We start from the raw sequence: 112,970 nt of genomic DNA, 5'->3' as shown, positions 1-112,970 counted from the left end.
GCGCGGGCTCGCCCCTGGCGCGCATGCCTGAATTCTATGAGTGCAGCTGCCCGAAATGCGGTGCGCCGGCCAAGCGCGAAACCGACACCATGGACACCTTCGTTGAGTCGTCCTGGTACTTTGCGCGCTACGCCTCGCCGAACTATACCGGCGGCATGGTTGACCCAGCAGCGGCCAACCACTGGCTGCCTGTTGATCAATATATCGGCGGTATCGAACACGCCATTCTGCACCTGCTCTATGCCCGCTTCTTCCACAAGCTGATGCGTGACGAAGGCTTGCTCAGCTCCAACGAGCCGTTCAAGAAGTTGCTGACCCAAGGCATGGTAGTGGCTGATACCTACTACCGCATTGCGGAAAACGGCGGCAAAGACTGGTTCAACCCGGCGGATGTCGAGATTGAGCACGACAGCAAAGGCAAAGTAACTGCGGCGATACTCAAGGCTGACGGCCTGCCAGTTGAAATTGGTGGCACCGAAAAGATGTCGAAGTCGAAAAACAACGGCGTCGACCCGCAGGCCATGATCGACCAGTACGGTGCTGACACCTGTCGCCTGTTCATGATGTTCGCCTCGCCGCCAGACATGAGCCTGGAATGGTCGGACTCAGGCGTTGAAGGGGCAAGCCGCTTTATGCGCCGCGTTTGGCGCCTGGCTCAAGCCCACGTCAACGCTGGCCTGCCGAGCGCCAAGCCACAGGCTGAATTGAACGATGCACAGAAAGAAGTGCGTCGCGCGATTCACCTGGCCATCAAGCAAGCCAGCCAGGATATTGGCCAGCATCACAAATTCAACACCGCCATTGCGGCAGTGATGACCCTGATGAATGTGCTTGAGAAAGCCGCACAAAGCACCGATCAAGACCGCGCCCTGTTGCAGGAAGGTCTGGAAACCGTGGTCTTGCTGCTTGCGCCTATCACACCGCACATCAGCCACGAAATCTGGCAGCAACTGGGCCATGAAGTCGCCGCCATTGACGCCAGCTGGCCGCAGCTGGATGAGTCTGCATTGGTGCAAGACAACTTAACACTGGTGATTCAGGTCAATGGCAAGCTGCGCGGGCAAATTGAAATGCCTGCCAGCGCCAGCCGCGAAGAGGTCGAAGCGGTCGCCCGGGTTAACGAAAGCGTGCTGCGCTTCACCGAAGGCATGACCATCCGCAAAGTGATAGTCGTGCCGGGTAAACTGGTCAACATCGTCGCTAACTGATTAGAACCCGGCACTGGGCAATGCGCAGCGCCGGGACGCTCTCCAAGGGGATACAAGATGATTAAACGGAATCTGCTGCTAATCGGCCTGACTGCTCTACTCAGTGCCTGCGGCTTTCAGCTACGCGGCACCGGCGATGTGCAATTCACCTTGAATGAACTCAACGTGACCGCACGCAACGCTTATGGCGACACAGTCAAAGAGGTCACGGCAGCGCTTGAAAGCAACAAGGTTAAGGTTAATCAAGGCGCACCTTACACATTGGCCCTGACCAATGAGCAAGAGACTCAGCGCACCGCCAGCTATACCAGCTCTGCACAGACAGCAGAGACTGAACTGACGACCCACCTCGATTACGAAATCCGGGGTGGCAGCCAGCAACTGGTGCTGATGCAGAATCAGCTCGAAGTGCAAAGCGTCCAGACTCAGGACGGCAACAACCTGATCGGCTCTGACCAGGAAGGCAATCAACTGCGCAAAGAAATGCGCCGCGATCTGGTCAATCAACTGATGCTGCGCCTGCAGTTGATCACCCCAGGCCAGCTTGATGCACTGCTGCAAACCGCTGAAGCCAAGGCTCAAGCTGAAGCGCAGGCCGAAGCCGACGCAGCAGAGGCCGAGCGCCAGCGTCAGGAAGCTCAACCACAACAGTCGCCCATCGAAATCCCTGCGCAGTAAGCACAACGTGTAAGGCGGATGATCTGTGTTCATCCGCTAACACCTTGTAGGGTGGATGACGCTTTTTTCATCCACCACCCAGCGCATTTGTTCTACCGAGGCTTCGCATAGGCCCCCGCCACCCATGAAACTTAACCCCGCACAGCTCGCCAAGCACCTGCAAGGCACCCTCGCTCCGGTATACGTGGTGAGTGGTGATGAGCCGCTGCTGTGCCAGGAGGCCTGCGATGCGATACGCGCTGCTACGCGCGCCCAGGGATTCAGTGAACGCCAAGTGTTCAACGCCGAAGCCAACTTTGATTGGGGCAACCTGCTTCAAGCAAGCGCCAGCCTCTCGCTATTTGCCGACAAACGCCTTCTCGAAGTGCGCATTCCGGGCGGCAAACCTAGTGACAAAGGGGTTGCTTTGCTTGAGTACTTGGCGCGCCCTGCCGAAGACACGGTGCTCTTAGTCAGCCTGCCAAAACTTGATGGCAGCACACAAAAGAGCAAATGGGCCAAAGCCCTGATTGAAGGTCCCAACACTCAGTTTTTACAAATATGGCCGATTGAGACCAATCAGCTTGGCCAGTGGATTCGCCAGCGTATGGCCCAATCTGGCCTAACCGCCAGCCAGGAAGCCGTCGAGATGATCGCCGTGCGGGTCGAGGGCAACTTGCTCGCCGCCGCGCAAGAGATCGAAAAGCTAAAGCTGCTCGCCACAGGCAATCAAGTTGATGTCGATACAGTGCAAGCTGCTGTCGCCGACAGTGCACGCTTCGATGTGTTTGGTCTGATTGATGCTGCGCTCAATGGCGAAGCTGCCCATGCCCTGCGCATGCTAGAAGGTTTGCGCGGCGAAGGCGTGGAACCGCCCGTCATACTCTGGGCATTGGCCCGCGAGATTCGTATGCTGGCAACCATCGCCCAGCAATTCAGCCAAGGTATGCCGCTCGATAAAGCCTTCAGTGCTGCCAGACCACCCGTCTGGGATAAACGCAGACCTCTCGTCAGCAAAGCCCTGCAACGCCACTCAGCGCAGCGCTGGGCCAAATTGCTTGAAGATGCCCAGGCCATCGACGCCCAGATCAAAGGCCAAGCCCCTGGCGATGCCTGGAGCAGCCTGAATATGCTCACCCTCAGCATGTGCGGCAAACGACTGAGTATCAGCAACGCGGTATAATACCGCTCAGACCTCGTCTCACCGGTCTGAACTTTGCGCTCGCTATAGAGGTCATAGCCCTCGCACTTGCCTACCGCCAACTCGGAGAACACCATGAGCAAATCAGGCCAAAAACGGCCGAATAAAGCCAAATCAATCGTTGCCCAACCGCTGTTCCGCAGCCAGCAACAAAAACCGCAGAAAGGTAAAGGTAGTTACCGCCGCCAAGCCTCCCAGCAAAACTGGGAGGCTTGTTCGTTTAAGGCGGCCTGAAAGGCCCACGCCAGCAGTCTGCACGCCGTCTCATTCATGTTATGGTAGGCCTCTGAGAAACGTGCTGAGACCACCATGCCAAACCTGCTTTTCCGTGGCCTGAGCCACACTTCCGTTACCCTCTCGCTTGTACTCCTTAGTGCTTGTTCTGAAGCACCCGCTCAACCTATGAGCGAGACGTCCACAGTCACGCCATCTGTTGCGCCCGCAGCGCCTACTGCACCGGCAGAAGATTCAACCCAAACACCTCAGCCAGCGCTGAGCTTCGCCGAATGGCGCACGCTACTGCGCGCCGACGCAATTGCCGCGGGCATCAGCGATACCTTGTTCGACCGTGCCTTCGCCGGTGTCACCCCGAATCCAGACGTTATTCGCCTCGACAGCAGCCAACCCGAATTCACTCGCCCGGTGTGGGAGTACATCGAAGGTGCGGTATCGCCCGCCCGGATTAAACAGGGCCAGAGTTTGCTGGCGCAAGAGCGTGTGGCGCTCGATCGGATCGAGCAGCGTTACGCAGTCAATCGCGAAACCTTGGTCGCTATCTGGGGAATGGAGAGCAACTTCGGCGGCAATATCGGCAACTATAATGTCGTGCGCTCACTGGCAACGCTGGCTTATGAAGGCCGCCGCCAGGCCTTTTGGCGCAGCCAGCTATTGGCGGTATTACAGATTTTGCAACACGGCGACACCGACCCTGAACACTTAGTCGGCTCATGGGCTGGGGCAATGGGCCAAACCCAGTTTATGCCAACCACCTACAACGACCACGCCGTTGACTTTGATGGCGACGGCCGCCGTGATGTCTGGCGCTCATCAACCGACGCCCTCGCATCAGCGGCGCAGTATTTGAATGTATCAGGCTGGGAAATGAATCAGCCTTGGGGCTTTGAAGTACGCCTGCCGGGTAACTTCGACTATGCGCTGGCTGACCCGGAAACCCGTCGTTCACTGAGCCAGTGGCAGGCTCTGGGAATCAAGGCAGTGAACAGCACGGCGGCCTCTTTGTCACCCGACTCACAGGCAACGTTACTACTGCCGGCGGGCCATAAAGGTCCGGCGTTCTTGCTGATGAATAACTTTCGCAGCATCTTGCGCTATAACAACTCCACTTCGTACGCGCTGGCCATCGGCCTGCTCAGCGATGGCTTGCGCGGCGGCGCTGGGGTGCAGGGCTCATGGCCTGTTGGTGAGCGTCAGCTGGGTCGCCATGAGCGTATAGAACTGCAGCAGTTGCTCGAACAAAACGGCTTCGAGCCTGGTAAAGCCGACGGCATCATTGGTGCCAACACTCGCAAAGCGGTGCGCGCTTTCCAGCAACAACAGCAGGAACCGGCCGATGGCTATCCAAGTTTTGAGTTGCTGCAAGAATTACGCAGCCGTTAACCGACAAATCTTGGCGACGAAAAAGGCGACCCGAAAGTCGCCTTTTTATTAGCGCTGAACGACTCAAAGCAGCTCTAGTACTGTGAGCGCCGTTAAGCCTTGGCAGCGTGTGCTTGCTGGTCAGCGTGGTAGGAGGAGCGTACCAGTGGCCCAGAGGCGACGTTCTTGAAGCCCATTTTCAGGCCTTCTTCAGCAAACCAGGCGAACACATCCGGGTGAACGAAACGCTGTACCGCCAAGTGGTTGCGCGACGGCTGCAGGTATTGACCGAGGGTCAGCATGTCAACGTCATGTTCGCGCATGCGCTTCATCACCTCGATAACCTCTTCATCGGTTTCACCCAAGCCCAGCATCAAGCCCGACTTGGTTGGCACGCCCGGCACCAGCTCTTTGAATTTTTGCAGCAGGTCCAACGACCATTCAAAGTCCGAACCCGGACGCGCTGCTTTGTACAGGCGCGGGACAGTTTCGAGGTTGTGGTTGAACACATCAGGTGGCTCGTTGGCAGTGATTGCCAAGGCAACATCCATGCGGCCACGGTAGTCCGGCACCAGTGTTTCCAACTGCACATTCGGCGACAGCTTGCGGATCTCACGCAGGCAATCAACAAAGTGCTGGGCGCCGCCATCACGCAGGTCATCACGGTCAACCGAGGTGATCACCACGTACTTCAACTTCAAGTCCGCGATAGCCACGGCAAGGTTGGTTGGCTCATCGGTGTCCAATGGTTTTGGTCGGCCATGGCCAACGTCACAGAACGGACAGCGACGGGTACAGATGTCACCCATGATCATGAAGGTTGCAGTACCACCGGAGAAGCACTCACCCAGGTTCGGGCATGAGGCCTCTTCGCATACGCTGTGCAGTTTATGCTTGCGCAGCAGTTGCTTGATCCGATCAACCTCAGGTGAAATCGGAATCCGTACACGAATCCAGTCAGGCTTTTTTGGCAACTCGTCGGTTGGGATAATCTTTACCGGGATACGCGCCATCTTCTCTGCGCCGCGCAGCTTGACGCCTACTTCAACCTTGGCCGGTTTGCCGGCTGTTTCCACAGTGCTCATCAGTCAATTCCGCCCGCAAGGGTCTTCTGTTCTGCGTAATCGAGGTGTTTGACGAGCTGGTCACGCAGCCGGGCACGAACCTCGGTAAATTCTAGTGGCGCATCAACCAGATCAACCAGTTGAGTCATTGCCATCCCCTCATAACCGCAGGGGTTGATGCGCTGGAATGGCGACAGATCCATGTCGACATTGAGGGCCAGGCCATGGAACGATCGGCCATTGCGGATACGCAGGCCGAGCGAAGCAATCTTTGCGTCCCCAACATAAACACCCGGGGCATCTGCCTTGGTGTATGCCGTCACGCCGTAGCTGGCTAACAGGGCCAGCAGACTTTGTTCAATGCGCGTGACCAAGTCCCGCACGCCGAGCTTGGAGCGGCGCACATCGAGCATCAGATACGCGACTAGCTGGCCGGGGCCGTGATAGGTCACCTGACCACCTCGATCCACCTGAACCACCGGGATATCTCCCGGAAAGAGCACATGCTCGGCTTTCCCCGCCTGCCCTTGGGTAAACACCGGAGGGTGTTCAAGCAACCAGATTTCATCTGTGGTTTCAGGGTCACGGCTATCAGTAAACTGCTGCATCGCATGCCAAGTCGGCTGGTAGGCCACCTGACCCAGTTCGCGAAAGCCAATCAGGCTCATCACAGCACCATGTGGACGCGGCCAGTTGCTCGCAAATCAACATGGATGGCTTGCAGTTGCTCAACACCGGTCGCGGTAATCAGCACCTGCACGGAAAGATAACGCCCATTGCTACTGTCACGGGTGACCAGTGTCCCGGCATCAAGCTCAGGTGCATGGCGCTGAATAACTTCAATCACCAGATCGGCAAAACCTTCGCCCGCATCGCCAATCACTTTGATTGGGTAGCGTTCGCAAGGAAACTCGATCTTAGGCGCTTTTACATCATCAGAATCGGTCATGGCATCAGCAGGCTTTTGGCCCGTCCATAAATAGTACGCCCCAGATAGGGGGCGTATTAGACGCCTCTAAACACCTAGATTGCAAACCAGGCAATGGCATTCAGAGGCGCGAAGCACGTTATCAGTTAAATAAACCGTAGAAGAACAGACGAATGCTATCCCAGACACGACGGAAGATGCCACCCTCTTCAACCGGTTCAAGCGCAACAAGGTCGGCGGTCTGCACCACTTTATCACCCAGTTTGACTTCAACTTTACCGACGACGTCACCTTTATTGATCGGTGCCATTAACTGCGGCGTCATGGTCATGCTGGCTTGCAACTTGTCGACTTGGCCGCGCGGCAGGGTCATGGTCAGGTCGTTTGCCAAGCCAGCTTTAACCTGATGCTCAGCGCCTTTCCAGACGGTGGTTTGCGCCAACTCAGCACCCTTCTTGTAGAAGGTGCGGGTTTCGAAAAAACGGAAACCATAAGTCAGCAGCTTTTGCGTTTCAGCGGCACGTGCCTGCTCGCTGCTGGTGCCAAAGACCACTGCAATCAAGCGCATGCCATCACGTACTGCCGATGCCACCATGCAATAACCGGCTTCTTCGGTATGGCCTGTTTTCAAGCCGTCAACGGTCTTGTCGCGCCATAGCAGCAGGTTACGGTTTGGCTGCTTGATGTTGTTCCAAAGGAATTCTTTCTGCGAATAAATGGCGTAGTGAGCCGGATCAACATAAATGATCGCCCGAGCCAACTTGGCCATATCGTGCGCTGACGAGTAGTGGTCTGGGTTTGGCAGCCCCGTCGCATTCATGAAATGGCTGTTGCTCATCCCCAGATCTTTGGCGGTGTTATTCATCATGTCGGCAAAGGCATCTTCGCTGCCGGCGATGTGCTCAGAGACCGCAACGCTGGCGTCATTGCCCGACTGGATAATGATGCCGTGCAGCAGGTCACTCAAGGAAACCTGAGTATTGACCTTGACGAACATCCGCGAACCGCCGGTGCGCCAGGCGTGCTCGCTGATAGTAACCATATCGTTTTCACTGATCTGGCCCTTATCGATTTCCAGAGTTGCGATGTAGGCAGTCATCAGCTTGGTCAGGCTCGCAGGCGGCAGACGCTGATCGCCCTCATTATCAACCAACACCTGACCACTCGCTGCATCCATCAGCACATAGGATTTGGCAGCCAACTGAGGTGGCGCAGGTGTAGCCATTTGCTGGGCCCATGCGGCGGGCGCAGCCAGTAGCAAAAGTGACAATGAAACGCGTTGCGCAAAGCTGGTGATATTCATCCGTCTCTCGAAGTAGCTGATGGTGGAACTAGCCCGAATGGGCAAATTATGAATAGCTGTCGCAGTGTACGGCGACCACGACAGCGGCTTGCTTAGCTAATTGGCTGACTACAATGACTGCGTTTTACCAATTCAGTTCGCCCGTACCACAGTGGGTTTGCCCAAATTGGCCAAGCGCACACTTTCTTGCAGTTGCTCAGCCTCGCCCTGATTGCTGATCGGGCCGACTCGAACGCGGTGCAGGGTTCGTTGATTCTGCACCACTGAGCTGATGAACACCGGGGCAGTGACTGTCCCGCTCAGCTTGTCCTTGAGAAGCTCCGCAGCGTCCGGATTGGCGAAGGCTCCCACTTGGAGATACAGGCCAGAGGCTGCGAGTGAAGCGTTTTTTTTTGAGTCAACCTGCACAGGTAAAACCGGCGCCGCGTGCTGAGTTACAGGCGGCACATACTGCTCGACCGGCTCAGCCATGGCCTGCATCTGCGGTTTGGCTGGCGCGACTGACTTAGGCTCAGCCAACACCATAGGTGCGGTTTTACCTTGCTGCGCCCACCACTGCTGAGGATCAATACCTTCAACTTTGACCCGTGCCGTGCCTTTTTCGGCATAGCCGAGCTTTTTAGCGGCCGCAAACGACAGGTCAATAATACGGTCCGAGTAGAACGGCCCTCGGTCATTGACCCGCAGAATGGCGGTTTTGCCGTTTTCCAGGTTAGTCACCTTTACATAGCTCGGTAGCGGCAAAGTCTTGTGCGCGGCGGTCATACCGTACAGGTCGTAGGTTTCACCGTTGGCTGTGGCCTGTCCATGGAACTTGGTGCCATACCAAGACGCCAAGCCTGTTGCTCGGTAGGTACTGCCATCTGGAATTGGGAAATATTTGGTGCCCAGCACGGTGTACGGACTGGCTTTGTAAGCACCCGTGTGGGGTGTAGGCACCGCATCACGGATCAGCGAAACATCGACATCCCACCATGGCGCGCCATCACGGTGCGGTCGGGCGAAGCTGCCCGGGCCGCTGATACCAGTAGATTGCGCAGCAGTCGGTTTAACCACTTGCTGTTTATTGGAGGAGCAGCTTGCCAGCGCCAAGGCAATGGCGCCAAGCGTAACGAGTCTGAGAGGCAGGCTCGACATCAATGGGTTCCCCGTGCTTCAACTATCAATTGCGCCAGTTGCGTGACCGCCATCGCGTACATACTGCTCCGGTTGTATCGTGTAATCACGTAAAAATTGGGTAAGCCTAACCAATACTCGTCGCCATCGACACCCTCAAGCCGAAAAGCCGTCACCGGCATCTCGCCATCAAGCTTATCTTCAGTGCTCCAGCCTAGCTCATTTAACTGATTGATATTTTTTACCGGATCGATGCCCTCGGTCAAACCTTGATCGACTTTATCGCCAGAAACGCTCGCGCGACTGACCACCGGTTCGCCCGGCAACCAGCCATGGCGTTTGAAATAGCTGGCAACGCTGCCAATTGCATCATCCGGATTGCTCCAGATATTAATGTGGCCATCGCCGTCGAAGTCCACTGCATAAGCCCGGAAGCTGCTCGGCATAAACTGTGGCAGTCCCATGGCACCAGCGTAAGAACCTTTAAGGGTAATGGGGTCGACCTGCTCTTCACGCGAGAGCATCAGGAACTCACGCAATTCCTTACGGAAAAATGGTGCGCGTGGCGGGTAGTCGAATGCCAATGTCGACAATGCATCGAGCACCCGGTAGTTACCGGTATTGCCGCCGTAGAAAGTCTCTACACCGATGATTGCGACGATATATTGCGCAGGAACACCGTATTCCTTTTCGGCACGGGCCAATGCGGCCTCATGCTGGCGCCAGAAATCGACGCCGCGGGCAATGCGCGAATCAGTGATAAAAATTGGACGGTAGTCCTTCCAAGCCTTTACACGCTCAGCCGGCCGTGAAATCGCATCGATAATCGACTGTTTACGCTCAACTTCGCCGAAAAGGCTGACTAGCTGCTCATCCGCAAAGCCGTAATCACGGGTCATTTCAGTGATAAATGAGGCAACCTCAGGCGATTGCGAGTAATCGCCCGCGTTGGCTTGCTGAACCCATCCCAGCGCACTGGCAAGTCCCAACCAATGTGCTTGTCGTACGGCCCAGCCACGCAGTATTTGCATTGAATTCCTAACCCCAATTAAACCTGAGCAATCCACTTACGGTGTGTGTGGATCGACATCAAAACCCCAAACCCTGACAACAACGTGATCAGCGAAGTTCCGCCATAGCTAATGAATGGCAAAGGAACTCCAACGACAGGTAGCAAACCACTAACCATACCGATATTGACGAACACGTAAACGAAAAACGTCATTGTTAACGAACCGGCCATGAGCTTACCGAACAGCGTTTGAGCTTGCACGGTTATCACCAGCCCACGACTGATCAATAACAAATAGACGAACAACAACAGGCACACGCCAACCAAACCAAACTCTTCCGCCAGAACCGCAATGATAAAATCCGTATGGCTCTCCGGCAAAAAATCCAAGTGTGATTGGGTGCCCAACAACCAGCCTTTGCCCAATACCCCACCAGAGCCAATCGCGGCTTTGGACTGGATAATGTTCCATCCACTGCCTAGCGGATCAGTCTCAGGACTAAGGAAGGTCAGCACCCGTTGCTTTTGATACTGGTGCAAGACAAAAAACCACATGCCCACCGCAACAGGAACCAGAGCCGCCACGGCGCCAAGAATCCAACGCCACTGCAAACCGGCCATAAACAGCACAAAGGCGCCAGACGTGATCACCAGCAAAGCAGTGCCCAAATCCGGCTGCACAAGGATAAGGCTCACGGGCACACCAATCAGCGCCAGACTCACCACAATATGTTTCAGCCGCGGCGGCAAGGTGCGTTTTGACAGATACCAGGCAATAGTCGCCGGCATGATGATCTTCATGAACTCGGACGGCTGGAAGCGAATAATGCCGGGAATATTGATCCAGCGGGTCGCACCCATGGCGTTGTGCCCCATGATGTCGACCACCAATAACAAGCCAACCCCACCGATGTAGGCGAGCGGCACCCAGCGCGCCATAAACCGGGGCTCAAACTGAGCGATGACAATCATCCCAACCAGGCCGATGCCGAATGAACTGGCCTGCTTGATCAGCAAATCGACATCTTTGCCACTGGCAGAATACAGAACGAAAAGACTGCCAGCAGCCAGCGTCAGCAGAAGCACTAGCAAAATACCGTCGATGTGCATGCGCTGTAGCAGGCTAGCCCGGCGACGCATCACATCCTCGCTGGACAGGGTACGGTCAAAGCTGCTGCTCATAGTTTCTCCGCCGGTTCTGTAACAGGTGGCGCATACTCAGCCTTGAGCACGCCATTGTCATCGAGTAACCACGCGTCCATCACCGCCTTTAGCACGGGTGCGGCTACACCGGAGCCCGATTCACCGTTTTCAACCATGACCGAAACCGCAATTTCAGGGTCTTCAGCCGGAGCAAAGCCTACGAACAAGGCGTGGTCACGGTGGCGCTCACGAATTTTAGTACGGTCATAGCGTTCGCCCTGCTTGATCGCTACCACCTGTGCAGTACCGCTTTTACCGGCAATGCGGTACACCGCAGAATTACCCACTTTACGCGCCGTACCGCGCGGACCATGCATAACCATTTCCATACCGTGACGCGCGTAATCCCAGTATTTAGGGTCTTTTAGCACGATATCGGCAATAGGATTTTCATCCACAGGCTTCTCCCCTCCGACCGATTTAGCCAGGTGAGGACGAATCCATTTACCGTGATTAGCCACCAGAGTGATGCCCTGGGCCAATTGCAGAGGAGTGGTTTGCATATAACCTTGGCCGATACCCAAAATCAGCGTTTCTCCGGGGTACCACGCTTGGCGATAGCGGCCGCGCTTCCACTCACGGGACGGCATCAGACCGGCCGTTTCCTCGAACATATCCAAGGACACACGCTGACCCAGGCCGAACTTGGTCATGTACTCGTGCATGCGATCAATGCCCAACTTATGCGCCAAGTCATAAAAGTAAGTGTCATTGGAACGCATCAGAGCGGTATCAAGGTTAATCGAGCCATCACCATAACGGTTCCAGTTACGGTATTTATGAGTGTTATTCGGCAACTGGTAATAACCCGGATCAAACACTCGGGAGTTCGGCGTGACCACACCGGCATCAAGGCCGGCAATCGCCATCATCGGCTTAACCGTCGAACCCGGCGGATACAGGCCGCGCAGCACCCGGTTAAACAGGGGCTGATCAATCGAGTCGCGCAACTCGGCGTAAGCCTTGAAGCTAATACCGGTGACAAAAGGGTTGGGGTCGAAGCTCGGTTGACTAACCATCGCCAGCACTTCACCCGTCTTTACCTCAATCGCCACAATAGCGCCACGGCGCCCGGCCAGCGCCTTTTCGGCCGCTTCCTGAAGCTTGGTATCGAGGGTTAGAACTATATCTTTACCGGGTTGCGGGTCGGTGCGATTAAGCACTCGCAGCACGCGGCCACGGGCATTGGTCTCGACCTCTTCGTAACCAACCTTGCCGTGCAAGTCACTCTCGTAAAAGCGCTCCACACCGGTTTTACCGATATGGTGGGAGCCACTGTATTCAACAGGATCAAGCTTTTTCAACTCGGCTTCGTTGATACGCCCTACATAGCCCACCGAGTGAGCAAAGTGCTCACCGAGGGGGTAATGGCGGACCAATTGCGCGGTCACCTCAACACCTGGCAAGCGGAACTGATTGATCGCAATCTTAGCGATTTGCTCTTCGCTCAATTCAAATAGCACAGGCACCGGTTCGAACGGCCTGCGCCCCTGTTTCACGCGCTTTTCAAACAGCTGGCGGTCTTCGGCGGGCAGCCCCAGGACCTCGACAATGACATCCAGCACCTGCTCCCAGTCGCCCGCACGCTCGCGGGTCAGGGTCAGGCTGAAACTTGGCCGGTTATCGGCAATGATGACCCCGTTTCTATCGTAGATAAGCCCACGATTGGGGGGAATGGGCTGAACATGCACGCGGTTATTTTCAGACAGTGTCGAGTGATACTCGTACTGCACCACCTGCAGATAATAGAGCCGACTGACCAGCACACCAATCAACACAAACACCACAATGGCGCCGACGATCGCTCGCCCACGAATGAGGCGCGCGTCTTTCTCGTGGTCTTTTAGGCGAATCGGCTGCGGCATCGGCTACTGTGACTACTTATGGTATGGATGGCCGGACAATACAGTCCAGGCGCGGTAAACCTGCTCGCCGATAAGGATACGAACCAGCGGGTGCGGCAATGTCAGTGGCGACAACGACCAGCGCTGCTCACTACGCGCCTGGACTTCAGGCGCAAGCCCCTCAGGGCCACCGACCATCAAATTGACTGTTCGCGAATCGAGCCGCCACTTATCCAACTCGACGGCGAGCTGCTCAGTGCTCCATGGTCGTCCTTCGACTTCCAGGGTCACGACCCGTTCACCGGGCTGAACTTTAGCCAGCATAGCTTCGCCTTCCTGACGAATCATACGGGCCACATCAGCATTTTTACTTCGCGTTGTCAGCGGAATCTCAATCAGCTCAAGCGCCAGCTCGGAAGGCATACGTTTGGCATATTCCTGCCATCCATCCTCGACCCAGCGCGGCATTTTAGACCCAACCGCAATCAATTTGATACGCACCGCTACACGCCCTTACTCAGCTTCTGGGCCTTGTTCTGGCGCATGCTGTGCACGGCTCTGTTCAGCACCTTGCCACAGACGCTCAAGGTCGTAGAACTGACGCGTGGTTGGCAGCATCACGTGAACCACGATGTCGCCGAGGTCAAGCAAAGCCCACTCACCGGTGTCCAGACCTTCGCTACCGATTGGACGCACACCCTGCTCTTTTACTTTTTCCAGCACGTTGTCGACCAACGACTTGACGTGACGACTGGACGTACCGCTGGCGATCACCATGAAATCGGTGATGCTGGTCTTTTCACGCACATCAATGGTGACGATGTCTTGTGCTTTGATGTCTTCCAGAGCGGCGATGGCCAGTTTGACCAGGTCTTCGCTCGGCATAATTTGATTCTTCATAGGTAACTCGTTTGCCTCATGTGTCAGAGTTTGCAAACTACTGCTGTTAAAACTCGCCATTAACCGCGATATTCATCAAACGCTCCGCCATACATGATCAGCTAATGAACCTTCATCTTGCTGCTCATTGATGCATAGCGTAGCGCAGTAATTTATCTACATACTCTCAGTTCGCTGCACGGTACAGCCCGTGCGCTTGGATATAAGTCAGTACCGCATCCGGCACCAAATAACGTACCGATTTTCCGCTGTGCAATAGCCCGCGGATTTGTGTGGCGGACACCGCCATTGGCGTTTGCCACACAAAAGAAATCTGCCCACATGCACCGGTCATCGCATGTGGATCACTGACGCTGCGCGCCGCTAACAAATCGCGCAGCGCCTCTGGGGCTTCGCTGTCGGCATCGGGACGCTGCAAGACCAGGATATGGCAATGCAGCAGTAGCTCATCCCAACGGTGCCAGCTCGGCAACCCGCAAAAGGCATCCCAGCCCAGCAACAAGTACAACTGATCATCCGCCGCCAGCTCAGCCCGCAGCGATTCTAAAGTATCGATGCTATAAGAGGGTTTATCGCGTTTCAGCTCGCGATCATCCACTACTAACGGCGCAACCCCAGCCACTGCACATTCAACCATTGCCAGACGGTCTTGGGCAGAAACCTGCGGTGAATCCCTGTGCGGCGGCCGCGCGCTGGGTATCAAGCGCAGCTCATCAAGCAGCATAAACTCGACGACTTCTACCGCGCCGCGTAAATGGCCAATGTGCACCGGATCAAAGGTGCCGCCAAATAGGCCAATGCGTTTAGGCATTCTGCCCGCGCAACTGACCATCACCGACCACGACATACTTCTCGCACGTCAGGCCTTCCAACCCTACCGGGCCACGGGCATGCAGCTTATCGGTAGAAATACCAATCTCTGCGCCGAGGCCATATTCAAAGCCATCAGCAAAGCAGGTTGGGGTGTTGAGCATTACTGAACTGGAGTCAACTTCGGCCATAAAGCGCCGTGCATTGCCTTGATGCTCAGTCACGATCGAATCAGTGTGATGCGAGCCATAATGGTTGATATGCTCGATCGCCTGCTCCAAATCATCAACGATACGGATCGACAATATCGCCGCAAGGTACTCGGTCGCCCAATCCTCATCCGTCGCCGGATTGGCCGCGATCAACTCGCGCGAGCGCTCGCAACCCCGCAACTCAACGCCTTTTTCGGCAAACTGTTCTGCCATTGCTGGCAGAAAATCAGCCGCCACCGCTTGATGGACCAATAAGGTCTCCATCGCCCCACAGATGCCATAACGGTATGTTTTGGCATTGAATGCAATTTTTTGCGCCTTGGGCAACTCGGCCAAGGCATCTACGTAGACGTGGCAAATACCATCGAGATGCTTAATCACAGGCACTCGCGCATCGCGGCTAACGCGCTCGATAAGGCTTTTGCCACCACGGGGCACAATCACATCCACATACTCGGGCATGGTGATGAGCGCACCGACCGCAGCCCGGTCAGTCGTCTCCACAACCTGCACCACTGCTGCCGGCAAATCTGCCTCAGCCAGGCCACGCTGAATGCAGGCAGCAACCGCGCGATTGGAATGAATCGCTTCTGAGCCGCCGCGTAAAATAGTGGCGTTGCCGGATTTCAGGCACAAGCTAGCCGCATCAATGGTCACATTCGGACGCGACTCATAAATAATGCCGACGACGCCAAGTGGCACGCGCATCTTGCCAACCTGAATACCCGACGGACGGTAGCTCATATCGCGAATGGCACCGATCGGATCGGCCAAACTGGCGACCTGACGCAACCCTTCGATCATTGAGTCGATGCGCGCGGGCGTCAGCGCCAAACGGTCCAGCATCGCGGGCTCAAGCCCATTTGCACGGCCAGCAGCAAGATCTTTTTCGTTGGCTTCGGTCAATTCAGTGCGAGCGGCATCCAGCGCAGACGCGGCTGCCAGCAAGGCGCGGTTCTTCTGCGCGGTGCTGGCGCGGGCAATCACGCGCGAGGCCTCGCGGGCAGCACGGCCAAGGCGGTTCATATAGTCGAGCACGGACTCAGTCATGGTCTCGGTAGCCAGGCAACAAGGAAAGCGGCTGATTATAGCGAGCGCAAGGCTTCACGCACAGCGGTGCCGGGCGGAAGGCGATCAGGTTATTCGGTTTTTTTCACAACAAAGGCTACAAGGGCGGTCATTCGCCCTTTTAACGACCAGTGATGACGCCTAACCACATATCAGTTCTAAGGATGGGTAACCAAAAGAAAAACACCTGTTTATGGTCAAAGCAGCCTGCACACAAAGCTCAGTGCGCCTTAGTTCATCCACCTTCAACACTACATGCCGAAAGTCATTTACCCGCGCTACAGCGCTAAGGACTAAATAAGCTAAAGACTGAGCGTTACGACAGACGGACTACCGTCGGAGCCTTTGATCTATGCGCTATCAGACCAACTACAACCCGACGCAACTCAATAGTAGCTATCAGACACTGATGATTGGCCAGTGGCGCCTGCACTACCTGGCCTACTCCCGTGCGAGCCATGACCCGCGGCCGCCAGTGCTATTTATTGGCGGGGCATTTCAGACCTTTCGCTCTTTCAGCCATGAAGTCAGCGAACTGCTCGTCGACCACCCTGTCATTCTGCTCGACTTGCCCAGCCAGGGCAGCAATTTACAACTGGCTGGCGAGCTTGACCTGGAGGACTTGGCCGATTTGATTGCAGGCTTTATCAGCGAACTCAACCTACCAGCCGTTATGCCAGTGGGCCTCTCTTATGGCTCGGCACTCGCTGCATTGTTTGCCTGTCGCCACCCCAACAAATGCCAGCGCTTGCTCTTGTCAGGCGTGGCCGCCTTCGGTAGGCCAGGCGCGAGAATGCTTCTGGAGGAGAGCTTGCAAGCCCTTGAACACGGCGACTTCAGCAGCTTTGCTCAAGGGGTAGTCAACGGCTTGATAAACCCTTTGCGCACCCAACAGACCGGCATTTCACCTACCTTTCAAAAGGTCATGCTGCGCCAACTCCAACGCTTATCGAACTCAGAGATTCAACGTTATAAGCAAAACAGCCAGCGCCTGCTCGACTTCCACGGCTTTGACTCGCACCCGCAATGCCCGACACTCATTCTTGCTGGAGAGTACGATCACTTCACTCAACCCTGGGAGCACGCGCACTTTGCAGCAGCCTGCGCCAATGCAGAATTTGCAATCATCCAGGGGGCCGACCACCTCGCACAGATAGAACGTCGGCCGAGCTGCAACCAACTTTATCTACCCTTCCTGCAAAGCATCCCGCTACCCATGCAGTGCCCCGGCGCCACGCGAGTCCAGCCCAGTGAACTGTTGCAACTGGAGCGCCGCCAAGAACTTCGCACATTGCCCCTGCACCATCAGGTTTGCCTGCATCAGGTTGATGGCCACTCATGGCCTGCGCAGCTCCTGGAGGTGGGTTTTTTCGGCGGAGTTTTGCGCTGCGATGACATCCAGAACCTGCCTGCCCGCGGCTGGCAACTGGACATCCAGGCGCTTGGCCCATTGGGTATTCTGTTTATTCATCAATCAACAGAGGGTGCAGCGTTCATATTCACTCACTGCGAGGCACAGGCGAGCCAAGCGCTCGCTCACTACCTTCAGTGCACAGAACAGAACCGCCGCGCGCTCACGTACGCGCATGAACGACACGCACCAAGCCCGGCAAAGTCGACAGGGGCAAACCCAAATCTTTAGCCCGCAAACTCGGGTCAACCACCGCTACATCGGCAAAGCCACAGGCGTTGAAACCTTCGGCAATGGCATCAGCATCGGCGTAATGCAGGAAGTACTCACCGCGGGTCAGCCTGCCAACCAAGTCGACGCCCCAGCGGATTTGCCGATAGCGCGGGTGCAGATGGAGCTCAGGATAGAGGTCCGTGACATAGCTGGCAGCGCAGAAGGGCCGCAACTGCTCGGCTAAACGCGTCCAAAATAACTCTATCTGGTCCAGTGAAAAGTAATTAACCAACCCCTCGGTAATCACAACCACCGGCTCACTACGATTGAGTTGAGCAAATGCGTTGGCAAGCCTAAAGGGGCCATCCTCGGCAAATACATCAACTGAGACAACCTGATGCGTGTTACTCAGCCACTGATTTTCTGCCAGCAACTGCCCCTTGCGCCCGGCCATCGCTGGCAGGTCGGCCTCTATATAATGCAGTTGAGGGTAGCGCTGGGTGAAACGATAGCCTCTGGGCGAGAGACCACAGGCAATTTCCACCACCTGACAAACCCCATCAATTTCGATGGCGCGTTGTAAATCTGCATCAATCTGCAGGTGGCGCAGCAGCAACATCCGCTCGAGATCAAGGTCAAAAAACTTTCGGCTGGCCCACATAACAGGCCTCAACACCGCATGGGAAAAACGGCCAAAGAGACTGACAAATGCAGCGTCCGACAGACCGCGCCGATACCAGACATAAGCGGTAAAATGCGCACTGGGGCTTATGTGACGATGAAGTACTCGTTCAGACATGCTTAAGGCTCATCTTGTTACACTCCGAGCCAGCCTATGCCCAACTGCCAAACAGCGACAGCCCATGCATGCCGAACCCGTCTTAAGTACTGCAAGCCATCCTCCACTGATACTGAGTGATGATTTCTTTAATCGCGATGCACGTGTGCTGGCCCGTGACCTGCTCGGCAAAATCATTCGCCATCGTCAGGGCGAACGCTGGCTGTCGGCGCGCATTATCGAAACCGAGGCTTATTACTGCGCAGAAAAAGGCAGCCACGCCTCACTGGGCTATACCGAAAAACGGCGCGCCCTGTTTCTCGATGGCGGGCATATCTACATGTATTACGCGCGCGGGGGTGACTCTTTGAACTTCAGCGCACAGGGACCAGGCAATGCCGTTCTGATCAAGTCAGCTTATCCATGGGTGGATGAGATCTCTGGCCCCTTGAGCCTGCAAGCTATGCAGGACAACAACCCAAATACCCAAGGTTTGCCTCGCGCGCCTGAAAAACTCTGCGCAGGTCAAACCCTGCTCTGCAGAGCCTTGGGCCTGAAGGTTCCAGACTGGGATGGGCAACGCTTCGATCCTCAGCGTTTATTTGTCGAGGATGTAGGTGAGGTCCCCCAACAGATTATTCAAACTACCCGTCTTGGCATTCCCCATGGCCGCGACGAACACCTGCTCTATCGTTTTGTGGAAGCAGCCCATGCACAGCACTGCACGCGCAACCCACTGCGACGCGGGCAAATTGAAGGCCGTGACTTCTTCCGACTTGAGCGCCAGGATGCACACCAATGAGCCAATGGATTGAAACCCTTACCAGCTGGCTATCCAGCAACCCGCAGTGGTTAGCTGCCGCAGTTTTTTTGATCGCCTTGACCGAGTGCTTGGCGATTGTTGGCTTGATAGTGCCCGGCACCTTCATGCTATTCGCAATCGCCGTAATGGCCGGCAGCGGTGCACTGAGTTTGGGCGAAACCCTGCTGCTGGGCTATTGCGGCGGCCTGCTCGGTGATGCGTTGTCCTATGCACTTGGCCGTTTTTTCCATGACGATATCCGCCGCCTTCCCGGCTTGCGGCAACGCGCACACTGGTTGACGCATGCCGAGAAATACTTTCAGCGTTACGGCATCGCCAGCTTGTTGGTAGGCCGGTTCATAGGCCCGTTGCGTCCAATGCTGCCCATGATCGCCGGGATGCTGAGCATGCCGCTGCCGCGTTTTATTGTGGTCAGCCTGCTTGCAGCGGCAGGTTGGTCAGTTGCCTATTTATTGCCCGGCTGGGCGACTGGCGCGGCGCTGCGCCTGCCTTTGCCCCCTGGATTCTGGACCGAGGCGGCAATAGTTGCAGCAACCCTTGGCGTTTTTTTGCTGGTGGCGGTGCAAAGCAATTTACGCGATCAGCGCCACGCCGGACTCTACACCGCCAGCGTAGGACTGGTTGCGTTGATTGCGCTGTTTATTGGCTGGCCGCACTTGGTCGATTTGGATCAAGGTTTGATGACGTTGATCCAAGAGCAACGCAGTAGCCATACTGACATGTTCGCCCAGAGCATTACCCACCTCGGCGACTTCACCACCCAACTGGCGGTCGGTGTACTGCTGTGCTTGTTATTGATGGCAGCCAAACAATGGCGCTCGGCGCTATTCAGCGCAATGACCCTGCTGGGCACTGCGTGCGGCAATCACATGCTCAAGCTGATGTTCGCCCGCCAGCGACCGGAGGTGCTGCTCGAGCCCCTTAGCAGCTTCAGTTTTCCCAGCGGCCACAGCTCAGCGGCATTCGCATTTTTCTTAGTGCTAGGCGTTTTAGCTGGGCGCGAACAACCGGCGCGACTGCGTTTGACCTGGCTGATAGTGGCCTGCATACCACCTCTGATGATAGCTTGCTCACGCGTGTATCTCGGCGTGCATTGGCCCACTGACATTATTGGCGGAGCGCTACTGGCAAGCACATTATGCGCGGCAAGTTTGGCCCTGATTCAATTTGAACGCCCACTCGGCGCGGTTTCGATGAAAGCCTGGTGGTTGATTCTCCCCGCCTGCACCGCCCTGCTGGCAGGGGTTTCGGTCTGGCAGCTATCCAGCCATGCATTGCTGTACCGCTACTAGGCCCGGCCGATGCAGGGCTGAACTCAAGCGTTAAGTTCGTCTTGCAGCAAATCAAGCACCTCTTGCAACAACTCCAGGCGCTCCAAGGGCTGATCAATTCCGAGCAACTGGATTTTCTGCTCAGGCTCAAGCGGCAGTAGATAAGCCAACTGATTGGCCAGGTCAGCCTGGCCGTTGGCTTGGCCTTCCATGCCCAATGCTTCAACCATCGGATGCACTGCCAGCGCGTGCAGCAACGCATTAAGATCAGCATGCGATTCCAGCAGTGGCTGTTCAGCGGGCTCATCCAGCCACGTAACGTCAGCCATGGTCAGCTGATCGGCCAAGACTTGGGCACGCTCCACGCGAAAACGTCGCCCACCCTGAACACGAATACCCAGCAACCCGTTGGGTTGCTGCTGAAAATCCCGAACCAAGGCCTCGCAGCCTATTGCCGAAAACTGCCCGGCCGCTTCACCGGCTTCGCTACCTTCAATGATGCACACCACACCAAAGCCTGCGCTTTGTTTCATGCAGCGGCTGATCATATCGAGATAGCGCGCTTCGAAAATCTGCAAATCCAACAAACAGCCAGGAAACAACACCGTATTCAATGGAAACAATGGCAGGTGCACAGCAGCCTCCTTCTTCACCTGAGCAATACAATGGCCAACGGTAACAGCACAGCCGTCAGCATGCCCATCAAACTCATAGCCAATGCGGCAAAAGCGCCGCACTCTTCACTTTCCTGCATCGCCCGTGAGGTCCCCACCGCATGCGCGGTGATGCCTAAAGCCAGCCCAACTGCAGCGTGATGACGGACACCGAACAGACGCAACAATGATGGCCCAAGAATGGCACCAACAACCCCGGTCAACATGACAAATACTGCCGCTAATGCCGCAATACCCCCAATTTGATCTGCTACCAGCATAGCAATAGGCGATGTGACCGATTTGGGCGCGATACTCATCAGGATCAAATGCTCTGCACCGAACAACCAAGCAATCCCAATACCCAAGCAGGTCGCTACCAAGCCTCCTGCCAACAAAGTCGTGACTGTTGGCCAGAACAGCTGGCGAATCCTGCGCAGATTCAAAAACAAGGGCACAGCCAAGGCCACTGTGGCCGGGCCCAGGAGCAACGTCATCGACGCAACGCTGACCTTGTACTCGGCATAGCTCAGCCCACAAATAAGCAAAATGGCGATAACAATGACCATCGACACTAATACCGGCTGTAAAAACACCCAGCGGGTTTTCTCATAGCCGACCATCGCCAGTTGATAGGCGCCCAAGGTGATACCCACGCCAAACAATGGATGATGGGTAATTGCTTGCCACGCCGCGAACCAATCCAGATTCATAGGCCACCCTGCTTGCGCACTTGGCGGTCGATCAGCTTCTGCATTAGCCAACCGGCGAACACCAGTGAAAGCACCAACGACAGCACTAAGGCGCCAACCACTGCCCAGAAATCTGCAGCAATATCGGTGGCATAAGCCATTACGCCTACAGCGGGCGGTACAAGAATCAGCGGAAGGTACTTGAGCAAACTGCTCGCGGCTTCGCGCAAAGGCGCATCAACCTCGCCACGAACCAGAAGAAAGATAAACAGCAACATCATGCCGATAATCGGCCCCGGCAAAATCGGTAAAAATAGAACATTCAGTCCTGTGCCCAATAGTTGGCACAGCACCAGCCATGAAAGGCCGCGCAACAGCATTGTGAGTCTCCGCAGGATAGTGAGCGTGGCAGCTTATTGAACGCTAGTGCACGCATCAGGTAGTCGAGGGCTTGAACACCCTATGAACAGAGTCATTATAAGCTGCCTATGGGTTCAGCTATAACCCACTATTCAAAAAGCAACATCCTACTTGACCCTGATACCGGGCCATGGTGATCTAAGCCACTGAGGCAATACACATAAAAGAACAATACCGTCTCCCCAAGGAGGGAATATGCCGCAGGTCAAAATTGAAGCGCTAAAGGGGTATGTGGGCAAAGAACTGGGCCGCTCCGAATGGTTAACCGTTGATCAGCAACGAATCAATGAGTTCGCGGACTGCACGGGTGACCACCAATTCATCCACATCGACCCTGAGAAAGCCAAGCACACCCCATTTGGCTCAACCATTGCTCATGGTTTCTTATCTCTGTCGCTGATCCCGATGTTGATGGAAGACATCATGATCGTTCCTGAAGGCCTGAAAATGGCCATTAACTATGGCTTCGACAGTGTGCGCTTTATCCAACCGGTCAAAGTCGATTCCAAGGTACGCTTGGTGGCGACTCTGCTCGATGCACACGAAAAAAACCCGGGCCAATGGCTGCTCAAAGTCCGTGCGGTACTTGAAATCGAAGGCTCAGAAAAGCCCGCGTATACGTCCGAAATACTGACGCTGTGCTTCGTTTGATCTGAGTACTGATGGCGGCAAGCCGTATTTGCTGCCATCGTTAAAACCCACCCCTTGCGCGCCTGAACCCTCGACTCACGCCGTCGCCTTTCTATCTCCCTACTTTGCTGCATACTTCAACTCTGTGTTTATAGGGACGTTAACGATGCGCTGTTTCGCCAAGACCGCACCTGTGGCCTTCGCACTAATCCTGACGGCCTGCGGTGAGGGCGAGTCGCTACTTCCCGCCAATGCGACCTTGCCCGACGGCTCACATTATCGGGGGCAAGTTGTCGACGGCTTGCTACAGGGTCCCGGACGCCTCGATTTTGTTGGCGGCGGCTGGTACCAAGGCGATTTTAAAGACGGCCGAATGAGCGGCACAGGGGAGTTGCGCACAAACGACGGCGAGCATTACAGCGGCGAATTCAAACAAGGCCGCTACGATGGCCAAGGCAAACTTAGCCTGGCAAACGGTAGCCGCTACGAAGGTGGATTCCTCGACGGACTTTACGCAGGCGAAGGCACACTTGAATACCAGGCAATGCTGTATCGAGGCCAATTCAAAAAGGGTCAATTCAGCGGCTTGGGCTCACTCGTCAAGGCCAACAAGAGCCATTATCTCGGCCAGTTCAGCGCAGGCCAGGCCAATGGCCAGGGCGTGCGTACAGACGAGTATGGCAATCAGTTCAGCGGAAGTTTTACCGACGGCTCACTCAATGGCCCCGGCAGCTTTAAAAGCAGCGATGGCGATCTCTATACCGGCGGTTTTATTGATGATCAATTTGTCGGCAGCGGGCGCTATCAAACCGCTGAAGGTGATAGCTGGAGTGGCGTGTTCAGCAATGGCGCGCTCAATGGACACGGCGAGTTTAAGGGCGCCGACGGCAGCCACTATTTAGGTGAGTTCAGTGACTGGTCCTACAATGGCCAAGGCCACTTACGCTTAGCCGACGGCAGCCGCTACAGCGGGCACTTTGCCTATGGCGAATACACGGGCCAAGGCACACTGACCATGGCTGACGGCAGCCAAAAAACCGGAGTCTGGCTCAATAGCCAGTTAATTCGCGATGATAAGGGTAAGGCCCTCCCCGATCCACTTGAACTCGGCCTGCTCGCACAAGGCCAGTTGCTCGAGCGCGCGATAACGCAATTGCCAGAATCGACTCCCGAGCAAGAAATCTATGCCTTAACTGTCGCCGGAGACGGCAAGCAAAGCGTGTTTATGCGCGAAGCTGACTATGTCACCAACCTGCTCCAGCAGCGGTTTTCTGCGCAGGGCACAATCACCCTCATTAATCATCGCGATCATCTCAATGACCGACCGATGGCGACACGCGAAAGCATACGGCGCGCGGTTGAGGGGCTGGCGCACCGCACGGGTCCGGAAGACTTGGTTTTTATATATTTAACCAGCCATGGCTCGCGCAATCATGAACTGAACTTAGACGTGCCGCGCATCCAGTTCGCTGACTTACCGGCCAAGGAGCTTGCAGCCCTGCTCAAGCCCTTGGCCGACCGGGACAAAGTTATCGTGATCTCGGCCTGCTACTCCGGCGGTTTTATTCCTGAACTCAAAGACCAAAGGACTCTGGTGATAACAGCCGCCAGCGCTGATCGAGTGTCCTTTGGCTGCTCTGACGACAACGACTTCACTTATTTTGGCCGCGCACTGTTTGCCAATGCATTGAACCAGACGGATGACCTTGAGCGAGCATTCGCACAGGCCAAGAGCGAAGTCAGCCGACGGGAAAAGGAACAAGATTTTGCCCCGTCAGAACCTCAAATGTGGGCACCCAAACAGGTGATCAAACACTGGCAGTCCCTGCGCGCCGAACAGGCAAAGCGCGCATTAATGATTAAAACCGGTTGAGTCCCTCTGCTGCATCACACAAAAAACCATAAGTAAGCGCAGTTTTTTTCTGTATAGCGCAATAGTTCGCTACGGCCTGATAAGCTGATATGTATCAGCGGAGAAACAACAACTATGTATTTGACCCCTCAACACATCTTACTTGCTGGCGCCACAGGCGTTACTGGCGAGCATTTACTCGACAGACTGCTCAATGAGCCAACGGTGGCCAGGGTTCTCGCGCCGACTCGCCGGCCACTGGCCGAGCACGCTCACTTAGAAAACCCCGTTGGCGAGTTAGTGGATGTATTGCCGCAACTCAGTGGCCAAGTTGATACCGCCTTTTGCTGCCTGGGTACGACCATCAAGCGTGCCGGTTCCAAAGAGGCCTTCCATGCAGTAGATCACGACTTGGTCGTAGCATTTGCCCAGCGTGCTCGTGAAATGGGCGCGCGGCATCTGTTGGTGGTCAGTGCAATAGGTGCAGACGCCAACTCATCGGTGTTTTACAACCAGGTCAAGGGCCAGACCGAAGAAGCCCTGAAACAACAAGACTGGCCGCAATTAACCATCGCACGCCCTTCCCTGCTGATCGGCCCGCGTGCGGAATTCCGTCTGGCCGAGCGCATAATGATGCCGCTGTCGCGTCTGCTGCCCGGGAAATATCACGGAATTGAAACCACCGTTCTGGCACGCGCACTATGGCGACTGGCACTTGAGGAAGATGATGGGACACGCATCATTGAGTCAGACCAACTACGCCGACTAGGCCGCTAATTCGAGGTAATGCCGACTATGAGTACAACTCACAACAGTCTGATCGAAGCCTTGGTTGATGCCGACATGCTCGAAATCGACGGGCTTTATGCCTGGCAATTCAAGCTCGACAAAGAGTTGCTTGCGCAAGTGAGTGCGGGGTCAGCCAGTAACGACAGCCAAGCCAAGCCGTTGCTCAGCATGGAGTGCATCGACGGTCGTGACCGCCGCCACTGGCAGTTCACCTTGGGTCAGATCAGCGCCGCCAGCTATGACAACGCCAACGAATGCTGGACGCTTGCAGGCCCGGAGCAATCACACAGCTTGAAATGCTTTGCCGCCATCAGCGGCAACAATGACGACGATGATGAAGCTGTGCCAGATGAAGCCAGCTGATTATTAACAGGACACTCGAATGAGCCTGTACGAGCGCTTTGTGCTACCTCGCCTGATCGACTTCGCTTGCGGCATGGGCGAGGTGATGAAAGCGCGCTCGAAGATTGTTCCGCAGGCACAGGGCAGAGTACTTGAAATCGGGATAGGCAGCGGCCTCAACCTTGAGTTTTATGACCCGAAAAAAGTCAGCGCAGTGGTTGGCGTTGACCCTTCAGCCGACATGCAAAAACTCGCCACTGAACGTGCAGCAAAAATCAGCATTCCAGTTGAAATGATTGCCCTAGAACTCGGCCAAATCAAAGCTGCCGACGCCAGTTTCGACAGCATCGTGTGCACCTTCACGTTATGCACAATCACCGACGCTGTTGCCGCGTTGAAGGAAATGCGCCGTGTGCTCAAGCCCCAGGGCCGCTTACTGTTTTGCGAGCATGGCCTGGCACCTGACCCCGCCGTCATCCGCTGGCAAAATCGACTGACCCCCATCTGGAAACCATTGGCTGGCGGCTGCCACCTGAACCGCGATATTCCTGCGCTGATAAGGGCTGGAGGTTTCAATATTGGCGAGTTGGACACGCGATATTTGCAGGGTCCCAAAGCCATGACCTACGTCTATTCCGGCTGGGCCGACTAACCAACCAGTGGTGGCATCAACACGATTGGAATTTCAGGTTGCAACAACCTGAACCGCACTGAAATTCTCGCGTTACCCCCATGCTCCCGTCCAACGCCCAACGCCCAACGCTCTGTAAGGCCACTATTTTCAAGAGCGCACCTGATGATCGGTTGAGTCGAAGTGCGCTAAAGGCCGCCTGTGACATTCAATGTCCCGCCCAGCGCGGTGATCAGCGAGAGCGGCAACAGCAGCGTATCCAGCAGCGCACTCAATGGCAGGTCCAGCCCTGGCATCGCCGGTGCCTCAGCGCCGTAACGATCCATTGGGCAACAACCACCGTTCAAGGCATACCAATCGAGTCGGGTTCCGGCATACACCACAGGCGCATCGGCTTTGGCCGCATCCAATGTCCGTACACTGGCGCAGCCGCTGGTTGCTGTAAGCAATGCAACCAGTATCAGCCTGCCGAAACCCTTTTTAGTCATCGCGACTAACGTGATGATGCTCGCCCCAGCGCGGCAACATATCCTGCGGGACCCCAAGGCAATTGAGGATGCGTGCGACGACAAAGTCGATCAAGTCATCAATGGTTTGTGGCTGGTGATAAAAACCAGGGGCGGCTGGCAATATGATCGCCCCCATATTCGACAACCTCAACATATTCTCCAGATGAATGCTGGAAAACGGTGCTTCGCGCGGGACCAAAATCAGCTGACGGCGCTCTTTGAGGGTGACATCCGCCGCCCGCTCAATCAGGTTATTGCAGGCGCCTGTGGCAATCGCAGACAGGGTGCCGGTCGAACAGGGTACGACCACCATTGCGCTCGGCGAGCCTGAACCTGACGCCACAGGCGACATCCAGTCTTCCTTGCCGTACACCCGGATCTGATCCGGCGCAGCCCCCGTGTACTCACTCAGGAAAGCCTGCATCGCTTGTGGCTTGGCAGGCAAGGTCACGTCAGTTTCGGTGGCCATTACCAACTGCGCAGCCTTGGAGATCAGAAAGTGCACCTCGCGCTCTTCCTGCACTAAACAATCGAGCAAGCGCAGTCCATATTGAGCACCCGAAGCGCCACTCATTGCCAAGGTGATCCGTTCTGGCCCTTGCATCATTATGCCTCCAGTGCCTTGGCTAACTTACCGTGCAGACCGCCGAAGCCGCCGTTGCTCATCACCACAATTTGCGTGCCGGGCTCTGCCTGGGCTTTAACCCCGGCGATGATGTCTTCAAGGGAATCACACACCGTGGTTGGCACCGTTGATGAAGCCACCACTGCAGCCAGATCCCAACCCAGATTCGCCGGCGCATACCAATACACCTGATCCGCCTGCTGCACAGAACCGGGCAAGCCCTCGCGATGGGCGCCAAGTTTCATCGAGTTGGAGCGCGGCTCGATCACGGCAATCAGCTTGGCAGAGCCAATTTGTTTGCGCAAACCGTCCAGCGTAGTGGCAATCGCCGTTGGATGATGGGCAAAGTCGTCATAGATGGTCACACCCTTAACTTCAGCCACCTTCTCCATGCGCCGCTTGGCATTCTTAAACAAGCACAAGGCTTCAATACCCAGCGCCGGAACCACCCCGACATGACGCGCGGCGGCAAGCACAGCCAAGGCATTAGCGACGTTATGTTGCCCGGTCAACGCCCAGTCAACGATGCCCTCAACCCGGTCTTCGAACAGCACTTCAAAACGAGCGCCATCGTCACTGAGCAAACGCGCTTGCCACTGCCCGTTGTTTCCAGTGGTCTGCACGGGCGTCCAGCACCCCATCTCAACCACACGTTCAAGCGCGGTTTCAGCGGTTGGATAAATGACCAGTCCTTCGCTTGGAATTGTCCGCACCAAATGATGAAACTGCCGCTCAATAGCTGCAAGATCAGGGAAGATATCCGCATGATCAAACTCAAGATTATTGAGAATCGCAGTGCGTGGGCGGTAATGCACAAACTTCGACCGTTTATCGAAGAATGCGCTGTCATATTCATCCGCCTCAATTACGAAGAATGGGGTATCGCCCAAACGTGCCGAAATACCAAAGTTCTGCGGCACACCACCAATCAAGAAGCCCGGGCTCATGCCCGCATGCTCAAGTATCCACGCGAGCATGCTACTGCTGGTGGTTTTCCCATGCGTACCGGCAACGGCCAATACCCAACGACCTTGCAGCACATGATCGGCCAACCACTGCGGACCACTGACATAGGGCAAGCCCTTATTGAGCACGTATTCGACCGCTGGATTGCCACGTGACATGGCATTGCCAATCACCACCAAATCGGGGGCGGGATCAAGCTGTTCGGGGTCATAACCCTGAGTTAGCACAATGCCTTGAGCTTCAAGCTGGGTGCTCATTGGCGGATAGACATTGGCATCTGAACCCGTGACATGGTGACCCAACTCTTTGGCCAGAACCGCCATTGAGCCCATAAACGTGCCGCAAATACCAAGGATGTGGATATGCATGAAAAACCTAAACCTCTGAAACGGGCCGCATCAGCCCGACAAAATCTTGCCGCAGATTAGCACAGCAATGCCCTGCACGGCCTAACCGCCGCGACCATCGCAATGCCGCTCTGAGCACAGCAACCCAGTGCAGGTCGCGCTGGGTTTCGAACGCCACCGATGCAGAAGGTGCATTAATATTTCGACACATTGCCGGGGTTTATTCGGTTGAAAGTCAGGGCCACGCTGGTACACCAATCGGGAGCTGAGGGCCGCCGCAAACGAGCGTTTAGATTATCGTCCCAAATTTAGCGCCAAAGCGTCTAGTCTGTATCTCGCAACAGGCAGGGAGCCGCTAATGCGAGGGGCCATACACAGCGCCCCTACCAAAGCCCAATGTGACTGGGCGGCCCTCACGCCTAGATTGATCACGTGATGCACCCGCTTAACTTGTGTGCATCACCTCAACATAAAAAGAGGCCCGCATCATGATTTACGCTAAACCCGGAACTCCAGGCGCAGTCGTTTCATTCAAGGCGCGTTACGGCAACTTTATTGGTGGTGAGTTTGTGGCCCCAGTTGATGGTGAGTATTTCTCCAACACCAGCCCAATTGACGCCTCGCTCATCGCTGAGTTCCCGCGATCGCGCGCTGCAGATATTGACCTTGCACTGGATGCCGCTCACGGCGCCGCTGACGCGTGGGGCAAAACCTCAGCGCAGGCACGCGCCTTGGTACTGCTAAAAATTGCAGATCGTATCGAGGAGAACCTTGAACTGCTGGCGGTCACCGAAACCTGGGACAACGGCAAGGCCGTACGCGAAACGTTAAATGCTGATGTACCGCTGGCCGCTGATCACTTTCGTTATTTCGCCGGCTGCATTCGCGCGCAAGAAGGCAGTGCCGCCGAAATCGACGAACACACAGCGGCCTACCATTTTCACGAACCACTGGGCGTTGTTGGTCAGATCATTCCGTGGAACTTCCCGCTGCTAATGGCCGCCTGGAAACTCGCGCCAGCACTGGCAGCAGGCAACTGCGTGGTGCTCAAGCCAGCCGAGCAAACACCCCTGTCGATCACCGTATTTGCCGAACTGGTTGGCGACCTGCTGCCCGCTGGCGTACTCAATATTGTCCAGGGTTATGGTCGAGAAGCCGGCGAAGCCCTAGCCACGAGCAAGCGGATCGCTAAGATCGCCTTCACAGGCTCAACGCCTGTCGGCTCACATATTCTCAAATGTGCAGCCGAAAACATTATTCCATCAACGGTCGAGCTGGGCGGCAAATCACCCAACGTGTTCTTCGAAGACATCATGCAAGCCGAACCGGAGTTCATTGAAAAAGCCGCCGAGGGTCTGGTTCTCGCCTTCTTCAACCAAGGCGAAGTGTGCACCTGTCCATCGCGGGCACTGGTGCAGGAATCGATCTACGAGCCGTTCATGCTCGAAGTGATGAAGAAGATCAAACAGATCAAACGCGGCAACCCGCTCGATACCGAAACCATGGTCGGCGCACAAGCCTCGGAACAACAATACGACAAGATCCTCAGCTACCTCGAAATCGCCCAGCAAGAAGGGGCCGAACTGCTCACCGGCGGCGCTACAGAAAAGCTGGAAGGCGACCTATCGAATGGTTATTACATCCAGCCGACACTGCTCAAAGGCACCAACAAAATGCGCGTCTTCCAGGAAGAGATTTTTGGTCCGGTGGTGGGCGTGACCACCTTCAAAGATGAGGCAGAAGCCTTGGCCATCGCCAACGACACTGAGTTTGGGCTGGGTGCTGGCCTCTGGACGCGCGACATCAACCGCGCTTATCGAATGGGCCGGGCAATCAAGGCGGGCCGGGTTTGGACCAATTGTTACCACCTCTACCCCGCCCATGCGGCATTCGGCGGTTACAAGAAGTCTGGCGTTGGCCGCGAAACCCACAAGATGATGCTCGACCATTATCAGCAAACCAAAAACCTGCTGATCAGCTACGACATCAACCCGCTGGGCTTCTTCTAACCAAAGCACAGGCCACAGCAGCCCTGTGGCCTGTCTTCTTTTGCCTTCACCCTTTATACATTCCTTGCGCAAAGCAAACGCTTGCTTGGATTGCACTTTCAAATTTATTTAGGCAGCATCGAAATAGCCAATGGCGCGAGCCATTCAAGTCATGCGGGCCTGATGCCTGTTTGGCCTCATGATTTAGCAGCTTTAGACTGCTCAACTACTGATATCGAGGACCGCAATGCGCATTGTTCAAGCCACGCTAGAACACTTGGATTTGTTGACTCCTTTATTCGTTAAATACCGGGAGTTTTACGGCGAGTTATCCTTCCCTGACTCATCACGCTCCTTTCTGGAAAAGCGCCTGCGCCGCAAAGAGTCAATTATTTACCTGTCACTGGCAGATGAAGAAGACAAGCTGCTCGGCTTTTGCCAGCTATACCCAAGCTACTCCTCGCTAGCCCTTAAACGCGTGTGGATTCTCAACGATATTTACGTTGCAGAAGACGCCCGTCGCCAGTTGGTTGCCGACCGCCTGATTCAGACCGCAAAGAAAATGGCCAAAGACACCAATGCCGTGCGCATGCGAGTATCAACCAGCAGCGACAATGAAGTGGCGCAAAAGGTTTACGAGTCGATCGGCTTCGTGGTTGATGAACAATTCAAAAACTACGTATTGCCAATTAACGCGGACTAAATCAACAGCCAGTGCCGAGGCACTGGCCAGCGCAATGCATCAGCGAGCTAGACTCACCAGCAAACCGATGCCCAGTTGCAGCAGTACAATTACCACCACCCAGACTCGCCACCTGACGATTTTTTTGGCCGAGTGACCGCTGCCCTGGCTCTGCTGAAGCGGTTGTTGCAGCGCTTGCTGGAACTCTGAAAGCGCATCAAACCGCGACGCAGCCTGCGGTGCCAAGGCCCTTGCCAACACGCCGTCCCAGCCATTGGGCAGGCGGCGGTTAAAGTTTGCCAAGGGCACATACCGGCTAAAGGGGCTGGCCTCTGGCCGCGCGACTTCAGGCCACTGACCGCACAACAACCAATACGTTAGCGCAGCCAATCCAAACTGATCAGCCCTTCCGTCAACGCTGCCGTCGGTCGTGCGCAGTTCGGGCGCTAAGGGCAAGGCATCTTCCGGCAAGACTTGCCGCGGCGCCCCTGGGATCAACATCGCATGCTCGCTGAATAACAAAATCCGTCCCGACTCACCAATCAAGATATTGCGCGGGTTCAACACCAATCCCTGCATGCCACGCCGCTGCAGCGCACGTACCGCATCAATAGCCTGCTTGATAATCGACATCACTGTTTGCGCTGACAAAAGCCCTTGCGCCGCAGTCCAATCAACCAGGCTACGCATATCCACTGCGGGGTACTCAAACAACATGAAGGCATGGGTGCGAGGAGTGAAGGCCGACAACACCTGAGGCAAACCTGGCACAGGGCTACGCCGCATAGCCCACTCGCGCTGCCAAAAAACATCATCAGCGGGCTGCGCAGATAACCATAGGAGCGCGCAACGACTAGCACCATCGACGGCTCTAAATACCCGCCCTGGGGGACCAAATGAACAGCTTCCGGTTAGGGTCCAGCCATCAACCTGCATACCCGTCCCAGCGTTTTCAACCACCGGCCATGATGCACAACCATGGTCGTTACTGATTCCTTGCGCATCCCCCAGTAACAAGAGTGCGCCAGCACTTGGCGCACTCAATAGCGGCTCAAGCAGTGCCTGTAACTCGGTTGCACTGTCTGTTTGGCAAGCTTGGCTGTAGGCGTTTAAATCGGCCACCCCCAATAGCGGCTGTGGTGCCAATAGCAGCAGTTCACCCGCAATTAATGGCAAACTGTGTTGCACCAGCGCCAACTCAGCCTGCTCGCCCATTTGCATACCTTCACGCCCGACCAGGGTTTGCACCCGCCGGTTTTGATAGCGCATTAAACCTATAGAGCCGGCCTGCAAAAACTGCACAGCACCCTCTTGCAGCAAGAGCAACCCGACATTGAGCTCTGCTATCTCGCGCCCGGCTTGTTTGCGACGAAATAACTGCTGATTCAGCGCCGCCAGCACCTGACGTGCGGCCTGCGCCTCGCTCCAACTTTGCGGTGTGCACCGGTAGTCTGCAAACAAGGCATCCAGATAATGCTCTATGCTTTGCACCACATCGGCGCATTCGCGTGCCCAAAGTAATGCCACCATCAGCACTGGCGGACGCCCGTTACGTCCAGCCATCCACACCGCTCGAACCCGGGCAGCCTGGCGCGGCAGGTCTATCCCACTACCGAAGACCACTGTGGCTGCTGGGTGCTCCATGCGCTCTATAGGCATCTTAATCGCTCCTCGCCAACGGACTCAGCAAGCCTGTGCAGCCTTTGTGCCGTTTTCGCTGATTGCTTATGGCATGCACCACAAGCAGAGCACGCGAGCGCCCGCAGGGCACTGGGAGTGGTTATTCAGCAGCGAAGATGAAGATGACGCGCAGTTCCTCCAGCGGGAACTCAATTGATGCTCAAGCCGCGTGTACACTGCGTCCGACCAACGGCTAAGTAGGCAAACGTAGCAACCATGCGGGAATACGCCTATAATCTCGCCACTTTTTTGGCCCATTTCAAGGGAGTTCACCCATGAGCTACAGCAAGATTCCGGCAGGTAAAGACCTTCCGAACGACATCTACGTCGCCATCGAGATTCCGGCCAATCACGCGCCGATCAAGTACGAAATCGATCACGACAGCGATTGCCTGTTCGTTGACCGCTTCATGGCTACGCCAATGTTCTACCCAGCCAACTATGGCTACATCCCGAACACCTTGGCTGATGACGGTGACCCGCTCGACGTTCTGGTTGTAACGCCTTACCCCGTTGCACCTGGCGCGGTGATCCGCGCGCGTCCAGTTGGCGTGCTGCACATGACCGACGAAGCAGGTGGCGACGCCAAGCTGATCGCCGTACCTCACGACAAGCTCAGCCAATTGTATGTCGACATCAAAGAATACACCGACTTGCCGGCGCTGCTGCTTGAGCAGATCAAGCACTTCTTCGAGAACTACAAAGACCTCGAAAAAGGCAAGTGGGTAAAGGTTGAAGGCTGGGGCGATGCTGAAGCCGCCCGCGCTGAGATCCTCAAGGCAGTTGCTGCTTACAAACACTAAGCGAACGCAATCGCCAATTGAAAAAACCAGCCTAGTGCTGGTTTTTTTGTGCCTGTGAACTGCTATCGCTCATGCTCACCAGAGCCGCCAGGGGAGTCATCATGCAGCGGTAGCATCACGTTGAATACGCTGCCTTCGCCAAACACGCTATGGCATTCGATCCTGCCGTCATGGTGTTCAACCACGGCTTTCACCATGGCTAAACCCAGGCCCACTCCGCCAATCGAGGGGTCTTTGGAAAATCGTTGGTAGTTCTGGAACAGCCTTTCGACGTTCTCAGCACTGATGCCCTCGCCTTGGTCTGCGATGGCACACATTGCAACACCTTGCTCGGTGGAAATCGCCACGCTGATCCGGGTGTTCTCAGCGCTGTATTTAACCGCGTTCTCCAACAAGTTGAACAGTGCCCTGCACAACAACCCCGGATCGGCCAATACCACGGCTTCCGCCTCGGGAAGATGGGTTTCAACCGTGATCGACTTACTGCGCGCAAATGACCAGACCTCATCCACCGCATCCTGCACAATGCTATCTAGCAACACCGCTTCAAAGCTGTAGGCCGAGGACTCCGCCTTGGTCAACTGCAAGAAATCATCAGTGAGGCGCAATGCTCGATTCACCTGTTGCTCAATACGGGTAAACACCTGAGCATGCTCATGACTTTGCGCTTGATGCATCGAAAGCAACGACAGAATTGCCGAATGAGGCGCGCGCAAGTCATGGGAGAGAAAGCGCAGCATACTGGCGCGCTGCTCTTCAGCTTCACGCTCACTGGTTAAGTCAATCAAGCTAATGAGCCACCCGGCGGCAGTACCTCGCTCCGCTCTCATCATGGGCGCGACTTCTGTACGCAGGCTCAACCCTTGCGGGGTCCGAAACTCGCTGTCGCAGAGACTCTTGAACTGATCAGAGTCACTGGTTTGCCCCCCATATCCTTCTGGATGGCCTAGGCGCTGCAGGTAGTCATTTAAGTGACGACTCAGCCGATAGTCTTTGACCAGCGCCCGCGCCCGCCGATTGGCAAACAATATTTCCCCGTCTTTACGGCACATCAAACTCGCAACCGGCAGATGCTCCAAACCATCCGTCATAAACCGACGGGTATTGCGCACCTGATCAACTGCACGCTCAAGCGCAATGATGCGTTGCTGGATGATGTCACCGGCAAAACGGCCTGGGCTAAATTCCCGCTCTGGCAATACTTGCGGCTCCTGATCAAGTCGCGCCAATTCCCAACCGAGGTAGCTCAAAGCGGCACTTAACCGGCGCCAGCTCCACAATAGATAAGCTAGAAATACGCCTAACAAACTGGCTGAAGGTGGCCACCACCAGCCAGCTTGCAACAACAACAAGCATCCAATTAAGGTCAGGGTGACCACACTCAGGCTCAGCAGCAACGCAAAACGCAGACCCGACAACAACATAATCGCCAGTAATAAAACCACGGGGGCAACAGCTAAAAGCGCACACAACCCACTCGGAAGCTCGGCAACACTGCGTCCCTGCAACAGCCCGTTTAAAATACTGGCCTGAATTTCTATACCCGGCGTGCCCCCTGCGGTACCAGAGATCGGTGTGACATAGTGATCACCTAATCCAGGGGCGGTTGCCCCGATCAGAATAATACGGTCACGCAAGAGCGAATCTGGCACTTCACCGCGCAAAATGCTTGAGTACGACACGCTCGAGAATGCTTGAGCACTTTTCAGAAAGGGTATGCGGATCGAGTGATCATCAACCCAACCCAAGGCATTACTTTGAATGGCTCGCCCCGGCAAAGAGTTTGCGCTGGCAGATGGATTGATTAATGCGTTAGCCACCCACGCCATTTGGAGGCGCGGGCTACCGACCAAGCCTTCACGCAGATGAACGCTGCGCACCACCCCATCGCTGTCAGCCTGCACATTAATGTGGCCAATCCCCCAAGCACATGTTCGCAGCGCTTCAACAGGAAGAAATTCACTCGGTGCACCATCGGCCTGCTCGATGTGTCGGCGAATCGACGGCAACACCACAACGCCCGACCTGCATACTGCATCGGCAAAGCGCTGATCAATATCCGGGTTTAGCCCGGGCTCGCTGAAAATCACATCAAAGAGTACGACGGCGGGTTTGGCCTGGCTCAGTTGATCAAGCAACTTCGCGTGAACATCACGCGGCCAAGGCCATCGACCGATCTGCGCCAAGCTTCGATTATCGATTTTAACCACCAGAATCCGCGGGTCGGCATGCAATCGAGTCATCGACAGCAAGCGATCGTAGATCAGCGAGTCAAAGCCCAGCGCATGGGTCAACGAAAGCCCGGCCGTTAGCGGGATCAAAATCAAGGTCACAACAATCCATTCGCGGGCGATGCGACTGAATAACTGGCGAGACATCGAAAATGAGTATCGCCGTTCTACCTTGGCTCTTGACCTAGCGCTGTTGTTTGTCACTCGTGCCAAAACCCTCAGTACTGACTTGCGACAGGCAAGAAGTGCATCACATGATAGATTGAAGTTAGCCCCTCAAGACCCAACTCATCGAATGCAGTTAGGCGCACGTAATACAACGGAAGATCCAGCCCAGTAAAACTCACTTCAGTTGCCGCTGAAAACTGCTCGCGCTTGATCCGTAAAAAAGTCGGATCACTGGCCACCTGCACCCGATAGCGCTTCGCACCTACCAAGGGTTTAATCAAAATGGTCCAGTCGCCCTGCGCAGTCGCACTGCCCTGCTGGCCAAGTAATTGCGGTCCCGGTAACAAATCGACCGCACTCAAACTGCCTTCAGGCACCACCCGCATGCCCTGCTTGGCCTTGATTAAACTGGATGATTCGAGCGCTGCATCGCGCTCAACCGCAAGGCTGCCACTGAGTACCTCAGTCAACACGGTGTTTTCATCTGGCACTTGGCGTGCACGAAAGTGTGTGCCCCGCACCCCCAGAACGCCGACGGGGGTGAGTATCTGAAAGTGCTCAACCTGAGGTTCGCGCTTGTGCACATAGGACTCAACCTGCCCTTGCAGCAGCTTAATTTGCATGACTTTTTTATCTGACTGCAACACGACACTGCTTTGCGCTGGCAAAACGATACGGGAATCATCCCCCAGCATTAGCGCAACAAATGCATTACTCCCGGTGCGAATACCTTGCTCCTGCTTGATCTCCATCCCTTCTGCCAAGGGTGTTTCTTTGCCGCGTTTATCGATCAACCAAGCCTCACCCTCAAGTGAGTCAACCATAGCAGGCAGCGGCTCAGGCACCTCGTCAAATGCTGTATTTGCGCTGTTTAAAGGGGGCAATTGTTCGGCATAAAGCGCCATGCTTAACAGCAGGCATATTGCTCCCAAACTGGCCGTCATGACGGTACCCATGTTGCGTTGCGCAGGACTCATAAGCGGACACCCGCCTGCATGATTGAATGACTCAACGGCAAAACTTCCTGTTCTAAATACTGATAGATCCCGGCTAAAACAAAAGCGCCAGAGTCAGCCAAGGATGACTCATCGGACACGCCGGTAAAACATTACGCTAGGCCTCGACCCTGAAACCAGTTCATTCGTCCCTGCACCAGCCGCTTGGCTGATCACAAACCGCTACATAAAAAACAAGGCTAGCCAAAAATGATCAGCCTTGTTTTGTTTGGTATCTGAAAAAGAGTCGCAGTTCTGTGATTCTCAGCGGCCCACAATACTGCCACCGTCAAACGAACAACCCAGAACAACCAAGGTTGAGAAATTGCCCTTCGCCGGCAAACATCTACGGTATGGCTACGCTCGGAGCCAACCTACCCAGTATTTTGAGATTTAGCTGACAATCCGAAATATGACCAACTGGGAGGGGGCACATCCTTGTGCATGCATTGCAGGAGTCCGGTTGCAGAACCGGAGACCCGCTTTTGCCAGCTACCGTGCAGTAGCGGCTGCGTTATACGTCATCCTTGAGGCATCCTTGCCCAGTAGCATCCTTGCCACTTTCGCTGCTCATCGGGCAAGCCCGGCAATCAGAGAGTCTTGCTCCAACATGGATTCCATCCAACATTCCCAAAAGTACTTGCGCACACAGCACAAAACTCTGTTTCCATATGAAAACTGCAGGCTCACATCGCAATCAACCGGCTCAAACCGTGACCGTTGAATGCGCTAAACAGGTCCTTTGCAATCGCTTTTGGCAAGGCCCCTCCTGGACCTGCCTGCCGTTTTCATCAACGGCTTCCATGCCGCTTGCTTCAATCCATCGCCTGTCCGTGAGCAATGAATCAAACACCTTTACTGGCTGATGACTCAGACCATTTAATTCAAAAGACCCAGCGCGGTTTTGCCTGCTGAGCCGGCGCCTGCTCAACAAGCACGCTTGGGCTTTCTGCTTTCTGCCGAGCCATTGTTTCTGTCGTATCCATAGATGGATAACCAAGCAAAAGGGTGCCCTGTGTATCAGGGGCAAACACGGGTACCTGACACACGTCAGCGTCGCGCCCATAAGCGGTTATCATCGGCATAATTAGCTGCACGCTCACAACAAGGCAGACGATCGCAAGTGCCACTCCCCATATCCGACACCGTCTGCAACCTTGCCCCCCATGCATTCCTTGAATCCTTGCTTTGATCCCGCAGAAGTTCTTACCTAAAAATGCTTGTAAGCAGCTTCAAGTGGGGTAAATTTAACAAAGCGTGGCGCAATTTTAGGCAAACCTCACATTTGTTCAGATTTGCTCATGAACGATGCATAAGAAAAACGCCTCACCTGATTCAGCCCACTCGTTAAATGGATACGGATAACTCCAAGCTATGCGTGTAGCAATATTGGATGACGAACAAGCTGAGCTCGATCGCATCACGCTCACCCTGCAAAGCATTGCAAAGCGGGGTGAGGCCCCTTGGAGTTTGCATGGCTTCAATCGCGGTGAAGAGTTACTCAAGCAGCTAAAACGTGAAACATTCGACCTACTCATTCTCGACTGGCAACTGCCGGATGTGAGTGGACTGGCTGTTCTGCGCTGGAGCAAAAAGCACCTGGAACAACAGCCGCCAGTTATCATGCTAACCAGCCGCAATGGCGAGCAGGATGTGGTGCTGGCCCTTAATGAAGGCGCCGATGACTACATCAACAAGCCTTTTCGCAGCCAGGAATTGCAAGCCCGAGTCCTAGCCGTTTTACGCCGCCAAGGCAGCATTGCACAAAACAAAAGCCCATCGCTTGAAGTCTACGACTTGCTGTTTGATGACACAGAGCAGCAAGTCAAGCGTAACGACACACCGATCAATCTGACTGAGCGCGAATACAGCCTGGCAAAATGCTTGATTAGCAATATCGACCGCCCCCTCTCCCGCGAATACCTCTATGAACGGTTCTGGCCGCGCGAAGAAATCCACTCATCACGCCCGCTGGACACCCACATATACCGCCTGCGCACTAAGCTCGGACTGACTCCCGAAAACGGTTGGCGACTTGCGACCATTTACGGCTACGGCTATCGGCTGGAGCGAACGGCCAATGAATAGCAAGGCGCTTAATTAAAACGCTGAAACAGTTAGGGGTGGCCCCCTGCCCCGCGTCTTGTTACAGTCCCCGCCCGCGCTGCTCGACAGACAAAGACTGCGCACAGATTTAGGCAGTTACGGCTTACCAAAAATGAGCCGCGACCGCCCCCTAAAGCCGGCCACAAGCCGGCTTTTTAATTGTCCGAAATAATCCTATCCCATTAGCCCTTGAACGCCGGCTGCTGCTTACTCAGTTGGCGTATCACACTATCAAGGTGCGCACGGGCACTCTGTGCTTCGCCGATGCGCATTTGCGCAGCTGTTTTTTTGGCAACTTCAGGCGCCACTGGCTGCAGCGGCACGCCGGTGCTCATGGCGCGAATCTGCACTTCAGCGGCGCGCTCTAAATAGTAAAGATCGTCCCAGGCCAATGCCGGATCAGCGCCAATAACCATCACCCCGTGGTTCTTCATAAACAGCACCTGCGCATCGCCCAGCGCTGCGGCAATCCGCTGCCCTTCACGCTTATCCAGCGCCAGACCATTGAAGCCATCGTCCACCGCGATCCGGCCGTAAAACTTCAATGCTGTTTGTCCCGCCCAGCGCAATGGCTCGCCTTCGAGCATGGCCAATGCCGTGGCGTTTGGCATGTGGGTGTGAAACACAGCCACTGCATTTGGGTTCAGGCGGTGCACTTGGGCATGTATGAAAAACGCAGTGGTTTCTGGCGCACCATCGCCGCATACCGCTTGCCCGTCAAAATCGCAGATCAACAAGCTGGCAGCAGTAACTTCGGCAAAGGCCAGGCCAAAGGGGTTTACCAGAAATAAATCTGCATGCCCCGGCACCAGCATCGAGAAGTGGTTGCAAATACCTTCCGCCAACCCCAAATGCGCTGCCATGCGCAGACATGCACTGAGGTCGACACGCGCCGCGTGAATCTGGGGCGTATCAAAATCAGCGGGGCGCCAGGTATGGGTGTCGCCTGCACTCAGTTGACTTGTCATTCTGCGGCTCCTTAATTCTGGGTCCAGCCAAGGTTTTCAAATAGCGGCCGCAACTCATCAAGCGCTGCCAGCACCGCATCAGGTTTGTAGTCCGCTGGGGCGACGCGCCCGGTGCCGCGGTCGATCCAAACACAGTGAAACCCCATATCCCGTGCGGCAACCAGATCAAGGTGCGGGCTGGCGCAGATATGCAAAACCTGCGAGCGCTCGACATCAAGCGTGGCGTGGGCAAAGTCGAACAATCGCGGATTGGGCTTATAGGCTTGAGCCTGTTGCGCGGTAATGACCTGGTCGATATACCCGCCCAACTGCGCCACATTACCGGCGATGATGTTGTCGTCGGTATTAGAAACAATGCACAGTCTGAATCCTTGCTGCTTAAGCCAGCTCAAGGTTTCGACCACCTCGGGAAACGGCGGCATGCGGCCAATTCGAGCAACGAATGCTTCGCCATCGGCCTGTTCATAAGCAACCCCCAAATCTGCCAGCGTGCTGCGCAGCGCCTGCTCAGAGATCTGCCGGAAGTTCATATAGCCAGGTTGCTGCTCCAGGCTGTGCTCATATTGATCATAGACACGGATGAAGTCCGCCTCACGCTGGCTAATGCCTTTAAGCGCCAGCAACTCACGAACGCACTGGAGCAAGCCTTCATCCCACTGGATCAGGGTGCCGTAGCAATCAAAGGTGAGCCATTGCGGTTTTGCGAGGGTTTGAAGTGACATGACACATAGCCTCTTGGTCATTGAGGGGGAGTTATCCAATCATCGGCGCCACTGTATTAATTTAAAAATTAAATTATGATTAAAAAATAATTCATTTATCCAATTAACAATATCGAAGCCACCGCCATGCTTGATCTGGACCTGCTTAAAACCTTCGTTAGCGTTGTCGACTCCGGCGGTTTCACCCGCGCCGGCGATCGCATCAACCGCACGCAATCGACCATCAGCCAGCAAATCAAAAAGCTCGAAGAACAGGTTGGCTGCCCCCTGCTGATCAGGCACCGCGCCAGCAAGTCGATCCAGCTGACTGAAGATGGGGAGCGCCTGCTCAGCTACGCCCGGCGTTTAGTCAGCTTAGCTATGGAAGCCAGCGACATGCTCAGCACGCGCGACATGCGCGGCGTGGCCAGCCTTGGTGTGCCTGAGGATTTCCCGCTGGATCGGCTTATCCAGTTGCTGACGGGCTTTAACCTACGCTTTCCCGACATCCGCCTCGACACCCGCAACGGCCTCAGCTGTGATCTCAATGAGCAATTGCAACGCCGCGAGCTCGACCTTGCGTTGATCAAGCGTAATGTCGAGCAAAGTGCTGCGATTGCTAGCTGGCCTGAACGACTTGAGTGGGTCGCAGGCGCGCAGTGGAATTTGCAACAACAGAGCATTGCCTTGGTGGTCTATGAGCAAGGCTGCCTGTATCGGGAGCGGGCCATTCGTGCAATTGAAGCAAGCGGGTGGCGCTGGCACATCGCGTTCTGCTCGCAGAGTCTGGCGAGTATCCAGGCCGCGGTGTCCGCCAACATTGGCTTGAGCCTGCTACCGCAGAGCGCGATAAGAGCCGAGCACCAGATCATTACCGGCCAACACGGCCTGGTCGCACCCGCACCAACGGAATTAGCCTTGGTGGCTTCGACCAAGATTCTCAGCAACATCCAACAGTGCCTGGCCGATTATGTGGTCGAACACCTCCACCAGAGCGTTTAGCGCTTGGTTTTATAGGCGCGCGGATCGACTCCCCATTTCTGCAGGCGCGATGCCAAGGTCGTCGGTTTCAGGCCTAACAACTGCGCAGCACCGCCTGCGCCGGAAACTTTGCCGTTGGCGCGCTTGAGCATGGCCAGGGTATTGTCGCGCAGCTGGCGCTGTAGCTCATCGTCGGCGACCGGTTCATCGATGTCGTTACCTAACGCGCTTACAACTGGATCAGCACCCGTTGCCAGCAGCTCATCAAAGCGCAAACGCCCGTCGACAGACACAATCACCTGGCGCTCAATCACGTTCTGCAATTCACGAATATTGCCCGGCCAAGGGTACTGCTTGAGCACCTCGACCTGAGCCAGCGGCAAGCGCACATCGTGCTTGTTGAACGACTCACAGGCGCGGCGCAAGAAGTGACTGGCGAGCAAAGGAATATCCGCGACTCGTTCGCGCAGCGGTACTGAACGCACCGGAAAAACGTTGAGGCGAAAGTACAGGTCCTCACGAAATGAACCCGCACTGATCATTTCCCGCAGGTCGCGGTTGGTCGCGGCAATCACTCGCACATCCACTGCCCGCGTGAGGTTATCGCCCACCCGCTCGAACTGTTGATCTTGCAGGACCCGCAGCAATTTACTTTGCTGCTCCAAGGGAATCTCGCCGACTTCATCAAGGAATAATGTGCCGCCGTCAGCCAACTCGAACCGGCCAATGCGGTCACTTATAGCGCCGGTGAACGCGCCTTTGACATGGCCAAAAAACTCACTCTCAAATAAATCACGGGGAATAGCCGCGCAGTTAACCCGAATCAAAGGCCGATCACTGCGCCGACTGCTGGCGTGAATGGCTCTGGCAACCAGTTCTTTGCCGGTACCGGATTCGCCGCTGACCAAGACATTGGCATCGGTAGGCGCAACCAGCTCAATCTGCCGGATCAGATGCAAAACGGCAGGGCTTTCGCCAACGATGTCATGATGATTTCGCTCGGCTTTTATTTCTTCTTGCAGGTATTGGTTCTCAAGTTCCAGACGCTGCTTTAACTGTTCAACCTCATTGAGCGCTTCACGCAACTTCAACTCAGCTTGCTGCCGCTCGCGAATATCGCGAAAAAGCACCACCGCGCCGACCAAGCGGCCCATCTCGAAGATCGGCGTACTGGTGTACTCCACCGCAATGGCCTCACCATTTTTATGCCAGAACACCTCATTATCGACCTGATGCACCTGACCATCACTGAATGAGGCATGTATTGGGCACTGCTGCACCGCAAAACGACTGCCATCCTTGTGGGTGTGATGGAACATCTGATGCGCGTCGTGTCCAATCATATCGCTGGCACTCCAACCCAGAATGCGCTCGGCAGCAAGGTTGACGAAAGTGGTCTGGCCTTTGGCGTCGAGCCCGTAAATGCCTTCACCGACAGCCCCCAGAATTAGGCGATTTTGCCGCTCAATGCGCTCGAATACCTGCGAAATGCGCTCCCATCCAACATGGCCCAAACGGTGCTGCCGCCTTGCCTCAGAATGATTACGACGCTTCTCCAGCAGGTCCCGCGGCTGAATCATAAACAGGATGCGTTTGCCATCCGTCATCAGCCGCGCATTCACTTCAACGGCATGGGGGATGCGCTGCAAATCAAGCACATTGAGATCATCCGACCAGGCCTCACCACGGGCCAATGCCTCATCGGTAAAGCTGACCCAAAGCGCGATCCCATCGCCGAAAAAATGGCTGAAGCGCAGGCCAGCGCAAGCACTTGCCGAGCATTTCAACAGGCTCAGGCCGGCGGTGTTTATCTGCAACAACGCATCAGCCACAGGATCCACAATCAACATGGCTTGTGGAGCGCTGGCAAAGGCATCATCGATCACTGAACGCTTCATCATCCAAGCCCTGCATTTAATAGCGGTCAAAGTAGGTGCGTTATAAATACACGAAATACCGTAAACACGTTAACGGGATGTCGTTAATAACGAATATTCGTATTTCAATTATTTCAGCAAGGCGCGAATAAGTTCATATTTTTCAGGCGGTTACTGCCCTATCTAAAGTTGGCACAAGTCTCGCAATTCATCCCACAAGCCACAGCGCATCGTGCCGCTGCACGCGATACCAACATTAGCTTGAGGAGAGACTCGCCATGAATAAAGAAGAAATGCATCACCTGATAATGGCCGCCAAAGCGCGTAAGGAAATGAGCTGGGACAGTTTGAGCACCGCCATTGGCAAGTCGCCAGTATGGCTGGCTTCGGTCTGCTATGGCATGAACAGCGCCACCCCTGAAGTTGCCAAACACCTGTGTGAGGTGCTTGAACTGAACGAGGAAGTGGCCGCGGCCCTGACTGCATTCCCGACCAAAACATGGGACTTCGCAGTCCCGCAGGACCCACTGATTTATCGCCTGTACGAAGTAGTCGGCGTCTACGGCGACACGCTGAAAGATGTGATACAGGAAAAATTCGGCAACGGCATCATGAGCGCCATCGATTTCGCCATGCATGTCGATAAAGTCGAAGACCCCAAGGGCGACCGCGTCGTAATCACCCTTAATGGCAAGTTCCTGCCTTACAGCGTCTGGTAATGCTTTTTACCTATCGCGTCGTCTTGCGCGCCAGCCTCCTGCACAACTGCAACCCCGGCTGGCCGCACACCTAATTCGTAAGGAGATCGCAATGTCCTATCTCATGCCCTCAGAGTTCGTCACCAAGATGGTCGACGCTGGCGAGTCCAAGGTTTTCATGTCCACCCGCGATACGCTGATCCGCGCTTTTATGGCCGGCGCAATCCTCGCGCTGGCCGCTGCTTTCGCCATCACCATTGCCGTACAAACCGGCTCACCCCTGCTCGGCGCGGTGTTATTCCCCGTGGGTTTTTCCATGCTCTACTTAATGGGCTTTGATTTGCTCACCGGGGTCTTTGTACTCACGCCACTGGCGTTACTCGACAGACGCCCCGGCGTCACAGTCAATGGTGTGCTGCGCAACTGGGGCTGGGTTTGTCTCGGCAACCTTGGCGGCGCTTTGACCGTGGCTTTGATGATGGCCTTTGTATTCACCTATGGCTTTAACGCCGACCCGGGCGCGGTCGGCGCCAAGATCGCCGGCATCGGTGAAGCCCGCACCCTCGGCTACGCAGAGTACGGCGCGGGTGGCTGGATGACGATATTCCTGCGCGGAATGTTGTGCAACTGGATGGTATCAATGGGTGTGGTCGGCGCGATGATTTCAACCACGGTCAGCGGCAAAGTCATCGCCATGTGGATGCCGATCATGCTGTTCTTCTTTATGGGTTTCGAACATTCGATCGTCAATATGTTCTTGTTCCCCTCGGCCATGATCATGGGCGGCAACTTCTCCGTCATGGATTACATGATCTGGAACGAGATCCCGACGGTCCTGGGCAACCTTGCCGGCGGCTTAGCCTTTACTGGTTTAACGCTGTACAGCACCCACATCAAAACCGGTGCTAAACGCGTAGCCGTGTGACCCCTCCGGCAAATCACTCCTGAGGGGCATGCGCTCCGTGCGGTGCGCGCAGAACCTCGCGAGTCAGCCCTCCAGCAACCGATAGCCCACACCCGCCTCGGTGATAATAAAGCGCGGCGCGGTGGGGTCATCGCCGAGCTTTTGTCGTAAATGGCCAATAACCACACGCAGATAATGGCTGTCATCGGTGTGACTCGCGCCCCAGACATCTTTGAGCAAATGCTGCTGGGTGACAACACGACCCAAGTGGCGTGCAAGTATGGCCAACACTGCATATTCCTTACGGGTCAACGCAACCTCCAATGCATTGAGCGTCACCCGGCGATAAGCGAAATCCACACTCAACGGCCCACAACGGATGACTGCCTGGGTTTGCTCGCCGCTACCCGCCTGGCGCAGCAACACCCTTACTCGTGCCAAAAACTCCTGGATGCCAAACGGCTTGGTCATGTAGTCGTTGGCACCTGCATCCAACGCTGTCACTTTGTCCCCTTCACCTGAGCGTACCGACAGCACCAGCACCGGAACTTGCGACCAGTCGCGTAATTCTCGCAGCACTTGTTGGCCATCCATATCTGGCAAGCCGAGATCCAGCACCACCATGTCGGGCTTGCCCAATGCAGCTTGGGCCAACCCATCGCCGCCATCAGCACTTTCGATCACCCTGTAGCCTTTAGCCACAAGGCTGATACGCAAAAACTTGCGAATCTGCGCTTCATCATCAATGACTAAAACAGTCGGCTGATTACTGCTCATACTGATTCGCTTTCCATGATCGGTTGCGGCGATAACGGTATATGCAGAGTCAAAGTCGCCCCCCGCCCATCAAGCCCTTCACCGACGCTAACCCGGCCGCCGTGAGCCCCCAACATACCTTGGCAAATCGCCAAGCCCAAGCCAGTACCCTGGCCGCCGCGATCACCACGGGCAACTGTATAGAACATATCGAAAATCTTATCGCGCTCATGCTCAGGAATGCCCGGCCCTTGATCACTGACTGCAATACGCAACTCTTTGCCATCGGCTTGCGCCACAAGGCGCAACCGACCGTCAGCGGGGGAAAAGCGCGCCGCATTCTCCAGCACATTGACCAGTGCTTGCTCGATCAACGCCGCATGCACATATAACAGCGGCAGATCATTATTGATCGAGAGTTCAACCTTAAGCGGTTCGAGCACCAAACGTAATCGCTGCATGGCACTGGAGATGATATCGCAGGGTGCTACCCAGTCCCGCGCAAGTTTAAGTGCACCATGGCCAAGTCGGGTCATATCGAGCAGGTTCTGAATATATCGATCGAGGCGCGCTGCTTCATCACGGGTGCTTTCCAACAGATCCTTACGATCGGCAGCAGGTATTTGCTCGCCTAACGTCAGCAAGCTCTCGATTGAACCGCGCATCACCGTCAGTGGCGTGCGTAAATCGTGGGAAACCGAAGCCAGCAAGGCACTGCGTAACTCTTCGGTTTGGCCGTGCAGGCGCGCCGCCTCCAAATCCTGAGCAAGCTGCGCGCGGCTTAATGCCTGCGCCAGCGGTTGGGCGAGCGCTGCAATCAAGCGACGCTGCGCACTGGCCATGGGTGCGCCATTTTTAGGGCTGACTCCAAGCATGGCGAAGGTGCCGGTTTCACCCGCCAGCGGCCACCACCACCAGCGCCCTCCCGGTAAGGTATCGGTACCCAGCCCTGCTGGCTGGCTGTGCTGCCACGCCCAATCGGCAGCAGCTCGCTCTTGGTCTGTAAGTACGCGTTGAGCCCCAGCCTCAACCTTCCACACATCGTCGTTCCCACGCTCCAGAATACTGGTGTCCACATCTTGCCACAGTGAAAACTGCTGCATGGCCGCGCTGAGCACAGCCTGACGATCAGTAGCAGCCGTCAGCTTGCTGGATAACTCGAGCAATGCAGTTGTCTGCGCCTGAGTATCTCGCAAGGCCTCCAGTTGCTGACGCTGACGACTGGCCAAGTTGCCAGTCAATGCCGCCATCAGCAAAAAAAACAGCAAGGTCAGGACATCCTCTTGCCGCGCAATACTCAAGGTCAGTGTCGGCGGGATAAACAAAAAGTTGTACGCCAGAAACGAATAGCCAGCACAGGCCAACGCGGGCCCTAAACTGCTGCGCACTGCCACAACCAGGACTGCCGCAAGGAACACCAGCGAGATATTAGGCAGCTCAAGCACCTGCGATAACCCTAGAGCTACACCTGCGGCCAGAACTGCTGCAACCAATGCCTGTAGGTAGTTTCGCCAGATTAGCGCAGGCCTGATCCGGCGGTGCTGTACCCTTCGTTCTGGCTCGCAGTCCAGTGCCGAGATTTCCAGCCCCTGGCCTTTGAGCATCAAGCGTTCGGCAAGCCCCCGCCCAAACCAGCGGCGCCAGAATCCTGCACGACTTCGCCCCACCAGAATCAGGCTGGCGCGGCGCTCTCGCGCATGTTCAAGTAAGGTTTTCGCACACTCGCCGCCACGTAAGCTGACGACTTCCGCTCCCAAACGCTCGGCCAGCTGTTGCGCAGCTTGTAATGAACTCAATCGTTGCTCATCGCGGGGTCTACCGGTATCGATATGCACTACAGACCAAGGCAGGTGACGACGCTCTGCTACCCTCCACGCATGACGCACCAAACGCTCGGCCTGAGTATCGCCGTCGATACCCACCAAAAGCCGTCCACGCAACGCAGGGGCATCCAAACCCTGTAGCCGGTAACGGCGAGTCAGCTCGGCATCAACTCGCGCAGCCGCCGTTTGCATTGCCAACTCACGCAAGGCAGTCAGGTTAGTCTGACTGAAAAAAGCATCTATTGCGGCACGCGCTTGCTCCGGCACATAAACCTTACCCTCACGTAAGCGCTCAAGCAGCTCTCGGGTAGGCAGATCGATTAGCAGAATCTCATCGGCTTCTTGCAGCACCCAATCCGGCAAGGTTTCGCGCACTTGCACGCCGGTGATATCCCGCACTTGGTCATTGAGCGATTCGAGATGCTGAACATTGACCGTGGTGAATACATCGACGCCGGCATCGAGCAACTCCTGCACGTCTTGCCAGCGTTTACTGTGACGACTGCCGGGGGCATTGCTATGGGCTAACTCATCGACCAATACCAGCGTTGGCGGCTGTGCGAGAATGGCGTCCAGGTCCATCTCGCTCATCATCACGCCGCGATACTCCAACTTGCGCTGCGCTTGTTGCGGCAAGCCAACCAACATCGCTTCGGTTTCAGTGCGCCCATGAGTTTCTACAACCCCTACCCGCACATCGCTGCCCATGCGCTGCTGCGCCTGAGCAGCCTGGAGCATGGCAAAGGTTTTACCAACACCCGGTGCAGCCCCTAAAAACACCTTGAGCCGACCTCGCGTACCTCTGGGTAAATCAGCCAGCAGGGCGTCGGCTTGGGTTACATCGCTCATAGGCTTACTCAGCGCGGGACAGACTCTGATTTTCCGCCAGCGCCATGTTAAGCGCTAGCACATTGACCACTTCAGGCCCAATTAAAGGTGCTTCTAGCTGCGCATCAATGAGCCGCTCAAGTACTGCTTTAGGCATATTGCGCTCACCGGCGATGCGCGCCACCTGATAACGCGCCGCAGCGGGTGATAAATGCGGATCAAGACCACTGCCCGATGTCGTTACTAGTTGCATAGGTACAGCGCCTTGCCCGGCAACCTGCCAACGCATGGCATCCTCGGCGATTCGCTTAGCCAATGCAGGATTACTAGGCGCTAAATTGCTCGCACCGCTGGCCACTGTTGCGTAATCGCCTGCTGAGGGACGTGGCTGGAACCATTGCGCGCCCTCAAAGCGCTGCGCCAGCAATCTACTGCCGCGCACCTCACCCTGAGCATCATGTATCAGACTGCCATTGGCTTGCACTGGAAAAGCTACTTGAGCGATGGCGGTCACAGTCAACGGATAAACCACGCCAGTGAGCACCGTCATACACGCCAAAAGACTCAACGCCGGGCGGATTTGCTTAAACATAATCGACTCTCCAAATTCTATACAGCGCCTGTGCAACCATCTTTAAACACACCAGAAAACATCAAACCAAGCCAACTGCCACCAACAGCATGTCGATCAACTTGATACCGACGAAAGGAGCCAGCAAACCGCCCAATCCATAGATCAACAGGTTGTTGCGCAGCAGGCTGGCTGCATCTGTTGCTTGCACGCTCACTCCGCGCAGTGCCAGCGGGATTAGGGCAACGATGATTAGCGCGTTAAATACAATTGCCGAGAGAATCGCGCTTTGCGAGCTGTGCAGTTGCATCACGTTAAGCACACCTAGCTGCGGGTAAACCCCAATAAAAAGCGCAGGCAATATGGCGAAGTATTTGGCGACATCATTGGCCACCGAGAACGTGGTAAGCGCTCCACGGGTGACCAGTAACTCTTTACCGACTCGCACCACATCAAGCAGCTTGGTGGGATCGGAATCAAGATCAACCAGATTGGCCGCCTCACGCGCGGCTTGAGTGCCATCATTCATCGCCATGCCGACGTCAGCCTGAGCCAGCGCCGGAGCGTCATTGGCGCCATCACCACACATGGCAACCATTTTCCCCTCGGCCTGTTCACTGCGAATACGTTGCAGCTTTTTCTCGGGCGTAGCCTCGGCGATCACATCATCAACACCTGCCTCGGCGGCGATGGCAGCAGCAGTCAATGGGTTATCGCCAGTAACCATCACGGTACGAATGCCCATGGCGCGCAACTCAGCGAAACGTTCACGAATACCTGGCTTGACCACATCTTTGAGATGGATAGCGCCCAGTAAACTGCCATCTCCTGCCACCAGCAACGGTGTACCACCGCTTTGAGCAATCTTGTCGACGGTCCGCGCCATTGCAGCAGGCATGTCAGCCCGATTCATATTGAGGTAGGCAAGCACTGCATCAACGGCACCTTTACGGTAGCTGTGACCGTTGTGGTCGGCCCCAGATAATCGTGTTTCAGCGCTGAAAGCGATCGCATGGATTGCCGAGCGCACCGGTTCCTGGACAGGCCCAAGATTACGAATATATTCGACGATTGATTTACCTTCAGCGGTGTCATCGGCCAGCGATGAAAGCAATGCCGCTTGAGCCAGATTCTGCTGAGCAATACCAGGCGCCTCGATCAATGCACTGCAACGCCGATTGCCGAAGGTGATGGTGCCTGTCTTATCGAGCAGTAACACATGCACATCTCCCGCGGCCTCAACTGCTCGGCCCGACTTGGCAATAACATTGAGCCGAACCAGGCGGTCCATCCCCGCGATGCCAATGGCCGAGAGCAAGCCACCAATAGTGGTGGGAATAAGCGTCACCAATAACGCCACCAAGTAAACCAGCGGCACGTCACCTCCGGCGTAACGGGCGAAGGGCTGCAATGTGGCGACCACTACCAGAAAAATCAGTGTCAGGCCGATCAACAGCATGTCCAGCGCCATTTCGTTTGGCGTTTTCTGCCGCCGCGCGCCTTCAACCAAGGCGATCATCCGGTCCAAGGTCGACTCACCAGGGTTAGCGGTGATCTTCACCAACAACCAGTCAGACACCACGGTGGTGTTACCGGTGACGGCAGAACGGTCGCCGCCTGACTCACGAATCACCGGGGCCGATTCACCTGTGATAGCAGCCTCATTGACGGCAGCGATACCTTCGATAACTTCGCCATCACCGGGAATTTGCTCTCCCGCCTCAACCCGAACAACATCACCGCGACGCAATTCACTTGCTGCAACAGACTGATACTCGCCCGACTGAGTTAGCCTGCGCGCGCCGAGCCCTTGGCTGCCGGTCCTGAGGCTATCGGCCCGGGCCTTGCCACGTCCCTCCGCCAGCGCCTCGGCAAAGTTTGCAAATAACACGGTGAACCACAGCCACAGCGCTATCTGCACTGCCAGCCCTGTGTTCACTGCCGGATTGGGTATAAAGCACAGCACAGTAGTGACAATCGCCGTTAGCGCGACGACCAGCATCACGGGAGAACGCTGTAACTGGCGCGGGTCCAACTTCATAAAAGCCTGACGAACCGCCGGCTGCCACAGTGCCGAAAGACTGGTTTTGCCATGAGTCAGGGTCTTTGCCTGCGGGTGTTGCGTTTGAGTATGGGCATTCATCATGGGTCTCCCTTAAAAGCCCTGCAGCAGGGTCAAATGTTCCGCGACAGGGCCGAGCGCTAGCGCGGGCAAGAAGGTCAAACCACCAACAAGCAAAATCACCAGTGTCAGCAGCATGACAAACAGCGGGCCGTGGGTCGGGAAGCTGTGGCCGTCTTGCGGGGCCGATTTCTTCGCCGCCAAACTCCCGGCTATCGCCAGTATTGGCAGGATGAAACCGAATCGCCCGAGCAGCATGGCCAATGCGATCATCAGGTTGTGATACGGCGTATTGGCACCAAACCCGGCAAAGGCGGAACCGTTGTTGGCGGTACCTGATGTGTAGGCATACAAGATCTGGCTAAAGCCATGTGGCCCGGGGTTGGTAATCGACATCGCAGGACCCGTCAGACTTAAACCCAAGGCAGCAAATACCAGCACACCGACGGGCATGACCAACAGCGTCATGACTAACAGCCGCACTTCGCGCGCCTCAAGCTTTTTGCCGAGGTATTCCGGCGTGCGTCCAATCATCAAACCGGCAAGAAACACGGCGATCAATACGAACAGCAACATCCCGTAAAGACCTGCACCCACACCGCCAAAAATGATCTCACCAAGCATCATGTTCAGCAGCGGAACCATCCCACCGAGCGCGCTAAAACTGTCGTGCATGGCATTCACCGAACCGTTGGACGCAGCAGTAGTCGCCACGGCCCAGAGCGCCGATGCGGCAATCCCCAGACGACTCTCCTTACCCTCCAGCGATCCAGATTGTTCAATGGGCAGTGCCGTTAATGTGGGATTGGGTTGCAGTTCAGCGTAGAGGGTCACGCCAAAGCCGAGAATAAACAGAATCAGCATGCTCGCCAGCAGCGCCCGACTTTGCCGCAAGTCTTTGGCATAGTGACCAAAGGTGAACAGCAGCGCTGCGGGGATCAGCAGAATCGACGCCATCTCGAACAGGTTGCTCCAGGCCGTCGGATTCTCGAAGGGGTGCGCAGAGTTGACACCGAAGAACCCACCGCCATTGGTACCCAGCTGCTTGATCGCGATCTGGCTGGCGGCTGGCCCAAGCGGAATAGTCTGATCCGCCCCCAATAACGTTTTGGCATGCACATAAGCCATAAACGTTTGCGGCACGCCCTGCCACACCAGGAACAGCGCCAGCAATAGGCAAAACGGCAGTAGCACGTAGAGCACGCCACGCGTCAGATCCACCCAGAAGTTGCCAATACTGTTGCTTGAGCGCCGGGTAATCCCCCGGCAAAAAACCACCAGCACAGCCAGGCCCACTGCCGGGCTGATAAAGTTTTGGACACCAAGCCCCAGCATCTGACTGAAATAACTCAGTGACGCTTCGCCGCTATAGGCCTGCCAATTGGTGTTAGTGACGAAACTGACTGCGGTATTGAGGGCCAGCGACCAACTCATTGGGGCAAGTTGCTGCGGATTTAAACCCAGCATCCCTTGCAACATCAAAATGGCAAACAGCCCGGCCAGGCATATAAGGGTAAAAGCCAACAGCGCCAAGCTGTAGCCCTTCCAGTCTTGCTCGGCTTGGCTATCAACACCCGCAAGGCGATAGCACAACCGCTCAACGGGCAGCAAAATCGGGCTAAGCAAGGTCTGCTGGCCTTCCATGGCGCGGAATATGTAACGTCCCAAAAACGGCGAAGGCACCAACACCATCACAAAGAAAGCCAGAATCAGCCAGTAATCTTGGACTTGCATAAGGCCTCCTACCCCCGCTCAGCGCGCATCAGCGCAAGTAACAGGTAAAAGAACAGGCCTAGTGCCAAACTCAGCGACAGTCCATCGAGAAGATTCATAATCACGGCTCCGAAAACGCCCCAACGGCGCAGGACTAATTCTCGGATTTCAAGCGTAAAGGTTCGATTGGACTAAGGCGCCAATGGCGTAAAGAAAGTATAAAATTTCAGGCTTTATGTGATTGTCAGGGCGGTTCGACTCCATGAGTGTTGCTTTTTTACAGGCCGCCTATCGGTCTTGTCAGATGTCGAACAAGATCGGCTTAATTTGCCCGAAAGCCTCGTCTCTGCTAGTGTCGCGGGCGATAGATGCCCGTTGATTTCCCGCCGAGAACACCCGCCATGGCCCGCAAGAAAGCTGCTGCTGATTTTGAGCAATCCCTGACTGAGCTACAAAGCTTGGTCGAACGCCTGGAAAACGGCGAAATGTCGCTCGAAGACTCACTGACTGCATTCGAACAAGGCATCCGTTTGACCCGCGATTGCCAAGCTGCACTGGCGCAAGCTGAGCAGAAGGTCAGCCTGCTGCTGGAGCGCAATGGCGAACTGGAGGAGGCGCCCTTCGACGCGGACAAACAAGCATGATTGAAGCCTACCAGGCTCAGTGCCAACAGCGGGTAGATGCCGCCCTTGAGCGCTTGTTTGTTGCGCCACAGCCAGACCTGCAACGCCTTTACCACGCCATGCGCTACAGCGTCACCAATGGCGGCAAACGGGTCCGACCCTTGCTGGCCTATGCCGCCTGCGAAGCACTCGGCGGCAACGTCGAGCACGCCAATGGCGCTGCCTGCGCGGTCGAGCTGATCCATGCTTACTCGTTGGTCCATGACGACTTACCCGCCATGGATGATGACGACCTGCGTCGTGGCAAACCCACTACCCACAAAGCCTTCGACGAAGCCGCTGCGATTCTGGCCGGTGACGGTTTGCAAACCCTGGCCTTTGAAGTGCTCAGCAGTGCTGAATTGAATCCGCTCAGCGCTGAATTGCGCCTGGAGATGATTGCCACCCTCGCCCGCGCCTCCGGTCCGGCGGGCATGGTCGGCGGGCAGGCAATCGACTTGGGCTCCGTGGGCCAAGCGCTCGGCCAAGCCGCGCTGGAAAACATGCACCGGCACAAAACCGGCGCCTTGATCGAAGCCAGCGTAGCGCTTGGCGCACTGGCAAGCGGCAATGCCGAACCAAAGGTCTTAACCGCCTTGCAACGCTATGCTCAAGCTATAGGGCTGGCCTTCCAGGTGCAGGACGATATTCTCGATATCGAAAGCGACACCAGCACGCTGGGCAAAACCCAAGGGAAAGATCAGGCCAATGACAAGCCGACATACCCGGCGCTATTGGGCCTGCCCAATGCCAAAGCCTACGCCCTCGAATTACGTGACCATGCTTTGGCTGCGCTTGAAGACCTGGGCGCCGCTGCGGAACCACTGCGCATGCTGGCCCGTTATATCGTTGAGCGGCGCAATTAATTTGTCGGTCGCCTGAATCATTCAGGCGCCGCATGCTCAGCCACAATCACTCAAACAAATACCTTGTCGATCAGCCGATAAGGCTTTGTTTACCTCGCCTGCACAGTGCATAAGATGGTCACCAGAATAACAATTCCGGAGCCGTTGCCATGCCCGTTTCAGCCTTGTTGATTGCCAATCGCGGCGAAATCGCCATCCGCATCGCCCGCGCGGCTGCCGACATGAATCTGCGCAGCGTGGCGGTCTATGCAGAGGACGACGCCGCCTCACTGCATGTACGCGCCGCTGACAGCGCAGTGGCGCTCAAGGGTCGCGGGGTGGCCGCGTACCTGGACATCAGCCAACTGATCGCTCTCGCTCAGGAGCAAGGCTGCAATGCCATCCATCCCGGCTATGGTTTTCTGGCAGAAAACCCTGAGTTGGCACGTCAATGTGCCGCGGCCGGCATCCGCTTTATCGGCCCAAGCGCTGAAGTCCTGCACCTGTTTGGCGACAAAGCCCAAGCCCGTGCATTGGCTGAACGCTGCGATGTGCAACTGGTACGCGGCATCAATCAGGCCATAGACCTGCAGCAAGCCCAAGATTTTATGCACAGCCTCGGCGACTCGGCGGCGGTTATGCTCAAGGCGCTGGCGGGTGGCGGCGGACGCGGCATGCGGGCGGTGTTCACGCCTGCAGATTTGCCCGACGCATTCAAACGCTGCCAGTCCGAAGCTCGCAGCGCCTTTGGCATTGATTCGCTGTACATCGAGCAATTGGTGAGCAACGCCCGGCACATTGAAATTCAAGTGCTGGGTGATGGCAGCGGCGCGGTGAGTCATCTCTGGGAGCGTGATTGCAGCCTGCAGCGGCGTCAGCAAAAAATCATCGAAATCGCCCCCAGCCCGGACCTGTCACCGGACACCCGCCAGCGCATGATTGATGCGGCGCTCAAGCTTGCCAGCAAGGTTAATTATCAAGGTATCGGCACCTTCGAGTTCCTTGTCGATAACGACAGTCCCCAGCACTTCTACTTTATGGAAGCCAACCCACGGATTCAGGTTGAGCACACCATCACCGAACAAATCACCGGCGTTGACCTGCTGCAAACCCAGCTCAAACTGGCCATGGGTGACTCGTTGGCCGAGCTCAATCTGCTCGAGCCGCCGACTATTAATGGCTGCGCCGTGCAATTACGGATCAACATGGAAACCCTCGCTAGCGACGGCACCACGCACCCAGCCGCAGGTACCTTGAGCGCCTATCAACCCCCGAGCGGCCCGGGTTTGCGGGTTGATGGCTACGGCTATCCCGGCTACAGCGTCAACCCGAGTTACGACTCCCTGCTGGCCAAGCTGATTGTGCATGCGCCGGATTACCCAAGTGCGTTGCGCAAGGCGTATCGCGCGCTGTGCGAGTTCAATATCGAAGGGGTAAGCCATTCGATTGGCCTGCTGCAAAGCGTGCTGCAACTTCCCGAAGTAGCGCGCAATCAAGTCAATACACGCTTCGTCGAAAGCCAACTGAGCGCACTGCTGGGTGCGCAGGCATCCGCCCATCCGCACCACTATTTCAATCACAGCGCTGGCACATCAAGCAGCGCGACGAGCATCAGCCAGGTGCCTCAGGGTTGTGAAGCACTATGCGCGCCCAGCAGCGGCGTGATCGTCAGTTTGCAGGTTGACGTAGGCGATAGCGTGGCCAAGGGCGAAACCATCGCGGTGCTTGAAGCCATGAAAATGGAGCTTGAGATCAAGGCCGAACACAGCGGCATTGTCCACAGCCTTGCAGTTAAGCCCGGCAGTATTGTTAGCCAAGGCGCAGCGTTGGTGTTTATTGAACCTGCGGACGTTACCGGCGAGCAAATGCTCAACGAAGAAGCGATCGACCTTGAGCATATTCGCGCCGACCTCGGTGAGGTCCTTGAACGCCATGCAATCACCCTTGATGAAGGACGGCCCCATGCCGTCGCCAAGCGTCGTAAAACCCAGCAGCGCACCACCCGGGAGAACCTCGCCGACCTGCTTGACCAAGGCAGCTTCAGTGAGTACGGCGCACTGGCGATTGCCGCGCAACGGCGCCGGCGTTCGCTGGATGAACTGATTGAACAAAGCCCTGCCGATGGTTTAGTCGCCGGTACCGGCACCATCAACGCCGAACTGTTTGGCAGTAAAGCCGCACGCTGCATGGCCATCGCCTACGACTACACGGTATTTGCCGGCACCCAGGGAGTGATGAACCACAAGAAAACCGACCGCATGCTGCAACTGGCCGAGCAATGGCGCCTGCCCGTGGTGCTGTTCGCCGAAGGCGGCGGTGGTCGCCCTGGTGACACGGATTTCGTCGGTGTCGCCGGGCTCGACTGCCACACCTTTGTTGGCATGGCCAAACTGTCTGGACGGGTGCCGCTGGTCGGCGTGGTGTCTGGCCGTTGTTTCGCAGGTAACGCCGCGCTGCTGGGGTGCTGCGATGTGATCATCGCCACCCGCAACGCCAGCATCGGCATGGCGGGGCCGGCGATGATTGAAGGCGGTGGTCTGGGCAGCTACACCGCTGAACAAGTTGGCCCAACCAGCGTACAAAGCCCCAATGGGGTGATTGATCTGTTGGTCGAGGATGAAGCCGAAGCAGTCAGCGCCGCCAAGCACTACCTGGGGTACTTTCAAGGCGCGCTAAACGACTGGCAATGCAGCGACCAGCGCAAGTTGCGCCACTTGATTCCAGAAAATCGTCTGCGGGTTTATGACATTCGCCACGTCATCGAAACCCTGGCCGATCAAGGCTCAGTGCTGGAACTGCGCCGCGAATTTGCCCCGGGCATGATCACCGCGTTTATCCGCATCGAAGGCCAGCCATTTGGTTTACTGGCCAATAACCCGGCCCATCTCGGCGGTGCCATTGACGCCGTCAGTGGCGATAAAGCCGCGCGCTTTATGCAGCTGTGCAATGCCTTTGATATCCCACTGGTATCGCTGTGCGACACGCCCGGTTTTATGGTCGGCCCACAAGCCGAGCAACAAGCCACCGTACGCCATGTATCACGCATGTTCGTTGTAGCCGCCAGCCTGAGCGTGCCGTTCTTCACCGTCGTATTGCGCAAAGGTTACGGTTTGGGCGCGCAAGCCATGGCCGCCGGTAGCTTCCACTCACCGCTGTTCACCATCGCCTGGCCCAGTGGTGAATTCGGTGCAATGGGCTTGGAGGGCGCGGTTCGCCTGGGCTTTGCCAAAGAGTTGGCGGCGGCCGAATCGGAGCAAGCGCGCCAGCAGCTGTTCGACAAGCTCGTCACCAAGGCTTATGCCAATGGCAAGGCGATCAATATGGCCAGCTTCCTTGAGATCGACGCGGTGATTGATCCCGAACAAACCCGAGGCTGGTTGATTCGCGGTCTCAATTCAACCCCTGCCCCGTCAGCAGAAAAAACGGGGAAACGCGGTTATATCGATGCCTGGTAGGGTTTTATTTTCAGACCTAAAGTGGTCAAAGCAGTGATTGAGCGGCGTCCTCTGCTGCTGATTGGCCACTTCTTATTTGGGTACAGTGCGGGGCTTCGGGTAAACTGGCGCATCTTTGTATTTATAACGATTCGCCTGATGCCGACGACTTTCCACGAGATTCCCCGCGAACGCCCGCTGACGCCCTTGCTTGACCGCGCGAATACGCCGACCGAGCTGCGCCGCTTGGGTGAGGCCGAGCTGGAAACCCTGGCCGACGAACTGCGCCAATACCTGCTTTACACCGTTGGCCAGACCGGCGGTCACTTTGGCGCGGGCCTTGGCGTAGTCGAGCTGACGATTGCTCTGCATTATGTTTTCGATACCCCCGACGACCGCCTGGTGTGGGACGTTGGTCATCAAGCCTACCCCCATAAAATCCTCACCGGTCGCCGCGAGCGCATGAGCACGCTCCGCCAAAAGGACGGTGTTGCCGCATTCCCCCGGCGCAGTGAAAGCGAGTACGACACCTTTGGCGTCGGCCACTCAAGCACTTCAATCAGTGCCGCACTGGGTATGGCTGTTGCCGCCAAAATTCAGGGCAGCAACCGTAAAAGTGTGGCCGTTATCGGTGATGGTGCGCTGACTGCGGGCATGGCTTTCGAGGCGTTGAACCACGCGTCCGACCTCAAAGCCAACATGTTGGTGGTGCTCAACGACAACGACATGTCGATCTCGCGCAATGTTGGCGGGCTGTCCAATTATCTGGCGAAGATTCTTTCCAGCCGCACTTACGCGAGCATGCGTGAAGGCAGTAAGAAAGTGCTTTCACGTCTTCCTGGCGCGTGGGAAATCGCCCGCAAAACCGAAGAGCACGCCAAAGGCATGTTGGTCCCGGGTACGCTGTTTGAAGAGCTCGGCTGGAATTACATCGGCCCAATTGATGGCCACGACCTGCCGACCATGCTGGCCACGCTGCGCAATATGCGCGACCTCGAAGGCCCGCAGTTTCTGCATGTCATCACCACCAAGGGCAAAGGCTTCGCTCCCGCCGAAGCAGACCCCATTGGCTACCATGCAATCACCAAACTTGAGCCGGTAAACCGCCCCGCTCCGCAGAACGCAGCGAAAAAGCCGGCCGGGCCTAAGTACTCCAGCGTTTTCGGTCAGTGGCTGTGCGACATGGCTGCGCAGGATCCACGCCTGCTTGGCATTACCCCGGCGATGAAGGAAGGCTCTGACCTGGTCGCCTTTAGCGAGCAATACCCAGACCGCTATTTCGATACGGCAATCGCCGAGCAGCATGCGGTGACCCTCGCAGCCGGCATGGCTTGCGAAGGCAGCAAGCCGGTTGTGGCGATCTACTCGACCTTCCTACAACGCGCCTATGACCAACTGATTCACGACGTTGCCGTGCAACACCTCGATGTATTGTTTGCCATCGACCGCGCAGGCTTGGTCGGTGAAGACGGCCCGACCCACGCCGGCAGCTTCGACATCACCTACTTGCGCTGCATCCCCGGCATGCTGGTGATGACTCCGAGCGATGAAAACGAATTGCGCCGCATGCTGACCACCGGCCACCTGTTTAACGGCCCGGCCGCCGTGCGCTATCCACGCGGCACTGGCCCCGGTGCGGTGATTGAATCTGGCCTCGAGCCGCTTGAAATTGGCAAAGGCGTGATCCGTCGCCAAGGCAGCGGCACTGCAATGCTGGTGTTCGGTGTACAACTGAACGAGGCCCTGAAAGCGGCTGAAGCACTGGATGCGACCGTGGTCGATATGCGCTTCGTAAAGCCGATTGATGAAGCCTTGATCCGCCAACTGGCTGCAAGCCATGAGTTGCTGGTGACCATCGAGGAAAACAGCATCATGGGCGGTGCAGGCAGTGCAGTCAGCGAATTTCTGGCTCAGGAAAACCTGCTCAAGCCAGTCCTGCATCTGGGCCTGCCTGACGTTTATGTCGAGCATGCTAAACCCGCTCAAATGCTCGCCGAATGTGGCTTGGATGCCAGCGGTATAGAGCTGGCAATTCGTCAGCGTTTGGCTGTTATCAACAAATAAGTAACCCGCTACCGCAAATTCGGTAGCGGTTTTATCGTGATTGACCGAGGTCGCTGCCAGCCGCAAGGCTCAGCGTGAAAAGGGAAGCAGGTGCGTCTATGACAATGCCTGCGCTGCCCCCGCAACGGTAACCGACAGTGCTGCACTTCAGGGTGCAACACAGCGTTTTTCGACAACCACTGGGCTCGCCCGGGAAGGTGAAAAACGGCGTCGGCAGCCCGGAGACCTGCCTCGTTGCAATTTTTGACTGGTGTTGCGGAGGGCATCACCGTCAAGTACAGGTCTCTACTTGCCGGTACTTGTCCCTGCCCTCCTCAAAAGCATTGTACTTTTGAGGTTGTTTAATGAAGTTCTCCCGCGTTTCTCTGGCGCTCGCGCTGGCCCCATGCCTGGCCACTGCCGCCGAATCTGCTGCGCCTTATCAGGCCACGCCACTGGTGATCACCTCAGGCCGACAGGCCGAGCCGATCAGCAAAGCCACCGCCGCAATTACTGTATTTGAACGCAAGGACATCGAACGCCTGCAGGCCGGTGACGTGCTGGATCTACTGGCACGCACGCCGGGTGTCAGCGTCCAGCGCAGCGGCGGCAGCGGCTCACTCAGCGGGATATTCATTCGCGGCACCTCGACAGCGCAAAGCCTGGTGCTGGTCAACGGCCAGCGCATTGCCGGCAGCTCCAGTGGCACCGCCAGTCTTGAACAACTCAATCTGGATCAGATCGAACGCATCGAAGTGGTACGCGGCAGCCGTTCTGCACTGTACGGTTCAGACGCCATTGGCGGGGTTATTCAGATTTTCACCCGCAGCGGCGAACAGGGCCTGCACCCTCGTCTTAAAGTCGGCTACGGCAGCCATGGTACTTGGCAGCGCAGCCTCGGCTTGTCGGGCGGTGATGAGCAAACCCGTTTCGACTTGGGCGCCTCACTCGATGAAACCGACGGTTTCGAACGCACCAACCTGATTGGCAGCGAAGACAGCGCCTACCGCAACAAGGGCCTGAATCTGAGCCTGTTGCACAATTTCAACGACAACTTGGAAGCAGGGATCAGCCTGCTGCGCCAAACCGGTCAGAGTGAGTACGATTACAGTTTGTCGCCCGCCCAAGCGGCCGACACTGACTTTGAAGAGTCTACCGGTAGCGCGTACCTGCAATCGCAAATCAACGAAAACTGGACCTCACGCCTGGAATTGGGCCACACCGAGAATCGTCAAAAATCCCACGACCCTTACGGCGGCTCGGTATTCAACACCTACCGCGACCAAGCCAGCTGGTTGAACACGCTTAACTTCGCCGACCACCAGCAAGTACTACTGGGGCTGGACTGGTATGAGGATCGTCTGAACAGCGCAACGCCTTTCAACGAAGACTCGCGCTGGAACAAAGCCGCGTTTATTCAACATCGCTATGACAATGACGCGTTCGGCACAGAACTGGGCCTGCGCCATGACGACAATCAAGCCTTTGGCAGCCAGAACAGTTGGAACGCTGCTTTCACTTGGCACTTAAACAGCGACAATGATCTGGTCGCCTCGTACAGCGAATCGTTCCGCGCACCGACCTTTAATGACCTGTACTACCCAGATGATTGCTTCCCCGGTTTCGGCTGCACCGTCTACAGCAACCCTGATCTGCAACCCGAGACGGCGCGCAGCTACGAGTTGCAGTGGCGCTCGCGGTTGTCGCCAACCAGCTCACTACAAATATCGGCCTACCGCACCCGGATTGAAGACGCCATCGTCACCAACAACGCCCTGGACGGTAATCAGGCAAACAGCATCAATGCCTTTCGCCCGGAGAACATTGATCAGGCAACTATTCACGGTTTGGAAGTCGCACTGGAACAGCAGGTGTTTGGCTGGCAGACCAGCCTCGGCTATAGCTTGGTCGATGCGCGTAATAGCAGCGGCAGCGGTAATGATGGCAAGCGCCTGAGCCGCCGCCCGGAAAACACCTTCACCGCAGATATCGATCGCAGCTTTGGCCAGTTCAATGTCGGCGCCGGTTGGCTGGTGGCAAGTCATAGCTATAACGACCTGGCGAATGACCAGGAGATTCCGGGCTACGGCATATTGGGCCTGCGTGCCGGCTGGAAAGCGCCTAACGATCTGCGCTTTGACCTGAAGGTGGACAACCTGCTCGACCACGACTATTACCAAGCCAACGGCACCGCGTTCGACAGCAACACCTTTGCCGAAGTCCCCTTCCACTACGAAGAAGCCGGGCGTACCGCCTTGGTCTCGATGACGTGGACACCGCAACTCTAACAACACGCCAAATGGTGGCTCAACGTAGGGTGGTCAACGCGAAGCTTGGCCACCGTGGCGGTGCCGACTCTCAGCTATTTGTGATCGCAAATGGTGGCCGAAAAAAGTCGACCACCAAGAGCGTCGACCGCTGATGGCAGCCGCTCAATGCTTGAGTTCGACAACACCATAGACCTTACGTGAGTAGGCATAAAACGCTAAGCCCACTGCCGACCAACCCCCGACCAGTACCCACTCGATTGGCAGCAGTGCCGAAGGCGCGATGGGGGTGTAAAGCAGCACTAGGCCGAGAGATAGAATCAGCGCAACATAACCCACCCAAGGGCCTTTCCCTGCGCGAAACGGACGCTCCATCCCAGGCTCTTTTTTGCGCAAAACGATAAACGCAAGCGCCACCATCGAATAAGCAACCACGATGCCCAAACCACCCGCATCAACCAGCCAAACCATTGCTTGGCGGCCAAACAGCGGGGCCACAATCGACAGCGCACCAATCAGTAAAATCGCATTGACCGGGGTTTTATAAGTGGGGTGCAATTTGGCCAGAAAGGCAGGCAACATTTTGGCTTCGGCCATTGCATAGACAGCACGCGACCCGCCGATCAAAAACGCATTCCAGCTGGTGAGGATACCGCCTAAACCTGCAAGCACCAGCAGTTTTCCAGCCCATGAGCCGCCCAAAACTGCTGTTGCCGCGTCCGCTGTTGCGAGCTTGGTTGCTGCCAAAGCGTCTGCATCTAGCGCACGCCCTGTGGCGTACATGATCAAGATGTACCAGGCCACAGCCATCAAAACAGAGACGATCAAAATGATGCCGATCTTACGAAATGGCAAATCAATTTCTTCAGCGGCCTGCGGAATGACGTCGAAGCCCACAAACAAAAACGGCGTCATGATAATGACCGAAAATACCCCGCCCATGCCGCCGACAAAAAGTGGCTCAGTATTGGCGGTTGATCCGTTAAAAAGCGAACCGCTGATCAGCATCAAACCCACCGCGATAATCAATACCGTGATCACCGCCTGAAACATTGCACTGGCTTTGACCCCACGGATATTGAGCCAGGTCATGCCGATAGCCCCGACAATCCCTACCATCGCCCAGGTGAAGTAGACGTCCCAGCCAGCGACCGAATACATTAATCCAACTTTGTACCCGGGGATGATCTGCTCCAGCACCGTAGGCAGCGCAACGGCCTCAAAGGCCACCACCGACACATAGCCAAGAATAATCGCCCAAGTGCAGAAAAATGAGGCCCCAGCGCCCATGGCGCGGTGGGTATAGACATGCTCACCGCCATTTTGCGGCATGGCGGATGCCAGCTCAGCATAAGCGAGGCCGATCATGATCACCGCGGTGCCACCAATGGCGAAGGCCAGCATCGTGCCGCCCGTACCGGCGTTGCTAATCATGGTCCCGGCCAGTACAACCCAGCCCCAACCCACCATCGCGCCAAAGGCCAGGGCAATGACATCTTTGGAGCCCAATACGCGAGCAAACTTTGTATCGTTAGACATGGTTCCTCCTTGAGCCAAGTCACTCTAGATCACTCTAGAAAACGCATGGCAATAGGCACCACTCGACTTGAGCGCGACCAAATGATTGAAGAAAAGATCGTGACACTGCGACAAACTTAACGGCTAACAACTTGCGAACGCAAGCAAGGATGGCCGCCCTAGACGGTCTCCCGCGTGCCAGAGGCGGGTAGCTATTGCGCTTTGGCCAGCACCCGGCAGAGTTGCTCGGTGGCATTGAGCATCTGAAAACTGGGCCGCTCCAAGCCTTTATCTGGAACTTGCCACAGCTGGTTACGCTGCACCGCAGTGATCGTTGACCAGCGCTGCCACGCATCAAGCTGTGCGCCACTGCTCGCCAAAATCACGTCTGGATTGCGCTGCAGAACCGCCTCAATACTCACTTGCGGCGCTGGCAGGCTAACGTCGGCAAACACATTTCTCGCACCACACACACGCAGCGCATCGCTAACGATCTGCTGCCCGCCCAAGGTGTACAGCGGCTTGTCCCAGACCTGGTAGAAAACCGACACGGGTTGAGCCCGGTGATAGCGGCTGCGCAGCGCGGCCAGGCCCTTGATGAATTGCTGCTGCAGTTTGTGCCCTTGCCTCGCTCGGCCAATACGCTCACCGATTTCGGAAAATTGATCGGCTAGGGTATCCAGGGTATGGGGTTCAGCCACAAGCATTGGAATGCCAAATGCTTGCAACTGCTGACGTTGCGATTGGCTGATGCTGCCGGGCCACAGCAGAATCAAATCAGGCTGCAAGGCCAATAGGGTTTCCATTTCTAACTGAGCATAGCGCCCGACCGATGGCAGGCTCGCCACAGCCGCAGGCCGTGGACCGCCATCGAGCACGCCAACCAACTGCTGCTGGGCGCCCAAATCAATGACGATTTCAGTTAACGAAGGGGCAAGGCTAACGATTCGATCGGCCGCTGACACCGGCGCAGAGCAACCAAGTGCGAGCAGAAGTGGAAGCAGCAGACGGCGCATCAGCCGAGCTGGCGAGGAATACGGTAGAGATACAATATGACCAAGCTCGAAACCGTCAGCAGAATCAATGGGACTGCCTCAAGGCTGGTGAATACCGCGGCCGCTGCGATCCAGGCAGGCAAGCCAGCCCCCCAACAAGCTTTGCGCCGTGCTTCGCCCAAGGTCTGCCAAGCGGCGGGTTCAACCTCTGTATCACGCGCTTTGCCGGTGGCGATAAGCGCGTGCTTGTAGGCGTTGAACAAGGGCAAACTGACAAACATCGACAGCATACCGGCGATGAAAAACGGCATCGCTAATACACCCGGCTCACGGCTGGACTCGAACAGGCTATTGATGATGAGCACGGGCAGCACAACCAACACCAGTTGCCACCACCACAAGATCGAAAAACGGCGACGTACCTGAGGGCGGTTCACGCTTTTTCCTCAACCTCGGCTTGGTGCAGGCTGCCGAGCATATGGCCAAGCTTGCCAGCCTTGGTCGCCAGGTACTTTTTATTGTGCGGGTTGTGGTCAATCTGCAGGGGAACACGCGCAGCCACATTGATGCCCATATCGCCCAGTGCCTTTACCTTGCGCGGGTTGTTGGTCATCAACTTCAGCTCAGCAATGCCCAAGTGATCAAGCATCGGTTTGCAGATGGCGTAATCGCGTTGATCTGCACCAAAACCCAGGCGCTCGTTGGCTTCTACCGTATCGGCGCCGCCGTCTTGCAACTCATAAGCACGAATTTTATTCAGCAGGCCAATCCCGCGACCTTCCTGGCGCAGGTACAGCAGCACGCCACGGCCTTCAGCGGCAATTGCGCTCAGCGCAGCTTCAAGCTGAAAGCCACAATCACAGCGCAGGCTAAACAGGGCATCACCGGTCAGGCATTCAGAATGCAAACGTCCCAATACGGGCTCACCATTGGCGACATCGCCAAATGTCAGGGCAACATGCTCTTTGCCCGTGGCTTCTTCAAGAAAGCCGTGCATGGTAAAAACGCCAAATGGCGTCGGTAATTGGGAGGCGGCGACGAACACGACTGACACCCTGTGCTCCTAGAGTAAGTAAGGGATATAGGCGGGCATTGTAACAGCAGCCCATCATCACCGGTCAGCTTGAATTACTGATGATAAGTATCAAAGCAAATCACTCGACTTGGCGAATATCAGCAGGAGTCGGCTTTCGGAACTTGGTCTACAGGCGGTTATTGCTTGGACTCAAGCACCAGCACATCTTGGTCGACCTTCCAGCCCACCCTGCCGAGAAAGCTCATGCCGAGCAGCGCCTCGCCATTGGTGCCCACGTCCATCACCGTACCCTCGACACCCAGCACTTCAATGGTGCCGACCTTGACGCTGTTGAGGTTAACCTTCCAACCGCGCGCGACCCCATTTGCCGTACTGACGCGAATCTCGCGGCCGGTTGCCCGGTAATCGATCCCCAATTGATCTGCTTGTGCGCCAGTCAGGGCGACCGAGGTAGCGCCAGTGTCGACCAAAAATTGAATGGGATGGCCGTTGACCGAACCTGCAACCCAGTAATGCCCGCTCTCGCCTTTGGCAATGCTGAACCTGCGTTTCTCTGGCGCCGCCATGCCTTGGGTGTAATCGCGGGTCAAGCTGTAAGTGCGTTCAACCCCATCAACCCGCAGTACAGCGCCGCGGGCATCCGCACTAACAACCTGAACGCCGCCAGGCCCGATTTGGCCAACCTTGACCAGTTTGCGCTGGCCGTCGACATTCAACACCGCAGCCCCCGGAAATAATCCAACCACCTGCACTTGCCCAGCAGCCCAAGTGCAAGTTGCACCGGCAATGAGCAAAGTGACCCACAGTGCTTTCATATACGGCATCCAACGGTCCTTGTTATCAGTCAAATGGATATGGCTGCTTCCAGCGTTTGAAAATTGGTTTCAATGAACCCTCTTTGACCAATTTTTGCATTCGCCGATCAAATATCTCAGCCAGTTTATGACCCCGTGGATTGTCAGCAAACCCCAGGTAGATTGGCAACCGGGTGAGTGCAGTCACCCGGTAATGCGCAGGATCAGCGGCAGTCATCAGCAATTGATCAACTTCAGTGCGCGCGTCAATAAAATAATCGGCACGACCAAAATCAAGCATATCTAGAATACCGTTACGCCGCTGAACTTCGCGGAAGCGCGTCAAATTTGGCAAATATTGTTGGTACGCATAACCGCGCACCCAAACCAGTCGGTACTGACTGATGGTTTGTATGTTGGGCACGGGGCTATCGAGGGTACTGAGCGCCGTTATTTGATCGGCATCGTAATACCAATGCGGATAGAAAACGCCCTGCTGGACCTCATCCAGATATGACCCGACCCAGGCATCTGCCTCCGCGCGCTGAACCAAGCCAATCGAGCGGGTATATGTCATGGTCTGAATGTTGAGCTTGATCCCGACAGGCTCGTAAACCGCACGCAGAATATCCCACGCCAAGCCGCTGCCATCCGCTTGGGTGTAGTCCTCCCATACATCGCTGACCAGATTAATATCATCTGGCTCGCTTGGCTCAGCGGCTGCAACCCCTGAGCAAAGCGAACACACCAGCATTATCGCTAAAACCCTTGCGATCATAGGCCCTTTAAATCCATGAGTGAGCAGCGCGATTGCGCCCAAGCAATGCGTCAATCCACACGCGTTAACTCAAACCATCACAGCTCAAAAAAACAAGCTGGGCGCACATCCATTCGCCCAACCCCAAACTAGCAACTGCATACTTCGCCAAACAAAGGCGCGAGCCAGCGCATCGCCTGCATGATCCGAACATCGCCCTGCTTATGCCGATCAAGGCGAATCGGCATGGCTTTAACGATGTTTAACAAGCGCAACACTAGGAAGCCTAGCAGCATCCGTCAGCAACCAGGCAAAGCTCGACCACTGAAGCCTAAGTGGCAGCACTCCCTGGTAGCGTTCCAGAGCCAAAACCGAAGGCTATAAAAAACACCGATGGGGCCAGACTCACTGCGGGATTGATTCCCACTCATCCACCGTGACGCCCGAAATGTTGATAGCCGCTCGTCGCCTGAACAATCTTTGTCCCACGTTCGTCTAACAACTCGACACCCTGCCCGGCCACTACAGAACCGATCACATGCAACGGCCAGCCTTGTGCTTGCAGTGGCGCCAGCTTGGCTGCCGGCAGGGTGAATGCCAACACATAATCATCACCACCACTTAGCGCACAGCGCTGCACGGTTTGGCCATCGGCAAACGCCTGCAGGGAAGCAGAGACAGGCACTTTGGCCAGCTCAATCTGCAAGCAGACCTTGGATGCCGCAGCGATATGTCCGCAGTCAGCCAGCAATCCATCGGAGATATCCAGTGCCGCACTGGCGTTACCGCGCAACGCCTGCCCCAAAGCAAGCTGTGGTTGCGGCGACCAGTAATGCTGCAACAGCGCTTTAGCTTCAGCAGAGTCATCGGCGCGTTGCCCCAGCACCAGCGGCAAAGCGCCAGCGGCATCGCCCAGGCAGCCACCGACACAGAGCAGATCCCCCTCGCGGGCACCGCTGCGCGTCAGCGCCAAACCCTTTGGCGTCCGCCCAAACACCGTCAGCGTTAGGCTTAACGGGCCACGAGTAGTATCTCCACCGATCAAGCGCACCGAGCAGGTACGCGCCATCTGGTCGAGGCCCTTGGCAAAAGCCTGCAACCAATCGGCATGGGCCGACTCAAGGGTTAATGCCAGGGTAAAACCAATGGGTGTAGCACCCATGGCGGCTAAATCACTGACCGATACCGCTAACGCTCGCTGCGCCAACAAATACGGGTCGGGGTTATGGGGAAAATGCACCCCGGCGACCAAGCTGTCTGTGGATACCGCTAATTGTTCACCAGCAGGCACATCAAGCAAGGCGCAATCATCGCCAATGCCCAATGCCACGCCTTCACCACCTTGGGCGCACGCCGCCGAAGCAAAGTAGTGACTGATCAGCTCGAATTCACCCATGACCATTAACGCCCGAATTGAAAATGCAAAAGCCGCACTATTGAAGGCGGCTTTTGACTATTACTGCAATGACTAAGCTCCAAACCTAAAACAATCTGGCGCAGTAGTTTCTAGCGCTTGTAGGCGCGAACCTCATCTGCCCGCAAGCGCGGAGCCAGCTTGTCGAGTACACCGTTTACGAACTTGTGACCATCGGTGGCGCCGAAGATTTTCGCCAGCTCAATGCCTTCGTTGATGACCACGCGATAGGGGATATCGACACGGTTGCGCAGTTCATAGGTCGACAGACGCAGAATCGCCAGTTCAACCGGGTCGATTTCATCCAGCGGGCGGTCAAGCAACGGCTCAAACGCGCTGTCGATCTCGGCCTTCTGACGGGGTACGCCATGCAGAATCTCGTGGAAGTAGGCGCCATCTACTGCAGTGAAATCATTATCCACGCGGAACTGCGCTTCGATTTCATTGAGTGGCTGGCCCGCTACGTGCCATGAGTACAACGCCTGCATAGCCAGGGTTCGCGCTTCACGGCGCGCCAAGGTTTTTGGGCTCGGGCCTTTCTTCGGCGCGGGCGACTTTGGCGGCTGGCTATTGCTATCGTTCTGGCTCACTTGGCCTCCAACTGCGCCAGCAGACTAACCATTTCCAGGGCAGACAATGCAGCTTCAGCGCCTTTGTTACCGGCTTTGGTGCCAGAACGCTCGATCGCTTGTTCGATAGAATCCACAGTCAGCACACCAAATGCAACGGGTACGCCAAACTCCATGGATACTTGGGCCAAACCTTTGGTGCACTCGCCGGCCACGTATTCGAAGTGCGGCGTACCGCCACGAATCACCGCGCCAAGGGCGATAATTGCATCGAAATCGCCACGTTGAGCAACTTTCTGGGCAACCAATGGAATCTCAAAAGCACCCGGAGCGCGGATGATTGTAATGTCGCTTTCATTCACGCCGTGGCGAACCAAGGCGTCAACAGCGCCACTTACCAGGCTTTCAACAACAAAGCTGTTGAAGCGGCCAACCACCAGTGCAAAGCGGCCCTTGGGGGCAATAAAAGTACCTTCGATGGTCTTCAGGGTCATAGCGAATCTCGTCAATTAAAGAGCCAGGCCGCCATGTGCGGCCATGAATGAATTATTCAGAGGGCAGGTATTCTACAACCTCTAGATCGAATCCGGATATCGCATTGAACTTCATTGGCGAACTCATCAGGCGCATTTTGCGCACGCCGAGGTCACGAAGTATCTGCGAACCGGCACCAACCGTGCTGTAAGTCGCGGGGCTAGCGACTTTGCCGTCACCACCAAGTTGCCGCTCAAGGTGCGCCAACAGATCAGGACCGGTCAGCGGATTGCCCAACAGCAACACCACACCGCTGCCCGCCTTGGCCACTTCAGCCATGGCTGCACGCAGGCTCCAACGGCCTTCTTGCTTGACCATAAACAAGTCGCGCAGTGGGTCCATATTATGAACGCGCACCAAGGTTGGCTCTTCCGGGCAGATTTTGCCGAGGGTTAAGGCCATGTGCACGTCACCTTCAACTGAATCACGGTAGGTGACCAGATTGAAGCTGCCTACTTCGCTGTCGAGCAATTGCTCACTCACGCGCTCAACCGTGCGCTCGTGAATCAGGCGGTAATGAATCAGATCAGCAATGGTGCCGATTTTGATGCCGTGCTGCGCGGCGAATTCTTCAAGCTCAGGGCGACGCGACATGGTGCCGTCATCGTTCATGATCTCGCAGATCACACCACTTGCCTCAAAACCGCCCATACGCGCCAGGTCGCATGCGGCTTCGGTATGGCCAGCACGGGCCAATACGCCACCCGGCTGCGCCATCAGCGGGAAAATATGGCCGGGGCTGACGATATCGTCGGCCTGGGCGCTTTTTGATGCCGCTGCTTGCACAGTGCGGGCACGGTCTGCCGCAGAAATACCGGTGGTAACACCCTCAGCCGCTTCAATTGAAACGGTGAACTTGGTACCAAAACCCGAGCCATTGCGTGGAGCCATCAATGGCAGCTTGAGCAACTCACAGCGTTCGCGGGTCATCGGCATGCAGATCAGGCCACGGGCAAAGCGCGCCATAAAGTTGATGTGCTCGGCGGTGACGCATTCCGAGGCGATGATCAAATCGCCTTCGTTCTCGCGGTCTTCGTCATCCATGAGAATGACCATCTTGCCCTGGCGGATGTCTTCAACCAGTTCTTCAATACTATTCAGTGCCATGGTGATTTCCTTAACCCTTCAAATAGCCGTGTTCGGCTAAAAAACCTTCGGTAAGACCCGAGGCCTTCGGCTCGGCAGCTTTATCACCCAGCAGCAAGCGCTCCAGATAACGCGCAAGCAAATCAACCTCAAGGTTAACCTTACGTCCCGGACGGTAGTCGACCATGATGGTCTCCGCCAGCGTGTGCGGCACAATGGTCAACTCAAACTCAGCACCATTGACTGCATTGACCGTCAGGCTGGTGCCATCAACCGTGATCGAGCCTTTGTGGGCGATGTATTTCGCCAACTCGTTGGGCGCACGCACCGTGAACTGCACTGCGCGGGCGTTTTCTTCACGGCCGACAATCTCACCCACACCATCAACGTGACCGCTGACCAAGTGGCCACCTAAGCGGCTCGTCGGCGTCAGGGCTTTTTCAAGATTGACCCGGCTGCCCGGCTTAAGGTCGACAAAACCGGTGCGGGCCAAGGTTTCACGACTCACATCAGCCCAGAAACCATCGCCAGGCAACTCAACGGCTGTCAGGCAAACGCCATTGACCGCGATGCTGTCACCCAGTTTGACGTCAGAGAGATCCAGCTTGGCAGTTTCGACATAGACCCGCACATCGCCACCCTTTGGGGTCAATGCACGAATATTGCCGATCGACTCGATTATGCCAGTGAACATGGCGCCTCCCGATTTACGAGCACGGCGCGACACAGACCGGTAAGGCGATGCGTATTGGCCGAGTAAAAAGTAGCTAACATTTGCGAACTCCTGTTTATAAAAAACAGGGCGTTTCGATCGATAGGGTGCTTGCCGGTACATAGCCAGCCAAACCATTCAGTGCGCTCGCCCCTCAACCTAACCCCAATAGCGCTGCACATTGGCAATACGCATCACGAGTTAAATCAATACGGCCCGCGCCACCGACGACAGCTTGTGGTCTACGCTCCACTCAAACAAACCCGCTCTCTCTTTATCCGGACTGTAGAACCCTTGAAGCGCGACTGATGCAGTGCGTCAAACGATCTGTAACCGTCGGCCCCGGAATCACACCGAGTCTGCTGACCTTGCCACCCATTGACCAAACAAGGGCGCCAAGCGCTCGCGGGCTAGACGCATTGCGCATCATTACCGCCGGTGGGGAATTACACCCCGCCCTGAGAACGTTGCAAGTACCGAGGTTCTCGCGAGTGGCTTTTTACCATATTTGCGCTGCACACGCACCGCAAACCTGTGCCCATCTTGGGCTGAAGTTGCCATGCAACGGTTTGGAGCGACCGGCTAATGCGCGGCAGACGCCTGCGGCGCAGCGACTACCGGCACCGCGGTGATTCGCCAATCATCGCCAACGGCCCGAATATCAATGATTTTCAGCTGTGGGGCTTCGGCCATTCGACCCAGCGGCAAGTCGAGTAAAGGCCGGGCACTTGAGCCAAGAAATTTGGCGGCAACAAATATCTGATACTCATCAACTAGACCCTGACGAGCGAACGCCCCCGCCAGACGCGGGCCGGCCTCAACCAAGACTTCATTTGCGCCGCGTGCAGCCAACTCCACCAGCAGCTTGCGTAAATCGACATGGCCATTGCTGCCCGGTACCGCCAGCAACTCATGCCCATCGCTCAAATAACGGTCGCGCGCAGTGGCAGCAGCGCAGGTCGCAACCATTGCCGCACCGGCTTGAAAGAACGCCGCATCAAGCGGCACCCGCAAGCGACCGTCAATTAATACGCGTAAAGGTGGACGGGTATCGGATAACGCTGACAGCTCAGCATTCAAACCGAGCTCGTCATTGCGTACCGTCAGTCGGGCATCATCAGCCAGCACCGTATCTGCGCCGCTAAGCACCACACTTGAGCGCGCCCGTAGCCGCTGAACCGCTGAGCGCGCAGCAGGCCCGGTAATCCACTGGCTTTCACCGCTGGCCATTGCCGTACGCCCATCCAAACTCATCGCCAGTTTTACCCGTACAAATGGCAAACCTTGTTCCATGCGTTTGATAAAACCAGCATTCAGGACTCGCGCTTCAGCTTCAAGCACGCCACTTTGCACTGCAATGCCAGCCTGCATCAGGCGCAGTAAACCGCTGCCGGAAACGGCGGGATTAGGGTCTTGCATCGCCGCGACAACCCGCGCCACCCCGGCCTCAATCAAGGCTTCAGCGCAAGGCGGAGTTCGTCCATGATGGCTGCAGGGCTCCAGCGTGACATAGGCTGTCGCCCCTTTAGCCAGAGGGCCGGCCTGGCGTAACGCATGGACTTCGGCGTGGGGTTCGCCGGCCCGGGCGTGCCAGCCCTCACCGACAATTTTACCGTCCAACACAATTACGCAGCCCACACGGGGATTAGGGTGCGTTGAGTACAAACCTTTGCGAGCCAACTCTAAAGCACGGGCCATAAAGGCGTTATCAACTGTCATGCTTAATCCTTTGAGGGTTCGCGAGACAAACGGTCAATTTCTTCACGAAACTCGTTGAGGTCTTGAAAACGCCGGTATACCGAAGCAAAGCGGATGTAAGCGACTTCATCAAGCTTCTGCAATTCGCCCATGACCAATTCGCCGAGCACCAATGATTTCACTTCACGCTCACCCGTGGCACGCAGACGATGCTTGATATGGGCAATGGCCGCCTCAACCCGCTCAATACTGACCGGGCGCTTTTCCAACGCACGGAGCATACCCGCGCGCAGTTTCTCTTCATCGAAAGGTTGGCGGCTGCCGTCTTGTTTGATCAGCCGTGGCATCACCAGTTCCGCAGTTTCAAACGTGGTAAAACGTTCGCCACATGCCAGGCACTCACGGCGACGACGAACTTGCTCACCTTCAGCCACCAAACGCGAATCAATCACCTTGGTGTCATTAGCGGCGCAGAATGGACAGTGCATATAATGGCCTGCCTAGAACGGAAAGGCGCCATGGTAGCGCATCTCGGCGGCAAGACAAGCCGCCTACTTCGCGCTCTGCAAGCGCGCAATAATCCATTGAACGGATACACGACAAAAGGAGCACGCATGTACCTACGCCACCTAACCTTGCTCGGGGCATTGAGCTTGCTCGGCGCCTGCGCGAGCGAGCCTGCTGAGCCTGTAACTATCGAGCCCAGCGCTAAAAGCGTAGAGACAGCCGCCACCCCTGCTCATTTACGCGAAATAAACGGCAATTTGATCGGTGTGCCCGAGGGCGCAAATGCTGAAGTCGCCTTATTGGTCATCGGCGACACGGGCTTGCCTATCCAACTGCTGGGCAACATTCAATTGCGCGGCAATGGCTCAACCTTGCCCTTTCGCGTGATATTCAACCCAGAAACCTTCGATCGCGGTATTCGGGTTGAGCTTCGCGGCCGCGCCACGCTTAAAGGCTTCTTGATTCAAGACATGCCCACGCAACTGATTCGTAGCGCAGACACTCAGTCGCTCGGTGATATCCGCATGCAGAGCACGCCATGACAACAACGTGTTCGGCGCCCCAAGCACCTGCACACCTGCTTGACGCCCTGAGCCAACTACTGGGTGATGCGCAGTTAAGCGCGCAAACCCTGCCGGGTACCGAGATCAAGCTTTGGCTGATTGATGCCGAGAATATGGATCGCCAGTTCAGCCAAGAAGAAACCCAGCGGATTCTTGAGGAGCCGCCGTATTGGTGCTTCTGCTGGGCCAGCGGCTTGGTTCTGGCGCGTTGGCTGGTACAGAATCCCGAGTGGGTGCGCAATAAGCGCGTGCTGGATTTCGGCACAGGCTCAGGAGTTGCTGCCATTGCCGCGGCGAAAGCCGGCGCCGCCGAAGTCGTCGCCTGCGACCTTGACCCTTACGCGCTTGCCGCGAGCCGAGCCAATGCGGAGCTGAACCACGTAAGCCTGAGTTACTCGACCGATTTCTTCGCTGAAGCTGATCGTTTCGACCTGATAATTGTTGCCGACGTCCTCTACGATCGCGCCAATCTGCCTCTGTTGAATCAGTTCCTTAGCCGTGGGCAGCAGGCATTGGTCGCCGATTCGCGGGTTCGCGACTTTCAGCACCCGCTTTATCAGCGACTGGGTATCATGCAGGCCTGCACCTGGCCAGACCTGGCCGAGCCCGCGGAGTTTCGTAACGTCAGCCTGTACCATGCGCAGCGCAACTGAAGCACGGGCAACAACACCGCGTAACCGCTAATGACTTGTTAAACTGGCCTGCAGCCCTTATTAATCTACTTATCAGCCATTTGATTGTGCGAGACAGACCATGAGCGACACCCCTTATATTTTTGATATTTCCGGCGCCGCACAGTTTGATCAACTGGTCGTTGAGAGCTCGTTCAACCAGCCAGTGCTCGTCGACTTCTGGGCGGAGTGGTGCGCACCGTGCAAAGCACTGATGCCGCTACTCGCACAGATCACCGAGAGCTATCAAGGCGAGTTGCTGTTGGCCAAGGTCAACTGCGATATCGAGCAAGACATCGTTGCCCGTTTTGGCATTCGTAGCCTGCCAACCGTGGTGCTGTTTAAAGATGGCCAACCCGTTGATGGCTTTGCCGGCGCCAAGCCAGAATCAGAAATACGCGCCATGCTCCAGCCCCATGTTGCCGAGCCTGCCGCGCCGCAAGAAGATTTATTCGGCAACGCCAGCAAGCTATTTGCCGACGGCCAGATTGACGCCGCCGAAGCGCAACTCAAGCAACTGCTCACAGAAGACAATAGCAACGCGCCGGCCTTGATTCTCTACGCCCGCTGCCTGGCTGAACGCGGCGAGTTGGCGGAAGCAGAAACGGTGTTGAATGCCGTCTCGGGCGACGAACACAAACAGGCGCTGAGCGGTGCAAAAGCGCAACTGACCTTTTTGCGCCAAGCGGCAGAACTGCCGGATGCAGCGGACTTGAAAACCCGCCTCGGGCAAAACCCGGAAGATGATGAAGCGACTTACCAGTTAGCGGTTCAACAACTCGCCAATCAGCAATACGAGTCGGCGCTGGATGCCCTGCTCAAGCTGTTCGTGCGCAATCGCAACTACGCCGAAGGGCTGCCTCACAAAACCTTGTTGCAAGTGTTCGAACTGCTCGGCAATGACCATCCGTTGGTCACCCAATACCGTCGAAAACTCTATCAGGCGATTTACTGAGTGTAATTTTTCATAATCAAACACCTCTAGTTGGGTATCCACCGCTGCAAGACCGCACGTTTTGCAGCGCCCCCAACCTCTACCGAAGTGTTTAATGGTTATGACTAACAAATTATCAAGAATCGGCTTTTATGTTGCGCTGTACGCCACCGTATTCATCATTGCCTGGATCGGCGCCTTCAAGTTCCACCCAGATGAAGCCCAGGCCATCAGCGGCCTGATTCAACACTCACCCTTTCTTTCATGGATGTACAACGTCGGCAGTATTGATCAGATCTCAGCGATTATTGGGGTTGGCGAACTGACTATCGCGTTGCTTCTGGCGCTTTATCCAATCAGCAAAAAAGCGTCATTGCTTGGCGGTTTACTGGCGACAGGCTTGTTCCTGACCACCCTGACTTTCTTGCTGACAACACCTGGCACCCTGCACCCGGCAACCGCTTTCCCGTCACTGCTTGGTGCGTTTTTGATCAAAGATCTGGTATCACTCGGGGTTGTCCTGGTGGTTGTCGGCGACTCTTGGGCAGCACTCAAGCACTAATTCGCGCCAGCGGGCCTTCCACGGTTTATCACTGGCCCAACCAGTGATAAACCGGCGCATCGGCCGTGCTTTCAACTCTTATCTGCGCACAGTGGCGCAAACGCACCAGCAACTGTTTCGCGGCTAACTCCCCGCCAGCCAGGCCCGTGAGCTGCGCCATCAACTGCGGTCCTTCAATACTCCCGGCCTTGCTTACCAAAGACAGCGTGCTTTGCCACAGCGCGTCTGTTTTTGGCGCCTCGCTGGTCACTGGCGTGCTTATCTCCTCTGCCTTTACGGGCAGGTTAGCCGCCAAATGCGCCCAGTCCTGAGCATCGAGTTCCACCGTCAGATCTACCGGCCAATCGCCGACCTTGCCTCGTATCCGTATCATTTTTGCCTCCGATGCTTGCCGTGATGCTCCCACGCACAGCATAGAACGACAACTAGATCTGGCAATCGGCCTTTTAATTCGTTATAACATTACAACTTATTTCATCACCTGACCGGAGCTGACATGCGTCGCCTATTGCTTGCCCTGCCTTTCGCCCTACTTCCACTCGCCGCCGTGGCTGAAGATGCACATGACCACGACCACGACCACGCTGAACATGCCAGTCTTGGCGCCCATGAACACGGCGTCGCCCAGCTGAACGTCGCACTGGATGGCAACACCCTGGAAATTGAACTTGAAAGCCCGGCCATGAACCTGGTGGGTTTCGAACACGCACCCAGCTCGGATGCAGACAAAGCTGCCATTAGCCAGGCTCGAGACCAACTCAATAAGCCGCTGGTCCTGTTTAGCCTCAACAGCGGCGAGTGCAGCCTGAGCAGCAGCGAGCTGGAAAGCCCGTTATTTGCTGACGGCCATGCTGAGGCTGAGCATGAGCATGCTGCAGACGAACACGAACACGAACACGAACACGAACATAGCGAGATTCACGCCCACTACAGCTTCACCTGCAAGCAGCCACAAGCCCTGCAGCAACTGGATTTGGCGCAACTGTTTAAGCAATTCCCAGCAACGCATAAAATCCAGCTGCAGCTGATCGGCCCAACTGGCCAACAAGGCGCAGAGCTCAGCCCTGCACAGAGCAGCGCCACGTTTTAAAAAACTGAGCGAGCACAACCAAGGCTGTGTATTTCACAGGTACTCTTAACCTGTTCATTTCGCCATAGACCGACCCGGGCAACCGGGTCGTTGCATTCATGACTTCAGCACTGATTAACCTCACTGACCTCGGCTTTGCATGGCCCGGCCAGCCAGAGTTGCTTGATATCCCCAGCTTCAGCCTGCAGCGTGGTGAGACGTTGTTTCTCAAAGGCCCAAGCGGCAGCGGCAAAACCACCTTGCTCGGACTGCTGGGGGGCGTTCAATTACCCGATCGTGGCAGCATCAAATTGTTGGGGCAGGATTTAAGCGCGTTGTCGTCAGGGGCCCGTGATCGTTTTCGGGTCAATCACACCGGTTACATTTTTCAGCAGTTCAATCTGCTGCCATTTTTGTCGGTGCGTGAAAACGTGGAAATGCCCTGTCATTTCTCCGCCATTCGCAATGAACGCGCCTGCCAGCGCCACGGCAGCGTCAGCAAAGCGGCCTCAAGCTTGCTGGCCCATCTCGGTTTAACCGACCCCAAGCTGCTCGCGCGCCGTGCGGACTCACTGTCTATTGGTCAACAACAACGCGTTGCCGCCGCCCGCGCGCTAATCGGCCAGCCGGAATTAGTCATTGCCGATGAACCCACCTCAGCCTTGGATGCCGACACGCGCGAAGCCTTCTTGCAGCTGTTGTTTGCCGAATGCCGTGAGGCCGGTGCCAGCCTGCTGTTTGTCAGTCACGATCAGAGCCTCGCGCCGCTGTTCGACCGCAATCTTTCGCTTGCCGAACTTAATCGCGCCACCGCGCCGCAGGAGATTTAAGGTGTATTTATTTCGTCTGGCGCTGGCGAGCTTAAGTAATCGCCGCTTCACCGCGCTGCTCACTGTTTTCGCCATCGCCTTGTCGGTGTGCCTGTTACTGGCCGTTGAGCGGGTTCGCACCGAAGCCCGGGCCAGCTTTGCCAATACCATTAGCGGTACCGACTTGATCGTCGGCGCCCGCTCCGGCTCGATCAACCTACTGCTGTACTCGGTGTTTCGTATTGGCAATGCGACCAACAACATTCGCTGGGACAGCTTTGAACAACTGGCTCAGAACCCACGTATTAAGTGGGCGATCCCCATCTCCCTCGGCGACTCACACCGAGGCTACCGGGTGATGGGCACAAACACGGATTATTTCGAGCATTATCGCTACGCTCGCCAACAGCCATTAGTCCTTGGCCAAGGCCGCGCATTTGCGGATGACCCCTTTGAAGTTGTGCTCGGCGCAGAAGTCGCCGACGCCCTGCATTACAAGCTAGGTGATGAGTTGGTGCTGGCCCACGGGGTTGCCACTATCAGCCTGGTTAAGCATGACGACAAACCTTTTCACGTAGTCGGTATTCTCAAGCGCACCGGTACACCGGTTGACCGCACACTGCATATCTCGCTGGCCGGAATGGAAGCACTGCACGTCGACTGGAAAAACGGCATGCCGGCCCGGGGCGCCGATAAGATCAGCGCAGAACAGGTGCGCAGCATGCGTTTACAGCCAACGGCAATCACCGCCGTATTACTCGGCCTGAAGAGCAAAATTGCCACCTTTAGCCTGCAACGCGATATCAACGAATTTCGCGGTGAACCCTTACTGGCGATTTTGCCGGGTGTCGCCCTGCAAGAACTTTGGGGCCTGATGGGCACCGCCGAGAAAGCCTTGTTTGTGGTCTCGCTGTTTGTGGTAATCACCGGGTTGATCGGCATGCTCACGGCGATTCTCACCAGCCTCAATGAACGACGCCGCGAAATGGCGATTCTGCGCTCGGTAGGCGCCCGCCCTTGGCATATCGCCAGCCTGTTAATATTTGAGGCCTTTACCCTGGCCTTGGCGGGTGTTCTGCTGGGCCTGGTGCTTTTGTATCTGGGCATCGCCTCGGTACAAAGCTACGTGCAGGGCAATTACGGCCTGTATTTGCCACTCAATGCTCCAAGTGGGTATGAGTGGCTGCTGCTGGGCAGTATCCTTGGCGCCGCACTGTTGATGGGCTGCGTGCCCGCATGGCGTGCATACCGACAGTCTCTGGCTGACGGTCTTTCTATTCGTTTATGAGGTTTCCCATGCAGCGCACCCTTGGCGCCCTACTTCTGGCCCTGTCTACCTCGCTGTGGGCGGCTGAGCCTCGCGAACTGACTTGGTCAGAGCTGATCCCTCCGGACGCGCCACCGGTTGTACAACAGATGGCGCCCATGCATGACCTCTCGCAACTGGGCAACACCCTGTCTGAGTCGGGGCCGAGCATGAAGCAGCTATCGCCAGCCGCGCCTGTGGTGAAGGCATTGGACGGCGTCGAGGTTAAGCTGCCGGGTTATATCGTGCCGCTGGATGCGACAGATGACGGCCGTGTTACCGAATTCTTGTTGGTGCCGTATTTTGGCGCGTGCATCCACGTGCCGCCACCACCGTCCAACCAGATCGTGCATGTCATTACCGAATTAGGAGTCAAGCTCGACACCTTGTACCAACCCTTCTGGGTCGAAGGGCCACTCAAGGCTGAACAAAGCACCAGCGAGCTGGCTGATGCCGGCTACCAGATGAGCGCGCAGAAGATCTATCCGTACGAACTACCAGACGAGTAACGCTCAATCACTGGTGTGCAGGGCTAGGGCGACGGCTATACGCCCGATGCCTTTAGTCTCTTGTTGCCGCGCCGGAGCGCTCAGAGCACCGGGTCTAGCGACCGCTTTTAGCTGCAACGGCTGGGTGAAAAAGCGTCGCTTACCTCAGCGAGCGCTGGCCAGACGATCATTGTCGTCGGCATTGAGCTCGCTTTCAGCCCAGTTACGCCACTCGCGCACCTGGCGGCGATCAGCACCGGCATTTTCAGCCTTCTTCAGTGCGGTCAATCCAGCCTTCCAGCGCGATTGTTCCAACTCCAGCTGAGCCACATTCATCCAGTGTTTGCCACTGCCCGAAGCGCTAGCCAACTGGCGATAAATCTCGACCGCATGCGCCCGATCACGCGCTTGCCAATAGAACAAGCCAAGGCGCTCCTGACGCGCACTGTTGTTGGCAAGCAGCCCTTGATCAAGCATCCCTTTCAGTAACTTCGCGCCCTGCCAGGGTTGGTCAGCTGCGCTGGCCAGCAGGGTCAGGTTATCCAGTTCCTTGGCGCTAAAGCTGAGGCCTTTGGTGCGCGCAGCGCGCAGCGTCGCCAAGGCATTCTCATAATGGCCGGAAAGTTGCTGCAACGCCGCCAACTGACGCCAGTGCTGCACATCGTTTGGGCTGCGGGCAAGCAACTGTTGCTGCCATTTTTCGGCTTCTGAATAGCGTTTCAGATCGGCATTCACCCCGACCAAAAACTGCAACCAGCGATCTTCTGCGCGAGGGTTGGCTTGTACATAGCGCTCAGCCAACGGCAGCGCTTTGGCAGGCTGTCCAGATGCCTGGTAGGACTGCACCAGCATCTGCAGAACTTCTTCAGAGGCCTTGGCTGGAACTGGGGTCAGTAGCCGGATAACTTCTTTATAACGCTGCTCGGTCAGATTCAACTTGGCCAAATTGAGCTGCTCATTGGCTTGCTGGGTCTCATCAAGCTTGCCACTTTTAACGGCCTTGTTGAGATAGTCGATCGCCTTGGCGTTGCTGCCTTGCGCCCATGCCAGATAGCCATGACTGCGCCATAAGAGGGTTTCCTCAAGGCTGCCCGCTTCGCCCTTAACCCCATCCAATGCACGTGCAGCGGCGGCATAGTCGCCCTTTTGCTGTGCAGTGGATGCCGTGTTCAACGCCCGCATTACGCTGGGCTCTACCGTTTGCCCGGCGGCAAAAACGTCACTGGCCAGGCCGACATTGACTAAAAAGCTGAAAATCAGCGCTAAACGAATCATCTTAACTATCTCCCTGCAAGCGGAAGTACAAGGTTTTTACAGCCTCACGCGCTACAGCCAAACCACCTTCGGTTCGCGGGGCGAAGCGCCAGCGCACAGCGGCGCGGCGCGCTTCACGCTCAAATACATTCTTCGGGCTGGCCTCAAGCACACGCACGTTCTCGACAGCACCAGCACGGTTGATGGTGAACGCCAGTTTTACGTGCCCTTCAATGCCGCGCTGCAAGGCGTAACGTGGGTACTGCGGGCTCACATCATTGAGCGGCATAACCTCGCTTTCAGGACCGCCGGACTGCTTGCCGGCGTCTGCTGCTGGCGCGGGAGCCGGGGCACTTGGCGCAGCAGCACCCGCCACTAAACCGGTCAGGTTCGGCGTCGGCGCGCTGTTTACCGCGACACCGCTATTCATGGTTGGCAAGTCGATATCCAACTTTGGCATGCTCGCATTCGGCGTAGCCGCAACCGGGGTTGGCGGCGTCGGCGGCTGCGGCGTTTGCGGTTGCGGTGGCTGCGGCGCTTGCTGGCGCGTGCGGGTCGCTGTATCGCTGGAGCTGGTGTCCATGCGTACAAAGTTGGCCACTGTAACCGGCTCATCGGACGGCTTACTGGCTGGCGGAGCGACCATATACAACATCAGGGCAAACAGCAGCACTGCGATAAAACAGGCACTGATAAACGACCATGCCACACGCATCAAAGCGCTCCCGAGGTCGCGGCGAGGGCGACATCCTCGACACCGGCCAGACGCGCCTGATCCATCACCTGCACCACTAAGCCGGTGCGTGCATCTTGATCGGCCTGGACCACTACAGCGCCTTCCGGCTGGTCGACACGCATGCGCTCCACATTGGCACGAACGCTGCGCACATCAACCACTTTTTTGTCCATCCATACCTGGCCATCCGCAGTGATCGCAATGAGGATGTTGCCTTTGTCCTGCGGACTGGCGGTCTGCGCCTGCGGGCGTTGAACCTCAACGCCAGACTCTTTGATAAACGAGCTGGTGACGATAAAGAAAATCAGCATGATAAAGACCACGTCGAGCATCGGCGTGAGGTCGATGCCGGTGTCTTCGTCTTGCTGATGGTGACGGCGCATTCTCATGATTAGCTATCTCAGTCGTGTCGCAGCTGGTCAGCCAGCCGCTCAATAGCCTGTCGGGCGTCGCGTTCGAGGCGCGCCAGGCTGAACAATCCAGTAATCGCCAGCACCATGCCGGCCATGGTTGGCAAGGTCGCTTGCCAGACACCCGCGGCCATTCCGCGCGGGTTGCCAGTGCCGCTCAATGCCAACACATCAAACACTGCAACCATGCCGCTAACGGTGCCGAGCAAACCCAGCAGCGGATACATCGCCACCAAGGTTTTGCTCAGACGCAGCGGCCCGATCAGGTGTTGCCTTGCTTGCGCCAGCCACGCACTGCGCACAGCGCGTTGCCAAGTGCCAGAATCGTCTTGCAGCATCTGCTGCCAAGCGTTGCGGTGCTCATCGACCCATACCGGGAAGACCTTGCGCATAAACCAAAAACGCTCAAGCACCAACGTCCAGAACACCACACAAAGCCCAGCTAACGCCCACATCACCACACCGCCTGCGCTCATGAAATCAAGCAACGCATAGGCGCTGTCGGTTACACGCAGCCATAAGGCGAATAGATCAGTCACGGCGCGGCGCCCCAGACAAATGCAGGGCAATCAAACCGGCGCTTTGCTGTTCAAGCAGTTGAATCAGGGCTTTACTGCGGCTCGCCAACAAGCTGTGCAGGAACAGCAGGGGAATGGCAACCACCAAGCCAAGCACGGTGGTTACCAGTGCTTGCGAGATACCGTCGGCCATTAAGCGCGAGTCGCCGCCACCGCCTTGGGTAATGGCCTGGAAGGTCACGATCATGCCGGTCACCGTACCCAGCAGACCCAACAGCGGGGCTACAGCACTCAACAGCTTGAGCAGGCCTTGGCCTTTCTCCAGCGGCGGGGTTTCCTGCAGAATTGCTTCGTCGAGCTTGAGCTCCAATGTGTCGAGGTCAGACAGCTGAGGCTTCGGCCCCAATACGCCAATCACACGGCCCAATGGATTGTCTTCGTTCGGTGCGCTGAGGTTGTGCATTTGTGCACTTACACCACGACTGACTTTAGCCAGATACACCATACGCCACAGTGCCAGCAGCAGACCCAACGCGCCGAGGGCAACTATCACCCAGCCGACCAGGCCGCCTTGTTGCAGGCGATCCCACAGGCTTGGTTTACGCTGTAGTTGCGCGAGAATCGTACCGCGACTTGGATCGATAGGCAGTGTCGCCAGCGGCTCTTTGCTCGCCAGATAATCACTGACCAGACCTGAACCCGATGGTTGGCGCTCAGGCACCAGCAACTCGTGCGAATCGGCGTCGTAGCGCAAAAACTGGCCATCACTGAAGGCCGAGAATGCACCAACACGCAGGACAGGCTGCTGCTTACGGGTGCCATCAGCGGCGACTACAGGCAGCTTGACTTGCTCAACCCGACCACTGGCGGTGAGATCTTCGAGCAGCACCATCCAATAATCTTCAAGGTCCTGAGCAGAAGGCAATGTGCGGCTTTCAGACAATGCCTGCAAACGCTTGATCCGGTCTGGATATTGCGCATTGATCAGGCTGTCTTGCCATTGCCCGGCTACATCGCCAGCACTTTGACGAACCACGGCGAACAACTCCCCCAAGCTGCCTGAACGTTCTTTCAGCAGCTTTTCCTGCTCAGCCAGTTCCGCTTCCTGGCGATCAAAATCAGCCTTCAAGCGTTCCGCTTCTGATTTTTGCTCGGCCAAAGAAGCCTGCGCCTTTGCCAACAGCTGAGCACGTTCGCCACGCTCGGCGACGAAAGCCTTTTCGCGGTCTTGCATGGCGCTGACTTCAGCCGCGCGCTCACTGCGAATACGTTGCAGCAGTTGGTCCGGGCTCAGCGGCTCAGCCGCACTGACGGTCACTGGCAGCACACTCAAAATCAACGCTGCGATCAGCCCACGATTTATCACAACACTCATTGCTGGGCCCCTAGATTCAAAGTCTTCACTGGCAGATCAAGCAACGTTGGCGCTTGCTCTTGGCGGGCGATGGCGATGGCTTGATGCAGCGGACGGCGCGCGCTGTTATCCAGCACCTGCCAGGCATGTTCCTGGGGGTTCCACCAACCGCTCTCGTGACCATCAAGGGTCTGGTAATACATCATCGCGCGGCCCAAGCGCAGGAATTCAACACTGCGGGTGCCCTGCTCGCCATCCAGCTCACCACGCCATGCTTCAAGCGTGCGACCGTAGTCGCTTTCGACCTGATAAGCCTCAAGTATGCGGCGATATTTCTCAGCTAGGCTGACATCAGCCCGCGGCATCAGCTCTTGCAATTGAGCGAGACGATCAGCCCGCTCTTGCGGCAAAAATGGCACATCGGCGCTGATGAATTCGCCCAGCACCTCGACCATTTTGCGCATCTGTGGGGCGGCGGCCTGCTGAGTGCGCTCAATACCATCGAGCTGGGTTTGATAACCCGTCAATTCTTTTTGCTGAGCAGCAACCAATTCGCGCAGTTGAACGTTGTAGCCTTTCAGGGCTTCAGCTTGTTCCAGCGCGCTGCGGTATTCGGTGAGCATTTCACGGCTGGCGTCATCGAGCTTTTCAATGCGCGCCTGAGAGGCCTTGGCATCTGCAGCCAAACCTTGGCTTTCATCCAGCGCCGCGCCTAAGGGTGCAGCGCTTGCGGCAGCACTTGAAAACATCAGCGCAGCCGCCAATAAGCGGATGGGGTACGGGCTCATGCGGTGAAAATCCTCTGCAACGGGTACGGTAAAGAGAACCATTATCATCTTTATTCGTATGCAAAGGCAATGTGTGAATGCTCTAAAAGGGCAATCGAACGATTTATTGAGCTGGATCAATAGCAATTTTAGTTAGCAAGCTATGATTTAACCATTACCTAAGCCCAGTAACTCAATAGGAGTTATCCATGAATAAATACACTCTCATAGCTCCACTGCTTGCCCTTGCGATCGCCCCCAGCTTTGCTTATGCTTATGAAGCGGGTGACATCATCGTCCGCGCCGGTGCAATCACCGTAGACCCAAACGAAGACAGCTCTGGGGTGAAAAGCCCACTGGGCGATTTGGGTGGTAGCGCAACAGTCGAAAGCGACACTCAATTGGGTCTCAACTTTGCCTACATGATGACCGATCACTTGGGTATCGAGTTACTGGCAGCCACACCCTTTACTCACGACGTTGGCGTGCATGGCCTGCAAGGCGGCCTGGCTGGCCTTAATGGCGACCTTGGTGATGTTAAGCAGTTGCCGCCGACCCTGAGCTTGATCTACTACCCGCTGGACAAGAACTACGCCTTCCAGCCATATGCAGGCATTGGCATTAACTACACCGCCTTCTATGACGCCGACACCTCAAGCAGCGCTGAAGCCAAGGGCTATAGCAATCTCGACCTGGACGACTCATGGGGCATGGCGGCACAAATCGGCGCCGACTATATGATCGACGACCATTGGATGGTCAACGGCCAGGTGCGTTATATCGACATCGACACCAACGCCCACGCTGACTTAGATGGCGTTGGCGCCTTGAAACTCAATGTGGATATCGACCCTTGGGTCTACATGGTCGGCCTGGGTTATAAGTTCTAAGCCCGGCCAGCAATGAAAAAGCCGACACTGAGTGTCGGCTTTTTTGCTATTGGCCTAGCGCTAGGCGCCGGCCATTCTGACCAACCTACTTAGCCAGGCCCAACAACTGACGCAGCCCTTCTTTGAGCGGCGTTTCCTGCGGCATGCGGTAAGCCTGCTGCAGCCGGTCATTATTGGCCCGTGAATGGCGAATATCGCCCGCACGCGGCTCAAGGTAAGTAATCGCTGGCAGGCCGCCAAACAATTCACCGATGGCTTCAAGTAATTGCTTGAGGCTGGTCGCCTGATTCCAACCGACATTGACCGCATCGCCAACCACTTGGTCTGCGAATAAGCCTTGCTGCAGCAACTCGATCAGGTCTGCCACGAAGAAGAAGTCGCGGGTTTGCTCGCCGTCTCCGAAAACACTGATCGGCAGGCCTTGCTGGGCACGCTGGGTGAAAATACTGATCACACCCGAGTACGGCGAAGACGGATCCTGACGTGGCCCGAAAATATTGAAGAAGCGGAAAACGGCTGGCTCAAGGCCATGCTGGCGGCTATAGAAGTCGAGGTAATACTCGCTGGCTAACTTATCCGAAGCGTAAGGCGTCAATGGCGACTTGGCCGTGCTTTCATCAATTGGCTGGCCCGCCCCGTTGTTGCCATATACCGCAGCGCTTGAGGCGAAGACCACCCGTTTGACCCCGTGCTCACGCATGGCCTCACAGATATTCAGGGTGCCGACAAAATTACTTTGATGGGTACTGACCGGATCATCCACCGAGGCCTGAACCGAAGCCACAGCGGCGAGATGCACCACAGCGTCACAGCCTTGCATCGCTGCCGAGACACAAGCAGCATCAGCCACATCGCCGTGAATAAACTGCAACCCAGGGCTAGCCAAAGGCAAGTTGTCGCGGTTGCCCATTGATAAGTTATCCAGCACCCGCACCGCATGACCTTTAGCCAGCAATGCGTCAACCATGTGCGACCCAATAAACCCGGCTCCGCCGGTGACCAGAATTAACTTAGACATGACGATAGTATTGATCCAATAGGCTCGGCAGTCCCGCACGCCATGCGCGAGGCTTGATGCCGTAAGTGTGGAGAATCTTTTTGCAGGCGAGAACAGCGTGCTGAGGTTCTTCGGCGGCATCGGGCCGCGCCGCATGGGCTTGCGCCACCACATCATCGACCAAGTTACTGCGAAAACTGCGCGCCTCACTCAGCAAGGCCTGACCAAGGGCAAGCGATGTCGTCGCTTCGTGCCCGCCATAATGATAGGTGCCCCACAACGGCGACTCGCAGTCCAGCTGCTTGAGGACTGCCAGTATCACTCGCGCCGCATCATCTACCGGCGTTGGATTACCGCGACGGTCATCCGCCAGATACAGCTCTTCATCGCGCTCGGCACGCATCAAAAAGCGCCCCAAAAGGCCGTCAACTGAACTGTCGAGCAGCCAGCCAAAGCGCAGCAACACATGCCGCGAACAGACCGCTCGCACGCTCTGCTCCAAGCGCCACAATGCTTGTCCATGCAAGCCCAGTGGCACAGGTTCTTCTTTTTCACTGTAGGCAGTCGCCCGTGCGCCATCAAACACACGATAGCTTGACGGCTGAATCAAACGGATCTCGTGGTGTTTGCACAGCTCAGCAAGACGCTCAACCGCCCGCTCCTGGCCGGCGAAACGCACTTCACTCACTGTTTCCGCCTGAAACCAGTCGAAGTAATACGCCAGATTAATCAGCGCATCGGGACGGGTGTCATCGAGCAATTGAGTCAGGTTGGCGGCATCCCAGCCTGAGTCAGGAGGTCTAGGTGCGAGGAAGTTAATGTCTTCCTCCGCCCCGAGACGAATCAGGGCCTGCCCTAAAGCGCTGCCTCCACCTAACAGCATCAAACGCATTCGCATAATCGATAGCTATCTCAGCAATCAGAACGGTTATAAAAGAGAAAGCTACAAAGCTTTGTAAAGTTACCTGAGCTGCATACTAAAGCTCAGTTGCTAAAAAACAAAATAACCCACTTAAAAAACAGCAACGGGGCGCTAACCCTCGCGCCCTATGCTGATTTGGTCGAAGGTAACAGCACCGTGATAATGCCTATAAGCGGCAGGAATGAGCACAGCTTGTAGACATATTCGATGCCGTGAATGTCCGCCAAGTGACCAAGCAATGCTGCACCGATACCTCCAAAGCCAAACATCAAACCAAAGAACACCCCGGCGATCATGCCGACATTGCCCGGCACCAGCTCTTGCGCGAAGACCACAATGGCCGAGAACGCCGAGGCCAAGATAAAGCCGATGACCATGCTTAGCACACCGGTCCAGAACAAATCAGCGTAAGGCAATGCCAAGGTAAAAGGTGTGACGCCCAGAATGGACACCCAGATCACCATCTTGCGTCCAATCTTGTCGCCAATCGGGCCACCAAAAAACGTACCTGCCGCAACAGCCCCGAGAAACATAAACAGCTGCAGTTGCGAACTGGCTATCGACAGGTCGAATTTCTCGATCAAATAGAAGGTGAAGTAACTGGTGAAACTGGCCATATAGAAGTACTTAGAAAACACCAGCAACGCCAGCACCACCAACGCCAAACGTACGCGTCGCGTGGACAAACCATGGGTCGCTTTGCTGCCTTGCTTGAGCTTGAACAGATTCAAATGATTGCGATACCAGCGGCTCAGCCCCCAAAGCACCATGATGGCAAATACCGCAAACAGACCAAACCAGGCCACATGGCCTTGGCCATAAGGAATCACAATAGCGGCCGCCAACAACGGACCAAAAGCGCTGCCCGCGTTACCACCCACTTGGAAAGTCGACTGGGCCAGGCCAAAACGGCCGCCAGAGGCTAAGCGCGCAATACGTGAAGCTTCCGGGTGGAAAGTCGACGAGCCAATACCGACCAGCGCAGACGCCAGCAGAATAGCCGCAAAACTGCCGACGAAAGCCAGCATCAGGATGCCCACCAAGGTGCAGAGCGCGCCACACGGCAACAGCCACGGCTTTGGATGGCGGTCCGTGTAATAACCCACCCAAGGCTGTAACAAAGAGGCGGTGAGCTGAAACGTCAGGGTAATCAAGCCCACCTGTGTGAAGGTCAGCCCGTAGTTCAGCTTGAGCATCGGATAAATCGACGGCAACACCGCCTGAATCAGGTCATTAATCAGATGCGCCAAGGCGCAGGCACCGATCACCCGCATTACCAATGGACTGGCCGGGTTAGCGCCAATATTGGCAGCAGACGCAGCTAAGGAAGGGGAGTTGCTCGACATAGACGAGATTCCGTTCAGCTTGTGCTCAGGGCAGCAGGTTGATGAAGCCGACTAGTTTACGCCGGTAAGACAAGGGAAGCGCTAGAACAGCGATGCTGTTTATGCGCTTGCTCAAAGCCAACTGCTCCAACCAGTCTCGACAGCAAAAAACAAAAAGCCCCCGCAGTGCGGGGGCTTTCAGGACAAACCTAACAAAAAGGTCTCTGGTGGTACTTAGAACGGAATATCGTCATCGAAGCTGTCGTAGTCTGGCGCTGGCTGAGCTTGAGGCTGCGGCGCTGGACGTGGAGCGGCTTGCGGCTGTGGGGCACGTTGTTGCGGCGCTGGGCGCTGCTGACGCGGGGCTGAATCGCCGCCTTCGTTGTTTGGACGACCGCCCAGCAACTGCATGGTGCCTTGCATGTCGACCACGATTTCAGTGGTGTAGCGCTTGATGCCGTCTTTTTCCCACTCTCGGGTTTGCAGCTTGCCTTCGATGTAGACCTGCGAACCTTTGCGCAGGTATTCACCGGCAATTTCAGCGACCTTGCCGAACATCGAAACACGGTGCCACTCGGTCTTTTCGACCTTCTGGCCGGTTTGTTTGTCGGTCCACTGCTCGCTTGTTGCCAAGCTCAGGTTTGTAACGGCATTGCCATTGGGCAGGTAGCGCGTTTCTGGGTCCTGTCCGCAGGTACCGACCAGAATAACTTTGTTAACCCCACGGGCCATAACGATCTCCTAGGCTGTCAGCACGGCTCTCAGGCTTGTTCTATCAAGCTCTCAAGCGCCGTACGATCCAATTTTTGGGTGTCTACTTTGATATAGATGGCAGCCTCTTCGGCCACCACAACCGCATCTGTAACACCGGGTAATGCCAGCAAGCGCTCCGCCAGACCAGTATCCTTTACTGCTGAAGCTGAAAGCGGCATGCGCAGACCGGTTACATAGGGTGGTTCACGCATATTAACAGCAAAGGCCAGCCAAAGAAGCGCCATCGCTGCACATCCGAGGAACACCCCCGACAAACTGTAGTGCTGGTACAGCCAACCGCCGACAATACCGCCCAGCGCGGCCCCGAGAAACTGGCTGGTTGAGTACACCCCCATCGCCGTGCCTTTACCCCCCGCCGGTGCGACTTTGCTGATCAACGAAGGCAAAGAGGCTTCAAGCAGGTTGAATGCAGTAAAGAACACGATGATGCCCAGCACCAGCGCCTGCAAACTGTGGCCAAACGCCCAGAAATAGACTTCACAGGCAAATAACACCGAAACGGCGCCAATCAACACACGCTTCATCTGACGCTTTTTCTCAGCGTAGATGATGAAAGGTACCATGCCGAAGAAGCCAATCAGCAGCGCAGTGAGGTACACCCACCAATGCTGTTCTTTAGGCAGGCCGCCCTCCTGAACCAGCGCCAGCGGCAGGGCCATAAAACTGGCCATAAGGATTGAATGCAGGGCCAGAATGCCGATATCCAGGCGCAATAAATCTCGATTGCGCAGCGTTGGCATCAGCGCCTGCTTCGCTACCCCCGATTCACGGTGTTGTAATTGCCCTGGCGTGCTGGGCACCACCACCGCGATGATCAACATGCCGACCAAGGCCATGACGGAAGTCACCCAAAACAAGCCTGACAAGCCGAAAGCGCGAGTCAGCAGCGGGCCGACTACCATGGCTACCGCAAATGACAGGCCGATGCTCATGCCAATCATGGCCATCGCTTTGGTACGGTGCTGCTCACGGGTCAGGTCGGAAAGCAGCGCCATCACCGCCGCTGAAATCGCGCCGGCACCTTGCAGCACACGCCCGGCTATCACGCCCCAGATAGAGTCCGCATTAGCCGCCAGCACGCTACCGGCAGCAAATATCAGCAACCCCACGTAAATCACCGGACGCCGACCGATGCGATCCGAGATCATGCCAAACGGTATTTGTAGAAACGCCTGAGTCAGGCCATAAACACCAATCGCCAAGCCGATTAGGGCGGGCGTGCTGCCTTTGAGATCCATGCCGTAGGTTGCTAATACCGGCAGAACCATGAACATGCCGAGCATTCGAAACGCAAAAACCATCGACAGACCCGCTGCCGCTCGGGTTTCGCCGCCACTCATGCGGTCATTGTGCAGATCGTGCATTACCAAGACTCTAAGTCAGACAAGTCGGCAATTCTAACAGCCATATGTACCGCGGCACAGGAGCACACTTTGCCGCAGGGTAGCGGTCAGACGTATACTCATGGGTTTCCGCCCGCCAAGCGAGGCCGCTGTTTGTGGACAAGATTCTGATCCGTGGGGCACGTACCCATAACCTGAAGAACATCGACCTGACCTTACCGCGCGACAAGCTGATTGTGATTACCGGCCTGTCTGGCTCGGGCAAGTCATCGTTGGCCTTCGACACCCTGTATGCCGAAGGTCAGCGTCGCTATGTCGAGTCGCTATCCGCCTACGCCCGACAATTTTTGTCGATGATGGAAAAGCCTGACGTCGACACCATCGAAGGCCTGTCGCCAGCAATTTCTATCGAACAGAAATCGACCTCGCATAACCCGCGCTCCACGGTCGGCACCATCACCGAGATCTACGACTATCTGCGCCTGCTTTACGCACGCGTTGGTATTCCGCGCTGCCCGGATCACGATGTGCCGCTCGAGGCGCAGACCGTCAGTCAAATGGTCGATCAGGTGTTAGCCCTGCCTGAAGGCAGCAAGCTGATGCTGTTAGCGCCGGTGATTCGTGAACGCAAAGGCGAACACTTGTCGGTATTTGAAGAGTTGCGCGCTCAGGGTTTTGTGCGCGCACGGGTCGACGGCAAGCTGTACGAGCTTGATGAACTGCCCAAACTCGATAAGCAGAAGAAACACTCCATTGATGTAGTGGTTGACCGCTTCAAGGTCCGTGAAGATCTGCAGCAACGTTTGGCCGAGTCCTTCGAGACGGCGCTGAACCTGGCAGACGGCTTGGCACTTATCGCCCCGCTCGACCGCGAAGACGACATCAGCGGCATTAAAGACGAGATGATTTTCTCGGCGCGCTTTGCCTGCCCGCACTGCGGCCACTCGATCAGTGAGCTGGAACCCAAGCTGTTCTCATTCAACAACCCAGCGGGTGCATGCCCAACCTGCGACGGCCTCGGCGTTAAACAGTTCTTCGACACCAAACGCTTGATTCACGGTGAGATGACCCTTGCAGAAGGCGCAATTCGCGGCTGGGACCGGCGCAATGTTTACTATTTCCAGATGCTCGGCTCATTGTCGGCGCATTACGGTTTCAGCTTGGAAATTCCGTTCGACGACCTTAGCGCCGAGCACCAGAAAGTCATCCTGTTCGGCAGCGGTACGCAAAGTGTCGACTTCCGTTACCTCAATGACCGGGGCGACATCGTTAAACGCGCGCATCCGTTCGAAGGCATAGTGCCGAACCTGGACCGCCGCTATCGCGAGACCGAATCGACCAGCGTGCGCGAAGAACTCAGCAAGCTGCTGAGCACACAGCCATGTCCGGATTGCCGCGGCACACGCCTGCGCCGCGAAGCCCGCCATGTATGGGTGGGCGAACGCACCTTGCCCGCAGTCACCGGTTTACCGATTGGCGATGCGGCAGAGTATTTCACTGGGCTGTCGTTGACCGGTCGGCGCGGCGAAATTGCTGACAAGATCCTCAAAGAGATTCGCGAGCGCCTGCAGTTCTTGGTGAACGTCGGCCTTGATTACCTGTCACTCGACCGCAGCGCTGACACTTTGTCCGGCGGTGAAGCGCAGCGTATTCGCCTGGCCAGCCAAATTGGTGCTGGGTTGGTCGGGGTGTTGTACATCCTCGATGAGCCATCAATTGGCTTGCATCAGCGTGACAACGAGCGCCTGCTCGGCACGCTGCGTCATCTGCGCGACATTGGCAATACGGTGATCGTGGTTGAACACGATGAAGATGCCATTCGCATGGCCGACTATGTGGTCGATATCGGCCCCGGCGCGGGTGTTCACGGTGGCCGCGTGGTTGCTGAAGGCACTGCAGCCGAAGTCATGGCGCACCCTGATTCGCTGACGGGAAAATATTTGTCTGGCCGAGTAAAAATCGAGGTCCCCGCCAAGCGCCATCCTGTGAATAAAAAACAGTTGCTGAAAATCAAAGGCGCACGCGGCAACAACTTGCGCAATGTTGATCTGGAAATTCCAATCGGCCTGCTGACCTGTGTGACCGGCGTGTCCGGATCGGGCAAATCGACCCTGATCAACAATACCCTTTATCCGCTCAGCGCTACGGCACTAAATGGCGCGACGACTCTGGAAGCCGCCGCCCATGACAGTTGCGACGGTTTGCAGCATCTGGACAAAGTGGTGGACATCGATCAAAGCCCAATTGGCCGCACGCCGCGCTCAAACCCGGCGACCTACACCGGCTTATTCACGCCGATCCGTGAGCTGTTTGCTGGCGTACCTGAGTCACGCTCGCGCGGCTATGGCCCGGGTCGTTTCTCGTTCAACGTCAAAGGGGGTCGCTGTGAAGCCTGCCAAGGCGATGGCCTGATCAAGGTTGAAATGCACTTTCTGCCGGACATCTACGTGCCGTGCGATGTGTGCAAGAGCAAACGCTATAACCGCGAAACCCTTGAAGTTAAGTACAAGGGCAAGAACATCACCGAAGTCCTCGACATGACCATCGAGGAAGCGCGGGTGTTCTTCGATGCGGTGCCTGCTTTGGCGCGCAAGCTGCAAACCCTGATGGATGTGGGCCTGTCTTACATCAAGCTGGGGCAGAGCGCGACAACCCTTTCGGGTGGTGAAGCACAACGGGTCAAGCTGTCACGGGAACTGTCCAAGCGTGACACCGGCAAGACCCTGTATATCCTCGATGAGCCGACCACTGGCCTGCACTTTGCAGATATTCAACAGCTGCTCGATGTACTCCATCGCCTGCGAGACCACGGCAATACAGTGGTGGTGATTGAGCACAACCTTGATGTGATCAAAACCGCAGACTGGCTGGTGGACCTTGGTCCGGAAGGCGGTTCAAAAGGCGGGCAGATCATTGCTGTAGGTACGCCGGAAGCCGTGTCTGAGATGCCTCAGTCGCACACAGGCTATTTCCTCAAGCCATTACTGGAACGCGACCGCGCGGCGAGCTAAACCCTCACCCAATGAAAAGCCCCGCCAACTGCGGGGCTTTTCATTAGGTGATCACTCAGCGCAACAAATTACATCTGCGCTTGCAGGTAATTCTGCAGCCCCATCTTGTCGATCAACTGCAGCTGAATTTCCAGCCAATAGGCGTGATCTTCTTCGGTGTCCTTCAGTTGAGTCAGCAAAATATCGCGGCTCGGGTAATCCTGCACACGCTCACACAATTCAATGCCTTTGCACAGTGCCGCGCGCACGTGATATTCAAGGGCCAAGTCGAGCTTGAGCATTTCCGGTACGCTCTGGCCAAACACAAAGGTGTCCGGGGTCATGTCCGGCGTGCCTTCGAGAAACAAGATCCGCTTGAGCAACGCATCTGCGTGCTGAGTCTCTTCTTCCATCTCGTGATTGATGCGCTCAAAGAGCTTGGTAAAACCCCAGTCTTCGTAATAGCGTGAGTGCACAAAATACTGATCACGGGCAGCCAGCTCGCCCTTGAGCAGTACTTTGAAATAATCGATTACTTCCTGGTGGCCTTTCATCTTACCGCTCCTGACACAAACGCTCTAAACATTTGCATATGCTCAACCTCAAGCGCGCAGAGGTCAAGCAAAAAAAAGGGGCTGCCATCGCTGGAAGCCCCGTCCTTGCTGGTTGCTAATCTTAACGATTGGCTTTTAGCGCTTGACGAACGCCATTGCCGTAGTCCGCATGGACTTGGTCAAAGTGAGCTAATTGGCGCTCAACAATGAACTCAGGCACGCCACCCATGGCCGCTGCAATATTGCTAAACAACCGCTGTTTTTGCCCTGCATCAAACAAGTTGAACAGTGCACGAGGCTGACTGTAGTCATCATTGCCCTCACGATGATTAAAGCGATCTGCATCACCTTCTAACGGCAACGGCGGCTCAGCCAACTCAGGCGCCTGCGCCGGGCCATTGAACGAGTTTGGCTCGTAATAGGCATCCGGATTCGAGTTGCCACTGAAGAAACGCATCGCCCCATCTTTGTGATAGTGGTGCACAGGGCTTCGCGGCGCGTTAACCGGCAACGCCTCATAGTGTGTGCCTAAACGGTAGCGGTGGGCATCTGCGTAGGAAAACACCCGTGCCTGAAGCATCTTGTCCGGCGAAAAACCAATGCCAGGCACTACGTTCGATGGCGAGAATGCAGCCTGCTCGATCTCGGCGAAATAGTTTTCCGGGTTAGCGTTAAGCTCAAGCTCACCCACTTCGATCAACGGAAACTCGCCATGGGGCCAGACCTTGGTCAGATCGAACGGGTTAAAGCTAGTGTGCTTGGCCTGCTCTTCTGTCATCACCTGGATAAAGAAGCCCCACTTGGGGAAATCACCCTTTTCAATGCTACCGAACAGGTCTTCCTGAGTGGTTTCACGGCTTTTGCCGACGACCGCTTCAGCCTCAGCGTTGGTCCAGTGTTTGTGCCCCTGCTTGGTCTTGAAGTGGAATTTAACCCAAACCCGCTCATTTGCTGCATTTAACAGGCTGAAAGTGTGCGAACCGAAGCCGTCGATATGGCGTACGTCAGTCGGCAGGCCACGATCAGACATAAGAATGGTCACCTGGTGCAGCGATTCTGGCGACAGCGACCAGAAATCCCACATGGCCGTAGCCGAGCGCAGATTAGTCTTGGGATGACGCTTTTGCGTATGAATAAAATCTGGGAACTTGTAGGCATCACGGACAAAGAACACCGGCGTGTTATTACCGACTAAATCCCAGTTGCCTTGTTCGGTATAAAATTTCAGCGAGAAGCCACGCACATCGCGCTCCGCATCGGCAGCGCCCTGCTCGCCCGCCACGGTTGAGAAACGCGCAAGCAGCGGCGTCTTGCTGCCCAGCTCAAATACTTTGGCTTTGGAGTATTGGCTGATGTCGTGGGTGACAGTCAACGTGCCGTAAGCACCCCAGCCTTTGGCATGCACTGCACGCTCAGGTATCCGCTCGCGGTTCTGATGCGCAAGTTTTTCGATCAGTTGGTAGTCTTGCATCAACAGCGGACCACGTGGCCCTGCGCTGAGAGAATTCTGGTTATCGGCAATCGGGCTGCCAGCTGTGGTAGTCAACGTCGGCTTAGTAGTCATTGGCGCTCTCTCCTTGTTAAATCCAATCAGCCAGCTAATTAAGCCAGCGATGAATCAAGGTTAATGGCCAAAGAGAAAGAGAGCCAATGTATTGAGTGAACCGGCCTGATAGCTAAAAACTCTTAAAGCCTGTTAAAGCCTTATGCGATCAAGATAAAGCCTACAAAGGTCAAGCCGGCTGCGATCAGTGCGTAAGGCAGCTGAGTAATGGCATGGCTTATAAGGTTACAACCTGAACCCTGCGCAGCTAAAACCGTGGAGTCGCTGTAGAAGCAGGCTTGGCTACCAAAGGCAGAGGCAGACATGAGCGCACCAATCACCAGCGGGATGTTGGCATTAAGCGCAAAAGCCAACGGCATGACGATCGGAATGGTGACCGCGAATATCCCCCAGGAAGAACCTGTGGCAAACGCCAGCACGGCCATGCTCAAGAACACCATGGCCGGCAACAGGTGAGCAGTCATATAGGGTTTAAGGGACTCGACCACGAACAGCGACAGGTGAAGTTGATCGCAGACTTCTTTAAAAATGAAGGCAGCTATGACAGTACCGATAGCGGGAATCATGGTCTTGAAGCCATCCATCATCTGCTCAAGCATATCCGCCAAGGGCATCAAACCTTGAACCAGATAGAACGGCACGATCAACACCAGCGTCGCAAGCATGCCCATCCAAACGTCAATGTCGAAATACAGGGTAAAACCGACGAGCACCAACAAAGGCACCAGGAAGTTATAGAGCTTGCCGCCCGCTGCATCAGCGCCCTCAAACTCGGCGTCAACTGCTTTCATGGCTGAGTTGTGCTCCGGATTAAAGGCACCCACATGCATAGCACCCGCTGAGCCATGGCGGGCAAGCATTTCGGCTTTACGCATTGGGCCAATCGCCGGAACCACACCAGCGGCCACCAGCAACACCAGAGCGACGGACAGCCAAGCATAAAACATATAGGGAATGGCGCTCATGTACACGCTGATGCCCTGCCCGCTTTCGGCAATGCCGTTGTTCTCGAGCAAACCACCAAAGAACACCGCCCAGGTCGACAATGGCACCAATACACAGACCGGCGCAGCTGTCGAGTCGACAATATAGGCGAGCATCTCCCGCGACACATTGAAACGGTCTGTCACCCGCTTCATGGTTTCGCCAACCGTCAGCGCGTTGAGGTAATCATCAATAAAGATCACCAAACCCAGCACGCAGGTCATCAGCAGCGATGAGCGCCGGCCCTTGGCAAGCTTGATTGAGGCGCGACCGAAAGCCTGTGCGCCACCGGTGCGGACGAGCAGCGCGATAAGCGCACCAAAGCTGCCACATACCAGGATCAACCAGCCGATGGTTTCATCCTGCATAACCTTGAGCGAGATATCGGCAAAGCTGTGCAGTGCCTGGGTTGGCGAAATCATCATCAAGCCGGCAACCGCGCCGATCACTAAAGCCAGGATAGGGCGACGCAACCAAACGGCTAAAACGAGGACAACAATAGGCGGGATTAAGCTTAGGGCAGTAGGTTCAGACATGTGCTTGTTCTTATAAAAAACCAGAGTTGGGCGAACCTTACCTGAGGCAAGCCCTGCACACAATATCAAACACAGCGTTCGGAATATCATTCATCGCATAAACAAAAAACCCGGGCCAAGGCCCGGGTTTTTCTACAACCTACAACTTACTCTGCAGCTTCTACTGTGCCGCCGACCGGACGGTCAACCAGCTCAACATAAGCCATAGGAGCGTTGTCACCAGCGCGGAAACCGCACTTGAGGATACGCAGATAACCGCCCTGACGGGTGGCATAACGCTTGCCCAGGTCGTTGAACAACTTACCAACGATGGCTTTCGAACGTGTACGGTCGAATGCCAAACGGCGGTTAGCAACGCTATCTTCTTTAGCCAAAGTGATCAGCGGCTCGGCAACGCGACGCAGCTCTTTTGCTTTCGGAAGAGTAGTTTTGATCAGCTCGTGCTCGAACAGCGATACCGCCATGTTTTGAAACATGGCCTTGCGGTGAGCGCTTGTGCGGCTGAGGTGACGGCCACTTTTACGATGACGCATGGTTCAATTCCTTACCAAACTCTCGTTCGGTGATGATGACGATTAGGCAGTAGCCTTATCGTCTTTCTTCAGACTTGCCGGCGGCCAGTTGTCGAGGCGCATACCGAGGGACAGACCGCGAGAAGCCAGAACATCCTTGATTTCAGTCAGGGATTTCTTGCCCAAGTTCGGCGTTTTCAACAGTTCTACTTCGGTGCGCTGAATCAGGTCGCCGATGTAGTAGATGTTTTCTGCTTTGAGGCAGTTTGCCGAACGAACGGTCAGTTCCAGATCATCAACCGGGCGAAGCAGGATCGGATCGATCTCGTCTTCTTGTTCGATCACAACAGGTTCGCTGTCACCTTTGAGGTCGACGAACGCTGCCAACTGCTGTTGCAGAATGGTAGCGGCACGACGAATAGCCTCTTCAGGATCCAGAGTACCGTTGGTCTCCAGGTCGATAACCAGTTTGTCCAAGTTGGTGCGCTGCTCAACACGAGCATTTTCCACCACGTAAGAGACACGACGCACCGGGCTGAACGATGAATCCAGCTGCAAGCGACCAATGCTGCGGCTTTCATCTTCATCGCTCTGACGGGAGTCAGCTGGCTCATAGCCGCGACCACGAGCTACAGTGAGCTTCATGTTCAGCGCGCCAGTAGAAGCCATGTTGGCAATTACGTGGTCGCCATTGACGATTTCAACATCATGATCCAGCTGAATATCGGCAGCGGTAACTACGCCCGAGCCCTTCTTCGCCAGAGTCAGTGTCACTTCGTCACGACCGTGCAGTTTGACAGCCAGACCTTTAAGGTTGAGCAGGATTTCAATAACGTCTTCCTGAACACCTTCGATTGCGCTGTACTCATGGAGTACACCGTCAATCTCGGCCTCGACTACTGCACAGCCAGGCATGGAGGACAACAAGATGCGACGCAGCGCGTTGCCCAGGGTATGGCCAAAACCACGCTCGAGAGGCTCGAGCGTAATTTTAGCGCGGGTCGGACTAACCACCTGCACATCAATATGGCGGGGGGTCAGGAACTCATTTACCGAAATCTGCATGGATGCACCCTTTTTTCTAGCCCTTACTTGGAGTAGAGCTCGACAATCAGGCTTTCGTTGATGTCGGCGGAGAGGTCACTGCGAACTGGGACGGTTTTGAAAACGCCCGATTTCTTTTCAGTGTCAACTTCTACCCATTCAACGCGGCCGCGCTGGGCACACAGCTCAAGAGCCTGAGCAATGCGCAGCTGATTCTTCGATTTCTCGCGTACTGCAACTACGTCACCAGCTTTAACCTGGTAAGACGGGACGTTTACAGTTTTGCCGTTGATGGAGATCGCTTTATGCGAAACCAACTGACGAGATTCAGCGCGAGTTGCGCCGTAACCCATACGGTAAACTACGTTGTCCAGACGGCACTCAAGCAGTTGCAGAAGGTTCTCACCAGTAGCGCCTTTCTTGCCGGCTGCTTCTTTGTAATAACCGCTGAACTGACGCTCAAGAACGCCATAGATGCGACGAACTTTTTGTTTCTCACGGAGCTGTGTGCCGTAGTCAGACTGACGGCTACGGCGCTGGCCGTGGATACCTGGGGCTGCTTCGATGTTGCACTTCGATTCCAGGGCGCGTACGCCACTTTTCAGGAAAAGATCTGTGCCTTCACGACGAGACAGTTTGCACTTGGGACCAATGTAACGAGCCATTTCTCACTGTCTCCTGATTACACGCGACGCTTCTTCGAAGGACGGCATCCGTTATGCGGGATGGGCGTCACATCGGTGATGCTGGCGATCTTGTAACCGCAGCCGTTCAATGCACGGACAGCGGACTCACGGCCGGGACCTGGGCCTTTGACGTTAACGTCAAGGTTCTTCAGGCCGTATTCCAGCGCAGCTTGACCAGCACGTTCTGCAGCCACCTGGGCAGCAAACGGGGTGCTCTTACGTGAGCCGCGGAAACCTGAACCACCGGAGGTGGCCCAAGACAGAGCATTGCCCTGACGGTCAGTAATGGTCACGATTGTGTTGTTGAAAGAAGCGTGGATATGGGCGATGCCATCCACAACTGTCTTTTTAACTTTCTTACGAGTACGAGCAGCAGGCTTAGCCATGACTTATTTCCTGTCGATTCGCGGGCGCAATTACTTGCGGATCGGCTTACGCGGGCCCTTACGGGTACGCGCGTTGGTCTTGGTACGCTGACCGCGGACCGGAAGGCCGCGACGATGGCGCAGACCGCGGTAGCAGCCCAGGTCCATCAAGCGTTTGATTTTCATGTTAACTTCGCGGCGCAGATCACCCTCGGTGTTAACCTTGGCGACTTCACCACGCAGCTGCTCGATCTGCTCGTCAGAGAGATCTTTGATTTTAGCTGCTGGGTTTACACCAGTAGCAGCACAGATTTTCTGTGCAGTTGTGCGACCGACACCAAAGATGTAGGTCAGCGAGATAACAGTGTGTTTGTTATCCGGAATGTTAACGCCTGCAATACGGGCCATTCAGTGTAACTCCAATTGACAGCAACCCACGCCCCGGAAGCCAAGAAATGGGGCGCAAGATCTTAACGCTGTAAAAACAAATAATCAACCCGACAGCGCACTAGCTGTCGGGCTTATATCGCAACAATCACACTCAGCCTTGGCGCTGCTTGTGACGCGGTTCCGCGCTGCAGATCACTCGCACGACACCTTCGCGACGAATAATTTTGCAGTTACGGCACAGCTTTTTCACTGATGCACGAACTTTCATCACCAACTCCTCGAACCTTATGGACACTTCAGCGCATCATGCCGCTGCCGTAGCCCTTCAGGTTGGCTTTCTTCATCAGGGATTCGTACTGGTTCGAAACGAGGTGCGATTGTACTTGGGACATGAAGTCCATTACAACCACAACCACAATCAGCAACGAGGTCCCGCCGAGATAGAACGGAACGTTGGCTGCAACCACCAGAAACTGGGGCAGCAAACATACGGCCGTCATGTACATGGCCCCGAACAGGGTCAAACGAGTCAATACGCTATCAATGTAACGCGCTGACTGCTCGCCTGGACGAATGCCTGGAATAAAGGCACCAGACTTCTTCAGGTTTTCCGCTACGTCTTTCGGATTGAACATCAATGCTGTGTAGAAGAAGCAGAAGAAAACGATCCCTGCACTAAACAGCAAAATGTTCAACGGCTGACCAGGAGCGATAGCCTGCGAGATATCTTGAAGCCAGCCCAAACCTTCAGACTGACCGAACCAAGACCCCAGCGATGCCGGGAACAACAGAAGGCTGCTAGCGAAAATAGCCGGGATAACCCCCGCCATATTCACCTTCAGTGGCAAGTGGCTAGTCTGCGCAGCAAACACCTTACGGCCCTGCTGACGCTTGGCGTAATGCACCGCAATGCGACGCTGCCCACGCTCAATGAACACCACAAAACCAATGATCGCTACTGCCAGCAAACCGATGGCGACCAGGGCGAAGATATTGATATCCCCCTGACGAGCAGACTCGAAAGACTGCCCAATCGCCCGCGGCAGACCGGCTACGATGCCTGCAAAAATCAGCATCGAAATACCGTTGCCAACACCACGCTCAGTGATTTGCTCGCCGAGCCACATCATGAACATTGCGCCTGCAACGAACGTAGTGACTGCGACAAAGTAAAAGCTGAAATCAGCTGAGAACGCGACGCCCTGACTCGCCAAGCCAACGGACATGCCGATCGCTTGAACGAATGCCAGGACGAGAGTGCCGTAGCGGGTGTACTGGCTGATCTTGCGACGGCCAGATTCACCTTCCTTCTTCAACTGCTCCAGTTGTGGGCTGACAGCTGACATGAGCTGCATGATGATCGACGCCGAAATGTACGGCATGATCCCCAATGCAAAAATGCTCATGCGCTCCAGCGCACCACCGGAAAACATGTTGAACAAGCTAAGAATGGTCCCCTCATTCTGTCGAAACAGATCCGCCAGTCTATCAGGGTTGATTCCAGGCACAGGGATGTGTGCGCCAATCCGGTAGACGATAATCGCCATGAACAGAAAGCGCAGACGAGCCCAGAGCTCGGATAACCCGCCATTGCCTAGCGCTGAGAGAGCACCTTGCTTAGCCATTTATTCCTCGAACTTACCGCCAGCTGCTTCGATAGCCGCACGCGCACCTTTGGTGGCGGCGATACCTTTAAGGGTAACTGCACGAGTAATCTCGCCGGACAGCATGACTTTCACACGCTGTACGTTTTGATTAATCAGGTCAGCATCCTTCAGCGCCTGCAGAGTAACTACATCACCTTCGATCTTGTTCAGCTCGGATGTACGCACTTCTGCGCGATCCATAGCCTTCAGAGAAACGAAGCCGAATTTAGGGAGACGACGGTGCAGAGGCTGCTGGCCGCCTTCAAAACCTGGAGCAATGGAACCACCGGAGCGGGAGGTTTGACCTTTGTGACCACGGCCACCAGTCTTACCCAAACCACTACCGATACCACGACCCGGACGGTGCTTCTCGCGACGGGAACCCGGCGCAGGACTCAAATCATTCAGGAACATGCGTTAACCCTCCACGCGGAGAAGGTAATAAGCTTTGTTCATCATGCCGCGATTCTCTGGAGTATCCAGAACTTCAACGGTGTGATTGATACGACGCAGGCCAAGGCCTTTGACGCAAGCTTTGTGATTAGCCAGACGGCCGTTCACGCTTTTGATCAGCGTGACTTTTACGGTATTAGCCATGATTAGAGAATCTCCTCGACGCTCTTGCCACGCTTAGCCGCAACGGAGTCCGGAGACTGCATAGCTTTCAAACCTTTGAAAGTGGCGTGTACCACGTTCACAGGGTTGGTAGAGCCGTAGCACTTCGCCAATACGTTGTGAACACCCGCTACTTCAAGCACAGCACGCATCGCGCCACCAGCAATAATGCCGGTACCTTCGGAAGCTGGCTGCATGTACACCTTGGAGGCGCCATGACCAGACTTCATTGCGTATTGCAAAGTAGTGCCGTTCAGATCAACAGTGATCATGTTACGACGTGCAGCTTCCATCGCCTTTTGGATAGCAGCTGGCACTTCGCGGGATTTGCCGCGGCCGAAACCAACGCGACCCTTACCATCACCTACCACGGTCAACGCGGTGAAAGTGAAGATACGGCCACCTTTTACGGTTTTAGCAACACGGTTAACCTGCACCAATTTCTCGATGTAGCCTTCGTCGCGCTTTTGGTCGTTATTTGACATAACTTAGAACTCCAGCCCGCCTTCACGAGCAGCATCAGCCAGCGCCTTAACGCGGCCGTGGTACTTGAAGCCAGAACGGTCGAATGCAACCTGAGTCACACCAGCGGCTTTCGCACGCTCGGCAACCAGCTCGCCAACTTTCTTGGCTGCGTCGATGTTGCCAGTGGCGCCATCACGCAGTGCTTTGTCCAAGGTCGACGCGGTGGCCAATACCTTGCTGCCGTCGGCCGAGATGACCTGGGCATAGATGTGCTGCGCAGAGCGGTACACGCAGAGACGCACGACTTCGAGTTCGTGCATTTTCAGACGTGCTTTGCGAGCGCGGCGCAGTCGAGTAACTTTTTTGTCGGTCATTTGCTAGCCCTACTTCTTCTTGGCTTCTTTACGGCGGACGACTTCGTCAGCGTAACGAACACCTTTGCCCTTGTAAGGTTCAGGACGACGGAAGTCACGAATTTCCGCAGCTACCTGACCAACCAGTTGTTTATCGACGCCCTTGATCAGGATGTCGGTCTGGCTAGGGGTTTCGGCGGTAACGCCTTGCGGCAATTCGTAGTCGATTGGGTGGGAGAAGCCCAAAGCTAAGGACAGAACCTGACCTTTTGCTTGTGCTTTATAACCAACACCTACCAACTGGAGCTTGCGCTCGAAGCCTTCGCTGACGCCGATTACCATGTTGTTAACCAACGCACGAGTGGTACCGGCCATTGCGCGAGTCTGTTGATCACCATTGCGAGCAGCGAAACGCAGCTCACCGGAATCCTGGACCACTTCAACGGACGAGTGAACGTTCAGTTCCAAAGTGCCCTTGGCACCTTTCACCGAAAGCTGCTGACCGGCGAGTTTGATCTCTACACCAGATGGCAGCTTGACGGGGTTTTTAGCAACGCGAGACATGCTTATCTCCCCCTAGAACACAGTACAAAGCACTTCACCACCGACACCGGCAGCGCGCGCAGCACGATCCGTCATCACACCTTTGTTGGTGGAGACGATAGACACGCCAAGACCGCCACGAACTTTCGGCAGATCTTCGACAGCTTTGTATTGGCGGAGGCCTGGACGGCTTACGCGTTTTACTTCTTCGATGACCGGACGGCCTTCGAAATATTTCAGCTCGATGGACAGCTGCGGTTTTGCTTCACCGCTGATCTGATAATCCGCAACATAACCTTCGTCCTTGAGAACTTTGGCTACGGCTACCTTCAAAGTTGAAGATGGCATGCTTACGACGGACTTTTCAGCCATCTGGGCATTACGGATACGAGTTAGCATGTCCGCTAACGGGTCCTGCATACTCATGGGCTAGACGCTCCTGATACAAAAAGAATTAGCCTTACGGCTAGAGTCACCAGACACCTTTGGGCGAACCCAGGCTCAGGCGAGCCGAACATTCTAGTGACTGATCAAAAATGAATCAAGCCCCAAAAGGGGCTTGATTCAAATTGCTTGCTGAATTCACCTGCTTTACCCGGTAAACCGGGCAAAACAGATGACCAGCTAACAGTGGCTTACCAGCTGGCTTTGACCAGACCTGGTACGTCACCGCGCATAGCAGCTTCACGCAGCTTGATACGCGACAGACCGAACTTGCGATAAACGCCGTGCGGACGACCGGTAATGCGGCAACGGTTACGCATGCGCGAAGCGCTTGCGTCACGTGGTTGCTTCTGCAGCGCTACTGTAGCTTCCCAACGCGCTTCAGGAGTTGCTTCCTGATCGACGATGATGGCTTTCAGCTCAGCACGCTTCTTGGCGTACTTAGCAACCGTTTGCTGACGCTTCAGCTCGCGGTTTTTCATGCTCATTTTGGCCATGATCCAGCTCCTATCAGTTGCGGAACGGGAATTTGAAAGCACGCAGCAATGCGCGACCTTCATCATCCGTACGAGCAGTGGTGGTCAGGGTAATATCCAGACCGCGGAGGGCATCGATTTTGTCGTAGTCGATTTCCGGGAAAATGATCTGCTCTTTAACGCCCATGCTGTAGTTGCCACGGCCGTCAAACGACTTGGCATTCAGGCCGCGGAAGTCACGCACGCGCGGCAGGGAGATAGACAGCAGACGATCCAGGAACTCGTACATACGCTCACGGCGCAGAGTTACTTTAACGCCAATCGGCCAGCCCTCACGAACCTTGAAGCCTGCAATCGACTTACGGGCATGAGTCACTACGACTTTCTGACCGGTGATCTTTTCCAGGTCGGCAACTGCGTGCTCGATGATTTTCTTATCACCGATCGCTTCGCCCAGGCCCATGTTAAGGGTGATTTTGGTAATGCGCGGAACTTCCATCACGTTAGCAAGCTTCAGTTCTTCCTGGAGCTTGGGCGCAATTTCCTTCCGATAAATCTCTTTTAGTCGTGCCATGGTCTCTACCTAGCAGTGTTCAAGCATCAACCGCTTTTTGGGTCGACTTGAAGACACGAATTTTTTTACCGTCTTCAACTTTGAAACCAACGCGATCTGCCTTGCTGGTTTCGCCATTGAAAATGGCCACGTTAGAAGCGTGCAATGGCGCTTCTTTCTCAACGATACCGCCTTGAACGCCCGACATCGGGTTAGGCTTGGTATGACGCTTAACAAGGTTGATCCCACCAACGACCAGACGGTCGTCAGCGAGAACCTTGAGCACCTTACCGCGCTTACCTTTGTCTTTGCCGGCGATCACGATGATCTCGTCGTCACGACGAATCTTTTGCATGTCGGATCTCCTTACAGCACTTCTGGGGCGAGCGAGACGATCTTCATGAACTTCTCAGTACGAAGTTCGCGAGTCACGGGCCCAAAGATACGGGTACCGATAGGCTCTTGCTTGTTGTTCAACAGAACAGCAGCGTTGCCATCGAAGCGAATGATCGAGCCATCAGGGCGACGAACGCCATGACGGGTACGGACTACAACTGCAGTCATTACCTGGCCCTTCTTCACTTTACCGCGCGGAATTGCTTCCTTAACGGTTACCTTGATGATGTCACCGATGCCAGCGTAACGGCGGTGTGAACCGCCCAGCACCTTGATACACATAACGCGACGTGCGCCACTGTTGTCAGCAACGTCGAGCATGGATTGAGTCTGAATCATATAATTTCTCCGACCCCTAGTCCTTAGACTTCCACTGCGCGTTCGATGACTTCAACCAGTGCCCAAGTTTTAGTCTTGGCAACGGGACGGGTTTCACGAATCGAAACTTTGTCACCGATGTGGCACTGATTGCTTTCGTCATGCGCGTGCAGCTTGGTCGAACGCTTAACGTATTTACCGTAGATCGGGTGCTTAACGCGACGCTCGATCAATACGGTGATGGTCTTGTCCATCTTGTCGCTGACAACACGGCCGGTCAGCGTACGGACTGTTTTTTCGGCTTCAGCCATGATCACTTACCTGCCTGCTGGTTGAGCACAGTCTTCACACGAGCGATATCGCGCTTAACTTGCGAGAGCAGATGAGACTGCCCCAACTGGCCAGTCGCTTTCTGCATACGCAGATTGAACTGGTCGCGCAGCAGGCCGAGCAGTTGCTCGTTCAGCTGCTGTGCTGATTTTTCACGAAGTTCATTCGCCTTCATCACATCACCGTCCGCTTAACAAAAGTGGTGGCGAGAGGCAACTTTGCAGCTGCCAAGGCGAAAGCCTCACGCGCCAACTCTTCGGAAACGCCTTCGATTTCATACAGGACTTTGCCTGGCTGAATCTGGGCTACCCAATACTCAACGCCACCCTTACCTTTACCCATCCGCACTTCTAGAGGCTTCTTGGTAACCGGCTTATCCGGGAAAACGCGAATCCAGATTTTCCCGCCACGCTTAACGTGACGAGTCAGAGCACGACGAGCGGACTCAATCTGACGGGCGGTGAGACGACCGCGGGCAACAGACTTCAAGGCGAATTCGCCGAAGCTGACTTTGCTACCGCGTTGCGCCAAGCCACGGTTGTGGCCTGTCATCTGCTTGCGGAACTTCGTACGCTTTGGTTGCAACATTTGGCGTACCCCTTACTTAGCAGCTTTTTTACGAGGCGCAGGTGCTTGTGGTTTCAGTTCTTCGTGGCGACCACCAATTACTTCGCCTTTGAAGATCCAAACCTTGACACCGATCACACCATAAGTGGTGTGCGCTTCGTACGTGGCATAGTCGATATCGGCACGCAGGGTGTGCAACGGCACACGACCTTCGCGATACCATTCGGTACGTGCAATTTCAGCACCGCCGAGACGACCGCTCACTTGGATTTTGATGCCCTTGGCACCAATACGCATGGCGTTTTGTACAGCGCGCTTCATAGCGCGACGGAACATCACACGACGCTCCAGCTGCTGAGCTACGCTCTGCGCAACCAGCATACCGTCGAGTTCCGGCTTGCGGATCTCTTCGATATTGATGTGCACAGGCACACCCATTTGCTTGGTCAGGTCCTGACGCAGTTTCTCAACGTCCTCACCTTTCTTCCCGATAACGATACCTGGACGAGCGGTGTGGATGGTGATGCGTGCTGTTTGAGCCGGACGAGCAATGTCGATACGGCTAACGGACGCGCTTTTTAATTTGTCTTGGAGGTACTCACGCACTTTCAGATCAGCGAACAAATAGTCCGCATAAGTCCGACCGTCTGCGTACCAGACGGAGGTGTGCTCCTTGACGATTCCCAGGCGTATGCCAATGGGATGTACTTTCTGACCCATCTGATCGACTCCGTTACTTGTCCGCAACCTTGACAGTGATATGGCAAGACCGCTTGACGATGCGATCAGCGCGGCCTTTGGCACGCGGCATGATACGCTTCAGCGAACGCCCCTCGTTGACGAAAACGGTGCTGACCTTCAAGTCATCAACGTCTGCGCCTTCGTTGTGCTCGGCGTTGGCTACAGCCGACTCCAGCACTTTTTTCATGATCTCGGCGGCTTTCTTACTGCTAAAAGCCAACAAGTTGAGCGCTTCGCCCACCTTTTTCCCGCGGATCTGGTCGGCGACCAAGCGGGCTTTTTGGGCGGAGATTCGAGCGCCCGACAACTTAGCGGCTACTTCCATTTCCTAACCCCTTAACGCTTGGCTTTCTTGTCTGCTACGTGCCCACGATAAGTGCGGGTACCAGCAAACTCGCCGAGTTTGTGACCGACCATGTCTTCGTTCACAAGAACTGGGACATGTTGACGGCCGTTATGCACAGCAATGGTCAGACCGACCATTTGCGGCAGAATCATAGAACGGCGCGACCAGGTTTTAACTGGCTTGCGATCATTCTTTTCAACTGCCACTTCAATCTTCTTCAGTAGGTGAAGATCGATGAAAGGACCTTTTTTCAGAGAACGTGGCACTGTCGTATCCCTCTAATTACTTGCGACGACGGACGATCATTTTATCGGTGCGCTTGTTACCACGAGTCTTAGCACCCTTGGTAGGGAAGCCCCATGGAGACACCGGATGACGACCACCAGAGGTACGACCTTCACCACCACCATGTGGGTGGTCGACCGGGTTCATGGCAACACCACGAACGGTCGGGCGAACGCCACGCCAGCGCTTAGCACCAGCTTTACCTAGCGAACGCAGGCTGTGCTCGGAGTTCGAAACTTCGCCCAAAGTTGCACGGCACTCGGCCAGAACTTTACGCATTTCACCGGAACGCAGACGCAATGTCACATAGACGCCTTCACGAGCGATCAACTGAGCCGAAGCACCAGCGGAACGAGCGATCTGTGCACCTTTACCTGGCTTCAATTCAATACCGTGAACAGTGCTACCAACTGGAATGTTACGCAGTTGCAGGCTGTTACCTGGTTTGATTGGCGCCATGATCCCAGCAATCAGCTGGTCACCAGCACTCACACCCTTAGGTGCGATGATGTAGCGACGCTCACCGTCTGCATACATCAACAAAGCGATGTGTGCGGTACGGTTCGGATCGTATTCAATACGCTCGACAGTGGCTGGAATGCCATCTTTGTCGTTGCGACGGAAATCGACCAGACGATAATGCTGCTTGTGACCACCACCGATATGACGGGTAGTGATGCGACCGTTGTTGTTACGACCGCCAGTCTTCGACTTCTTCTCAAGCAGCGGAGCGTAAGGAGCGCCTTTATGCAGCTCCTGATTGACCACCTTGACCACAAAACGGCGGCCAGCGGAAGTCGGTTTGCATTTAACAATAGCCATGATGCTCCCCTTCCTTACTCAGCACTGCTGGCGAAATCGAGATCTTGGCCTGGCTGAAGCGAGATGATCGCTTTCTTCCAGTCGTTACGCTTGCCCAGACCGCGAGCGGTGCGCTTGCTCTTACCCAGAACGTTCTGAGTAGTAACACGCTCAACTTTCACGCTGAACAGGCTTTCGACGGCCTTCTTGATTTCCAGCTTGGTTGCGTCAGTCGCAACTTTAAATACGAACTGGCTTTTCTTATCGGCCAGTAATGTGGCTTTCTCAGAGACGTGCGGACCCAGCAGCACTTTAAATACGCGTTCCTGGTTCATCCCAGCATCTCCTCGAATTTCTTCACGGCAGAAACGGTAACCAGTACCTTTTCATACGCGATCAGACTGACCGGATCAGAACCCTGAACGTCACGAACATCGACGTGCGGCAGGTTACGAGCAGCCAGGTACAGATTTTGATCAATTGCATCAGACACGATCAGGACGTTAGTCAGACCCATGCCATTCAGCTTGTTCAGCAGATCTTTGGTTTTCGGAGCTTCAACAGCGAAGTCTTCAACTACAACCATACGATCGGTGCGAACCAGCTCAGCAAGAATCGAACGAATCGCAGCGCGATACATCTTCTTGTTCAGCTTCTGGTCGTGATTCTGCGGACGAGCCGCGAATGTCACACCACCGCCACGCCAGATCGGACCACGAGTGGTACCAGCACGAGCACGACCGGTACCCTTCTGACGCCACGGACGCTTGCCGCCGCCAGAAACATCGGAACGAGTCTTCTGTTGCTTGCTGCCTTGACGGCCGCCGGCCATGTAGGCCACAACTGCTTGGTGAACCAGGGTCTCGTTGTAATCGCCGCCGAAAGTAGCTTCGGAAACTTCGATCGCTTGAGCGCCATTTACATTTAATTGCATGTCAGCTTCCCCTTAACCGCGAGTCTTAGCTGCTGGACGCACAACCAAGTTACCGCCAGTCGCGCCAGGAACAGCGCCTTTGACCAACAGCAGGTTGCGTTCAGCGTCGACGCGCACAACTTCCAGGGACTGTACCGTCACACGCTCAGCACCCATGTGACCGGACATTTTCTTGCCCTTGAATACGCGACCTGGGGTTTGGCACTGGCCAATAGAACCCGGAACACGGTGGGACACGGAGTTACCGTGCGTGTTGTCTTGGCCGCGGAAGTTCCAACGCTTGATGGTACCGGCAAAGCCTTTACCTTTGGACTGACCGGTCACATCGACCATCTGTCCAGCTTGGAAGATTTCAGCGTTGATCAAGTCGCCATTTGAGTACTCGCCTTCTTCAAGACGGAATTCCCAAACACCACGACCTGCCGCGACGTTCGCCTTAGCGAAGTGACCGGCTTGAGCCTTGCTGACACGCGAAGCACGACGCTCACCTACAGTGACTTGCACTGCACGATAGCCATCGGACTCCTCAGTTTTGAACTGGGTGACGCGATTCGGCTCGATCTCAATGACCGTAACCGGAATGGAGACACCTTCTTCGGTGAAAATACGGGTCATACCGCATTTACGACCGACTACACCAATAGTCATGTTGTAAACCTCATGAGTGTACGGGGCTTTCACCCGCTATGGCCGCCCATTTCAGAGCGTTACACGACTAAGACCCAAGTCTTAGCCGAGGCTGATCTGCACTTCCACGCCAGCCGCAAGGTCGAGCTTCATCAGCGCATCAACGGTTTTATCCGTTGGCTGGACAATGTCCAGTACGCGTTTGTGGGTTCGAATTTCAAACTGATCACGCGCGTCTTTGTTGACGTGCGGAGAAGTAAGAACTGTGAACCGCTCTTTGCGAGTAGGCAATGGAATCGGACCACGCACCTGAGCACCAGTACGTTTCGCGGTTTCCACGATTTCCTGGGTTGATTGATCGATCAGGCGATGGTCAAAAGCCTTCAACCGAATACGGATTTGTTGGTTTTGCATTTTGACCTCAGATTCCAAGCTGCGATTCCCAACGGACGCAGTACGCCCGTTAAAAGGAGGCGCAATTCTATAGACGCTCATTCCCAGTGTCAACCCAATAAAAAAGCCCCCGCAAGCGGGGGCTTTTTCTAGATCAACCGATTACTCGATGATCTTGGCAACTACACCAGCACCAACGGTACGGCCGCCTTCGCGAATCGCGAAACGCAGACCATCTTCCATGGCGATTGGAGCAATCAGGGTAACAACCATTTTGATG

122 protein-coding genes, 1 pseudogene and 2 riboswitches (1 of these 125 running past the window's edge) are annotated in these 112,970 nt (G+C 55.7%); of the genes and pseudogenes, 35 read left to right on the top strand and 88 right to left on the bottom strand.

The window, feature by feature from the left end; translation table 11 throughout:
• From leuS to AACY09_RS18640, 5 genes are all read left to right on the top strand, one after another.
• Positions 1–1,208 carry the 3' end of a leucine--tRNA ligase gene (gene leuS, locus AACY09_RS18660; RefSeq protein ID WP_339490163.1) on the top strand. It extends 1,399 nt beyond the left edge of the window, so only the last 1,208 of its 2,607 coding nucleotides appear in the window; the start codon falls outside the window, past its left edge; the stop codon is at positions 1,206–1,208.
• 57 nt (positions 1,209–1,265) lie between these two features.
• Entirely contained in the window at positions 1,266–1,886 is a 621-nt protein-coding gene (locus AACY09_RS18655) for an LPS-assembly lipoprotein LptE (RefSeq protein WP_339490162.1), read from the top strand.
• 124 nt (positions 1,887–2,010) lie between these two features.
• Positions 2,011–3,048, top strand: a complete 1,038-nt coding sequence (gene holA / locus AACY09_RS18650; protein ID WP_339490161.1) for a DNA polymerase III subunit delta — start codon at positions 2,011–2,013, stop codon at positions 3,046–3,048.
• 93 nt (positions 3,049–3,141) lie between these two features.
• The gene (gene arfA / locus AACY09_RS18645) at positions 3,142–3,300 is read left to right on the top strand and encodes an alternative ribosome rescue factor ArfA (protein ID WP_339490160.1); all 159 of its coding nucleotides are present in this window, start codon (positions 3,142–3,144) and stop codon (positions 3,298–3,300) included.
• A 75-nt stretch (positions 3,301–3,375) separates the two neighbouring features.
• Positions 3,376–4,683 (top strand): lytic murein transglycosylase, encoded by a 1,308-nt coding sequence (locus AACY09_RS18640; RefSeq protein ID WP_339490159.1) that lies wholly within the window; start codon positions 3,376–3,378, stop codon positions 4,681–4,683.
• Positions 4,684–4,775: 92 nt separating this feature from the next.
• Here the strand turns inward: AACY09_RS18640 and lipA are convergent, their stop codons facing one another.
• From lipA to AACY09_RS18580, 12 genes are all read right to left on the bottom strand, one after another.
• Positions 4,776–5,747, bottom strand: a complete 972-nt coding sequence (gene lipA, locus AACY09_RS18635; RefSeq protein ID WP_339490156.1) for a lipoyl synthase — start codon at positions 5,745–5,747, stop codon at positions 4,776–4,778.
• Positions 5,747–6,394, bottom strand: a complete 648-nt coding sequence (gene lipB, locus AACY09_RS18630) for a lipoyl(octanoyl) transferase LipB (protein WP_339490155.1) — start codon at positions 6,392–6,394, stop codon at positions 5,747–5,749. The genes lipA and lipB overlap by 1 nt, the downstream gene beginning before the upstream one ends.
• Positions 6,394–6,675 carry a DUF493 domain-containing protein gene (locus AACY09_RS18625; protein ID WP_339490154.1) on the bottom strand — a complete coding sequence of 94 codons (282 nt, stop codon included), beginning with the start codon at positions 6,673–6,675 and terminating at the stop codon, positions 6,394–6,396. The genes lipB and AACY09_RS18625 overlap by 1 nt, the downstream gene beginning before the upstream one ends.
• A 121-nt stretch (positions 6,676–6,796) precedes the next feature.
• Entirely contained in the window at positions 6,797–7,957 is a 1,161-nt protein-coding gene (locus AACY09_RS18620; protein ID WP_339490153.1) for a D-alanyl-D-alanine carboxypeptidase family protein, read from the bottom strand.
• Positions 7,958–8,089: 132 nt separating this feature from the next.
• A complete protein-coding gene (locus tag AACY09_RS18615; protein ID WP_339490151.1) occupies positions 8,090–9,094 on the bottom strand; it encodes a septal ring lytic transglycosylase RlpA family protein in 1,005 nt (334 codons plus the stop codon).
• Complete coding sequence (gene mltB, locus AACY09_RS18610) at positions 9,094–10,104, bottom strand: lytic murein transglycosylase B (protein ID WP_339490149.1); 1,011 nt, start codon at positions 10,102–10,104, stop codon at positions 9,094–9,096. The genes AACY09_RS18615 and mltB overlap by 1 nt, the downstream gene beginning before the upstream one ends.
• A gap of 17 nt (positions 10,105–10,121) precedes the next feature.
• The gene (gene rodA, locus AACY09_RS18605; RefSeq protein ID WP_339490504.1) at positions 10,122–11,225 is read right to left on the bottom strand and encodes a rod shape-determining protein RodA; all 1,104 of its coding nucleotides are present in this window, start codon (positions 11,223–11,225) and stop codon (positions 10,122–10,124) included.
• A gap of 38 nt (positions 11,226–11,263) precedes the next feature.
• A complete protein-coding gene (gene mrdA, locus AACY09_RS18600; protein WP_339490147.1) occupies positions 11,264–13,153 on the bottom strand; it encodes a penicillin-binding protein 2 in 1,890 nt (629 codons plus the stop codon).
• 12 nt (positions 13,154–13,165) lie between these two features.
• Positions 13,166–13,633, bottom strand: coding sequence for a 23S rRNA (pseudouridine(1915)-N(3))-methyltransferase RlmH (gene rlmH, locus AACY09_RS18595; RefSeq protein WP_339490145.1), 468 nt, complete (start codon positions 13,631–13,633; stop codon positions 13,166–13,168).
• A 12-nt stretch (positions 13,634–13,645) separates the two neighbouring features.
• Positions 13,646–14,017: a ribosome silencing factor gene (gene rsfS, locus AACY09_RS18590; protein WP_339490503.1), complete on the bottom strand. Its 372-nt coding sequence runs from the start codon at positions 14,015–14,017 to the stop codon at positions 13,646–13,648.
• A 181-nt stretch (positions 14,018–14,198) separates the two neighbouring features.
• On the bottom strand, positions 14,199–14,843 hold the full coding sequence (nadD, locus tag AACY09_RS18585; RefSeq protein WP_339490142.1) for a nicotinate-nucleotide adenylyltransferase: 645 nt from the start codon (positions 14,841–14,843) through the stop codon (positions 14,199–14,201).
• Positions 14,836–16,104: a glutamate-5-semialdehyde dehydrogenase gene (locus AACY09_RS18580; RefSeq protein ID WP_339490140.1), complete on the bottom strand. Its 1,269-nt coding sequence runs from the start codon at positions 16,102–16,104 to the stop codon at positions 14,836–14,838. Before AACY09_RS18580 ends, nadD begins: the two co-directional genes overlap by 8 nt.
• A gap of 370 nt (positions 16,105–16,474) precedes the next feature.
• Between AACY09_RS18580 and AACY09_RS18575 the strand changes: the two genes are divergently transcribed.
• The gene (locus AACY09_RS18575; protein ID WP_339490138.1) at positions 16,475–17,764 is read left to right on the top strand and encodes an alpha/beta fold hydrolase; all 1,290 of its coding nucleotides are present in this window, start codon (positions 16,475–16,477) and stop codon (positions 17,762–17,764) included.
• Here AACY09_RS18575 and AACY09_RS18570 read toward each other — a convergent pair.
• Positions 17,697–18,545, bottom strand: a complete 849-nt coding sequence (locus AACY09_RS18570; RefSeq protein ID WP_339490136.1) for a class I SAM-dependent methyltransferase — start codon at positions 18,543–18,545, stop codon at positions 17,697–17,699. The genes AACY09_RS18575 and AACY09_RS18570 overlap by 68 nt on opposite strands.
• A gap of 64 nt (positions 18,546–18,609) precedes the next feature.
• On the opposite strand from AACY09_RS18570, the gene AACY09_RS18565 reads away from it, so the two are divergent.
• A complete protein-coding gene (locus AACY09_RS18565; protein WP_339490135.1) occupies positions 18,610–19,326 on the top strand; it encodes a DNA-3-methyladenine glycosylase in 717 nt (238 codons plus the stop codon).
• Complete coding sequence (locus AACY09_RS18560; RefSeq protein ID WP_339490133.1) at positions 19,323–20,639, top strand: bifunctional DedA family/phosphatase PAP2 family protein; 1,317 nt, start codon at positions 19,323–19,325, stop codon at positions 20,637–20,639. Before AACY09_RS18565 ends, AACY09_RS18560 begins: the two co-directional genes overlap by 4 nt.
• Before the next feature lie 23 nt (positions 20,640–20,662).
• Here the strand turns inward: AACY09_RS18560 and AACY09_RS18555 are convergent, their stop codons facing one another.
• From AACY09_RS18555 to AACY09_RS18545, 3 genes are read right to left on the bottom strand one after another with little or no spacing between them, the layout of a single operon-like run.
• The gene (locus AACY09_RS18555) at positions 20,663–21,253 is read right to left on the bottom strand and encodes an LON peptidase substrate-binding domain-containing protein (RefSeq protein ID WP_339490132.1); all 591 of its coding nucleotides are present in this window, start codon (positions 21,251–21,253) and stop codon (positions 20,663–20,665) included.
• Positions 21,254–21,267: 14 nt separating this feature from the next.
• Positions 21,268–21,984: an LrgB family protein gene (locus AACY09_RS18550; RefSeq protein ID WP_339490131.1), complete on the bottom strand. Its 717-nt coding sequence runs from the start codon at positions 21,982–21,984 to the stop codon at positions 21,268–21,270.
• The gene (locus tag AACY09_RS18545) at positions 21,981–22,343 is read right to left on the bottom strand and encodes a CidA/LrgA family protein (RefSeq protein ID WP_339490129.1); all 363 of its coding nucleotides are present in this window, start codon (positions 22,341–22,343) and stop codon (positions 21,981–21,983) included. Before AACY09_RS18545 ends, AACY09_RS18550 begins: the two co-directional genes overlap by 4 nt.
• Before the next feature lie 235 nt (positions 22,344–22,578).
• Here AACY09_RS18545 and AACY09_RS18540 point away from each other — a divergent pair, with 235 nt between their 5' ends.
• The 5 genes from AACY09_RS18540 to AACY09_RS18520 all read left to right on the top strand — a co-directional run bounded on the left by AACY09_RS18540 (position 22,579) and on the right by AACY09_RS18520 (position 26,648).
• Positions 22,579–23,034 (top strand): MaoC family dehydratase, encoded by a 456-nt coding sequence (locus AACY09_RS18540; protein ID WP_339490128.1) that lies wholly within the window; start codon positions 22,579–22,581, stop codon positions 23,032–23,034.
• Between the two features lie 145 nt (positions 23,035–23,179).
• Positions 23,180–24,886 (top strand): C13 family peptidase, encoded by a 1,707-nt coding sequence (locus AACY09_RS18535; RefSeq protein WP_339490127.1) that lies wholly within the window; start codon positions 23,180–23,182, stop codon positions 24,884–24,886.
• A gap of 114 nt (positions 24,887–25,000) precedes the next feature.
• Positions 25,001–25,642 (top strand): oxidoreductase, encoded by a 642-nt coding sequence (locus AACY09_RS18530; protein WP_339490125.1) that lies wholly within the window; start codon positions 25,001–25,003, stop codon positions 25,640–25,642.
• Between the two features lie 18 nt (positions 25,643–25,660).
• Positions 25,661–26,017: a DUF5629 family protein gene (locus AACY09_RS18525; RefSeq protein ID WP_339490123.1), complete on the top strand. Its 357-nt coding sequence runs from the start codon at positions 25,661–25,663 to the stop codon at positions 26,015–26,017.
• 19 nt (positions 26,018–26,036) lie between these two features.
• Complete coding sequence (locus AACY09_RS18520; RefSeq protein ID WP_339490121.1) at positions 26,037–26,648, top strand: class I SAM-dependent methyltransferase; 612 nt, start codon at positions 26,037–26,039, stop codon at positions 26,646–26,648.
• A 167-nt stretch (positions 26,649–26,815) separates the two neighbouring features.
• On the opposite strand, the gene AACY09_RS18515 is transcribed toward AACY09_RS18520, so the two are convergent.
• From AACY09_RS18515 to mpl, 3 genes are read right to left on the bottom strand one after another with little or no spacing between them, the layout of a single operon-like run.
• Positions 26,816–27,115 carry a YceK/YidQ family lipoprotein gene (locus AACY09_RS18515; protein WP_339490118.1) on the bottom strand — a complete coding sequence of 100 codons (300 nt, stop codon included), beginning with the start codon at positions 27,113–27,115 and terminating at the stop codon, positions 26,816–26,818.
• Positions 27,108–27,740, bottom strand: a complete 633-nt coding sequence (ubiX, locus tag AACY09_RS18510) for a flavin prenyltransferase UbiX (protein ID WP_339490116.1) — start codon at positions 27,738–27,740, stop codon at positions 27,108–27,110. The genes AACY09_RS18515 and ubiX overlap by 8 nt, the downstream gene beginning before the upstream one ends.
• 2 nt (positions 27,741–27,742) lie before the next feature.
• Positions 27,743–29,095 (bottom strand): UDP-N-acetylmuramate:L-alanyl-gamma-D-glutamyl-meso-diaminopimelate ligase, encoded by a 1,353-nt coding sequence (mpl, locus tag AACY09_RS18505; RefSeq protein ID WP_339490114.1) that lies wholly within the window; start codon positions 29,093–29,095, stop codon positions 27,743–27,745.
• A 467-nt stretch (positions 29,096–29,562) separates the two neighbouring features.
• Between mpl and exaC the strand changes: the two genes are divergently transcribed.
• Together exaC and AACY09_RS18495 are read left to right on the top strand one after the other, a co-directional pair.
• Positions 29,563–31,083, top strand: coding sequence for an acetaldehyde dehydrogenase ExaC (gene exaC, locus AACY09_RS18500; RefSeq protein WP_339490112.1), 1,521 nt, complete (start codon positions 29,563–29,565; stop codon positions 31,081–31,083).
• A gap of 226 nt (positions 31,084–31,309) precedes the next feature.
• Entirely contained in the window at positions 31,310–31,765 is a 456-nt protein-coding gene (locus AACY09_RS18495; RefSeq protein ID WP_339490111.1) for a GNAT family N-acetyltransferase, read from the top strand.
• 39 nt (positions 31,766–31,804) lie between these two features.
• On the opposite strand, the gene AACY09_RS18490 is transcribed toward AACY09_RS18495, so the two are convergent.
• Positions 31,805–33,403, bottom strand: a complete 1,599-nt coding sequence (locus tag AACY09_RS18490) for a protein kinase (protein WP_339490110.1) — start codon at positions 33,401–33,403, stop codon at positions 31,805–31,807.
• A gap of 296 nt (positions 33,404–33,699) precedes the next feature.
• Between AACY09_RS18490 and ppa the strand changes: the two genes are divergently transcribed.
• The gene (ppa, locus tag AACY09_RS18485) at positions 33,700–34,227 is read left to right on the top strand and encodes an inorganic diphosphatase (RefSeq protein WP_339490108.1); all 528 of its coding nucleotides are present in this window, start codon (positions 33,700–33,702) and stop codon (positions 34,225–34,227) included.
• Positions 34,228–34,289: 62 nt separating this feature from the next.
• Here ppa and AACY09_RS18480 read toward each other — a convergent pair whose 3' ends face one another.
• A complete protein-coding gene (locus AACY09_RS18480; RefSeq protein WP_339490106.1) occupies positions 34,290–36,605 on the bottom strand; it encodes a CHASE2 domain-containing protein in 2,316 nt (771 codons plus the stop codon).
• 71 nt (positions 36,606–36,676) lie between these two features.
• A complete protein-coding gene (locus tag AACY09_RS18475; protein WP_339490104.1) occupies positions 36,677–37,603 on the bottom strand; it encodes a FecR family protein in 927 nt (308 codons plus the stop codon).
• Positions 37,604–38,995: 1,392 nt separating this feature from the next.
• Here AACY09_RS18475 and AACY09_RS18470 point away from each other — a divergent pair.
• Positions 38,996–39,709, top strand: coding sequence for a response regulator transcription factor (locus AACY09_RS18470; RefSeq protein WP_339490102.1), 714 nt, complete (start codon positions 38,996–38,998; stop codon positions 39,707–39,709).
• Positions 39,710–39,909: 200 nt separating this feature from the next.
• Here AACY09_RS18470 and AACY09_RS18465 read toward each other — a convergent pair whose 3' ends face one another.
• Together AACY09_RS18465 and AACY09_RS18460 are read right to left on the bottom strand one after the other, a co-directional pair.
• Positions 39,910–40,695 (bottom strand): aldolase, encoded by a 786-nt coding sequence (locus AACY09_RS18465; protein ID WP_339490101.1) that lies wholly within the window; start codon positions 40,693–40,695, stop codon positions 39,910–39,912.
• A gap of 11 nt (positions 40,696–40,706) precedes the next feature.
• Positions 40,707–41,417, bottom strand: coding sequence for a haloacid dehalogenase type II (locus tag AACY09_RS18460; protein WP_339490100.1), 711 nt, complete (start codon positions 41,415–41,417; stop codon positions 40,707–40,709).
• Between the two features lie 126 nt (positions 41,418–41,543).
• Here AACY09_RS18460 and AACY09_RS18455 point away from each other — a divergent pair, with 126 nt between their 5' ends.
• Positions 41,544–42,398 carry a LysR family transcriptional regulator gene (locus tag AACY09_RS18455; protein ID WP_339490099.1) on the top strand — a complete coding sequence of 285 codons (855 nt, stop codon included), beginning with the start codon at positions 41,544–41,546 and terminating at the stop codon, positions 42,396–42,398.
• On the opposite strand, the gene AACY09_RS18450 is transcribed toward AACY09_RS18455, so the two are convergent.
• Complete coding sequence (locus AACY09_RS18450; protein WP_339490500.1) at positions 42,395–44,275, bottom strand: sigma-54 interaction domain-containing protein; 1,881 nt, start codon at positions 44,273–44,275, stop codon at positions 42,395–42,397. The two genes, AACY09_RS18455 and AACY09_RS18450, sit on opposite strands and share 4 nt — an antisense overlap.
• Positions 44,276–44,532: 257 nt before the next feature.
• On the opposite strand from AACY09_RS18450, the gene cynS reads away from it, so the two are divergent.
• Positions 44,533–44,973 (top strand): cyanase, encoded by a 441-nt coding sequence (cynS, locus tag AACY09_RS18445; RefSeq protein ID WP_339490098.1) that lies wholly within the window; start codon positions 44,533–44,535, stop codon positions 44,971–44,973.
• A gap of 91 nt (positions 44,974–45,064) precedes the next feature.
• Positions 45,065–45,877, top strand: a complete 813-nt coding sequence (locus AACY09_RS18440) for a formate/nitrite transporter family protein (RefSeq protein ID WP_339490096.1) — start codon at positions 45,065–45,067, stop codon at positions 45,875–45,877.
• Positions 45,878–45,940: 63 nt separating this feature from the next.
• Here the strand turns inward: AACY09_RS18440 and AACY09_RS18435 are convergent, their stop codons facing one another.
• From AACY09_RS18435 to AACY09_RS18410, 6 genes are all read right to left on the bottom strand, one after another.
• A complete protein-coding gene (locus AACY09_RS18435) occupies positions 45,941–46,633 on the bottom strand; it encodes a response regulator (protein WP_339490094.1) in 693 nt (230 codons plus the stop codon).
• The gene (locus tag AACY09_RS18430) at positions 46,630–49,284 is read right to left on the bottom strand and encodes a sensor histidine kinase KdpD (RefSeq protein ID WP_339490092.1); all 2,655 of its coding nucleotides are present in this window, start codon (positions 49,282–49,284) and stop codon (positions 46,630–46,632) included. Before AACY09_RS18430 ends, AACY09_RS18435 begins: the two co-directional genes overlap by 4 nt.
• Positions 49,285–49,288: 4 nt before the next feature.
• Complete coding sequence (gene kdpC / locus AACY09_RS18425; protein WP_339490090.1) at positions 49,289–49,855, bottom strand: potassium-transporting ATPase subunit KdpC; 567 nt, start codon at positions 49,853–49,855, stop codon at positions 49,289–49,291.
• 61 nt (positions 49,856–49,916) lie between these two features.
• Complete coding sequence (kdpB, locus tag AACY09_RS18420) at positions 49,917–51,977, bottom strand: potassium-transporting ATPase subunit KdpB (RefSeq protein WP_445323882.1); 2,061 nt, start codon at positions 51,975–51,977, stop codon at positions 49,917–49,919.
• A 12-nt stretch (positions 51,978–51,989) separates the two neighbouring features.
• Positions 51,990–53,690 carry a potassium-transporting ATPase subunit KdpA gene (kdpA, locus tag AACY09_RS18415; RefSeq protein WP_339490086.1) on the bottom strand — a complete coding sequence of 567 codons (1,701 nt, stop codon included), beginning with the start codon at positions 53,688–53,690 and terminating at the stop codon, positions 51,990–51,992.
• An 8-nt stretch (positions 53,691–53,698) separates the two neighbouring features.
• Complete coding sequence (locus AACY09_RS18410) at positions 53,699–53,788, bottom strand: potassium-transporting ATPase subunit F (RefSeq protein WP_339490084.1); 90 nt, start codon at positions 53,786–53,788, stop codon at positions 53,699–53,701.
• Between the two features lie 282 nt (positions 53,789–54,070).
• Here AACY09_RS18410 and AACY09_RS18405 point away from each other — a divergent pair, with 282 nt between their 5' ends.
• The 5 genes from AACY09_RS18405 to AACY09_RS18385 all read left to right on the top strand — a co-directional run bounded on the left by AACY09_RS18405 (position 54,071) and on the right by AACY09_RS18385 (position 62,941).
• Positions 54,071–54,313, top strand: coding sequence for an exodeoxyribonuclease VII small subunit (locus tag AACY09_RS18405; RefSeq protein ID WP_339490082.1), 243 nt, complete (start codon positions 54,071–54,073; stop codon positions 54,311–54,313).
• On the top strand, positions 54,310–55,197 hold the full coding sequence (gene ispA / locus AACY09_RS18400; RefSeq protein WP_339490080.1) for a (2E,6E)-farnesyl diphosphate synthase: 888 nt from the start codon (positions 54,310–54,312) through the stop codon (positions 55,195–55,197). Before AACY09_RS18405 ends, ispA begins: the two co-directional genes overlap by 4 nt.
• A 149-nt stretch (positions 55,198–55,346) precedes the next feature.
• Complete coding sequence (locus AACY09_RS18395; protein ID WP_339490078.1) at positions 55,347–58,631, top strand: acetyl-CoA carboxylase family protein; 3,285 nt, start codon at positions 55,347–55,349, stop codon at positions 58,629–58,631.
• A 138-nt stretch (positions 58,632–58,769) separates the two neighbouring features.
• Positions 58,770–60,674: a 1-deoxy-D-xylulose-5-phosphate synthase gene (gene dxs / locus AACY09_RS18390; protein WP_339490077.1), complete on the top strand. Its 1,905-nt coding sequence runs from the start codon at positions 58,770–58,772 to the stop codon at positions 60,672–60,674.
• 30 nt (positions 60,675–60,704) lie between these two features.
• Positions 60,705–60,922: riboswitch (cobalamin riboswitch) on the top strand.
• A 96-nt stretch (positions 60,923–61,018) separates the two neighbouring features.
• The gene (locus AACY09_RS18385; RefSeq protein ID WP_339490076.1) at positions 61,019–62,941 is read left to right on the top strand and encodes a TonB-dependent receptor domain-containing protein; all 1,923 of its coding nucleotides are present in this window, start codon (positions 61,019–61,021) and stop codon (positions 62,939–62,941) included.
• A gap of 144 nt (positions 62,942–63,085) precedes the next feature.
• Here AACY09_RS18385 and AACY09_RS18380 read toward each other — a convergent pair whose 3' ends face one another.
• The 13 genes from AACY09_RS18380 to nrdR form a co-directional block, all read right to left on the bottom strand.
• On the bottom strand, positions 63,086–64,459 hold the full coding sequence (locus AACY09_RS18380) for an APC family permease (RefSeq protein WP_339490075.1): 1,374 nt from the start codon (positions 64,457–64,459) through the stop codon (positions 63,086–63,088).
• Positions 64,460–64,650: 191 nt separating this feature from the next.
• Positions 64,651–65,454: a cobalamin-binding protein gene (locus AACY09_RS18375; RefSeq protein WP_339490074.1), complete on the bottom strand. Its 804-nt coding sequence runs from the start codon at positions 65,452–65,454 to the stop codon at positions 64,651–64,653.
• Positions 65,454–65,870: an MFS transporter gene (locus AACY09_RS18370; RefSeq protein ID WP_339490072.1), complete on the bottom strand. Its 417-nt coding sequence runs from the start codon at positions 65,868–65,870 to the stop codon at positions 65,454–65,456. Before AACY09_RS18370 ends, AACY09_RS18375 begins: the two co-directional genes overlap by 1 nt.
• Positions 65,867–66,487 carry a GTP cyclohydrolase II gene (gene ribA / locus AACY09_RS18365; RefSeq protein ID WP_339490071.1) on the bottom strand — a complete coding sequence of 207 codons (621 nt, stop codon included), beginning with the start codon at positions 66,485–66,487 and terminating at the stop codon, positions 65,867–65,869. The genes AACY09_RS18370 and ribA overlap by 4 nt, the downstream gene beginning before the upstream one ends.
• 158 nt (positions 66,488–66,645) lie before the next feature.
• Positions 66,646–67,293, bottom strand: coding sequence for a retropepsin-like aspartic protease family protein (locus tag AACY09_RS18360; RefSeq protein ID WP_445323881.1), 648 nt, complete (start codon positions 67,291–67,293; stop codon positions 66,646–66,648).
• Positions 67,294–67,309: 16 nt separating this feature from the next.
• Positions 67,310–68,041 (bottom strand): substrate-binding periplasmic protein, encoded by a 732-nt coding sequence (locus tag AACY09_RS18355; protein ID WP_339490067.1) that lies wholly within the window; start codon positions 68,039–68,041, stop codon positions 67,310–67,312.
• 406 nt (positions 68,042–68,447) lie between these two features.
• Positions 68,448–69,416: a thiamine-phosphate kinase gene (gene thiL, locus AACY09_RS18350; protein ID WP_339490065.1), complete on the bottom strand. Its 969-nt coding sequence runs from the start codon at positions 69,414–69,416 to the stop codon at positions 68,448–68,450.
• A gap of 110 nt (positions 69,417–69,526) precedes the next feature.
• Entirely contained in the window at positions 69,527–70,024 is a 498-nt protein-coding gene (gene nusB / locus AACY09_RS18345; RefSeq protein ID WP_445323880.1) for a transcription antitermination factor NusB, read from the bottom strand.
• Complete coding sequence (gene ribH / locus AACY09_RS18340) at positions 70,021–70,497, bottom strand: 6,7-dimethyl-8-ribityllumazine synthase (protein WP_010487077.1); 477 nt, start codon at positions 70,495–70,497, stop codon at positions 70,021–70,023. The genes nusB and ribH overlap by 4 nt, the downstream gene beginning before the upstream one ends.
• 52 nt (positions 70,498–70,549) lie before the next feature.
• Positions 70,550–71,644 carry a bifunctional 3,4-dihydroxy-2-butanone-4-phosphate synthase/GTP cyclohydrolase II gene (ribBA, locus tag AACY09_RS18335; RefSeq protein ID WP_339490061.1) on the bottom strand — a complete coding sequence of 365 codons (1,095 nt, stop codon included), beginning with the start codon at positions 71,642–71,644 and terminating at the stop codon, positions 70,550–70,552.
• A gap of 10 nt (positions 71,645–71,654) precedes the next feature.
• Positions 71,655–72,317: a riboflavin synthase gene (locus tag AACY09_RS18330; RefSeq protein ID WP_087515562.1), complete on the bottom strand. Its 663-nt coding sequence runs from the start codon at positions 72,315–72,317 to the stop codon at positions 71,655–71,657.
• Positions 72,318–72,598: 281 nt separating this feature from the next.
• A riboswitch (FMN riboswitch) is annotated at positions 72,599–72,805 on the bottom strand.
• A 112-nt stretch (positions 72,806–72,917) separates the two neighbouring features.
• Complete coding sequence (gene ribD, locus AACY09_RS18325; RefSeq protein ID WP_339490060.1) at positions 72,918–74,054, bottom strand: bifunctional diaminohydroxyphosphoribosylaminopyrimidine deaminase/5-amino-6-(5-phosphoribosylamino)uracil reductase RibD; 1,137 nt, start codon at positions 74,052–74,054, stop codon at positions 72,918–72,920.
• A gap of 2 nt (positions 74,055–74,056) precedes the next feature.
• The gene (gene nrdR, locus AACY09_RS18320; RefSeq protein WP_339490058.1) at positions 74,057–74,521 is read right to left on the bottom strand and encodes a transcriptional regulator NrdR; all 465 of its coding nucleotides are present in this window, start codon (positions 74,519–74,521) and stop codon (positions 74,057–74,059) included.
• 126 nt (positions 74,522–74,647) lie between these two features.
• Here nrdR and AACY09_RS18315 point away from each other — a divergent pair, with 126 nt between their 5' ends.
• The 4 genes from AACY09_RS18315 (at position 74,648) to AACY09_RS18300 (ending at position 77,270) form a co-directional block, all read left to right on the top strand.
• A complete protein-coding gene (locus AACY09_RS18315) occupies positions 74,648–75,082 on the top strand; it encodes a hypothetical protein (RefSeq protein ID WP_339490056.1) in 435 nt (144 codons plus the stop codon).
• Entirely contained in the window at positions 75,079–75,756 is a 678-nt protein-coding gene (locus AACY09_RS18310; protein WP_339490053.1) for a class I SAM-dependent methyltransferase, read from the top strand. Before AACY09_RS18315 ends, AACY09_RS18310 begins: the two co-directional genes overlap by 4 nt.
• Positions 75,757–75,856: 100 nt before the next feature.
• Positions 75,857–76,729: a thioredoxin gene (trxA, locus tag AACY09_RS18305; RefSeq protein WP_339490051.1), complete on the top strand. Its 873-nt coding sequence runs from the start codon at positions 75,857–75,859 to the stop codon at positions 76,727–76,729.
• 100 nt (positions 76,730–76,829) lie between these two features.
• A complete protein-coding gene (locus AACY09_RS18300) occupies positions 76,830–77,270 on the top strand; it encodes a DUF417 family protein (protein WP_339490049.1) in 441 nt (146 codons plus the stop codon).
• A 28-nt stretch (positions 77,271–77,298) separates the two neighbouring features.
• Here AACY09_RS18300 and AACY09_RS18295 read toward each other — a convergent pair whose 3' ends face one another.
• Complete coding sequence (locus AACY09_RS18295) at positions 77,299–77,643, bottom strand: hypothetical protein (RefSeq protein WP_339490046.1); 345 nt, start codon at positions 77,641–77,643, stop codon at positions 77,299–77,301.
• A gap of 123 nt (positions 77,644–77,766) precedes the next feature.
• Between AACY09_RS18295 and AACY09_RS18290 the strand changes: the two genes are divergently transcribed.
• The 4 genes from AACY09_RS18290 (at position 77,767) to AACY09_RS18275 (ending at position 80,963) form a co-directional block, all read left to right on the top strand.
• Positions 77,767–78,360, top strand: a complete 594-nt coding sequence (locus tag AACY09_RS18290; protein WP_339490044.1) for a DUF2796 domain-containing protein — start codon at positions 77,767–77,769, stop codon at positions 78,358–78,360.
• A gap of 98 nt (positions 78,361–78,458) precedes the next feature.
• Positions 78,459–79,169 (top strand): ABC transporter ATP-binding protein, encoded by a 711-nt coding sequence (locus tag AACY09_RS18285; RefSeq protein WP_339490043.1) that lies wholly within the window; start codon positions 78,459–78,461, stop codon positions 79,167–79,169.
• Position 79,170: 1 nt separating this feature from the next.
• Positions 79,171–80,436, top strand: coding sequence for an ABC transporter permease (locus AACY09_RS18280; protein ID WP_339490041.1), 1,266 nt, complete (start codon positions 79,171–79,173; stop codon positions 80,434–80,436).
• A gap of 8 nt (positions 80,437–80,444) precedes the next feature.
• Entirely contained in the window at positions 80,445–80,963 is a 519-nt protein-coding gene (locus AACY09_RS18275; protein ID WP_445323879.1) for a DUF3299 domain-containing protein, read from the top strand.
• Between the two features lie 144 nt (positions 80,964–81,107).
• Here AACY09_RS18275 and AACY09_RS18270 read toward each other — a convergent pair whose 3' ends face one another.
• Genes AACY09_RS18270 through AACY09_RS18245 form a run of 6 tightly spaced genes read right to left on the bottom strand, consistent with a single transcriptional unit; the run spans position 81,108 to position 86,002 of the window.
• Entirely contained in the window at positions 81,108–82,217 is a 1,110-nt protein-coding gene (locus AACY09_RS18270) for a tetratricopeptide repeat protein (protein WP_339490037.1), read from the bottom strand.
• Position 82,218: 1 nt separating this feature from the next.
• Positions 82,219–82,911: an energy transducer TonB gene (locus tag AACY09_RS18265; RefSeq protein ID WP_339490036.1), complete on the bottom strand. Its 693-nt coding sequence runs from the start codon at positions 82,909–82,911 to the stop codon at positions 82,219–82,221.
• On the bottom strand, positions 82,911–83,321 hold the full coding sequence (locus AACY09_RS18260) for an ExbD/TolR family protein (protein ID WP_339490034.1): 411 nt from the start codon (positions 83,319–83,321) through the stop codon (positions 82,911–82,913). The genes AACY09_RS18265 and AACY09_RS18260 overlap by 1 nt, the downstream gene beginning before the upstream one ends.
• Positions 83,322–83,332: 11 nt before the next feature.
• A complete protein-coding gene (locus tag AACY09_RS18255) occupies positions 83,333–83,881 on the bottom strand; it encodes a MotA/TolQ/ExbB proton channel family protein (protein ID WP_339490033.1) in 549 nt (182 codons plus the stop codon).
• Positions 83,874–85,235 carry a MotA/TolQ/ExbB proton channel family protein gene (locus tag AACY09_RS18250; RefSeq protein ID WP_445323878.1) on the bottom strand — a complete coding sequence of 454 codons (1,362 nt, stop codon included), beginning with the start codon at positions 85,233–85,235 and terminating at the stop codon, positions 83,874–83,876. The genes AACY09_RS18255 and AACY09_RS18250 overlap by 8 nt, the downstream gene beginning before the upstream one ends.
• Positions 85,232–86,002: a DUF3450 domain-containing protein gene (locus AACY09_RS18245; RefSeq protein WP_339490032.1), complete on the bottom strand. Its 771-nt coding sequence runs from the start codon at positions 86,000–86,002 to the stop codon at positions 85,232–85,234. Before AACY09_RS18245 ends, AACY09_RS18250 begins: the two co-directional genes overlap by 4 nt.
• A 188-nt stretch (positions 86,003–86,190) precedes the next feature.
• Between AACY09_RS18245 and AACY09_RS18240 the strand changes: the two genes are divergently transcribed.
• Positions 86,191–86,871 carry an OmpW/AlkL family protein gene (locus AACY09_RS18240; RefSeq protein ID WP_339490031.1) on the top strand — a complete coding sequence of 227 codons (681 nt, stop codon included), beginning with the start codon at positions 86,191–86,193 and terminating at the stop codon, positions 86,869–86,871.
• An 85-nt stretch (positions 86,872–86,956) separates the two neighbouring features.
• Here the strand turns inward: AACY09_RS18240 and AACY09_RS18235 are convergent, their stop codons facing one another.
• The 5 genes from AACY09_RS18235 to AACY09_RS18215 all read right to left on the bottom strand — a co-directional run bounded on the left by AACY09_RS18235 (position 86,957) and on the right by AACY09_RS18215 (position 92,253).
• Positions 86,957–87,889 (bottom strand): NAD-dependent epimerase/dehydratase family protein, encoded by a 933-nt coding sequence (locus AACY09_RS18235; protein WP_339490030.1) that lies wholly within the window; start codon positions 87,887–87,889, stop codon positions 86,957–86,959.
• Positions 87,882–88,766 carry a sugar nucleotide-binding protein gene (locus AACY09_RS18230; RefSeq protein ID WP_339490029.1) on the bottom strand — a complete coding sequence of 295 codons (885 nt, stop codon included), beginning with the start codon at positions 88,764–88,766 and terminating at the stop codon, positions 87,882–87,884. The genes AACY09_RS18235 and AACY09_RS18230 overlap by 8 nt, the downstream gene beginning before the upstream one ends.
• 149 nt (positions 88,767–88,915) lie before the next feature.
• Positions 88,916–90,136, bottom strand: a complete 1,221-nt coding sequence (locus AACY09_RS18225; RefSeq protein WP_339490027.1) for an MFS transporter — start codon at positions 90,134–90,136, stop codon at positions 88,916–88,918.
• 213 nt (positions 90,137–90,349) lie between these two features.
• Positions 90,350–90,847 (bottom strand): single-stranded DNA-binding protein, encoded by a 498-nt coding sequence (locus tag AACY09_RS18220; RefSeq protein ID WP_339490026.1) that lies wholly within the window; start codon positions 90,845–90,847, stop codon positions 90,350–90,352.
• A 29-nt stretch (positions 90,848–90,876) separates the two neighbouring features.
• Entirely contained in the window at positions 90,877–92,253 is a 1,377-nt protein-coding gene (locus AACY09_RS18215) for an MFS transporter (RefSeq protein ID WP_339490025.1), read from the bottom strand.
• 134 nt (positions 92,254–92,387) lie between these two features.
• Here AACY09_RS18215 and uvrA point away from each other — a divergent pair, with 134 nt between their 5' ends.
• A complete protein-coding gene (uvrA, locus tag AACY09_RS18210) occupies positions 92,388–95,243 on the top strand; it encodes an excinuclease ABC subunit UvrA (RefSeq protein WP_339490024.1) in 2,856 nt (951 codons plus the stop codon).
• 68 nt (positions 95,244–95,311) lie between these two features.
• Here the strand turns inward: uvrA and bfr are convergent, their stop codons facing one another.
• From bfr to AACY09_RS18050, 32 genes and pseudogenes are all read right to left on the bottom strand, one after another.
• Positions 95,312–95,776, bottom strand: a complete 465-nt coding sequence (gene bfr, locus AACY09_RS18205) for a bacterioferritin (protein WP_339490023.1) — start codon at positions 95,774–95,776, stop codon at positions 95,312–95,314.
• 121 nt (positions 95,777–95,897) lie between these two features.
• The gene (locus AACY09_RS18200) at positions 95,898–97,340 is read right to left on the bottom strand and encodes a catalase (protein WP_339490022.1); all 1,443 of its coding nucleotides are present in this window, start codon (positions 97,338–97,340) and stop codon (positions 95,898–95,900) included.
• Between the two features lie 140 nt (positions 97,341–97,480).
• Entirely contained in the window at positions 97,481–98,860 is a 1,380-nt protein-coding gene (locus AACY09_RS18195; RefSeq protein WP_339490020.1) for a Na+/H+ antiporter NhaC family protein, read from the bottom strand.
• Between the two features lie 146 nt (positions 98,861–99,006).
• A complete protein-coding gene (gene rplQ, locus AACY09_RS18190; RefSeq protein ID WP_010487018.1) occupies positions 99,007–99,393 on the bottom strand; it encodes a 50S ribosomal protein L17 in 387 nt (128 codons plus the stop codon).
• Positions 99,394–99,435: 42 nt separating this feature from the next.
• Positions 99,436–100,437 (bottom strand): DNA-directed RNA polymerase subunit alpha, encoded by a 1,002-nt coding sequence (locus tag AACY09_RS18185; protein WP_087515492.1) that lies wholly within the window; start codon positions 100,435–100,437, stop codon positions 99,436–99,438.
• A gap of 23 nt (positions 100,438–100,460) precedes the next feature.
• The gene (gene rpsD / locus AACY09_RS18180) at positions 100,461–101,081 is read right to left on the bottom strand and encodes a 30S ribosomal protein S4 (protein ID WP_339490016.1); all 621 of its coding nucleotides are present in this window, start codon (positions 101,079–101,081) and stop codon (positions 100,461–100,463) included.
• Between the two features lie 17 nt (positions 101,082–101,098).
• Positions 101,099–101,488 carry a 30S ribosomal protein S11 gene (rpsK, locus tag AACY09_RS18175; protein ID WP_013789773.1) on the bottom strand — a complete coding sequence of 130 codons (390 nt, stop codon included), beginning with the start codon at positions 101,486–101,488 and terminating at the stop codon, positions 101,099–101,101.
• Between the two features lie 30 nt (positions 101,489–101,518).
• On the bottom strand, positions 101,519–101,875 hold the full coding sequence (gene rpsM, locus AACY09_RS18170; RefSeq protein ID WP_010487012.1) for a 30S ribosomal protein S13: 357 nt from the start codon (positions 101,873–101,875) through the stop codon (positions 101,519–101,521).
• A gap of 133 nt (positions 101,876–102,008) precedes the next feature.
• Positions 102,009–102,125, bottom strand: coding sequence for a 50S ribosomal protein L36 (gene rpmJ / locus AACY09_RS18165; RefSeq protein WP_002555468.1), 117 nt, complete (start codon positions 102,123–102,125; stop codon positions 102,009–102,011).
• Positions 102,126–102,153: 28 nt separating this feature from the next.
• Positions 102,154–103,482: a preprotein translocase subunit SecY gene (gene secY, locus AACY09_RS18160; protein ID WP_339490013.1), complete on the bottom strand. Its 1,329-nt coding sequence runs from the start codon at positions 103,480–103,482 to the stop codon at positions 102,154–102,156.
• A complete protein-coding gene (gene rplO, locus AACY09_RS18155) occupies positions 103,483–103,917 on the bottom strand; it encodes a 50S ribosomal protein L15 (protein WP_010487008.1) in 435 nt (144 codons plus the stop codon).
• Positions 103,918–103,920: 3 nt separating this feature from the next.
• Positions 103,921–104,100 (bottom strand): 50S ribosomal protein L30, encoded by a 180-nt coding sequence (gene rpmD, locus AACY09_RS18150; RefSeq protein WP_010487007.1) that lies wholly within the window; start codon positions 104,098–104,100, stop codon positions 103,921–103,923.
• A gap of 2 nt (positions 104,101–104,102) precedes the next feature.
• Positions 104,103–104,603 (bottom strand): 30S ribosomal protein S5, encoded by a 501-nt coding sequence (gene rpsE, locus AACY09_RS18145; RefSeq protein WP_339490010.1) that lies wholly within the window; start codon positions 104,601–104,603, stop codon positions 104,103–104,105.
• Positions 104,604–104,606: 3 nt separating this feature from the next.
• On the bottom strand, positions 104,607–104,957 hold the full coding sequence (gene rplR / locus AACY09_RS18140; protein WP_087515489.1) for a 50S ribosomal protein L18: 351 nt from the start codon (positions 104,955–104,957) through the stop codon (positions 104,607–104,609).
• 9 nt (positions 104,958–104,966) lie between these two features.
• On the bottom strand, positions 104,967–105,500 hold the full coding sequence (gene rplF, locus AACY09_RS18135) for a 50S ribosomal protein L6 (protein WP_010487001.1): 534 nt from the start codon (positions 105,498–105,500) through the stop codon (positions 104,967–104,969).
• Positions 105,501–105,512: 12 nt separating this feature from the next.
• Positions 105,513–105,905 carry a 30S ribosomal protein S8 gene (gene rpsH, locus AACY09_RS18130; RefSeq protein WP_010486999.1) on the bottom strand — a complete coding sequence of 131 codons (393 nt, stop codon included), beginning with the start codon at positions 105,903–105,905 and terminating at the stop codon, positions 105,513–105,515.
• 209 nt (positions 105,906–106,114) lie between these two features.
• The gene (rpsN, locus tag AACY09_RS18125; protein WP_087515488.1) at positions 106,115–106,420 is read right to left on the bottom strand and encodes a 30S ribosomal protein S14; all 306 of its coding nucleotides are present in this window, start codon (positions 106,418–106,420) and stop codon (positions 106,115–106,117) included.
• Positions 106,421–106,433: 13 nt separating this feature from the next.
• On the bottom strand, positions 106,434–106,973 hold the full coding sequence (rplE, locus tag AACY09_RS18120; protein WP_087515487.1) for a 50S ribosomal protein L5: 540 nt from the start codon (positions 106,971–106,973) through the stop codon (positions 106,434–106,436).
• Between the two features lie 19 nt (positions 106,974–106,992).
• On the bottom strand, positions 106,993–107,307 hold the full coding sequence (gene rplX / locus AACY09_RS18115; protein WP_119952550.1) for a 50S ribosomal protein L24: 315 nt from the start codon (positions 107,305–107,307) through the stop codon (positions 106,993–106,995).
• Between the two features lie 11 nt (positions 107,308–107,318).
• The gene (gene rplN / locus AACY09_RS18110) at positions 107,319–107,687 is read right to left on the bottom strand and encodes a 50S ribosomal protein L14 (RefSeq protein WP_003281831.1); all 369 of its coding nucleotides are present in this window, start codon (positions 107,685–107,687) and stop codon (positions 107,319–107,321) included.
• Between the two features lie 23 nt (positions 107,688–107,710).
• Complete coding sequence (gene rpsQ, locus AACY09_RS18105; RefSeq protein ID WP_339489996.1) at positions 107,711–107,977, bottom strand: 30S ribosomal protein S17; 267 nt, start codon at positions 107,975–107,977, stop codon at positions 107,711–107,713.
• A 2-nt stretch (positions 107,978–107,979) separates the two neighbouring features.
• Positions 107,980–108,171 (bottom strand): 50S ribosomal protein L29, encoded by a 192-nt coding sequence (gene rpmC / locus AACY09_RS18100; protein WP_002555481.1) that lies wholly within the window; start codon positions 108,169–108,171, stop codon positions 107,980–107,982.
• Complete coding sequence (gene rplP, locus AACY09_RS18095) at positions 108,171–108,584, bottom strand: 50S ribosomal protein L16 (protein ID WP_003243901.1); 414 nt, start codon at positions 108,582–108,584, stop codon at positions 108,171–108,173. Before rplP ends, rpmC begins: the two co-directional genes overlap by 1 nt.
• 12 nt (positions 108,585–108,596) lie before the next feature.
• Positions 108,597–109,283 carry a 30S ribosomal protein S3 gene (gene rpsC / locus AACY09_RS18090; protein WP_010486985.1) on the bottom strand — a complete coding sequence of 229 codons (687 nt, stop codon included), beginning with the start codon at positions 109,281–109,283 and terminating at the stop codon, positions 108,597–108,599.
• A gap of 13 nt (positions 109,284–109,296) precedes the next feature.
• Complete coding sequence (gene rplV / locus AACY09_RS18085) at positions 109,297–109,629, bottom strand: 50S ribosomal protein L22 (protein ID WP_003103908.1); 333 nt, start codon at positions 109,627–109,629, stop codon at positions 109,297–109,299.
• A gap of 11 nt (positions 109,630–109,640) precedes the next feature.
• Positions 109,641–109,916 (bottom strand): 30S ribosomal protein S19, encoded by a 276-nt coding sequence (gene rpsS / locus AACY09_RS18080; RefSeq protein WP_010486981.1) that lies wholly within the window; start codon positions 109,914–109,916, stop codon positions 109,641–109,643.
• 16 nt (positions 109,917–109,932) lie between these two features.
• Complete coding sequence (gene rplB / locus AACY09_RS18075; RefSeq protein WP_339489990.1) at positions 109,933–110,757, bottom strand: 50S ribosomal protein L2; 825 nt, start codon at positions 110,755–110,757, stop codon at positions 109,933–109,935.
• 14 nt (positions 110,758–110,771) lie between these two features.
• The gene (gene rplW, locus AACY09_RS18070) at positions 110,772–111,071 is read right to left on the bottom strand and encodes a 50S ribosomal protein L23 (RefSeq protein WP_172149919.1); all 300 of its coding nucleotides are present in this window, start codon (positions 111,069–111,071) and stop codon (positions 110,772–110,774) included.
• Entirely contained in the window at positions 111,068–111,670 is a 603-nt protein-coding gene (gene rplD / locus AACY09_RS18065; protein ID WP_339489987.1) for a 50S ribosomal protein L4, read from the bottom strand. Before rplD ends, rplW begins: the two co-directional genes overlap by 4 nt.
• 12 nt (positions 111,671–111,682) lie before the next feature.
• Positions 111,683–112,318, bottom strand: a complete 636-nt coding sequence (gene rplC, locus AACY09_RS18060; RefSeq protein WP_087515484.1) for a 50S ribosomal protein L3 — start codon at positions 112,316–112,318, stop codon at positions 111,683–111,685.
• Positions 112,319–112,399: 81 nt separating this feature from the next.
• On the bottom strand, positions 112,400–112,711 hold the full coding sequence (rpsJ, locus tag AACY09_RS18055) for a 30S ribosomal protein S10 (RefSeq protein WP_010486970.1): 312 nt from the start codon (positions 112,709–112,711) through the stop codon (positions 112,400–112,402).
• Positions 112,712–112,852: 141 nt separating this feature from the next.
• Positions 112,853–112,970, bottom strand: a pseudogene (locus tag AACY09_RS18050) (elongation factor Tu); the annotation flags it as partial.

The sequence above is a fragment of the Pseudomonas sp. EL_65y_Pfl2_R95 genome (assembly GCF_963971045.1).
GTDB lineage: Bacteria > Pseudomonadota > Gammaproteobacteria > Pseudomonadales > Pseudomonadaceae > Aquipseudomonas.
This window is presented reverse-complemented; position numbering and strand designations above follow the sequence as displayed.

Coding starts and splice junctions, on each gene's coding strand:
- rpsN (WP_087515488.1), bottom strand. CDS start 106,420: ATGGCCAAAATGAGCATGAAAAACCGCGAGCTGAAGCGTCAGCAAACG.
- AACY09_RS18230 (WP_339490029.1), bottom strand. CDS start 88,766: ATGCGAATGCGTTTGATGCTGTTAGGTGGAGGCAGCGCTTTAGGGCAG.
- AACY09_RS18290 (WP_339490044.1), top strand. CDS start 77,767: ATGCGTCGCCTATTGCTTGCCCTGCCTTTCGCCCTACTTCCACTCGCC.
- AACY09_RS18285 (WP_339490043.1), top strand. CDS start 78,459: ATGACTTCAGCACTGATTAACCTCACTGACCTCGGCTTTGCATGGCCC.
- dxs (WP_339490077.1), top strand. CDS start 58,770: ATGCCGACGACTTTCCACGAGATTCCCCGCGAACGCCCGCTGACGCCC.
- AACY09_RS18515 (WP_339490118.1), bottom strand. CDS start 27,115: ATGACTAAAAAGGGTTTCGGCAGGCTGATACTGGTTGCATTGCTTACA.
- AACY09_RS18355 (WP_339490067.1), bottom strand. CDS start 68,041: ATGATCGCAAGGGTTTTAGCGATAATGCTGGTGTGTTCGCTTTGCTCA.
- AACY09_RS18410 (WP_339490084.1), bottom strand. CDS start 53,788: ATGAATCTTCTCGATGGACTGTCGCTGAGTTTGGCACTAGGCCTGTTC.
- AACY09_RS18535 (WP_339490127.1), top strand. CDS start 23,180: ATGCGCTGTTTCGCCAAGACCGCACCTGTGGCCTTCGCACTAATCCTG.
- AACY09_RS18225 (WP_339490027.1), bottom strand. CDS start 90,136: ATGTCGAGCAACTCCCCTTCCTTAGCTGCGTCTGCTGCCAATATTGGC.
- rsfS (WP_339490503.1), bottom strand. CDS start 14,017: ATGCCGAGCGAAGACCTGGTCAAACTGGCCATCGCCGCTCTGGAAGAC.
- AACY09_RS18265 (WP_339490036.1), bottom strand. CDS start 82,911: ATGCGTGTGGCATGGTCGTTTATCAGTGCCTGTTTTATCGCAGTGCTG.
- AACY09_RS18565 (WP_339490135.1), top strand. CDS start 18,610: ATGCATGCCGAACCCGTCTTAAGTACTGCAAGCCATCCTCCACTGATA.
- AACY09_RS18560 (WP_339490133.1), top strand. CDS start 19,323: ATGAGCCAATGGATTGAAACCCTTACCAGCTGGCTATCCAGCAACCCG.
- rplD (WP_339489987.1), bottom strand. CDS start 111,670: ATGCAATTAAATGTAAATGGCGCTCAAGCGATCGAAGTTTCCGAAGCT.
- AACY09_RS18300 (WP_339490049.1), top strand. CDS start 76,830: ATGACTAACAAATTATCAAGAATCGGCTTTTATGTTGCGCTGTACGCC.
- rplE (WP_087515487.1), bottom strand. CDS start 106,973: ATGGCACGACTAAAAGAGATTTATCGGAAGGAAATTGCGCCCAAGCTC.
- AACY09_RS18245 (WP_339490032.1), bottom strand. CDS start 86,002: ATGAGCCCGTACCCCATCCGCTTATTGGCGGCTGCGCTGATGTTTTCA.
- ubiX (WP_339490116.1), bottom strand. CDS start 27,740: ATGCAAGGGCCAGAACGGATCACCTTGGCAATGAGTGGCGCTTCGGGT.
- AACY09_RS18395 (WP_339490078.1), top strand. CDS start 55,347: ATGCCCGTTTCAGCCTTGTTGATTGCCAATCGCGGCGAAATCGCCATC.
- AACY09_RS18360 (WP_445323881.1), bottom strand. CDS start 67,293: ATGCCGTATATGAAAGCACTGTGGGTCACTTTGCTCATTGCCGGTGCA.
- holA (WP_339490161.1), top strand. CDS start 2,011: ATGAAACTTAACCCCGCACAGCTCGCCAAGCACCTGCAAGGCACCCTC.
- rplP (WP_003243901.1), bottom strand. CDS start 108,584: ATGTTGCAACCAAAGCGTACGAAGTTCCGCAAGCAGATGACAGGCCAC.
- AACY09_RS18640 (WP_339490159.1), top strand. CDS start 3,376: ATGCCAAACCTGCTTTTCCGTGGCCTGAGCCACACTTCCGTTACCCTC.
- nrdR (WP_339490058.1), bottom strand. CDS start 74,521: ATGCACTGTCCATTCTGCGCCGCTAATGACACCAAGGTGATTGATTCG.
- AACY09_RS18195 (WP_339490020.1), bottom strand. CDS start 98,860: ATGTCTGAACCTACTGCCCTAAGCTTAATCCCGCCTATTGTTGTCCTC.
- AACY09_RS18530 (WP_339490125.1), top strand. CDS start 25,001: ATGTATTTGACCCCTCAACACATCTTACTTGCTGGCGCCACAGGCGTT.
- rplN (WP_003281831.1), bottom strand. CDS start 107,687: ATGATTCAGACTCAATCCATGCTCGACGTTGCTGACAACAGTGGCGCA.
- AACY09_RS18220 (WP_339490026.1), bottom strand. CDS start 90,847: ATGGCCCGTGGGGTTAACAAAGTTATTCTGGTCGGTACCTGCGGACAG.
- AACY09_RS18525 (WP_339490123.1), top strand. CDS start 25,661: ATGAGTACAACTCACAACAGTCTGATCGAAGCCTTGGTTGATGCCGAC.
- kdpC (WP_339490090.1), bottom strand. CDS start 49,855: ATGTTTAAGCAAATCCGCCCGGCGTTGAGTCTTTTGGCGTGTATGACG.
- rpsQ (WP_339489996.1), bottom strand. CDS start 107,977: ATGGCTGAAGCCGAAAAAACAGTCCGTACGCTGACCGGCCGTGTTGTC.
- lipA (WP_339490156.1), bottom strand. CDS start 5,747: ATGAGCACTGTGGAAACAGCCGGCAAACCGGCCAAGGTTGAAGTAGGC.
- rplC (WP_087515484.1), bottom strand. CDS start 112,318: ATGACTATTGGTGTAGTCGGTCGTAAATGCGGTATGACCCGTATTTTC.
- rpsJ (WP_010486970.1), bottom strand. CDS start 112,711: ATGCAAAACCAACAAATCCGTATTCGGTTGAAGGCTTTTGACCATCGC.
- AACY09_RS18185 (WP_087515492.1), bottom strand. CDS start 100,437: ATGCAGATTTCGGTAAATGAGTTCCTGACCCCCCGCCATATTGATGTG.
- AACY09_RS18440 (WP_339490096.1), top strand. CDS start 45,065: ATGTCCTATCTCATGCCCTCAGAGTTCGTCACCAAGATGGTCGACGCT.
- kdpB (WP_445323882.1), bottom strand. CDS start 51,977: ATGAATGCCCATACTCAAACGCAACACCCGCAGGCAAAGACCCTGACT.
- AACY09_RS18455 (WP_339490099.1), top strand. CDS start 41,544: ATGCTTGATCTGGACCTGCTTAAAACCTTCGTTAGCGTTGTCGACTCC.
- AACY09_RS18570 (WP_339490136.1), bottom strand. CDS start 18,545: ATGTCTGAACGAGTACTTCATCGTCACATAAGCCCCAGTGCGCATTTT.
- thiL (WP_339490065.1), bottom strand. CDS start 69,416: ATGGGTGAATTCGAGCTGATCAGTCACTACTTTGCTTCGGCGGCGTGC.
- AACY09_RS18655 (WP_339490162.1), top strand. CDS start 1,266: ATGATTAAACGGAATCTGCTGCTAATCGGCCTGACTGCTCTACTCAGT.
- rplQ (WP_010487018.1), bottom strand. CDS start 99,393: ATGCGTCATCGTAAAAGTGGCCGTCACCTCAGCCGCACAAGCGCTCAC.
- AACY09_RS18275 (WP_445323879.1), top strand. CDS start 80,445: ATGCAGCGCACCCTTGGCGCCCTACTTCTGGCCCTGTCTACCTCGCTG.
- AACY09_RS18435 (WP_339490094.1), bottom strand. CDS start 46,633: ATGAGCAGTAATCAGCCGACTGTTTTAGTCATTGATGATGAAGCGCAG.
- rpmD (WP_010487007.1), bottom strand. CDS start 104,100: ATGGCTAATACCGTAAAAGTCACGCTGATCAAAAGCGTGAACGGCCGT.
- AACY09_RS18405 (WP_339490082.1), top strand. CDS start 54,071: ATGGCCCGCAAGAAAGCTGCTGCTGATTTTGAGCAATCCCTGACTGAG.
- AACY09_RS18480 (WP_339490106.1), bottom strand. CDS start 36,605: ATGTCTCGCCAGTTATTCAGTCGCATCGCCCGCGAATGGATTGTTGTG.
- AACY09_RS18330 (WP_087515562.1), bottom strand. CDS start 72,317: ATGTTCACTGGCATAATCGAGTCGATCGGCAATATTCGTGCATTGACC.
- AACY09_RS18315 (WP_339490056.1), top strand. CDS start 74,648: ATGTACCTACGCCACCTAACCTTGCTCGGGGCATTGAGCTTGCTCGGC.
- rpsH (WP_010486999.1), bottom strand. CDS start 105,905: ATGAGTATGCAGGACCCGTTAGCGGACATGCTAACTCGTATCCGTAAT.
- rpsD (WP_339490016.1), bottom strand. CDS start 101,081: ATGGCTCGTTACATTGGTCCCAAGTGCAAACTGTCTCGTCGTGAAGGC.
- rpsM (WP_010487012.1), bottom strand. CDS start 101,875: ATGGCCCGTATTGCAGGCGTTAACATTCCGGATAACAAACACACTGTT.
- AACY09_RS18310 (WP_339490053.1), top strand. CDS start 75,079: ATGACAACAACGTGTTCGGCGCCCCAAGCACCTGCACACCTGCTTGAC.
- AACY09_RS18430 (WP_339490092.1), bottom strand. CDS start 49,284: ATGAGCGATGTAACCCAAGCCGACGCCCTGCTGGCTGATTTACCCAGA.
- kdpA (WP_339490086.1), bottom strand. CDS start 53,690: ATGCAAGTCCAAGATTACTGGCTGATTCTGGCTTTCTTTGTGATGGTG.
- AACY09_RS18575 (WP_339490138.1), top strand. CDS start 16,475: ATGCGCTATCAGACCAACTACAACCCGACGCAACTCAATAGTAGCTAT.
- AACY09_RS18625 (WP_339490154.1), bottom strand. CDS start 6,675: ATGACCGATTCTGATGATGTAAAAGCGCCTAAGATCGAGTTTCCTTGC.
- AACY09_RS18215 (WP_339490025.1), bottom strand. CDS start 92,253: ATGCACGATCTGCACAATGACCGCATGAGTGGCGGCGAAACCCGAGCG.
- AACY09_RS18470 (WP_339490102.1), top strand. CDS start 38,996: ATGCGTGTAGCAATATTGGATGACGAACAAGCTGAGCTCGATCGCATC.
- AACY09_RS18250 (WP_445323878.1), bottom strand. CDS start 85,235: ATGAGTGTTGTGATAAATCGTGGGCTGATCGCAGCGTTGATTTTGAGT.
- AACY09_RS18200 (WP_339490022.1), bottom strand. CDS start 97,340: ATGACTACTAAGCCGACGTTGACTACCACAGCTGGCAGCCCGATTGCC.
- rpsC (WP_010486985.1), bottom strand. CDS start 109,283: ATGGGTCAGAAAGTACATCCCATTGGCATACGCCTGGGAATCGTCAAG.
- rpmC (WP_002555481.1), bottom strand. CDS start 108,171: ATGAAGGCGAATGAACTTCGTGAAAAATCAGCACAGCAGCTGAACGAG.
- AACY09_RS18520 (WP_339490121.1), top strand. CDS start 26,037: ATGAGCCTGTACGAGCGCTTTGTGCTACCTCGCCTGATCGACTTCGCT.
- bfr (WP_339490023.1), bottom strand. CDS start 95,776: ATGAAAGGCCACCAGGAAGTAATCGATTATTTCAAAGTACTGCTCAAG.
- ribD (WP_339490060.1), bottom strand. CDS start 74,054: ATGACAGTTGATAACGCCTTTATGGCCCGTGCTTTAGAGTTGGCTCGC.
- rplV (WP_003103908.1), bottom strand. CDS start 109,629: ATGGAAGTAGCCGCTAAGTTGTCGGGCGCTCGAATCTCCGCCCAAAAA.
- ppa (WP_339490108.1), top strand. CDS start 33,700: ATGAGCTACAGCAAGATTCCGGCAGGTAAAGACCTTCCGAACGACATC.
- AACY09_RS18240 (WP_339490031.1), top strand. CDS start 86,191: ATGAATAAATACACTCTCATAGCTCCACTGCTTGCCCTTGCGATCGCC.
- ribH (WP_010487077.1), bottom strand. CDS start 70,497: ATGACCCTGAAGACCATCGAAGGTACTTTTATTGCCCCCAAGGGCCGC.
- exaC (WP_339490112.1), top strand. CDS start 29,563: ATGATTTACGCTAAACCCGGAACTCCAGGCGCAGTCGTTTCATTCAAG.
- AACY09_RS18620 (WP_339490153.1), bottom strand. CDS start 7,957: ATGAATATCACCAGCTTTGCGCAACGCGTTTCATTGTCACTTTTGCTA.
- mpl (WP_339490114.1), bottom strand. CDS start 29,095: ATGCATATCCACATCCTTGGTATTTGCGGCACGTTTATGGGCTCAATG.
- AACY09_RS18475 (WP_339490104.1), bottom strand. CDS start 37,603: ATGAGTCCTGCGCAACGCAACATGGGTACCGTCATGACGGCCAGTTTG.
- AACY09_RS18235 (WP_339490030.1), bottom strand. CDS start 87,889: ATGTCTAAGTTAATTCTGGTCACCGGCGGAGCCGGGTTTATTGGGTCG.
- AACY09_RS18260 (WP_339490034.1), bottom strand. CDS start 83,321: ATGAGAATGCGCCGTCACCATCAGCAAGACGAAGACACCGGCATCGAC.
- rodA (WP_339490504.1), bottom strand. CDS start 11,225: ATGCGTCGCCGGGCTAGCCTGCTACAGCGCATGCACATCGACGGTATT.
- lipB (WP_339490155.1), bottom strand. CDS start 6,394: ATGAGCCTGATTGGCTTTCGCGAACTGGGTCAGGTGGCCTACCAGCCG.
- AACY09_RS18465 (WP_339490101.1), bottom strand. CDS start 40,695: ATGACAAGTCAACTGAGTGCAGGCGACACCCATACCTGGCGCCCCGCT.
- AACY09_RS18460 (WP_339490100.1), bottom strand. CDS start 41,417: ATGTCACTTCAAACCCTCGCAAAACCGCAATGGCTCACCTTTGATTGC.
- rplX (WP_119952550.1), bottom strand. CDS start 107,307: ATGCAAAAGATTCGTCGTGACGACGAGATCATCGTGATCGCCGGCAAA.
- mrdA (WP_339490147.1), bottom strand. CDS start 13,153: ATGCCGCAGCCGATTCGCCTAAAAGACCACGAGAAAGACGCGCGCCTC.
- AACY09_RS18550 (WP_339490131.1), bottom strand. CDS start 21,984: ATGAATCTGGATTGGTTCGCGGCGTGGCAAGCAATTACCCATCATCCA.
- AACY09_RS18375 (WP_339490074.1), bottom strand. CDS start 65,454: ATGCGCCGTCTGCTGCTTCCACTTCTGCTCGCACTTGGTTGCTCTGCG.
- AACY09_RS18545 (WP_339490129.1), bottom strand. CDS start 22,343: ATGCTGTTGCGCGGCCTTTCATGGCTGGTGCTGTGCCAACTATTGGGC.
- AACY09_RS18385 (WP_339490076.1), top strand. CDS start 61,019: ATGAAGTTCTCCCGCGTTTCTCTGGCGCTCGCGCTGGCCCCATGCCTG.
- trxA (WP_339490051.1), top strand. CDS start 75,857: ATGAGCGACACCCCTTATATTTTTGATATTTCCGGCGCCGCACAGTTT.
- rplB (WP_339489990.1), bottom strand. CDS start 110,757: ATGGCTATTGTTAAATGCAAACCGACTTCCGCTGGCCGCCGTTTTGTG.
- AACY09_RS18490 (WP_339490110.1), bottom strand. CDS start 33,403: ATGCCTATAGAGCGCATGGAGCACCCAGCAGCCACAGTGGTCTTCGGT.
- AACY09_RS18270 (WP_339490037.1), bottom strand. CDS start 82,217: ATGATTCGTTTAGCGCTGATTTTCAGCTTTTTAGTCAATGTCGGCCTG.
- nadD (WP_339490142.1), bottom strand. CDS start 14,843: ATGCCTAAACGCATTGGCCTATTTGGCGGCACCTTTGATCCGGTGCAC.
- rplW (WP_172149919.1), bottom strand. CDS start 111,071: ATGAACCAGGAACGCGTATTTAAAGTGCTGCTGGGTCCGCACGTCTCT.
- rplO (WP_010487008.1), bottom strand. CDS start 103,917: ATGTTCCTGAATGATTTGAGTCCTGCGCCGGGTTCCCGTCGCGAGAAG.
- rpsK (WP_013789773.1), bottom strand. CDS start 101,488: ATGGCTAAGCCTGCTGCTCGTACTCGTAAGAAAGTTAAAAAGACAGTT.
- rplF (WP_010487001.1), bottom strand. CDS start 105,500: ATGTCTCGCGTTGCTAAAAACCCCGTCAAGCTGCCATCTGGTGTAGAG.
- rpmJ (WP_002555468.1), bottom strand. CDS start 102,125: ATGAAAGTTCGTGCATCAGTGAAAAAGCTGTGCCGTAACTGCAAAATT.
- AACY09_RS18540 (WP_339490128.1), top strand. CDS start 22,579: ATGCCGCAGGTCAAAATTGAAGCGCTAAAGGGGTATGTGGGCAAAGAA.
- AACY09_RS18615 (WP_339490151.1), bottom strand. CDS start 9,094: ATGTCGAGCCTGCCTCTCAGACTCGTTACGCTTGGCGCCATTGCCTTG.
- AACY09_RS18295 (WP_339490046.1), bottom strand. CDS start 77,643: ATGATACGGATACGAGGCAAGGTCGGCGATTGGCCGGTAGATCTGACG.
- rpsE (WP_339490010.1), bottom strand. CDS start 104,603: ATGTCAAATAACGACCAAAAGCGCGACGAAGGCTACATCGAGAAATTG.
- AACY09_RS18380 (WP_339490075.1), bottom strand. CDS start 64,459: ATGTCTAACGATACAAAGTTTGCTCGCGTATTGGGCTCCAAAGATGTC.
- arfA (WP_339490160.1), top strand. CDS start 3,142: ATGAGCAAATCAGGCCAAAAACGGCCGAATAAAGCCAAATCAATCGTT.
- ribBA (WP_339490061.1), bottom strand. CDS start 71,644: ATGGCACTGAATAGTATTGAAGAACTGGTTGAAGACATCCGCCAGGGC.
- ispA (WP_339490080.1), top strand. CDS start 54,310: ATGATTGAAGCCTACCAGGCTCAGTGCCAACAGCGGGTAGATGCCGCC.
- mltB (WP_339490149.1), bottom strand. CDS start 10,104: ATGCAAATACTGCGTGGCTGGGCCGTACGACAAGCACATTGGTTGGGA.
- AACY09_RS18495 (WP_339490111.1), top strand. CDS start 31,310: ATGCGCATTGTTCAAGCCACGCTAGAACACTTGGATTTGTTGACTCCT.
- AACY09_RS18580 (WP_339490140.1), bottom strand. CDS start 16,104: ATGACTGAGTCCGTGCTCGACTATATGAACCGCCTTGGCCGTGCTGCC.
- AACY09_RS18450 (WP_339490500.1), bottom strand. CDS start 44,275: ATGAAGCGTTCAGTGATCGATGATGCCTTTGCCAGCGCTCCACAAGCC.
- cynS (WP_339490098.1), top strand. CDS start 44,533: ATGAATAAAGAAGAAATGCATCACCTGATAATGGCCGCCAAAGCGCGT.
- rplR (WP_087515489.1), bottom strand. CDS start 104,957: ATGACCGACAAAAAAGTTACTCGACTGCGCCGCGCTCGCAAAGCACGT.
- secY (WP_339490013.1), bottom strand. CDS start 103,482: ATGGCTAAGCAAGGTGCTCTCTCAGCGCTAGGCAATGGCGGGTTATCC.